The organism is Streptomyces sp. NPDC040610 (assembly GCF_055594065.1).
The window spans coordinates 198,937-305,091 of record NZ_JBVIXA010000005.1; the positions used below are offsets into that span (position 1 = coordinate 198,937).

Consider the following 106,155-nt stretch of genomic DNA (forward strand, 5'->3'; position numbering starts at 1 on the left):
GGCGGCTCGTAGGGGTAGTCCACCGCCTCGGCGATGTCCTCCGCGTGGATCCAGCACTCGAAGGCCCGCTCCACCATCGAGTCCCGCAGGGGCAGTTCGACCCGCTGCCCGTCCTCGCCGGGCGCGTCCTCCGCCGTGCCGTACCCCACGGCTAGCCGCCCCGACCCGCCGCCCGCGAAGGACACGGTCCGGATCAGCTCGTGCGTCTGGTCCCGCCAGGGCCCGCGTACCGCGCGCGTGGGCGGGAAGTGCGAGGCGCGCCAGAACACCTCCGTGCGCCGGGTCGGGTCCGGCACCGGCGGGGCCTCCACACCGAGCGGATCCTGCAGGCCGAGCGCCGTGCCGACCAGGCCGTCGACGGCGAGGAGGTGCGCGATCACCCCGGCGACCGTCGTCTTGCGGCTCACGGGCCCGTCGTTCTCGAACCACCGCAGCCGCACCGGCGCGTGCCACTCGGCGTCCCCGATGTCCTGGAGCAGCGCGTCGAGCCGTGCCGTCTCGGCGTCGTACGGAGCGGCCCACTCGGGCAGCGGGATGCGCGGCGGGCGCCGCCCCAGGCAGCTCTCCAGGACGCGCGTCCGCAGGCCCGGATCGAGGTCGAGGCTCTCCTCGGGGTGCAGCAGGCCGACGGCCTCGCGCAGCCGCAGCGCCTCCTCCGCGCACGGCCCGCAGGTGCCCAGATGTTCCTCGACGGCCATCGACTCCTGGGCGGAGCAGGCGGCGAGCGCCCAGGCCCCGAGCAGCGACTTCAGCACTTGATGGTCGAACGCGTCGGCGTCCCGCGCCCCCATACCCACACCCCCGTCCGACGCGGCCCCCGCCCCCGTCCCAGCTTCCGATCCGGCACCCGTACCAGTACGCGTACCTGTACTCGTGCCTTCGTCGGCCTCCGCGCCCCGCGCCGCGTCGGCCTCCGGCCCCGTCCCCCAGTCTGCGCCCGGCTCCCGCGCCCCGTCCCCGGCCCCCCGCTGCGGAGTTCCCCAGCCCTCCGGCAGCGGGCCCCCGCCGTCCTCCACCGAGACCCGCGGCGCGGGTATGCGCGGCGCACCGCCGCCGGTGCGTCCCGCCGCGCCGGGGGCCTCCTCGCCGTCGGGGCGGGACGGGCCGTCGTCCTCGTACGGGTCCGGCTGGTCGGGCCTGGTCACAGTGCTCTCCCGTAGCCGTGGGCCCCGGTGTCGGTGGGCTCGTCGGCGGGCGCGGTGTCGTGCGCGGTGTCGTGCGCGGTGGAGAGGAGCTGGAGGCCGAGGCGGAGCCTGCGGCGGGCCTCGTCCTCGGTGACGCCGAGGTCCGCGGCGGTCTGGCGATAGTCCCGGCGCTGGAAATAGGCCAATTCGAGGGCGGCGCGCAGCGGGGCGGGCATGGCGGTGACGATGTAGTCGGCGCGGGCGGCGGCGGAGGCGCGGCGGACCGTGCGCTCCAGGTCCTCGGTGGTGCCCTCGCCGCCACGGGCGAGCGCCGCGGACTCGGTCTGGCGCAGCCGGCGCACGGCCTGCTGGTGGGCGAGCATGGCGATCCAGGAGCGCAGCGGGCCCTGCTTGGGGTCGTACGCCTCGGGGTTCTCCCAGACGTGGGTGAAGACCTCGCGCGTGATGCGGTCGGCCGCCGCCACGTCGCCGAGGACGCGGTGCGCGAGGCCGTGCACCAGCGACGCGAAGTGGTCGTACAGCTCGCCGAGCGCGGCTGCCTCTCCGTGTGCCAGGCGCTGCTGCATGCGGCGGTCCCAGCGACGCGGCGCGTCCTTCGGCATGCGGCCCCCTCGTGCGCTAGCCGTTCTCAGTCCTCACCCTCACCGTTACATCGAATGTAGTCGGCGGCACTGACAGCGCACCGCCCTTTCCCCGCGCTTTCCCGTTCTTTGCGGCAAAGCGGGCCCCGGCGCGGCCGCGAATGATATTGAACTCGGCCTCGGTCGGCGGCCCGCTTCCGGGACGCGTGGGGCTCTGGTGTTTCATGGAAGAGCCGTGGGGCAGCCGCGAAAGAGGAACCGAAGGAGCGGCTTCCGGATCAGTGGACGAGAGCACGACGCCGACCATGGCCTCCCGCTCGACGGACGAGGGCCGGATCGACGGACGAGAGTCGGATCGACGGACGAGAGGCTGACGCGTGGCGCTGAAGGTGGCCGTGGGCGAGCAGGGCGACTGGGTCGTGCTGCGGGTGTCGGGGGAGATGGACCTCCTGGCGTCACCCGTGCTGCGCCAGCGCGTGCACGACGCCGTGGCCGAGGGCCGCCGCAGCCTGGTCCTCGACCTGTCCGACGTGTTCTTCTGCGACTCCAGCGGTGTCGGCGTACTGATCACCACGCGCCGTCTGATGCGCTCCTGCCGCGGCCGGCTGCGCCTGATCCTGCCCGCACAGGGCGCCGTCGACGGCTCGCACGTGAACCGCGTCCTCGCCGCCCTCGGCGTACGCCGCCTCTTCGAGGTGTACCCGGACGCCGAGTCGGCCGTCGACGACAGCGCCGCGCCGCTGACCGCGTAGCCCGCGCGGCCGGGACCGAGGGCAAGCGGAGGGCAACCGGAGCCCCACGTCCCGGTCAAGATCAGAATGCTGATACAACCGTCCCGAGCGGATGCCGCGACCGGCGCGCGCCGCGTCAGGATCGCGCCCGTGACACACCTGTGTCCCGGAATTCCAGCGGTCTTGGCACAGGCGTCGCTTTTCCGCCTCCCGGCGGGCGACGGCGTCGTACGCTCCTGGACAGATACCTGTAGTACGGCCGCCCGGCTCCGGTCGCGGCGGCCGAACCCCCCCAACCGCATGAGAAGTGAGGCGGCCCGAAGACCATGGACAGTGCCGAGTACGAACGCAGGATCGCGGCCCGTTTCGCCACCTTCGACCAGGACGGCAACGGCTACATCTCCCGTGAGGACTTCAGCACGGCGGCCAAGGCGCTGCTCGCGGAGTTCGGGGTGACGGCGCGGTCCGAGAAGGGCCAGGCCCTCTACATCGGGGCCGAGGCGTTCTGGCAGGGCATGGCGGGCATCGCCGACCGGGACGGGGACCAGCGGATCACCCGGGACGAGTTCGTGGGCGGCGCCGTGAAGCGGCTGCGCGACAACCCCGCGCGGTTCGCGGAGATCGCCCGGCCGTTCCTGCACGCGCTGATCGCCCTGGCGGACGGCGACGGCGACGGGTCGGTCACCGGCGCGGAGGTCGAGCGGGTGCTGCGGGTCCTCGGCGTGCAGCCGGGCGTCGCCGCGCAGGCCGCCGCCGACCTGGGCCCGGTCACCGAGGACCAGGTGGTCACCGCCTTCGCTTCGTACTTCACGGTCCCCGAGTAGGACGTACGCTTCACGGCCCCCGAGCAGGGCGTACGTTCACCGCTTCTGTCGTGAGCCACGCGCACGCACGCGCGTGGCTCACGCCGAATAGCGCTCCCGCAGCTTGTACTTGAGGACCTTCCGCAGCGCCTCGTTGCGGGGCAGCGCCGTCACCAGCTCCAGGCGCTCCGGCAGCTTGTGCACGGACAGGCCCTGGCCGCGCAGGTACGCGGTGGCCTCCGGGAGCGTCAACGCGGGGGCGCCGGGGGCCCGTTCCACGACCGCGCACACCCGCTCGCCGCGCTCCGCGTCCGGCAGGCCGATCACGGCCACGTCGGCCACCGCGGGGTGGGTGTGCAGCAGGTCCTCGATCTCCTTGGCGGAGATGTTCTCGCCCTTGCGGATGATGATGTCCTTGGCGCGGCCCGTGAGCACGAGATGCCCCGACTCCCGTACGTGCCCGAGGTCCCCGGTGATCAGGAACCCGTCCGCGTCGAAGGCGGCCCGGGTGGCGGCCGCGTCCAAGTAGCCCGCGCAGACGGCCTCGCCGCGCAGCCGGACCTCGCCGTCGGTGCCGGCCGGCAGTTCCTTGCCGTCGGCGTCGGTGACGCGGATCTCCATCCCGGCGGGCGGGCGCCCTTCCGTGGTGGCCAGGTTCTCGGCGGTGTCGTCGGGGTCGCCCATCGTGATCATCGGGACCTCGGTCATGCCGTAGCCGTGCGTCAGTTGGCAGCCGAGTTCGCGTACGACGGCGTGGTAGATGTCGGGGGGCTTGGGGGCGCCGCCGCCCGCGAGCAGGCGGAGCGTGGGGATGAGGGGCTCGGCGGGCCGCTCGCGCCGCTGGGCCAGGAACATCGAGTAGAACGCCGTCGAGCCGCCCGCGACCGTCACCCCGTGCCGCCGGTAGCCGGCCAGCGCGTCCGGCAGCGCGAAGTGCTCGAACATGACGGCGGGGAAGCCGTACAGGAGCAGCATCACCGTGTAGTCGGGGCCCGCGATGTGCGCGAAGGGGAAGGCCATCGAGCCCACGTCGGCGGGTGTCAGGCGCAGCGCGTGCGCCAGGCAGGAGCCGCCCGCGATCAGGGAGCGGTCGGTGTGCAGGACGCCCTTGGGGTCGGACGTCGTCCCCGACGTCCAGTAGATCCAGCGCACCGCGCGGCCGTCGGTGGGCGGCGGGGGCAGCACGCCCGGGTCGCCCTCGGGCAGTTCGTCGTACGCGGTGAACACGCCGCGCGCGCCGAGCCGCCGGGCGAGGCCGGTGTGGTCGTAGCCCCGCCACACCCCCGGCACCGCGAAGTACGCGGCCTTCGACTCCCGCAGCGCGAAGCCGACCTCGCGGTCCCGGTAGAACGGGATCACGGGTGACTGGACGGCGCCGATCCGGGCGAGCGCGAAGGACAGGACGGCGGTCTCGATCCGCGTCGGCAACTGCCAGGCGACGACCGTCCCCGGCCGCACCCCCATCCCGTACAGCCCCGCCGCCACCCGCTCGCAGGCGTCCCGAAGCCCGCCGAAGGTGAGGACGCGGTCGGCGGCGGGGTCGGCGGCGGCCTGGATCAGGGCGGGGGCGTCCGGGGTGAGGGCGGCGCGGCGCTCGATCAGCTCCCAGAGCGTTCCGCAGGCGCTCAGGGCATGGGCGGTGTCGTCGTGCACGGCGGCCCCCTCGTGGTCGCGGTGGTGCCCGGGACGGCGATGTCTGACGGGCTGTCAGATCGTGCGGTGAGCGTAGAGCCCCGCTCCTTGTCGGTCCAGGGGTGCGGAGCTAGCCTGCTGGCTGACGATCCGTCAGAAATGGTCGGGCGAGGGGACCTCGATGGACCTGACGTACACGGAGGAAGAGGAAGTCTTCCGGGCGGGGCTGCGGGGGTGGCTCGCCGAGGTGCTGCCGAAGCTGCCCGGGAAGCCGTCGCCCGACGACTGGCCGGGGCGGCGGGCGTACGACACCGCGTGGCAGCGGACGCTCCACGACGCGGGGTACGGCGAGGTGCACTGGGACGCGTCCCCGACCCGGCGGCTGATCTTCCTGGAGGAGACCGAGAAGGCCGGTGCCCCCTACGTGGGCGCCAACTTCGTCGGCCTGCTGCACGCCGGACCCACCATCGCCTCCGAAGGCACCCCCGAGCAGCGGGAGCGGTGGCTGCCGCCGATGCTGCGCGGGGACGAGGTGTGGTGCCAGGGCTTCAGCGAACCGGACGCCGGATCCGACCTCGCGTCGCTGCGCACGCGCGCGTGGCGGGACGGCGACGACTACGTAGTGAGCGGTTCGAAGATCTGGACCTCGCACGCGGAGGTCGCCGACTGGTGCGAACTCCTGGTACGGACCACCCCCGTGAGCGCACAGACGCCCAAGCACCGGGGCATCACCTGGCTCGCGCTTCCCATGGACGCGGCCGGGATCACCGTGCGCCCGCTGCGGACCCTCGCGGGCACCGCCGAGTTCGCCGAGGTGTTCCTCGACGAGGTGCGGGTGCCGGTCGCCAACCGGGTGGGCGCCGAGAACGACGGGTGGCGCGTGACCATGGTGACCCTGTCGTTCGAGCGGGGCACGGCCTTCGTGGGGGAGGTCGTGGCCTGCCGGCGGCTGCTCGGCGACCTTGCCCGCGCCGCGCGCGCCGACGGGCGCTGGGACGACCCGGTCCTGCGGCGCGGGCTCGGGCGCCTCAGCGCGGAGTTCGCCGCCCTGTGGCGGCTCACCCAGTGGAACGTCAGCGAGGCCCAGCGCACCGGCGGCGTCCCCGGCGTCGGCGGCTCCGTCTTCAAGCTGCGCTACTCGCACGCCCGTCAGGAGCTGTACGACACGGCGGCCCAGGTGCTCGGCCCCGGCGCCCTCGACCTCGACGAGCCCTGGACGCGCGAACGCCTCTCCTCGCTGTCGTACACCATCGCCGCCGGAACCTCGCAGATCCAGCGGAACATCGTCGCCGAGCGGATCCTCGGCCTGCCGAAGGGGCGGTGAGCGGCGCATGGACTTCCAACTCAGTGATGATCAACGGGCGTTGCGGCGGGGCCTGCGGGACGTGCTCGAAGGGCGGTTCGGCCGGGACGCGCTGCGGGCCGCCGTCGCGGAGCCCCGCCTCGACCGGAAGCTGTGGCGGGCTCTGGGCGACGCGGGGTTCTTCGCGCTCTGCCTGCCCGAGGACGCGGGCGGCGTCGGACTCGGCCTGCCCGAGGCCGTGTTGGCCTTCGAGGAGGCGGGGCGGGTGCTGCTGCCCGGGCCCGCCGTGGCGACGTTCCTCGCGGCCGGGGAGGTCGCGGGCGCCGCCGAGGGGAGGACGGCCGTCACCGCCGCCGAAGGGCCGTTCGTGCCGTGGCTGGACGAGGCCGACGTGGTGCGGGGGGACGTGGCGGGGGCGGTGGCCGTACGGTCCGTCGATCCGCTGACGCCCCTGCACCGGGTGCGTGGTCGGGGGTCCGGCGGGGAGGCCCAGGACCCCCGCGCCGCCCTGCTCCGCGCCGCCGAACAGCTCGGCTCCGCCGCCCGCACCGGCGAGCTGGCCGTCCAACACGCCCGGGAGCGGGAACAGTTCGGCGGCCCCGTCGGCCGCTTCCAGGCCGTGCAGCACCTGTGCGCCGACATGCTGGTCCGCGCGGAGCTGGCCCGCGTCGCCGTGTACGCCGCCGCGGTCACCGGCGACCCGCTCGAAGCCGTCGGGGCCCGGCTGCTCGCCGACGACGCGGCCGTGCGCAACGCCCGTGACTGTCTGCAAGCGCACGGTGGCATGGGGTTCACCTGGGAGTCCGACGTCCATCTGCATCTGAAGCGGGCGTGGGTGCGGGCGGGGCTCGGCGCAGGCCCGGCGGCGGCCGAGGAGGCGCTGGCGGCGGCGCTGTGAGCGGCGCCGGGAGGGGGTCGGTGCGGGTGGCCGAAGGGGCGGCGCGGGCCCGGTTTCATGATCGACTTGTGCGGCCGGGGAAAGGCGGTAAGGCTACTGAGCGTCGCACCGAGCGTCGATATCGGGTTGTGTCCTAGGCGTGACTCGTCGCGACGCGGAGTCGACGCCCGGCTCCGGTACCTTGTGTCAGATGCGAGAGGTCCTGAGGCCGAGCTGTGCCGGTGTTGCCCCCGAGGCAACTCCGTGCCTGGTAACGCGCTCCTCTCGCCGCGCAGGACGAGGCCGAGCGCCCGCCTGTTCGACACCCTGCGGCGCGCGTCGCACAGTATGCCGCACGCGTACTCCTTCGCGCTGGAATATGCCCGAAGCGCTTGTTGGGGTGACTGAACGTCAACCATGCTGTCTCTCAAGGGTTTCACGTTCTGTGACCTTGTGGAGTCACGAGGCGATGTGTCCGCCGGTTCGGATGGTGTGAGCGGTGCAGGTGCTTCAAGTTCAGCTGGAAGTAGGTCCCGATCCCGCGGAAGTGGGCCGGGCCCGCAGATGGGCCCGGTCGCGGCTCGCCGGGTCGGGCATAGCTGCCGACGAGCCGGTGGCCGAGACGCTGATCCTGCTGATCTCGGAGCTGGTCACCAACGCCGTTGTGCACACGGGCTGTCCGGCCGTCCTGCGCATGCTGCTGCCCGGAGTCCCCGCCGACGAGCCCGGCACCGTCCGCGTCGAGGTCGCCGACCGCAGCGCCCGTCCGCCCCGCCCCCGGCACGCCGAGGGCGACGACACCAACGGCCGCGGCCTGGAGCTGGTCGACGGACTCGCCGACCGCTGGGGCTGGCGCCACGAGGGCACCGGCAAGAGCATCTGGTGCGAGGTCGACCGGTGCGAGGCGGGCACCCCCGCCGTCACCTTCGACGGGACCACCCACGAGGACGTCGCGTACGAAGCGGTGTAGCGCCCGCGGGCCAAGCGGTCCGGTCGGCCCGCCGCTCCGGCTCACCCTCCGCTCCGGCTCACCCGCCGCCCCGCCCGCCCGCAGCCCCGGCCGCACCCGTGCGACCCCCCGTACGAAACCGTGTGACCCCAGGGCGAATCCGTGTGACCCCCGACCGCCCCCGCTCCCCGCCTGCCTCCCTCCGTGGCCGCACGACGCCCCGCGCACCCGCGCCGCCCGGCGTGCCGTCGTATGCGCCGTCCCGTGCCCCGATGCGCGGCCGTGCGCGGGCAGGGGCAAAAACGGCAAACCCCATAAATCCCCGACTCGGTGTTGACGTACCGTGACCAATTGATCACGCTGGTGGGCAGCGATTCGCCGCGAGGGGACGCCGAGGGGCGCTGGCGCCTGTGGCCCGGTCCTTGGCGAGGTGCGGATCGTGATTCGGCGTGGCGCTCCTTCAGGGCAGAAGGGGGGCGGGGGCTCGTACGCCGGAGCCGGATGGCGGCGCGCGGTACAGCGCTCGGGGCGGGCGCCGACGCGCCGCCACCCGAACTCCGACCCGGAGGTCCATGCTCGGACCCGGGGCCCGCGGACCCGCTCGGGGTCCGCCGACTCAGAAGACCGCGACCGGTGCCACCGGTGCGCCCGTCGCGCCGGTGAAGGGCTCCGGGGTCGCCGACAGCAGGAAGCTGTGGCGGCGCTCTTCTCCACAGGCTGTGGACAACTCTTCGAGATTCCAGTTCTGGCCCTGCGGCATGCCCATCTCGACCAGGTCCAGGGCGTGTACCGGCAGCCACAGGTTCTCGATCTCCGGCGGGAAGATCTCGAAGGTCAGCGTGTCATTGGCGACGGCCGCCACGTCCCGCGCGTGGAACCACTCCGGCGTCCGCACCGAAAGACCCGGCGACGGATAACCGTAACCGCGCCGGTCACCCGCCAGATACGCCTGGACGTGCCCCGTCCGTACGAGGACGACGTCCCCGGCGCCGACGGTGACGCCCCCGAACTCCGCCGCCTCGTCGAGGTCCTCGGGGGTCACCGCGTGATCGGCGGGCAGTCGGTCGAGGCCCTTGGCGCGGGCCACGTCGAGCAGGACGCCGCGCGAGACGACGTACGCGGCCGTGCCGATGCCGCTGAAGCGGGCGCCCCCGTGCGCGGTGATCGTGTCCGCGGGGCGGCCGTTGTAGATCAGGCCCGAGTGCGAGGCGTGCGGAAGCGCGTCCCAGTGCGTGGCCGCCTGCAGGCCCATCGTGACGATGTCGTCGCTGGTCGCGACCGAACCGGGCCCGAAGAGCGGCTGGTTGATCTGCACCATCGTGTGCAGCGGATTGACGCGGCCGGGGATCGATCCTGTCTGCACGCCGTCGCGGCGCAGCGGCAGCGCGAGCGGCACCCGGCGGCCCGAGCGGACCGTGGCGGCGGCCGCGCGCACCACCTCGTCGGTGATCAGGTTCAGGGTGCCGATCTCGTCGTCGGCGCCCCAGCGGCCCCAGTTGTTGACGCGCTCGGCGATGTCGAGGAACTCGGGCGGCATGGGCGGGGCGGATGACGCGGCCGGGGCGGCCGCGGGGTCGGACGGCGCTGACATGAGTGCTCCCCGGGGCTTGTCTTCCGGTGTCTGACGGGCCATAAAATCTAACGGTCCGTCAGAAACCGCGGGAAGGGGCCGGTGTGGGGAACTTCTTGGCAGGCAAGGTGGTCGCCGTCACGGGCGCCGGACGGGGCATCGGCAGGGCGGTCGCGCTCGCCGCGGCGGCCGAGGGCGCGCAGGTCGTCGTCAACGACTACGGGGTGTCCGTCGAGGGCGCCGAGCCCACCAGCGAGGTCGCCGCGGCCGTCGTCAAGGAGATCGAGGCGGCGGGCGGCGAGGCGGTGGCCGTCGCGGACGACATCTCCACGATGGCGGGCGGCCAGCGGATCGTGGACGTGGCGCTCGCCCGCTACGGGCGCGTGGACGGCGTCGTGTGCGTGGCCGGGATCCTGCGCGAACGCATGCTGTTCAACATGGCGGAGGAGGAGTGGGACCCGGTCGTCGCCACCCATCTGAAGGGCACCTTCACCGCCTTCAGGGCCGCGTCCGCCGTCATGCGCAAACAGGGCTCCGGCACCCTCATCGGTTTCACCAGCGGCAACCACCAGGGCTCCGTCGCCCAGGCCAACTACAGCGCCGCCAAGGGCGGCATCATCTCCCTGGTCCGCAGCGCCGCCCTCGGCCTGCACAAGTACGGCATCACCGCCAACGCCGTCGCCCCCGTCGCCCGCACCCGGATGTCCGCGAACGTCCCCATGGAGCTGACGGAGATCGGCGACCCCGAGGACGTGGCCGCGCTCGTCGTCTATCTGCTCAGCGACCGCGCGCGCCAGGAGCGCATCACCGGCCAGGTGTACACCGTCGCGGGCCCCAAGATCGCCGTCTGGGCGCAGCCGCGCGAGCTGCGCGCCGGGTACGCCGAGGGCGGCTGGACGCCGGAGCGGATCGCGGAGTTCCTGCCCGGGACGGTCGGCACGGACCCGATGCCGCTGCTCACGAAGCTGGAGGAGATGGCTCGGGCCGCGGCGGCCAAGGAGCGGCCCAACGCGGGGGTGGCGCCTGGGGGGAGGCCGGGTGGTGGGGGCTCCGGTGCGGGTCCCGGCCCAGGTGGCGGACCCGGTGCCGCCCCCGCCCCCTCCTCCTCCTCCTCCCGCCCCGACGCCTAGGCCGCGCCGTGGACTTCGAGTTCGGGGCCGCGGACGAGGCGTTCCGGCGGGAGGCGCGGGAGTGGCTCCAGGAGCGGCTGACCGGGGAGTTCGCGGGGGCCGCGGGGCGCGGTGGGCCCGGCAGCGAGCACGAGCGCGGGGACGTGCGGCGGGCGTGGGAGCGGGAGCTGGGGCGGGGCGGGTGGATCGGGATCGGCTGGGACACGGGCCGGGGCGCCGACGGGTCCGCGTACGGCATCCGGCGGGCCACGCTGACCCAGCAGGTCGTCTGGGCCGAGGAGTACGCGCGCGTGCGCGCGCCGGGCCGCTGCGGCCACATCGGCGAGAACCTGCTGGCGCCCACCCTCCTCGCGCACGGCAGCAAGGAGCAGCAGGACGAGTTCCTGCCGGCCATCGCCCGCGGCGAGACCCTGTGGTGCCAGGGGTACAGCGAACCCGGCGCCGGATCCGACCTGGCGGGCCTGCGCACCACGGCCGTGCGGGACGCCGACGGGACGTACCGGATCACCGGACAGAAGATCTGGACGTCCCTCGCGCACGAGGCGGACTGGTGCTTCGTCCTGGCCCGCACCGAGCCCGGGTCGCGCCGCCACCACGGCCTGTCCTTCCTGCTCCTGCCCATGGACCAGCCCGGCCGTGTCGACGTACGGCCGATCCGGCAGCTGACCGGCACGAGCGAGTTCAACGAGGTCTTCTTCGACGGGGCACGCGCGCGTGCCGCCCACGTCGTCGGCGGCGAGGGCAACGGCTGGCGGGTCGCCATGGGGCTGCTCGGCTTCGAGCGCGGGGTGTCCACGCTGGCCCAGCAGATCGGCTTCACCGAGGAGTTGGGGCGGGTCGTGCGGGAGGCGCTGCGGGGCGGGACGGCGGCGGATCCGGTGCTGCGGGACCGGCTCGTGCGGCAGTGGGCTCAGCTGCGGGTGATGCGGTGGAACGCGCTGCGGACGCTGGGCAACGGCGGTGGGGTCGCGGGCGCGCCGAGCGTCGCGAAGCTGCTGTGGGGCGGCTGGCACCAGCGGCTCGGCGAGCTGGCGATGGCCGTGCGCGGGACGGCCGCCGCCGTCGGGCCCACGGACTGGAGCGCGGCCGCTCCGTACGAACTGGACGCGCTCCAGCGCCTGTTCCTGTTCTCCCGCGCCGACACGATCTACGGCGGCTCGGACGAGATCCAGCGGAACATCATCGCCGAGCGGGTGCTCGGACTGCCGAGAGAGGCCAAGGGGCCGGTGAGGGGTACGCCATGAGGGGCGTGGTGTTCGACGGGGTGCGGGTCGAGGTCGTCGACGACCTGGAGATACGCGACCCGGGGCCCGGGGAGGTCCTGGTCGCCGTCGCGGCGGCCGGGCTGTGCCACAGCGACCTGTCGGTGATCGACGGCACCATCCCGTTCCCGCCGCCCGTGGTCCTGGGGCACGAGGGCGCGGGCGTCGTCGAGGCGGTCGGCCCGGGGGTCGCGCACGTCGCGCCCGGCGACCACGTGGCCCTGTCCACCATCGCCAACTGCGGGGCCTGCGCGCAGTGCCACCGGGGCCGCCCCACCATGTGCCGCAAGGCCATCGGGATGCCCCAACAGCCGTTCTCGCGCGCGGGCAAGCCGCTGTACCAGTTCGCCGCGAACTCGGCGTTCGCCGAACGCACCCTCGTCAAGGCCGTGCAGGCCGTCCGCATCCCCAAGGAGATCCCGCTGACCTCGGCGGCCCTCATCGGCTGCGGTGTCGTCACCGGCGTCGGCGCCGCGCTCAACCGCGCGCGGGTCGCGTACGGGGACTCCGTCGTCGTCATCGGCACGGGCGGCATCGGCCTCAACGTCCTCCAGGGCGCGCGCATCGCCGGGGCCACGACCATCGTCGCCGTCGACGCCAACCCCGAGAAGGAGGCGGTGGCGCGGCAGTTCGGCGCCACGCACTTCCTGCCGTCCGCGGAGGGCGTGCCGGACATCCTGCCGAACGGCGCCGACCACGCCTTCGAGTGCGTCGGCCGCGTCGAGCTGATCCGCCAGGCCGTCGACCTCCTCGACCGCCACGGCCAGGCCGTCCTGCTCGGCGTACCGCCCGCCACGGCCGAGGCCTCGTTCCTCGTCTCGTCCCTGTTCCTGGACAAGTCGATCCTCGGCTGCCGCTACGGCTCGGCGCGCCCGCAGCGGGACTTCGCGCTGTACGCCGACCTGTACCTGGCCGGGCGGCTGCTCCTGGACGAGCTGGTGACGCGGACGTATCCGGTGGAGGAGTTCGCGGTGGCGCGGCGGGACGCGGAGGTGGGGAGGGTGGCTCGGGGGGTGCTGGTGTTCTGACGCCGCTGTCGTCGTAGCCGGGTTCCGGCCCCCTCCGCCCCGAGGGAAAAGCCGTGGGGCGATGTCAGTGGCGTGTCCTACCTTCGTACGCATGAGCTATCGCGAGATCGCGTCGCGGGGGACCCTCGCCTGGGCCGCCGTGGCCGTGGGCGCCCGGATGCCCGTGGCCATGGCGCCGCTCGCCGTGGTGTTCCTGGTCCGCGAGCGGGACGGCGGGTACGCGCTGGGCGCGATCCTGGCCGCGGTGTACGTGATCGGCGAGATCGCGGGGGCCGCGCTCCTCGGCATGCGGATGCGGGCCGAGCGGGCGCGGCCGCAGCTGGCCGTCGGCCTCGGCGTGGGCGCGGTGGGCTTCGCGGTCCTCGGCGCGCTGCCGGACGCGCCCGCCGTGGTGCTCGCGGCCTGCGCGTTCGTCGCGGGCGGTGCCCCCGGCGCGGCGCCCGGCGGGCTGCGCGCGCTGCTCAACAGCCTGGTCCCGGAGCGGGCCGTGGCGCAGGCCATGTCCGCCGAGTCCGTCCTGGTCTTCGGCATATGGGCCGTCGCGCCCGCGGCCGTCACGGGCCTCGCGCTCGGCGTGGCACCCGGCCTGCCCCTGCTTCTGGCCGCCGTCCTGATGGGGCTTTCCGTGGCCGGTCTCTGGCTGCTGCCCGTCGGCTGGAAGGCGGACGAGTCCGACCGGGACGGCGAGCCGATGCTGCGCATCATGGCCCGCGCCTGGCCGGTGTACGTGACCGGCGCGGCGGGCCTTTCCCTGCTCGCCCTCGCCGAGCTGGTGCTGCCCGCGCTCCTGGAGCAGCGCGAGATATCCGTCGGCATGTCGGGCCCGCTCCTCGCGGGTCTCGCGGTCAGCTCGGCGGCCGGGTCGTTCGTGTACGGGCTGCGGAAGTGGCCCGGACGGCTGCGCACGCAGAGCCTGGTGTGCATGCTCGGCGTCAGCGGCTGCCTGGCCGCGGTCGCCGTCCTGCCCACAGCCACGTGGCTGGCCGTCGGCCTCGCCTGCGCCGGTTTCCTCCAGGCGGGCTCGATGCTCACCCGCAACCTGACCCTGCGCGAGGTCCTGCCCCCGAGCGCGCTGGCGGCGGGCTATTCCCTGATGTACGCGGCGGTGGGGGCGGGTTACGCCGTCAGCGGGTCCATGGCCGGGGGCCTCCTCAGCGTCACGACCCCGTCGACGGCCATCCTGGCGGGGGTCGCGCTGACGGTCGTCCTGACCCTGGTGGGGACCCTGGCGGAGGTGCGGCCCGGGCCTGTGGGCGGTGGGGGGATCGCGGCGGGTTCGGGGGGTGGTGCGGGGGACCGTTCGGTGGACGGTGCGGTGGGTGCGGCCGACGGTGCGGTGGACGCGGAGGGCTCCGGGTCGGGGCGGAGGTGCTGAAGGCTGGGGGGAGGGTGTGGGGTGCGGCCCGGGACGGGGAGCGGCGCCCCGCGCGGGCGCTGGGTCGGCCATGCCATCTGGGCCTGTGGGCCCTGGCTCGTCGCCCCGCAGGTGCGGGGACCACCACTCCCACGCGGTCCCCTCCGCCTTGTTGGGCGGAACACCCCCGCATGTGGCGGGGACCACGGGCGCCCCTGCCCGTGGTCGGGGCTCAACCTCTCGGCGCGGGCGCCGACTTCGCCGCCCGCCACTCCGGCGCGAGCACCGACCAGATCTCCTCGTCGTGCCGCTGCCCCCGGTACAGATAGCTCTCCCGGAGGATGCCGTCGCGGGTCATGCCGAGGCGGCGGGCGACGGCGATGCTGGGGGTGTTGGCCGAGGAGACCCACCAGTCGACGCGGTGGATGCCGCGGTCCTCGACGGCCCAGTCGATGAGGGCGCGGGCGGCCCGGGTCACCAGGCCCCTGCCGGCCGCCGCGGGCTCCAGCCAGCAGCCCGCCTCGGCGGTGCCCTGGGCCACGTCCATGGTGCGCAGGATCACCGCGCCGACCAGCTCGCCGTCCAGGTGGATGCCGCAGATCCGGCCGGTGTCGGTGGCGGCCTTGTCGGCGTACGCCTGGAGGTAGGCCCGAGCGGAGGCCAGGTCGTGGACGACGTCCGGCAGGCCGTTGTGCTGCCCGATGAACTCCCGCCCCCGGTCGATGTGGGCCAGGAACTCCTCGGCCTGCCAGGGCTCCAACGGGCGCAGCTCCGCACCGTCGGCTCCCAGGGATATCGCGTACATGGTCGGCGCCTCCCCGATGTTCGTGCGTCGCGCTTCGTGCGTCGCGCTTCGTTCTTCGGTCGCTGTGCTGGCCGTGCGCCCATTGTCGGCGGGTTGTCGGCGGGCGCGCCGTCAGTGGTCCTGGCGTGTGTCCTCCGCCCGGAACGTCCGACGGTACGCCGTCGGCGTCACGCCGAGCGCCGCCTGCAAGTGCTGCCGCATCGACTGCGCCGTACCGAACCCCGCGTCCCGCGCGACCTGGTCGACCGACAGGTCGCTGGATTCGAGGAGGTGCCGCGCCCGCTCCACCCGCTGCCGCGTCAGCCACTGCCCGGGGCTGACCCCGACCTCCTCGCGGAAGCGCCGCGTGAAGGTGCGCACGGACATCGCCTCCTGCTCGGCCATGTCCCGCAGCTGGATCGGCTCGTGCAGCCGGCCGAGCGCCCACGCCCGCGCCATGGTGGTCGTCGCCAACTGGGGCTCGGGGATGGGTCGTTGGATGTACTGGGCCTGCCCGCCGTCGCGATGCGGCGGTACGACGGTGCGCCGGGCCACCTCGTTGGCGACCCCGGTGCCGTGGTCACGGCGTACCAGGTGCAGACACAGATCGAGGCCCGCGGCGACCCCCGCCGAGGTCAGCACGTCGCCGTCGTCGATGAACAGCACGTCCGCGTCGACCTTGATCCGCGGGAACAGCCGCTGGAAGTGGTCCGCCGAGGACCAGTGCGTGGTCGCGGGCCGCCCGTCCAGCCAGCCCGCGGCGGCCAGGACGTAGCTGCCGGTGCAGATGGAGACGAGGCGGGCGCCGGGCCTCAGGTGGGCGAGGGCGGCGGCCAGTTCGTCGGTGAGGCGGCCTTCCTCGTACACGGGCCCCAGCTCGTACGAGGCGGAGACGACGAGCGTGTCCGCCTCGGCGAGGGCCTCCGGGCCGTGCTCGACGAGGATCGCGTAGTCCGCGTCTGTGCGGACGGGGCCCGGCGGCCGGGCGGAGCAGGTGACGACGTCGTACAGCCGATCACCCGCGGAGTTCCGCGCCCGACCGAAGATCCGCTGCGGGATGCCCAGCTCGAAGGGGATGACGCCGTCGAGGGCGAGGACGACGACGCGGTGGCGCCGCGTCGGCGCGTGCTGCTCCGCCTGCTCGGCGGTTCGCTCCCGCTGCTCCGCGGTTCGCTCCCGGGCTTCGCTCATGGCCCGATCCTAGCGAATGCTGTCCTTTGGGCCACTCGATGGCGGGGGCCGCTGCTGCGGATGCTGTGTGACGTGAACGAGACAACCGATCCGCGGGTGCGGAACGCTGGGCCGGAGCTGTCGAAGCCGCCGCAGTCGCCGCGGCCGCAGGAGTCGCAGGCGCAGGCGCGGCCGTCGCGGTCGCAGCCGCACTCGCAGCCGTCGCAGCCGCACTCGCAGCCGTCGCAGTCGCCGCAGCCGCGGGAGGGCGGCGGCAGTGGCCGGACCCGGAAGTTCCGTATCCACCGGGCCTGGTTCGTCGCCGCCGTCGCCTTCGTGACGATCATCGGCGGCGCCGCCTTCAACTCCCTGCCGGGCCTGCTCATCGACCCGCTGCACGAGGAGTTCGACTGGTCGCGCGGCGAGATCGGCTTCGCGGTCTCGATCGACATGGCGCTGTACGGCCTGACCGCGCCGTTCGCCGCCGCGCTCATGGACCGCTTCGGCATCCGCAAGGTCGTGGTGGCGGCGCTGAGCCTGGTCGCGGCGGGCGCGCTGCTCAGCGTATGGATGACGGCGAGCTGGCAGCTGATGCTCTACTGGGGCCTGCTCGTCGGCCTCGGCACCGGATCGATGGCGCTCGCCTTCTCGGCGACGGTCACCAACCGCTGGTTCGTGGCGCGGCGCGGCCTGGTCACGGGCATCCTGACGGCGGCGGGGGCCTCCGGCCAGCTGGTGTTCCTGCCGCTGTGCGCGTGGATCGTGGACGAGCACGGGTGGCGCCCGGCGTCGGTGACGGTCGCGCTTGCCGCGCTGGTCGTGGTGCCGTTCGTGTGGCTGCTGCTGCGCGACCATCCGGCGGACGTCGGACTCGCCCCGTACGGAGGGGAGTTCACGCCGAAGCCGGAGCCCACGCGGGGCGCGGCGCGGCGGACGCTGCGGGTGCTCGCGGACGCGGCGAGGACGGGGCCGTTCTGGCTGCTCGCGGGCTCGTTCGCGATCTGCGGCGCCTCGACGAACGGCCTGATCCGCACGCACTTCGTACCGTCCGCGCACGACCACGGCATGCAGATCACCGCGGCGGCGTCGCTGCTCGCGGTCATCGGCGTCTTCGACGTGGTCGGAACGATCGCCTCCGGCTGGCTGACGGACCGCTTCGAGTCCCGCCGCCTGCTCGCGGTCTACTACGGCCTGCGCGGCATCTCGCTCCTCTTCCTGCCGATGCTGCTCGCGCCGACCGTGCACCCGCCGATGATCTTCTTCATCATCTTCTACGGCCTCGACTGGGTCGCCACGGTGCCGCCGACGCTGGCGCTGTGCCGCGAGCACTACGGCGAGGACAGCGCGATCGTCTTCGGCTGGGTCCTGGCGTCGCACCAGGTCGGCGCGGCGGTGGTCGCGTTCCTCGGCGGGGTGGCGCGGGACGTCTTCGGGAGCTACGACGTGGTCTGGTACGCGTCCGGGGCGCTGTGTGCGGCGGCGGCGCTGATGGTGTTGGTGATTCGGCGGAGGGGGGTGGGGGGTGGGGAGTTGGTGGTGTGAGGGGGCCTGTTCCGCGGCGTGCGGTGCCTACTTCCCGCCGTGGGCGCCGTGGGGCGTGAAGCCGCCGAAGGCGCCGCGGTGGAAGAGGAGGGGCGCGGCGGCACCCTCCCGGCCGTCCTCGTCGGCACCTTCGGCGGTGCCGAGCGCCTCCACGCGGCCGACGACGATGAGGTGGTCGCCGCCGGTGTGCACGGCGTGCACGACGCAGTCGATCCAGGCCGGGGCGCCCGCGAGCCGGGGCGACCCGGTGACGGGGGCGGCGTCGTAGTCGACGCCCGCGAACTTGTCCGCCCCGCTGACCGCGAAGGCACGGCACAGGTCGCCTTGGTCGGCCCCCAGGACGTTCACGCAGAAGACGCCCGCGCGGGCGATGCGGGGCCAGGTGGTGGAGGAGCGGGCGACCATGAAGGAGACGAGGGGCGGGGTGAGGGAGAGGGAGGCGAAGGACTGACAGGCGAAGCCTGCGGGGCCCGCAGGGGCGGAGGGGGTGGCCGAGGGTGCGGCCGGGGTGGTCGAGGGGTTGGCCGGGGCAGCCGAGGGGGTGGCCGGGGCGGCCGAGGAGGTGGAGGGTGCGGCCGGGGCAGCCGAGGGCGCGGCCGGGGCGGTCACCACGGTCACGCCGGTCGCGAAGTGCCCCAGCACCCGGCGGAATTCGGCCGCGTCGACCGGCGCGCGCTCGTCCTCGCGGACGGCCCGCAGATGTGGCCGGGGCAGCGCCTCGACCGGCTGGGCGGCGGCGGTCGGGGCTCCGACCGACCTCAGGTACCGGACGACGGTGGCGGCCATCCCTGCGTGTCCCATCATGCTTCCAGTGAACCTGACGATCCGTCAGATCGGAAGCCCTGGGGCAACGCCGGACTGGCCCGCGCCTACGGGTGGTACAGCTTCCGGGCCCGCTCGGAGTCCAGGCCGCCGCCCTCGGGCACGTACAGGAAGAAGGCCTGCTGCCAGACCTGCGTGCTCCCCGCCTGACGGCTGCTGGTGGTGACCCATGGCGGATAGACCCGGAAGGCCCGCTTCCCGCCCACGCCGCCGTGGGACACGATGCCGCGCCGCCGGAGCGCATCGCGCGGGAACACGAACTGCCCGAACCGGTCCCCGTCACGACAACTGACGACGAACAGATCGACGCCGTCCGCGTCGTCGAACGGCCGGATCGGCCCTTCCTCGGATCGCTGCCACACGGTGACGAACTGCCCCACCTTGGTGGGCGTCGTCTTGGCCACACGGAACCGCACGTCCAGCCCGTCCAGCGTGAAGGCATGCGCCCCGTACTCGGCGCTCTCGGGTTCGGGGGTCGGCTGGGAGCAGGTGAGGCCGAGGGGGTCGTAGAGGAGTGCTTTGGTGGCGAGGAGGTCGTCGTGGACGGGGCCGGGGCCGGGCGGGCCTGGGGTGGTCCAGGGGGGCGGGGTGTGGGGGCCGGGGGGTGAGGGGGTCCCGGATTTCGTTGCCATTCGTCCATCTTGTCAGCGTGCTGGGGAGGGTCTGTTTGGTGAGGGGGTGGGGCTGCCTTCCCCGCAGGCGCGGGGACCACGGAGAGGCTGCCCGGGCCCCCCACTTGACCTGGGGGCTACCCCCGCACGCGCGGGGACCACAGGCCGCGACCTGCGGCTCTGTGCGGCGGCTACTGAGCTTGAACTCACTGATGTCGTCGGCGTGAGGGCCAGGCCGGTTCCGGCGAGGCATCCGTCGATGAGGTGGGGGCGGTACTGGGTCTTTCGCATGCCGTGGCGGATGGTCTGGATGAGGTGCTCGGGGGTGGTGAAGGCGGTGTTGGACAGCCAGCCGCGCCGGCCGTCGTCGCGACGAGGCCGGTAGATCAGCCGAGAGCGTTCACCCGGCTTGCAGCAGGTCAGGGCGGCGATGGAGATGCGGCGCCGCGAGCGGCCGCGCACCCGGATGACGGGGGTGCGTCCGCGCCTGGCCCAGGTGCGGGCGGTCGGCGGCGTCATCGAGAAGCCGGACTCGTCCTCGAAGACGACCCATGCGTCGAGCGCCGCCGCGGTCCTTCCACCTGCGGCCAGGTCTCCTTCACCCAGCCGCAGATCGCCTCCTCGTCGCGTTCGACGGCTCTCCTCGCCGGGATCTGGCAGGAGAAACCGTGCCGGATCAGCAGCTTGCGCACCCCTTGCGGGGTGTAGCTCTTGTGGAAGCGCCGTCCGATCACGGTCTTGACCCTCGACAGCGTCCACCGCTGGTCCGGCCAGCCGTGCGCGACCGGTCCCTTGGCCAACTCCGCCTCCAGCTAGGCGAAGTGGGCCTCGCTCAACCTGGGCGAACCGCTCGGCCGCCCGCGGCCTGATCCCCTCGCGGAACTGCCGACGCTCGTCCGACAGACCGCCGCCCTGCGCATACCTCATGACAGACGGCGCACCGCGAGGATCAAGCTCTGTCAGCAATTACGACAACCCAAGTTCAAGCTCAGTAGCTGCGGGGCGGGTCCGGCGGCGGGCTCGGTGGCTTCTTCAGCGAGGGCGGGGATAGCGAAGGACCTCGCTGCAGAGGTGCGGTCCGAGGCCTTCAGGCATTCCATCTTGTCCCTACGCGTGGTGCCTGCGACTCACCATGAAGCGATCGATTCGCTGGGATATAGAGAGGTGAAATGGAATCCCTGTCAGTATATCGGATTTTTCTGATTCATCTCGCTCGAAAAGCCGAGTAGTGTCGGGTCCCGTCTGAACGAACTGGATCGATCTCATTTCGGTTCATGATTCGCTCTGCGTCTGAAATTGAGACTCGAAGGAGCGTCATGTCGTCATACTGGACTCGCCGCCGCCGTTTAGGGGCGGGCACTGCTGCTCTCGTGGCCGCAGCAATGATTGGTACGGTGATTTCCGGGCCGGCCTTTGCTGCCGATCGCACACAAGAATCGAGCGCATCAACACTTGCAGTCGCGGTCCAGGGTGCTGGAAACATCGAGTCCCGTCTCGATCTGTCCGGAATTAGCGACGAGGCAGGTGAGGCTGCGATCCAGAAGGCGCTGGACCTCATCGGCTCGATCCCTGAGTCGCTCATCCAGCGTGTTGAGGCAGGTGATCAGGGGGCGCTCCAGGAGGTAGTGGAATTCCTGAAACGGAATTCCACTGCTGAACCCGCCGCGCGAGGATGGTTCCAGTGCACTACCGCAGTGGCAAAATTCGCTGCCGAGAATGGAATCGGCATCGCCAAGGTGTATAAAATCGTCAAGAATGGCAAGAAGATAGCGAAAGCCGTTTGGGCATACCTGAAGCACAAGAAGTACCCTGGTCACATCGACGATGACATCGCTAACCTGATAGTCAACTCTACGGGCCTTCCTGCGTTAGCGGAGGCATGCCTGTAGCCAGGGTGAGAGGATAAGGCCACCGTGAAACATGCCTCAGGCGGGCAGGTTGATGACTCGGACGATGACCTCGGGAATGTGGCGTCAGCAGCCGTCTATATGGGCATGTTCCTGCTTCCTGCGTACATCCCCGCAACCTTGATTGGTGAATGCTTCGGAAACCGTGGCATGCCCGCATCTCCATGGCTGCTGGCGCCGGTTACGACGCTGGCGCTTTCCATAATGATGCGGTTCGAACCGTACCTGCAGGGCAAATCATGGTGGTCTCGGGTTGACGACGTATGGGGGGCACTTCTGCTTGGCCTCAGTGTCGTGCTCCCCATCGTCGTCGCTACAGTGTGGCCATTTTCCTTTTGGCCTTGGCTTCCGCCAGCGGTCCCCACAATGATGTCTTTCGTGCCGATCGCATTTGCTGTGTGGTGCGTAAAGCGGTGGCATCGCTATCTCTGGAAGAAGCAGCGGCCTCAGTTGGGTCCTTTTCGGCCTGTGCCACGGATCGGCAGCCAGGGTTCTGAGGACCGCTAAGAACCGTTCCCTCCTGCTTAGTGCATGGAAAGGTTCTGGCCGTGGTTAATCAGAGGGGAAGTGGGCCCATGGTCCGGGCAGGAGACGATTCCGGCTGGATACTCGCCGCGCACCTCTCCGGGATGGCCACTCTCACTTTCCACTTTGGCGGCGTCTGGTCCTGGTGGGCCGCCTTGTGGGTTCCGACATTCCCTCCTGTCACCACAAATCCACACCCCGCGTGTATGGCGCATACGCCAACTAGCCAACAGGAATTGTCGTCGGTCTTACGCCTCAGGCAACCCTATTCCTATCGTTCGCGCCGCTCCGGCGGTCGCCATTCGTCCATCGAGGGGCCCTCAGTACTTGTCGGAGACCCGGGGCAACCCACACGGGCCGGTGTGCACGAGGGAGAGCACCACGCGGGACGCGCCGAGCCAGATGTGGGGCATGAACCCTTCGCCGGGGCCGAACGGGCGCTGGCAGCACGCGCAGTAGGCCGCTCCCCACCCCGCTCGCTCCCGCGCCCGCATGGCCTCGTACTTCATCGTCAGGGTCGTCTCGCACGGGCCGGTCCGGCAGATCGTGCAGTGCGTGACGTGCCCGTTCCAGTCGAGGTGCGTGGCCAGAGCCGCACCCTGGGCTTCGTGGCACGGCGGGCAGGCGTGCGGATGGCAGTCATAGGCTCCGCCGAGGCTCACCCCCTCGCCGGGCAGGATCACGTCCGGGCACTACACGTACACGTTGCCCCTACCGCTGCTCGACGGTGAGGGTGTCCGCAGCGGGGACGAGGAAGGCTCGTACGGCCTCGGCCACGTCGGTCACGTCCACCGGGGCCGCCCCGTGTCGGCGGCGAGCCGCGCCGCGCGCACAGCCCGGCGCAGGCGCACGCCCTGGCCGCACTCGACGCCCTTGCGGCACACCAGGCAGTCGTCGAGATGGCGGAGGTGGATTCGGTACAGCTCCTCCGCGCGTGACGCCGCGCCGTCGGTGACGGTCATGACTCGGGCGCGTCCAGGGCCTCGGCGAGCGTGAGCAGCGCGCGCAGGCGGGCCGTGGAGCAGAGGTTCCCGGGGTGTCGCGGGGGTACGACCCAGTGAGTGATCATCGAGAGGTTTCCGATGCGCGGAACGACGAGGAAGCTGCCCTTGCCGAGGCGTTCCTCCGTGCCATTCCACTCGGCTCCTGGTGCCACGAGTACGTAGTAGTCACCGCTGGACGCCCGCAGGTCGCGGACGACAGGCCCACAGAGCCAGTCGTCGAGCGCGGCAGCCACCGCCGTCGGATCTTCACTGCACACGGAGCGGTGGATGCGCGATGCCGGGACGCGTACCGCGTCGAACCGCACGCCGAGAGGCAGCAGCGAGACACCCCTGTTCGCCCACTCGGTCACGGCCTCGCGGGGGGACGAATGGGCTCTCGCGAGCCAGTCGGCGATGGCGCCGCGGTTCGCACTCTGCTCCCGTGCGCTGCTTCTCGGGCCTGGCGTGGGGGCCATAGCCTCGCCCATATCGACTCCTCAATGGTCGGCCACGCCCCGGGACCGTTCGCGCTGTCGCCGGGGTCGTCTGTTCCGTTCACCATCGAGGGTCGTCCTGTGCGTGCAACTCCGGGATGACCGGCGGGTGTTACCGAGGCGGTAATACACTCGTTCCACTCGTGGAATCTTGCTTTGCTGTGCCTACCCTGCTGCGGAAGTTGCCGCCATGAACGCCACGAACCCCGGTCCGCTGCCCGCCGGAATCCTCGAACGGGTCGATGTGAAGTGCGCCCTCGCGGAACACGACTTCGCCGCTCTCTTCATGCTGTTGAAGAAATACGGTGGCATCTCTCAGAACAGGATCGCGGCAGCGTGTTCGCTTACGCCCGGCAAGGTTTCGCAGGTCATTAAGGGTGCGCAGCAGATCACGAGTTTCGAAGTGGTTTCGCGGATCGCCGACGGGTTACGAATTCCCGGCAAGCTGCTCGGGCTCGCGGAACGCCCTTGGGAGTCAGGGGGAGCAGAGGAAGCCGAGGAGGCAATCGTCGAGGGACCGTCGGTCGACGAGATCGACGACATGCCATGGCGGCGCGAGATCACAGTGAGCATGGCCACGCGCATGACCAGGAGTGACCTTGTGATGGATCGTCGCGCGGCGTCGAAGGCGATCGCCGCGGCCGCAGTTGGTGGCGCCGCTCTGCTCGAGCCACTGGAGGGGTGGCTCCTGCCTCTCGACGCGCCGAACGTCACCGTCCCCGTCGCCCTGCCCCGTGGGCGGCTTGGTGCACGGGAGTGCGGCGAGCTTGAATCGACAGCTCGCAAGTTCCGGGAGTGGGATCACGCGTACGGGGGCGGGCTGCGTCGGAAGGCGGTGATCGGGCAGCTCGCTGAGGTGTCGGACGCGCTCGACGGTCATCAGACGTCGGTGATCGAGCGACGTCTGCTCGGCGTCATGGCGCAGCTCGCGGGCATGGCCGCGACGATGTCTTGGGACTCGGGCATGCAACGGGACGCACAGAGGTACTACCTTCTCGCTCTGCGCGCCGCACACGCGGCCGGTGACGTCGAGTTCGGCACGAATGTGATCGCCGGAATGGCGCGCCAGATGCTCTGTCGTGGCCGTCCGAAGGACGCGGGTGACCTCGTTCGGCTGGCCCAGGACGGCGCCCGCGGAAAGGTCGGCCCCCAGGTGCGGGCCATGCTCCACACCCGTGAGGCGTGGGCGTACGCCGCGATGGGACGCGTAGCGGCGTTCCAGCGCGCGACCCTGCGGGCGGCCGAAGTGCTTCACGAAGCGAAGAGGGCTGATGCGCCCTTCTGGATCGCCTACTTCGACGAGGCCGAACTCGCCGGGGTCACCGGCGGTCGGCTGCTCGACCTCGCGCGGCAAGACGCGAGCAAGTACGCCGAGACGGCCGCAGGAAAGATCCGCACAGCTCTGGAACATCGTGGTGCCGAGGCGGGACGCAGTCACGCACTGGACCACATCGGTCTCGCCGAGTGCTACTTCCTGATGGGTGACATCGCGTCAGGTGTCCGCCAGACGCACAGAGCAGTCGACGCCGCCGAGCGGACGCAGTCGAAACGCGTACGCGATCTGCTGGGCGAGCTGTACCCGTACACCGTCGGGCGAGACGCGAACCGCGGTATGAGGGAGGCACGGGATAGGGTTCGCGGCCTGTTGGCGAGCTGATGAGAGGGGTACAGGCATGACGACGTACGCCGTTACCGGACACATGGACTTGACCGACAAGAGCGTCGGGCTCGTGCGTGACGCGCTGCGCGAGGTCTTCGCCCGGCATACCGAGGGCGACCTCGTCGGGATCTCGTGCATCGCTGCCGGCTCGGACTCGATCTTTGCCGAGGAACTGCTCGCTGCCGGGGGCCGTCTCGTCGTCGTACTGCCGTCGCAGGACTACCGGTGGGCGAAGGTGAAGCCCCAGCACGTCGAGACCTTCGACCGTCTCGTCGAAGCGGCCGCCGAGGTCGTCGTCATGCCGCACGAGACCGCGAACCGGCAGGCGTACGAGTCGGCGAACGGTGAGCTGCTGCGCCGTGGCGACCGGCTCGTCGCGGTGTGGGACGGTACTCCGCCCTCCGGCAAGGGGGGTGGCACGGCCGACACGGTCGAGCAAGCACGCGCCGAGGGGCTTGCCGTCGATGTCGTGTGGCCAGAGGGTGCGGCACGCCGAGGCTGACGAACGAAAAGTGAAGGGCCCCTCCCGCCAAGGGGGTGTGCGGGGTTTCGCCCCTGCCCTCGCAAAGCAGGGCTGAGGCAACCCCATTGCTGGCGCTCGCGCTGCTCCACCGGAACGCAGAACGCCACCACACCCCCCTCACCTCCCCCAAAACACAGCCCCCCTCCGCTCCACAAACGCCGCCACCCCCTCCCTCGCATCCGCCGACCCCATATTGATCTCCTGCGCCGCGGCCTCCGCCGCCAGCGCAGCCGCGCGGTCCGAGTCCAGGGACGCGTTGACCAACTGCTTGGTGAGGGCCAGGGCGCGGGTGGGGGACGCGGCCAGGCGGTCGGCCCAGGTGTGGGTTGTCTTTTCCAGGTCGGCGTCCGGGAGGACCCGGTTGACCAGGCCCAGGTGGGCCGCTTCCGTGGCGGAGAGCGCGTCGCCGAAGAACATGAGTTCCTTCGTGCGTTGGGGGCCGATCAGGCGGGGGAGGAGGTAGGCGCCCGCGCCGTCGGGGACCAGGCCGCGGCGTACGAAGATCTCTATGAAGCGGGCCGACTCCGCGGCGAGGACCAGGTCGCAGGCCAGGGCGAGGTGGGCGCCGAGGCCCGCCGCGGTGCCGTTCACCGCCGCGAGGACGGGCTTCTCGCAGTCCAGGATGGACGTGATGAGGCGTTGGGCGCCCTGTCGGAGGGTGCGGGAGATGTCGCCCGCCGTGGGTTCGGCGGCGGGTGGGGGCGTGCCGGGGGCGCGCAGATCGGCGCCCGTGCAGAAGCCCTTGCCCGTGGCCGTGAGGACCACCGCTCGGATGGAGGGGGTCGTGGTGGCCTCGTCGAGGAGGGCGATCAGGTCGTCGCGCTGCTCCGCCGTGATCGCGTTCAGGACCTCCGGGCGGTTGAGGGTGATCCAGGAGACGCCGTTGGGGGTGACGGTGTGGAGGAGGGGGGCGGTGGTCATCAGTGGCACACCGCCAACGCGTCCAACGCCACCGCTCCCTGCCCCCGTGGCAGTACGAGGAGGGGGTTGATGTCCAGCTCCGCCAGGGTGTCGCCCAGTTCAAGGGACATGCGCTGGACCCGCAGGACGACCTCGACCAGGGCGTCCAGGTCGGCCGGTGGCGCGCCGCGGACGCCGTCGAGGAGGGCCCGGCCGCGCAGGGAGGACAGCATGCGGCGGGCCTCCTCCTCGCCGAACGGGGGGACGCCCACGGCCACATCGCGCAGGACCTCCACCAGGACGCCGCCGAGGCCGACCGTGACGGTGGGGCCGAAGAGGGGGTCGGGGGAGATACCGACGACCATCTCGACGCCGCGTTCGATCATCTGGCAGACGAGGACGCCGTCGAGGTCGACTCCTTCGTAGCGGGCGATGTCGGTGAGGTCGCGGTAGGCGTCGCGGACCTGGCTCGCGGAGGTGAGGCCGACCTTGACCAGGCCGAGTTCGGTCTTGTGGGCGATGCGGGTGCCGGACGCCTTCATGACGACCGGGTAGCCGACGAGGCCCGCCGCCCGCACCGACGCCGCCGCGCTGGTCACCAACTGCTCGCGCGGCACCCGGATCCCGTACGCCCGAAGGAGCTGCTTCGCGGCGTGCTCGCTGAGCCGCTGGCCCGGGCGAAGCAGCGCCTGTGCCTTGCGGAAGGACGGGGAGACCGCGCGCGGCGCCTCGTCGAAGGGGGAGCGGTAGGAGGCGGTGAAGCGGTGGTGGTCGAGGTAGGCGCGCACGGCGCCGACGCAGTTCGCGAAGGTGCGGAACGTGGCCACGCGGGACGAGCCGAGGAGCGTCTCGCGGTACGCCGCCTCCGTACCCAGCGGTGAACCCCACACCACGCACACCAGCTTGTCCGTCTGCTCCGCCGCGTCCACCAGGTCCTGCGCCAGCTTGTCGCTCATCGGCGGGAAGGGGCCCGTGATGGGGCAGATGAGGACGCCGACCTCCGGGTCCGCCAGGATCGCGCCGATGATCTTGCGGCCGCGCCAGTCGCCCACGGGGTGGCCGCCGTTGTCGACGGGGTTGGCGACGTTCAGGTAGTGCGGGATCCAGTCGTGGAGTTCGTCCTGTTTGGCGGCGGAGAGCGTCGGCAGGGACAGACCCGCCTCGGTGGCCAGGTCGGCGAAGTGCGCGCCGGTGCCGCCGGAGATGGAGTACACGACCACTCCGTCGGCCCGCGGCGGCCGCGCCCGCGCCAACAGCGTCGCCGTGTCCTGGAGTTCGTCCAGGCCGTCGACCCGGATCACCCCGTACTGCCGCATCGCCGCGTCCACCACCGCGTCCGCCCCGGTCAGCTTCCCGGTGTGCGAGGCCGCCGTGCGCGCCCCCGTCTCCGTCCGGCCCACCTTCACCGCGACCACCGGCACCCCGCGCCGCGCCGCCCGGTCCGCGGCCAGCAGGAACGAGCGGCCGTCCTTGAGCCCCTCGACGTAACAGGCGATGGCGCCCACCTCGGGCCGCTCGGCGAAGTACGAGAGGAAGTCGGCCGTCTCCAGATCCGCCTCGTTGCCCGTCGGCGCCCAGTGCGAGAGGCGTACGCCCAGCTCCTGGAGCGTGAAGAGGGGGCGGCCCTGGTGGCCGGACTGGGTGATGAGGGCGATGGCCGGGCCTTCGAGGTCGTCGCGGAACCGCTCGAAGGCGTTGAGGTTGGTGTTCGGGCCGAGCAGGCGCATGCCCGAGCGGCTGACGGCCGCCGCGAGCCGCTCCTGCGCGAGCGCGCCCGCCTCGCCGGTCTCCGCGAAGCCGGACGCGAACGCCACCGCGAACTTCACCTTCGCCTCGGCCAGTTCCTCGATCACCGGCAGCGGGTCACTGATCAGGAGTACGGCGAGGTCGATCGGCTCGGGCAGGTCGGCCACGGACGGGAAGCAGGGCCTGCCGAACACCGCCGGGCGGGTGGGGTGCACCGGGTGCAGACGCGCTCCGACGCGCTCCGCCCACGCCACGAGCTGGCGCGTGATGCCGGTGTTCGGCCGCCCCTCCGCGTCCGACGCGCCGATCACGGCGACCGACTCGGGGCGGAAGAAGCGGTCGAGGTCGGGTACGTCGGCGGCCAGCGGTCGGCCGCCGACGTCCAGGTCGCCGGTCGCGGCGGCGCGGCCGTGGACGGTGGCGGCGGGCAGGTTGCCGCAGGCCACCGCGCGGGCGCGACGGGGGTCGGAGGTGAAGGTGCCGTATGTCGATCCAAGCATCGGTCCGCCCGCTCCTGTGTGACAGCAACATAACTGACGCATAGTCAGATTACTGAACTGACGCTGTGTCAGGAATGGGGCTGCGGGTTTTGTACGACGGCGCGGGGGAGGCCGACTTGCCGTGGCACAGGGAGCTGCCTTGGTGCGGTGAAGTTGTGAGCTGCGTGAGGCCGTAGGTCGTGTGGTGGTACGTGGGGCTGCTGGGGTGGGTGCGACATGCGCGTACGCCCGGTAACACCGGTACCACCACGGAACCGCAGAAGCCCGCCCGTGCCAAGGGTGCGGAAGCGAACTGGCCGGTTACTTACGGCGCTTCGCCACCGCCCCGGCGATCCTCCCGGCGTCCCTGCCCAGTTCGCGCAGCATCCCGCTGATGGGGTTGGTGAAGCCGGTGAAGTACAGGTCGGGGGCCCCGGGGGCGGTGCGCGGGCCGTGCACGCGGGGGCGGCCCCGGTCGTCCAGTACGCCGAGGTGGCCGAGCAGGGGCTCCAGGGCGCGGACGTAGCCGGTGGCGGCGATGACGGTGTCCGGGCCGACGCGGGTGCCGTCCGCGAGGACCACCTTGTCGTCCTCGAAGGACTCGACGGCGGCCACGGGCTCGACCCGCCCCTTGCGGACGGCGTCGATCAGGCCGACGTCCTGCACCGGGATGGCACCCTCGCGGACCCGTGTGTACAGGCCGGTGTCCGGTCGCGGAAGGCCGCGCGCGGCCAGGTCGGGCACGCTCACCTTGGCGATGACGCGGCCCAGGCGGTCGACCACGGGCACCGGCAGCCTGCGGCACAGGATGCCGGAGCGCTGCGCCGGCCATCCGGCGGTGGAGCGGCGCACGATGTGCGGCGCCGTGCGCACCGCGAGCCGCACCCGCGCCGCGCCGCCCTCGACCAGGTCGACGGCTATCTCCGCGCCGGTGTTGCCGACGCCGACGACGAGCACGTCCTTGCCCGCGTACGGGGTGGGCTCGCGGTAGTCGCTCGCGTGCAGCAGATCGCCGGTGTACGTGGTGCGGCCCGGCCAGTCCGGGAGGTGCGGGGTGTGGTTGTAGCCGGTGGCGACGACGACCGCGCTGGCGGTCAGCTCGCGGCCGCCGGTGGCGTGCAGCAGCCAGCCCGCGCCGTCGGCGGTGCGCTCCAGGCGGGAGACCTCCACACCGGTGACGACTTCCAGCTCGTGGTGCTCCGTGTACTTCTCCAGGTAGCGGACCACGTTGTCGCGCGCGACCCATCGGCCGAAGGAGCGCGGCATCGCGAGGCCGGGCAGCGCGGACAGGCGGCGGGTGGTGTGCAGGCGGAGACGGTCGTAATGGGTGCGCCAGGAGGCTCCTACGCGGTCGGACTTCTCCAGGACGACGGCGCGTACGCCGCGTGCGCGCAGGGCGGCCGCCACGGAGAGACCGCCGGGGCCGCCGCCGATGACGTACACCGGATGGTCGTCGGCCGGGCGGCCGGGCGCGGGGCGCTGGTCGCGGCGCGCTTGGGGGGTGGTGGAGTCGGCCATGTTCTGGAGAGTAACCACGCCGTCACTTGATGGGTGACGGACAAGTCCGAAACCGGTTGCGATCCGATCACGTGTTCCCGGGCTCCACCCTGCCCCCGTCTTGCGCCCCGCCGCCCGGTGCGCTGAACTGACGTACCGTCAGAAAGGCTTGTTCCTTGCCCGGAACATCCCCCTCCGAGGCGTATGCGGCGCCAGGGGTGGGGGCCGACGGGCGTTGATGCGGAGAACTGCGGAGAACTGGGGAGGTCGTCGCGGCATGGACAACGTCTGGCTCGGTGAGGTCGGAGGACTCGGTGCGCCCGGTGTCGGGCTCGGGCCGTGGTGGTCGGCGGGTGGGCGGGGTGTGGGGGAGAAGGGCTGGTTCGAGGGGGGTGCGGGGCGTGCCGGGGCCGCTGGGGGTGTGGGGCGTGCCGGGGGTGCGGGGGTCGTGGCTGGGTGCGGGTGCGGGGTGCTCCGGTGAGCGGGGCGGAGGGGGCGGGGCTTGGGCGTGAGGTGGCCCCGGATCCCGGGCGGGCGGCAGCCCCGGACCCCGGGCGTGAGGTGGCCCCGGCCGGCGGCCGTGCGGACCGCCCCGCCGCCGGAACCAGTACCGGCGCCGCCGGCACCGCCCCCACCACCAACACCACCGCCCTGCGCTTCGACCTCCCCGAACCCGACCCCTTCACCCGCCCCTACTGGGACGCCGCCGCCGAGGGCCACCTGCTCGTCCGGCGCTGCCACGCCCCCGCCTGCGGCCGCGCCCACCACTACCCGCGCGAGTTCTGCCCGCACTGCTGGAGCGAGCACGTCACCTGGGAGCGCGCGAGCGGCCGAGCCACCCTCTACACCTGGTCCGTGGTCCACCGGAACGACCTGCCGCCCTTCGGCACCCGCGTCCCCTACACGGCCGCCGTCGTCGACCTCGCCGAGGGCCCCCGCATGATGACGGAACTCGTCGCCCCCGACGACGGCACCCGCCTCGCCCCGCGCCCCGGCCTCCCGCTCCAGGTCACGTTCCGGGAGCACGCCGAGGGCGTGACGGTACCGGTGTTCCGGCCCCGGGGCGCGGCGTAGCGCGGCGTCCGCCCGGCCGGGCGCTCAGGAGGCCGCGACCCGCTTCACGTACCGGTGGCACGGCACATGGATCGGCCCGCTGTCGCTCGCCGTCAAGTACTCGAACAGGCCCTCGTCGGTCCAGCCGCTGCGCTCGTAGAACCTGCGGGCCCGCGCGTTGCCGTTGACCACCGCCAGCCACGCGCGGGCGTAGCCCCTGGCCGCCACCCGGCGTTCCGCCTCGGCGAGGAGCGCGCGGGCCACGTCCGTGCCCCGGTGGGCCGCGTCGACGTACACCTGCTCCACCTCGTCGTCGACCACCATCACAAAACCGGCCACCTCGCCGCCGACGATCGCCACCGCCGTGTCCGCGACCCGCTGCGGCGCCCGCAGCCCGAACGACTGCGCCGTGCGCACCGCCACCAGCGCCGCCGGTACGTTGCCCAGATGGCCGTCGGACCAGCCCTCGTGCCAGATCCGAGCGATGGCCGCCACATCGGCCGGTGTCGCGGGGCGCAGTTCCACCACGGGTTCCTCGTGGGTCGTCACGGCCACATCAACTCCCTTGCCCAGCCCCCGTTTCCAGCCGCACGGTAGCGCAGCCGCACATGCCGCCTCCGCGCGTCTCCCTGGAAGAATTCCACCTCTTGCGGCACCAGTACGTACAGCGTCCAGCTCGGCGCGTCGGCGTCCGGTTCCCGCGCGGCCCGCTCCCAGGCCGCGTCCGAGGCCCGCTCCAACTCCGTGTACGCCGTCAGCACTTCGCTCTGCCGCCCCACGAGCGCCGCCGCCAGCGCCCCCGCCGACCGCGCGTGCAGGTCGGCCAGGGCCTCGGCGTGCGGGGCCGTCCGCACCGGGCCGCGCACCCTGACCTGGCGTCCTCGCGCCGCCCAGTAGAAGTGCAGTGCCCCGTACGGGTGCGCCGCGAGCTGTCGGCCCTTGACGCTCGTCGCGTGCGTAGCGAAGTGCCAGCCCTCGTCGTCGGCGTCGTGCAGCATCACCGTCCGCACATCCGGGTCGCCCGCCGCGTCCACCGTCGCCAGGCCCATCGTGTGCGGCTCCGGCTGCCCCGCCCGCGCGGCCTCCGCGAACCACCGGTGGAACAGGTCCACCGGAGCGGGCGGCGCCTCCTCCGGCTCGAACTCCGGCAGCAGCTCGTCGAACTCCGGCAGCCGCACGTCCCACACCTTCTGGGCGCGAAGCAGCCGCCGGAACTCCGACGCGGACGTGGCGGGGGACTCGGGCCGGGACTCGGGCGTGGGTGTCGTCATGGGGGAATTGTCGTCCCACCCACCCCCGTCCCCGTCGCAAGCCTCACCGCTGCGCCTCCATCCCCGCCGCGCGCCCTACGTCCACATCCCCGTCGCAAGCCCCTGCCACCGCGTCCATGTCCCGGCAACGGCGCAGACCGCCTATGTTCATGATCAACTACACAACTCCCTTCATATGCCTCTGGTCTAACGGGATGTACCGAAAGCACCACAGCGCACTGACATCCCGAAGGGCACTTCCGCATGCGCACCTACAGGACCATCACCGCCACCGCCTCCCTCGTCCTCGCCCTCGGCGGGGCCGCCCTCGCGGCGCCCACCGCCCAGGCCGCCCCGACGACCTCCGCCCGCCTCGTCCACGACGGCGACGAGCTCCTCTACCGGGCCACCCCCGGACAGAAGAACCAGCTGAAGGTCGACGAGAAGATCGTCAGCCGCGGCGAGTTCGAGCAGTACTTCGAAGTCACCTTCCGCGACCGCGCCGCCATCACCATCAGCGCCGCCGCGGCCGAGTGGGACGAGTGTGCGTACCCCTCGCCGAGCGACCGCACCGTCGTCCGGTGCGCCTTCGAAGTCCCCCTGGGCTCCGACGACTCGGACACCTTCCAGGTCGACCTCGGCGACCGCGACGACACCGCGACCCTGCCCGCGGACGGCGAGGCATGGGGCCGGGTCCACGGCGGCAAGGGCGACGACCGACTCAAGGGCTCCGCGAACGCCATGCTCCACGGCGACGACGGCAAGGACCACCTCGACGGCGGCGGCGGTCCCAAGGGCTTCGGCTCGTACGGCGGCGCCGGGAACGACACCCTGGTCAACTGCGGCCAGGACTGCTTCGGCGGCCCCGGGAACGACACGCTCTCCGGCACCGGCGAGGGGAACAACCTCCACGGCGAGGACGGCAACGACGTCCTGCGCGGCAAGGCCGGCCCCGACACCCTCTACGGCGGCAAGGGCAACGACAAGCTGTACGGCGGCGCGGGCCCCGACACGCTGTGGGGCAACAGCGGTGACGACGTCCTGTGGGGCGGCACCGGCACCGACAAGCTCAAGGGCGGCTCCGGCCGCAACGAACTGCACCAGGACTGACCCGGCCTGGGCGTGTGTGGGGGAGCGGGGGCTCCCTCACGCACGGCGCCGCGTCACCGCCTCCGCGACCCGCTGGGTCATCGTCGGCCGCCCCGCCGCACTCGCCCCGACGGGGTTGTACGACAGGACGAACCTCCGCCGCCCGTCCACCGTCGAGAACGCCGCCGACGCGTAGCCGTACTGCTCGCCCGTCTTGCCCCACAGCGGGACGCCGTTGACCGTGGCCGTCTGCAGGCCAGCGCCGTAGCGCGCCGGGGAGCCGTCCACCATCCGTACGTCCTCCGGCGGGAGCGTGTGCATGAGCCGGAGCAGGTGCGGCGGGAGCAGGCGGCCCGCGAACAGCGCGGCCAGGAAGCGGTCCAGGTCGTCGCCGGTGGATATCAGCTCGCCCTCGCCCCACGAGTACGACTGGTCGTACTCGGTGAAGTCCTTGAGGCGGCCGTCCGTCATCTCCAAGTAGCCACGGACGTGGGGGCCGTGGATGCGGGAGTCGTGGCCCGGCGACGTGACCTCCGTCAGGCCGAGGGGACGGGTGATTCGGCGGTGTATCTCCGCTCCGTGCGAGCGGCCCGTGAGTTCGCGGATCAGCAGGGCCAGGAGGACGTAGTTCGTGCCGCGATACTCCTGCGCGCTGCCCGGGCGGAACTTCATCCGGCGCTCGCGCGTGACCGTCGACAGGAGGCGCTCCGGCGTCCAGCGGTCGTGGCGGTGCGCGTCCACCGCCTCCGGCGTCGACAGGTCCGGCACGTCCGGGCCGCTCTCGCTCGGCAGGCCGCTGGTGTGTGTGAGGAGGTGCGTGATCCGCACCGGCGCGTAGGTGTCGGGGAGCAGGCCGGGCAGGTACCGCTGGACCGGTGCGTGCAGCTGGAGCCTGCCCTCGTACGCCAGTTGCAGCACGACCGTCGCCACGAACACCTTCGTGATGCTGCCGATCCGGAAGCGGTCGTGGCGGCCGATCTTCCGGCCCGTCGCGAGGTCGGCGACACCCGAAGTCCCGTACCAGGAAGTGCCCGAGTCCCCCGATCCGCCCGGGCCCACTCCGTCCGGGCCCACGCCGCCCGAGCCGCTGCCCGCGCCGCCCGCTGCCCCCGCGTCGGCCACCCGCAGGTGCGCCGCCGTCGCCCGAGGGTGGGACAGGTCCGCTATCGCCGCCCGCAGCGCCGCCGGATCCAGCGGCGCCAAGTCGTCACCCCCACGCGGGGCACGTCCCGCAGACCCGGCCGCGAAGGCGGGTCCTGTCGCCGCTGTCCCCGCCGTCGCCGCCAGCACACCCCCGGCGACCGCACCCCGGACGAGGGTCCTGCGGGAGGGCCGGAGCCCCGCCACGGACGAGGAAGCGGTCGGGGAGGCGAGGGGGGAAGCAGAGCGGGAAGCGGACGACGAAGAACACGGAGCAGCGGAAGAAGTAGCCATGCCTCAAGGCTCCGCCGATTCGCCCTCGCGATGATCAGGGACAGCCCTGGCCCGACCCTGAAACACCCCTTAGGGCAAGGGAATTGTGAGGCCCCGCACTCAACCCACCGGCCCCACCCACCCCAATCACCTCACCCCACTAACCCCACCCCACCCCACCCAACTCACTCCACCCCACCTACCTCCCCAACACCAAAGTCCCCGAAGAGCAGAACCACCCACCCGTCCCCGACACCACCGCCACCTCCGGCAGCCGACCCCCGGCCCTCCGCACCTGCCGTGCCTCCCCCGCCTCCCCGCGCAACTGCCGTACCGCCTCCACGATCAGGAACAGGCCCCGCATCCCGGGGTGCTGGGCGGAGAGTCCGCCGCCGTCGGTGTTGGTCGGCAGTTCGCCGTCCCGCAGGAGCCGTCCCTTCTCCACGAACGCGCCGCCCTCGCCCTTGGCGCAGAAGCCCAGGTCCTCCAGGGTCACCAGGGTCATGTACGTGAAGGCGTCGTAGATCTCGGCGATGTCGACGTCCGCGGGGCCGACACCGGCACGTTCGAACGCGAGGCGTCCGCTGACGGCCGCCGGGGACACCGTGAAGTCCTCCCACTCGGACATCGTGGTGTGCGAGATGTGCTCGCCGGAGCCGAGCACCCACACCGGCGGGTTCGCGCAGTCCGCCACGTACTCCTCGGCGGCGAGCAGTACCGCGCAGCCGCCGTCGGAGCGCAGGCAGCAGTGCAGTTTGGTGAACGGGTCCGCGATCATCGGTCCGGTGAGGACGTCGTCGACGGTGATCGGGTCGCGGTACATCGCCTCGGGGTTCGCCGCCGCGTTCGCCCGTGCCTGCACGGCGACCCGCGCCAACTGCTCCAGCGTCGTCCCGTACTCGTGCATGTGGCGGCGCGCCGCCATCGCGTACTTGGCGATCAGGGTGTGCCCGTAGGGGACCTCGAACTGGAGCGGTCCGCGTGCCCCGAAGGACAGGTTCGCCGTGCGCCGCCGCGCCTTGAGGTCGGCGCGGGCCGTGGAGCCGTACACGAGCAGGACGGCGTTGGCGTGCCCCGCGGCTATCGCGTCGGCCGCGTGCGCCGCCATGACCTCCCAGGTCGAGCCGCCCACGGACGTCGAGTCCACCCAGCGCGGACGCAGGCCCAGATACTCGGCCACCTCGACGGGCGCCAGCGTCCCGAGGCCCGCCGACGCGATCCCGTCGACGACCTCGCGGCCGAGCCCGGAGTCCGCGAGCGCGCGCCGGGCCGCCTGCCCGTGCAGCGCGTACGCCGTCGCGTCGTCGACCCGCCCGCAGTCCGAGAGGGCCACTCCTACGACGGCGACCTTCCGGCGACCAGGACCGCGGGTGCCCCGGGGGCGGCGTGAACCAGTGTCAACGGCCATGGATCTGACGGTACATCAGATTCGGGGGAGGGTGGGAGGCCGCCTGCGGAGGCGAAGGGCTCGGGGTCCTGCCGGGACGGGCGCGTCACGGCCCTGGGCAACCGCGCCCCCGGGTCCTAGCATGTCGGCCCGTCAATGCATATGACGGTTCGTCAGATCTGGGATCCGGGTCCGCCGGTCCCGGGAGAGGAGCCCGCCGATGGACGCCGCCCTCACCGCGGAACAGGACGAGATCCGCCGCACCCTGCGCGAGATCGTCACCAAACGCTGCGGCCCCGACGACGTCAAGGCCGCCGTCCGCACCCCCGCCGGGTACGACGCCGGGCTGTGGGCCGCCCTCGCCGGACAGCTCGGCCTGCCCGGCCTCGCCCTGCCCGAGGGGGTCGGCGGCACCGGCTGCGGCACCCTCGAACTCGCCCTGGCCTGCGAGGAACTGGGCCAGGGCCTCGCTCCCTCCCCCCTCGTCGCCACCGCCGGGCTCGCCGCCCCGCTCCTGCTCGCCCTCGGCACCCCTCGCCGCCGCGCCGAGCTGCTGCCCCGCGTCGCCACCGGCGAGCTGACCGCCGCCCTCGCCGTCCCCGGCGCCGCCCTCGCCACCGCCCTCGGCCTCGTCGGCGAGCACGACGAGCACGACGAGCACCGAGCCCACCGCGACGACTGGGCGGGCGGCGGCCGCGCGGGCGGCGTGCAGGCGCGGACGGCCGACGGCACCTGGCGCCTCTACGGGCAGGTCGACCAGGTCCTCGACGGGCACAGCGCGGAGCTGCTCCTCGTCGCCGCGCACACCGGCGGGTTCGCCCGGTCGCGGGTGCTGCTGTTCCTCGTACGCGGTGACGCCCCCGGTCTCGTACGCGTCCGACAGACCGCGCTCGACGAGACCCGGCCGCGCGCCCGGCTGGAACTGCGGGATGTGGAGGGGGAGTTGCTGGGCGGCGCGGACGCCGGCGCCACGGGAGGCGGAGGCGCGGCCTCGGACGTGGGCTCCGCGCTCGCCGGGACCGGTGAGCGCGTCGCCGTCCTGCTCGCCGCCGAAGCCGTCGGCGCCGCCGACCGCGCGCTCGCCCGCACCGTCTCCTACGTCAAGGAGCGCGAGCAGTTCGGGCGGGCGATCGGTTCGTTCCAGGCGGTGAAGCACCGGCTGGCCGATGTGTACGTACGGGTGCAGGCGGCCAGGTCGGCGGCGTACTACGCGGCGTGGGCGGCGGACGCCCACGGCGGCGCTGAGGACGGGGACGGGGACGGGGGCCACGGCGGGCGTGCCGAGCGGGCCGGTGGGCTCGCCCTCGCGCAGGGCCTCGAAGCGCTGCGCACCGCCGCCGCCGAGGCCGTCCAGCTGCACGGCGGCATCGGCTTCACCTGGGAGCACGACGCCCACCTGTACCTCAAGCGGGCGTCCGGCGACGAGCTGCTCTTCGGGCCGGTGCACCGGCTGCGGGCGCATGCGGCCGAGCGCGCCGGGTTGTTCGCGCCGGAGGGGGCGGATCCGGCAGCGGGGGCGGTGGCCGCGGGGACGCCGGGGCGGGGCGCGCCCGCCGTTCGGGTGGTCGGTGCGGGCCGGGGGCGGCTGGCCGACGGGGCGGGCCGCTGATGGCCGCCGGGGTCGGGCTCCGGCTGGTGCGCAAGGTGTCCGCCACCCGCGTCTTCGCCCGCGTGGCCCCCCATGTCGTACCCGCCATGGATCGGGGCGTGCACCGGCTCACTCGGGGAAAGGTGCTGCTCAGCGCCCGGATGCTGCCCGGTGTGATCCTGACGGCGCGGGGCGCGCGGAGCGGGCTCGACCGGCGTACTCCGTTGGCGTGCGTGCCGGAGGAGGGCGGGAGCTGGCTGCTCGTCGGGTCGAACTTCGGACGGTCCGCGCACCCGGCGTGGACCGCGAACCTGCTGGCCGGGCCCGACGTCTCCATCAACTGGCGCGGCCGGGACATCCCGGTGCGGGCCCGCCTGCTGGCGGGGGAGGAGCGGGCCGAGGCCTGGCGGACGGCGCTGGCGTTCTGGCCGCCGTACGCGACGTACCAGGCGCGGGTGGACCGCGAGATCCGGCTGTTCCGGCTGGAACGGCGGTAGCGCACCCGCGGAGAAGAACAGACAGCGCATCCGAACGGGTGCGGGCGTCCGCATCCGGATCGCCCCACGGCGAAGGCATGCGGAGAGCACAGCGGCGGATCACAGACAGTGATCCGCCGCCGTGGTGACAGGACTCCGGTGCTTGGCGCCTACGTCGACGGCTACTTCGTCGGCTTCTTGCCCGTCACGCCCAGGTGCACCAACAGCGCGAGATTCGGCTTCAGTTCCGCCTGCTTGACGCCCCAGGTCTGGAAGCCGCGCTGGTGCGAGGCGACCGCGGCGAGCATCGCGACCAGCGAACCGGCCATCGCCGCCGGGCTCACGTCCTTGTCGACCTTGCCCTTGGACTGGAGCTCCTTGACGGTGTCCGTAAGGGAGTTGTTCACCGAATTCAGGATCTTCATCCGGATTTTGTAGAACCGCTTGTCGCCCTCGGCCGCGCCGAGGTCGACCACCCGGAGGATCGCGTCGTTCTTCCGCCAGAAGTCGAGGAACCCGTCGACCAGGTCCTGGGAGGTCTGCAGGGCCGCCTTGCCGACCCAGGAGCGGCCTTCGAGGAGCTGCGTCAACTGCGCGCCCTCGGCGGCCATTTGCTCGGCGATCTCCAGGACGGCGCCCTCGACGTCCGGGAAGTACTGGTAGAACGTCGCCGGCGAAGTGCCCGCCTTCCGGGCGACGTCGATGACTTTGACGTCCCGGTAGGGCGAGGAGCTGAGCATCTCGCTCAGGCAGTCCAGCAGTTTCTGACGTGTCGCCTGACCACGTCGACCGGCCACACGGCCGTCGACGGTACGTACCTGTCCTGTCATGCCGTCAGCTTACCGAGGGGTGATCGGAGCGCGATTCGGCCGAGTGCAAATGGGGTTGAAGGGGTGCCAGAGGGGTGTCGGAGGGGCGCTGGAAGCCACCTCCCCGCGCCCCGTCGTGACCCTGAGTGGCCCCGTCGGAATTGGCCATACGTTCGAATCGATGTGCTGCGGGCCCGTCGGCGTGCGGCTAGCTTGACTGTGACGGAGGCCACAGGAAGGCCCTCCGCGGGTGAACCGAGGGAACGGGCTCATGGAATTCGCGGAAGGCGTCCCCTGCTGGGTGGACGCGATGCTCCCCGACGTCGAGGGCGGCAAGCGCTTCTACGGCGAGCTCTTCGGCTGGACCTTCGACGACGGCGCCGGAGCGGAGTACGGGAACTACACCCAGGCGTTCCTCGCCGGTGAGGCCGTCGCGGCGCTCGCCCCCAAGCCGGACGGGCGCATGCCCACGTCCTGGACGGTCTATCTGGCGACGCCGGACGCGGCCGCGCTGGCCGGGCGGATCAAGGGCGCGGGCGGGCAGATGATCACGGGCCCGATGCCGGTCGGCCCGTTCGGCACGATGGGGCTCGCGGCCGACCCCGAGGGTGCCGTCTTCGGCCTCTGGCAGGCGGGCACGCACGTGGGCTTCGGCGTCCAGCGCGAGCCCGGCGCCTTCTGCTGGACCGAGCTGTACGCCCGCGCCAAGGAGGCGGTCGACCCCTTCTACGAGGGCGTCTTCGGCTACGGGGGCCAGGACCTGGACGACGCGGGCGAGGACTTCCGGATCTGGTCGCCCGCCGGGGCGCGGCCGGGGGCCGAGACCGCGATCGGCGGCCGGGCCCTGATGGGCGGCGCCTTCCCGGCCGAGATGCCCCCGCACTTCCTCAACTACTTCGTCGTCGCCGACTGCGACGCGGCCGCCGCCACCGCCCGCAGGCTCGGGGGCCGCGTGCGCGACGAGCCGCAGGACACTCCGTACGGCCGCGTCTGCACCCTCGTGGACAACCAGGGCGCGGCTTTCGCCGTCCTCCAGGAGCCGGACCAGGTGTGAACAGGGTGTGAACCAGGAGGGGTGCGGGAGAGTGCGGGAGGGGTATTGGAGGGCATCACCCCATTTGATGTACCCGTACGTCACTTTTGTCCCGAAACGGCCCGATCTTGCCCCGGGTTCGCAACCGTGGCCCGAGCCAGGAAGAATCAGGGTGCGTGCCGCCGTAGCGGCTCGGTGGTGAGACGCTGCACGGGGCTGCTCGGAACGGTGGCCGCGCGTACGGGGAGGTGGCAGGCAAGTGGTGGACCAGCTGACGCAGCACGATCCGCGGCGGATCGGCCCGTTCGAGGTCCTTGGACGGCTCGGCGCCGGTGGCATGGGGCTCGTCTATCTCGCGCGCTCCGCCTCCGGGCGACGCGTGGCGATCAAGACGGTCAGAACCGAGCTCGCCGAGGACCAGCTGTTCCGAGTCCGCTTCACGCGTGAGGTCGAGGCGGCCCGGGCCGTGTCCGGCTTCTACACGGCCGCCGTGGTCGACGCCGACCCGCGCGCCGCGGTGCCCTGGCTCGCCACGGCGTACGTGCCCGCGCCCTCGCTCGAGGAAATAGTGAACGAGCACGGGCCGCTGCCCACCCAGGCCGTGCGCTGGCTGGCCGCGGGCGTCGCCGAGGCCCTGGAGTCCATCCACGGCGCCGGGCTCGTCCACCGCGACCTGAAGCCGTCCAACGTGCTCGTCGTCGAGGACGGCCCCCGCGTCATCGACTTCGGCATCGCGTCGGGCGTCTCCAACACCCGCCTGACCATGACCAACGTCGCCGTCGGCACCCCCGCCTACATGTCGCCCGAGCAGGCCAAGGACTCCCGCAGCGTCACCGGCGCCAGCGACGTCTTCTCCCTCGGCTCCACCCTCGTCTTCGCCGCCACGGGACACGCCCCCTTCCACGGCGCCAACCCCGTCGAGACCGTCTTCATGCTGCTTCGCGAGGGCCCCGACCTGGAGGGCCTGCCCGACGAGCTGCGGCCCCTCATCGAATCCTGCATGCAGATGGAGGCCGCCCTCCGGCCCACCCCGAACGACCTCCAGTCCCAGCTCGCCCCGCACCTCTTCGCCTCCGAGGGCAACGGCGACGACAGCGGCACCGCCTCCGCCTGGCTGCCCGAGCGGGCCGTCGCGCTCATCGAGGCACGCCGGGGCGGCCGCCCCGCCATGCGCGCCGCCGCCGGTGGCGGCTCCGCGGGCCGGGGAGCGCGCGGCAACTCCGCCGCCGGGGCCTCGGCCGCGCCCGTGTCCGCCGTACCGCCGCCGCCCCGGCAGGCCCCCGCCGTGCCCTCGCACGCCCCCGGACTGCCCGCCCAGGTGCCCAACGGGGCGTCCCAGCCGTTCCACGCGCCGCACCCCGGCGCCTCCCAGCCGTTCCAGGCGCCCGGCCACGCCGCGCCCGACGCCGGGCCCGTGCAGCTCGCCGGGGCCCAGGTGCCGATCGGGCCCGGGCCGCGCGTCGCCGAGGCCCGGGGTGCGGCGGCGCCCGCGGACTCCGGGCTCGCCGGGTCGTGGTCGCGGTCGGCGCAGGCTCCCGGGGCGGTGCGGCCCGGGGCCAACGGGGTCGACGCGGGGGTCACGGGGGGCGTGAGCGCTCCGGCCCCGGCCTCCGGTGCCCCGGCCTCCTGGCGGCCCTGGCGGTTCCGGATGTCCAACGACGTCTGGGGCACGCCCGCCGTCGCCGGGAACCTCGTGTACGTCACGTCCTTCGAGGTGCACGCCCTCGACGTGAGCACCGGACGGCGCAGCTTCAAGACCCGCGACGTCGCCTGGTCCATGGCCGTCGCCGACGGCCGCATCCACGCCTCCGACGGCCCCACCCTCTACGCCCTCGACGGCGCCGACGGCTCCGACCTGTGGCGGATCCAGACCGACGCCTGGGTGTACGCCCTCCAGGCCGACCGGGGCACCGTCGTCACCGCGACCCGCGGCGGCGGCGTGCAGGGCTGGGAGGCCGCGAACGGCGAGAAGCTCTGGGAGATCACGAACGCCCAGACCGAGTTCGAGACGCCCGAGGCCGCGCCCGTCATCGTCGACGGCACCGTGTACGTCTGGAAGGACGCCCGGCTGCGCGCCGTCGAGGCCCGCACCGGCATCGAGCGCTGGTCCTACCCCGTCGGCGACGCCGCGTCCTGCGGCGGCGTGCCGGTCCGCGTCACCCAGGCGCCCGACGGGTACGTGTACATCGCCGCGGGCACCCGCGTCCTGGCCGTCGACGTGGCCGCCGGGCACGTCCGCTGGCACTTCGAGGCGCCCGCCGCGTTCCTCTGTCCGCCCGCCTTCGCCCCCGGCCCCGCCGTCACCGGCGGCGGCGTGTACCTCGCCGACTACCTCGGCACCGTGTACGCCCTCGACGCCACCGACGGCCGCGACCGCTGGCGCATCGCCACCGAGGCCCGCTCCTCCGTCGACCCCGTCCTCGTCGCCGACGGCCACGTGCACGTGGGCAGCGGCAAGGGCCTCTACACCCTCGACGCCGTCACCGGCACCCCCAAGTGGCGCTTCCAGGCGGGCGGCGAGGTCGTCGGCTCCCCGGTCGTCGCCGACCGCCGCATCCACTTCGGCGCCACCGACCACCTGCTCTACACCCTCAAGGCCGACGACGGCCGCCTCCGCTGGAAGCTCGCCACCGGCGGCGAGATCACCGGCGCGCCGGTGGTCAGGGACGGCGTGGTGTACGCGTGCAGCAAGGACCGCTGCGTGTACGCGCTTGACGCGGAGCGGGGGACGGCGACCTCGCGCTGAGGCCGGGGCGCCCTACCGGGTCCGGAAGTCCCCGCCCCGCCCGCGCGAAGCGAACAGCTGCGCCTGCCGGCCGGGGCTCGCGTTGCCCAGCGCGATGAGGTGCGGGGCGTGCGCCATGGCCTGGCTCCGCGCGGCCTCCTTGGCGGACCACACGGCTCGTACCGTGCCCTGCACGGCCTCCGTCGGGAAGGCGGCGATCGTGGCGGCGGCCCGCACCGCCGCGGCCACCACCTCGTCGCCCGCCACCACCTCCGACACCAGCCCGATCTCGTACGCCCGCCGCGCGGACACCCGCTCCGCCGTCCCCATCAGGGACATCCGCGCCACCTCCCCGAACGGCATCCGCTGCGCCATGGCGATGGCCTCGTACGCGCTGACCATCCCGTACGTCGTGTGCGGGTCGAAGAACGTGGCGTGCTCCGCAGCGATCACGAACTCGCACTCGCCGATGAGGTAGAAAGCGCCGCCGCACGCCATGCCGTTCACGGCGGCGAGCACCGGCTTCCACAGGTCGTTGGCCTTCGGCCCGACGGTGAGGAGGGGATCCTCGATCGAGTACGGGGACGAGGGCTGCGGGACCTCGGCGGTGCGGTCGACGCCGGTACAGAAGGCCCGCTCGCCGGCGCCCGTGAGGACGACCGCCCCGACCGTGTCGTCGCCCCTGAACTGCCGCCACAGCCAGGCGAGTTCTGCCGCCGTCTCCGGGGTCAGCGCGTTGTGCCGCTCCGGGCGGTCCAGCGTCACCACGGCGACCCCGGTCCCCGCGTCCCGCTCCACCCGCAGCCCGGCCGCCTCCTGGTCCGTCACGGCCGCTCCAGTACCCACTGCGGCAGCGCGATGCCGCTGCGCTCGGCGAAGACCACTTGGACGCGGGCGCCTATGCGCAGGCGTTCCGGTGGGACGGAGTTCGGGGGCGCGCCCGCCTTGGTGACCAGGTTGCCCACCAGGCGGACCCTGGGGGCGTCGGTCAGTTCCACGAGGATCGTGTTGTACGGGGAGAGTGCGGCGTAGGCCGGGAGGAGCGGGGGGTGGGGGATCACGTACGACCAGATCTTGCCCTTGCCGGTCATGCGGCGCCAGGTGGTGTCGAAGGACTGGCAGTGCGGGCAGCAGGGCCTTGGCGGCCAGCGGAGTTCGCCACAGCTTTCGTCGGCGCAGGCCTGTATGCGGAGTTCGCCCCGGGCGGCGTAGGTCCAGAAGGGGGTGCCGTCGTCGTCCACGACCGGGGTCAGGAGTTCCGTCGTCGCTGTCGGGGTCGCGTCTGCCATGTTGCTCTCCCTTTCCGTGTGCGGGTTCGTTGTGGCTGGTCGCGCAGTTCCCCGCGCCCCTGGGTGGGTCCGCCTCCGCGGGCCGTCGGGTGCTCCCTCACGCTCCCTCACGAGGCTCGCAGCAGCAATGCCGATGTCGGGACTCCCTCGCCCGCCGTGACCAGGCACGTCGCCGCGTCCGGGACCTGGGCCGTGCTCGTGCCCCGCAGTTGCTTCACGCCCTCGGTGATGAGGTTGAAGCCGTGGACGTACGCCTCGCTGAGGCCGCCGCCGCTCGTGTTGAGGGGGAGGCGGCCGCCGATCTCCAGGGCGCCGCCCTCCGTGAACGCGCCGCCCTCGCCACGGTCGCAGAAGCCGTAGCCCTCCAGGGAGAGCGGGACGAGAGGGGTGAACGCGTCGTAGATCTGGGCGACGTCGACGTCGTGGGGGCCGAAGTCGGCCTGCTTCCAGAGCTGTCGGGCGGCCGTCCAGGCGGGGCCGGACAAGGGGTCGTCGTTCCAGTAGTTGACCATGCCGTGGTGCTGGGCCGGCAGGCCCTGGGCGGCGGAGTGGACGTAGACCGGCTTGCGGCGGCAGTCGCGGGCCCGCTCGGCCGAGACGATGACACACGCCAACGCCCCGTCCGTCTCCAGGCAGTTGTCGAAGAGGCAGAGCGGCTCGCTGATCCAGCGCGAGGTCATATACATGTCCCGGGTCAGCGGGCGTTCGTACATCATCGCGGCCGGGTTCTGGTTGGCGCGGTTGCGGCAGGCGAGGGCGACGTTGAAGAGGTGGTCGCGGGTCGCGCCGTACTCGTGCAGATAGCGGCGGGTCAGCATGGCGATCTCGTCGGCGGGGCGGAGCAGGCCGAAGGGGCGCGTCCACTGGGCGGGGGTGGGGAGTTGGGCGGTGGTGTTCCGCCACGGCCGGGGCCCGCTGCCGCGTTTGCGCGAGCGCCAGGCGACGCCGACGCTCGCCTGCCCGGTGGCGATGGCGGACGCCAGATGCGCGACGGTCGCGCAGGAACCGCCGCCCCCGTACCCGACCTTGCTGAAGAACGTGACGTCGCCCGCGCCGATCGCCTTGGCGACCTCGACCTCGTCGGTCTCCTCCATCGTGTACGAGGCGAACGCGTCGACCTCGGACGGCGCGATGCCCGCGTCGTCCAGCGCCGCCAGGACGGCTCGGCAGGCCAACGTCTTCTCGCTCTCGGGGAGTTGTCTGGCGAAGGGGGTCTGTCCGATACCGGCTATCGCTGTGGCGTCCTTGAGTGAGGCCATGGCTTGCACACCTCCGCGCGCGTCGTGGCGAGCCCTCGCTGCTGACAGCGCGTCAGGCTACCGCTAATCTGACGGATAGTCAGCTAGTGGGCGACGGCGGGAGGGGCGGCCATGCGCGGCGACCTGGAGTGGGGCAGCGTACCGGGCCTGGTCCGGGCGGCGGCCGAGCGGTACGCGGACCGGGAGGCGGTCGTCGAGGGCCGCACCCGGGTGACGTACCGGGAACTCGGCGACCGGATCGAACGGGCCAGCGCCGCCTGCGTGGCCACCGGCGTCGAACCCGGCGACCGCGTCGCCGTCTGGGCCCCCAACACCCTCGACTGGATCGTCTCCGCCCTCGGCGCGGTCGGCGCGGGCGCCGTCCTCGTCCCCCTCAATACCCGCTTCAAGGGCACCGAGGCGGCCTACGTCCTCGCCCGCTCCCGGGCCAAGCTGCTCTTCGTCACCGGTACGTTCCTGGGGACCTCGTACGTGGCGTCGCTGCGGCGGGCGGCGGGGGAGCCGCCGGATTTCGGGGGCGGGGCGGCGGCGGGCGGCGCGGGGCCGCTGCCCGGGCTTCCGCACCTGGAGCAGGTCGTCGTCCTCGCCGACGACGCCCCCGAGGACTTCCGCACCTGGAAGGACTTCCTCGCCGGCGGCGACCGGATCACGGCCGAGGACGTACGCACCCGGGCAGCCGCCGTCACCGGAGACCGCCCCTCCGACATCGTCTTCACCTCGGGCACCACAGGACGCCCCAAGGGCGCCGTCATCACCCACGCCCAGACCCTGCGCTGCTACGCGATCTGGAGCGACCTGGCAGGCCTCCGCGAGGGCGACCGCTACCTCATCGTGAACCCGTTCTTCCACACCTTCGGCTACAAGGCCGGGATCATCGCCTGCCTCATGCGCGGCGCCACGATGGTCCCCCAGCCGGTCTTCAACGTCGACACCGTCCTCGCGAACATCGCCGCCGAACGCATCTCCGTCCTCCCCGGCCCGCCCACCCTCCACCAGTCCCTGCTCGACCACCCCGCCCGGGACGCCCACGACCTCTCCGCCCTGCGCCTCGTCGTGACCGGCGCGGCGGTGGTCCCCCTGCGCCTCGTCGAACGCCTCCGCGCGGAGCTGCGCATCGCCACCGTCCTGACCGCGTACGGCCTCTCCGAGGCGAGCGGCATCGTCACCATGTGCCGCCGCGGCGACCCGGCGGAGGTCATCGCGTCCACGTCGGGCCGGGCGATCCCGGACACGGAGGTGAAGGTGGTGTCGCCCGCAGGTGACCCGCTGCCCCCCGACACCCCCGGCGAAGTCCTCGTCCGCGGCCACCACGTCATGAGCGGCTACTTCGAGGACCCCGCCGAGACCCGCAAGGTCCGCACCCCCGACGGCTGGCTGCGCACCGGTGACGTCGGCGTCCTGGACGCGGCGGGCAATCTGCGCATCACCGACCGGATCAAGGACATGTTCATCGTCGGCGGCTTCAACGCCTACCCCGCCGAGATCGAACAGCTCCTCGGCACCCACCCCGAAGTCGCCGACGCCGCCGTCATCGGCATCCCCGACGCACGCCTCGGCGAGGTCGGCAAGGCGTACGTGGTGCGGCGCCCGGGCTCGACCCTCACCGCCGACGACGTGATCGCCTGGTCGCGGCGCGAGATGGCCAACTACAAGGTGCCGCGCGCGGTGGAGTTCGTACGGGAGCTGCCGCGGAACGCGAGCGGGAAGGTGCTGAAGGGGGAGCTGCGCAGGCTGCCCTGAGCGGGCTTTGTGTTCCCGAGCGCCGCGGTCATGCCCTCACGCCGCGGTCACGCCCTCACGCCGTCGCGGCGCGCTCTCCCGCGCTGCGCTCCACGCAGAACTCGTTGCCCTCGATGTCGGCGAGGGTCACCCAGCCGCGCCCGTCCGGCAGCCGGTGGTCGGCCACGAGGGTCGCGCCGAGCGCGATGACCCGCTCGACCTCCTCGTCCCGCGTGCGGTCCTGCGGCTGAAGGTCGAAGTGCACGCGGTTCTTCACGGTCTTCTCGTCCGGGACGGTGACGAACAGCAGCGCCGGTCCGCCGGGCGTGCTCACCAGCGCCTCCGGGTCCCCCGGAAAGTCGTCGTCGGCGAGCGAGCCCTCCAGGACCTGGGCCCAGAAGGACCCCAGCCTGTGGGCGTCGGAGCAGTCGAAGGTGATGTGGCGCACAAGAGTGGTCATGGGCGCACTATCGGGCAGAGGGGTGGGGCGGGTCCACCGAAATTCCACGGGGCCGCTGCCCGCTTCCCGCCCGGGCGACAGGCCGGGGCCGAGCGGCGGCTCGGCCCCGGGTGATCAGTGCTGTGCTGCTGTCAGGGCGTGCCCGTTGACGGGCGGCGCCGGTGCGTGGTGATCGCCCAGCGGGCTGACCGTCACCTCTCCGTCCCCCGGAGGGGCGGGAGCGTGATGGTCGGCGAGCGCCGGAGCGGTCGCTGCGGCCGAGGCCGCGGCCATGACGGCCAGAGTGACGAGGATTCTTCGCGTGCGAGTCATTCCAACTCCTTGGAGGGGGCCGACTTTCAACAATCGACTCTAGTCGTACATACCGCAGCATGTTCGAACAAATGCCGCTAAATATTGGCGAGTTGATGCTGTAGTCGGCTGTCCTGAATATGCTTCGGCCGCGGCGGCTCCCCCTCCGCGCCGCCGCGGCCGAACCCCCGTCAGGATGTAAGCATCAGTTTCCGCCCGAAGGCGGTGCGGGGCTGTGGTGGTCACCCTTGGTCGTGATGCCGCCGTCCTTCGGCGGCGCCGGGCTGTGGTGGTCGCCCTGCGTCGTGATGTCACCGTCGACCGGCGGCGGTGCCGGGCTGTGGTGGTCCCCCTTGGACGCGACCTTGGGCTTCACTATCTTCTTCTCGGTGTTGCTCATTGCAGTCTCCCCAGTTGTGACGACGAGCCGTCGGGGGAAACGCCCGCTCGGCAACTCCCCCGAGGACCGCCGAACGGGCGTTCCGGGGCCGCCAACGAAATCGACGGTCCCCCGGCGACCCGTCTGCCCCCCGACGCGACGGATCGACTGAGATAAGCATGCCTGGTTGGCATAAACAATCGATGAACGCCCCCGCAGAGCCGCTGGAGCGGCTGCTCAGGCCGCGGAAAGGGGCGGCGCGAGCAGGCGGCGGACCTCGTCCGCGTCGCTGGTGCCGCACTGCTCGTGCAGGTTGAGCGCGTCACGCCAGCAGGCCCGCGCGCGGTCGCTCTGGCCGAGGCGGTCCAGGGCTCGTCCCAGCGTGGTCAGGACCTGGGCCCGGATGCGGTCACCGCCGATGAAGCCGATGGCGAGGGTCTGCTCCGCGTGCTGAGCGGCCAGCGTCGGCCGATCGGCCGCCAAGTGGGCCTGGGCGATGCGGAAGTGCGCCGTACCCTCCCAGAGCCGCTGCCGGTTCACCCGGAACCTGTGCAGCGACCCGTCCAGCTGCTCCAGCGCTTCGCTGTGCCGGCCCGCCTGCGTGTAGGCCATGCCCAGGCCGTACTCGGCGTTGGGCAGGCGCAGAGCGTGGCCGATGGTCTTGTAGATGTCGACGCCCTGCTGGGCCAGCTCGATGGCACGCGCGGTGTTGCCCATGAACAAGTGCATGCGGGACAGGTTGCACATGGCGCTCGCCTGGCCGGGGCGGTTCCCGTCCGCCTGCGACCCTTCCATGGCCTTGAGGAGGAACTCCTCGGCCGCCGCGTAGCGCCCCTGGTTGACGGCGATGATGCCGCGGTCGTTCATGGCCCAGTAGACGGGCACGAGATCGTCCGCGCTCTGCGCGAGGGCCGTGGCCACCCGAGCCTCTTCGTCGGCCTCGTTGTACCGGCCCGCCACCAGGTGGACATTGGTGAGCGTCGTTCGCGCGCGGGCCTCCGCGCGCGTGTCGGCGGCCTGTTGCGCGGCTGCCCGGGCGGCGATGGCCGCCGCCTCGTACTGCTTGGAGTTCGCGCCGGACTCGCCGAGGTCCTGTGCGGCCCACAGCAGGTCGATCGCCTGGCGGAGGGTCGGACCGTACGCGGCCTGCTGCACGCAGGCCAGCAGGCAGTTCGCCTCGGTGTAGAGCCAGTTCAGCGCGTCGTCCCTGTCGTCGAACGTCAGGCCCGCGTAGCGGGTGGGCTCCAGGTGGTTCACCAGCCGGTCGCCGGGGCGCCCGATGGAGAACACCTCGGCCGCCGTCGCCAGGTAGAAGTCCAGCAACCGCGAGAGCGCCGCGTCCCGCTCGCTCGGCGGGAGTTCGTCGCGCTTGGCACAGGCGCGGGCGTAGAGGCGTACGAGGTCGTGGTAGCGGTACCGGCCGGGGGCCGCTGACTCCAGGAGGGAGGTGTCGACCAGGGACTCCAGCAGGTCCTCGGTGTCCTCCGGCGGCAGGTCGAGGACCGCGGCGGCGGCCGCGAGGGATATGTCGGGGCCGTCGGCGAGGCCGAGGAGGCGGAAGGCACGGGACTGGGCCGGCTCCAGCTGGCCGTAGCCGAGCTCGAAGGTCGCGGCCACGGCCAGGTCCCCCACCTGGAGCTCGTCGAGGCGGCGGCGCTCGTCGGCCAGCTTGGCGGCGAGCGTCGACACGGTCCACGTACGCCGCGCAGCGAGGCGGGACGCCGCGATGCGGATCGCGAGGGGCAGGAAGCCGCACGCGGCGACCACGTCGAGCGCGGCCTCGCGCTCGGACGCCACCCGCTCCTCGCCGACGATCTTCGTGAACAGTTGCAGGGCCTCGTCGGGGGACATGACGTCCAGGTCGACGAGGTGGGCCCCGGCCAGGTCCACCATCCGGGTGCGGGACGTGACGAGCGCGGCGCAGCCCTCCGTGCCGGGCAGCAGGGGCCGGACCTGGGCGGCGTCGCGGGCGTTGTCGAGGAGTACGAGGACGCGGCGGCCGTCGAGGACGGAGCGGAACAGCGCCGCCCGCTCCTCCAGAGAATCCGGAATCGCCGAGTCCGGCGTGCCGAGGGCGCGCAGGAAGGCGCCGAGCACCGTCTCGGGCTCGGCGACGCGGGGCCCCGCGCCCTGGAGGTCGACATAGAGCTGCCCGTCCGGGAAGCGGGTGCGCGCCGCATGCGCCACATGCACCGCAAGCGTCGTCTTGCCCACCCCCCCGATCCCCGCGAGCGCCGACACGGCCATCACGCGGCCCTCGGCCGTGGACAGGATGTCGCTGAGTTCCTTGACGAAGGAGACGCGGCCGGTGAAGTCCTGGACGGTGGCGGGCAGCTGGGCCGGGCGGACGACGCCCGCCGAGGGCTCCGCCGCGGGGGCGGAGGGCTCGGCGAGGGCGGGGTCGGCCTGGAGGATGCGCTGCTGGAGTTCCTGGAGGCCGGGGCGCGGGTCGACGCCGAGTTCGTCGGCGAGGAGGCGGCGGGTGTCGGCGTAGACGGCGAGGGCCTCGGCCTGGCGGCCGGAGCGGTAGAGGGCGAGCATCAGGAGTTCGCGCAGGCGCTCCCGCAGGGGGTGCGCGGCGGTGAGGGCGGTCAGCTCGGAGACGGACTCGGCGTGCCGCCCCTGCTCCAGGTCCATGTCGAGGCGGGCCTCGAGGAGCTGGAGGCGCCACTCCTCCAGGCGGGTGCGCTGGGCGTCCGCGTAGGGCCCGGGGACGTTGGCGAGGGGCTCGCCGTCCCACAGGGACAGGGCCTTCTTGACCAGGGAACGGGCCTGGTGCAGGTCACCGAGCCCGCGCGCCCGCTCGGCCGCGGCCCACAGCTGCTCCGCCTCGGCGAGGTCGAGCACGCCGTCGGCGGCCCGTACGGCATAGCCGCCGGACTCGCTGACGAGGGCGCCGGCCGGGAGGACCTTGCGCAGCCGCGAGGCGTACGTACGGATGGCGGCGAGCGCCTGTGACGGCGGGTCCTCGCCCCAGATGGCGTCGATCAGTTCGGAGGCCGTGGCGGTGCGGCCGTCGCGCAGGAGCAGGGCCGCGAGCAGGGCGCGCTGCTGGGGGGAGCCGGTGGGCAGGGGCTCCTCGCCGAGCCAGGCGCGCACGGGCCCGAGCACGCTGAAGCGGGCGGCGGGCGGCGCGTCGGCGGTGCCGGGCCCGTCCGGGGCCGCGGCCGGGTCCGGCTCGTGCCCGCTCACGTGCGCACCCCGCGCCTCCTCGTCCACAGCTCGCGACGCCCGCGTCGTGGTCCCAGGGTCGCTTTCCGCCGCCGAACGCCGCTGCTCCGGCACTCGCGGTAGTCCGTCCATCGCTCCCCCTGCTGCCCTGCCGTACGCAGTTGCTGAAGTCTTCTCAAATACGCCCAACTGTGCCCGGCTGTGCCTGGTTTGTGCCCGCCTCGGACCTGCCCTGCCCGTGCGGCTTACTGCGGTGCACAGTTTGCCTTGTCCGGAGCGGATGCGTCAGCCGTGGGAGACGGCTCTCACAGGGTTCCCGCACCAGTGACTGAATCCGGACAACTGACGGATCGTCAGATGCGCGCTACCGTGAGCCCTATGGAGACCATGGAGAGCACTCAGGAGGCCGCCCCCGCCGAGCCGCCGTTCCCGAGGATCATCTCGGTGGACGACCACACGGTGGAGCCGCCGCACGTCTGGCGGGACCGCCTCCCGGCGAAGTACCAGGACCGAGGCCCGCGCATCGTCCGTGCCCCGCTCAAGGAAATGACCTTTTTGGGCGGTAAGTTCGCCCCGGTGATGGGGGAGAAAGGGGACGATGGCCCCATAGGGGACTGGTGGGTGTACGAGGAGCTGCACCGCCCACTGACCCGGCTCGACACGGCCGTCGGCTACGACCGCGACGAGATCAAGCTGGAAGTGATCACGTACGAGCAGATGCGGCGCGGCTCGTTCAGCGTCCCCGACCGGCTCGCCGACATGGACGTCAACCACGTCCAGTCCGCCCTGTGCTTCCCCACCTTCCCGCGCTTCTGCGGCCAGACGTTCACCGAGGCGCCGGACCGTGACCTGGGGCTTCTCTCCGTGCGGGCGTACAACGACTGGATGGTGGACGAGTGGTGCGGCCCCGCCGCGCAAGGTCGGCTGATACCGCTCACCCTCATACCCCTCTGGGACGCCGAACTGGCCGCCGCCGAGGTGCGGCGCAATGCGGCGCGCGGGGTGAGGGCCGTCGCCTTTTCGGAAATCCCGCCACATCTCGGACTTCCGTCGATCCACACGGACTACTGGGATCCGTTCCTCGCCGCCTGCGACGAGACGGGCACGGTGGTGGCGATGCACATCGGCTCGTCCAGCAGGATGCCGTCGACCTCCGCCGATGCACCACCCGCCGTCGGCTCCACGATCACGTTCGCGAACTGCTGCTTCTCGATGGTCGACTGGCTGATGAGCGGCAAGTTCGAGCGCTTCCCCAACGTGCGCGTGATGTACGCGGAGGGACAGATCGGCTGGATCCCCTACATCCTGGAGCGCGCCGACGTCGTCTGGGAGGAGAACCGCGGCTGGGGAGGCGTCGCCGACAAGGTGCACCGCCCGCCCTCGGAGCTCTTCGCCGACCACGTCTTCGGCTGCTTCTTCGACGACGCCTTCGGCCTGCGCAACCTCGACGCGATCGGCGTCGGCAACGTCCTCTACGAGACCGACTACCCCCACTCCGACTCCACCTGGCCCACATCCCGCCAAGTCGGCGAGGAGCAGATGGGACACCTGGCACCGGACGTGGTGGAGCGGATCGTCCGCGGCAACGCCATCGACCTCCTCGGCCTGACGAAGGACGGCCTGTGGCCGGGACCGGGGGCCTGAGCGCCATGGCCGAGCCGTTCCCCGCCGGGCGGCTCGCGTACGGGATGCAGCTTCCGGTGCAGTCCCAGAGCGCGCTGTTCGCCGAGCCGTGGGAGGCCGACGCGGGCCCCGACGACCTGGTCGAGATCGCCCGCACGGCCGACCGCACGGGCTTCGCGTACCTCGCCGTCTGCGACCACGTGGCGATCCCGCGGCGGCTCGCGGACGCGATGGGCACCGTCTGGTACGACCCCGTGGCCACCCTCTCCTTCCTGGCCGGGGTCACCGCACGCGTCCGCCTGCTGAGCCATGTCGCGATCGTCGGCCTGCGCCACCCCCTGCTGAGCGCCAAGCAGTACGCCACGCTCGACCACCTCAGCGGCGGCCGGCTGATCCTCGGCGTCGGCGCCGGGCACGTGGCGGAGGAGTTCGACGTCCTCGGCGCCGACTTCGCGGGGCGCGGGCCGCTGCTCGACGAGACTGTGGACGCGCTGCGGGCCGCGCTCGGGCCCGAGGAGTTCCCCGAGCACCACGGCGAGCGCTTCGCCTTCGAGGACCTCGGGCAGCGGCCCCGGCCCGCCCAGGAGCGGGTGCCGATCTGGGTCGGCGGCTCCTCGCCCGCCGCCGTCCGCCGGGCCGCGACGCGCGGCGACGGCTGGCTGCCGCAGGGCGACCCGCGCGACCGGCTGCCCGGCCAGATCGCCAGGCTGCGGCGGCTGCGGGCCGACGCGGGCATCGAGGCGCCCGTCACCATTGGGGCCATCACCGAGCCGCTGTACGTGGGCGCACCCTCCTGGCCGGTGGGGCGGCGGGCGCTGAGCGGGAAGCCCGACGCCCTCGCGGAGTCGCTGCGCGCGTACGGGGAGATGGGCGTGCACCAGATCCAGGTGCGGTTCCGCAGCCGGGACCGCGCCGAACTCACCGACCAGATGGCGGCGTTCGGCGCCGAGGTCGCGCCCCACCTCGATTAGGGCGTTCGTTTCACCGAACCGGACCAGGAGGCCGGCATGGGCAAGCTGGACGGGCGCGTCGTCATCGTCACCGGTGGCGCGCGCGGGCAGGGCGAGCAGGAGGCGCGGCTCTTCGTCGCCGAGGGCGCGCGGGTGGTCGTCGGCGACGTGCTGGACGAGCAGGGGGAGGCGCTCGCGAAGGAGCTGGGGCACGACAGCGCCCGGTACGTCCACCTGGACGTCGGCGAGGAGGCGGACTGGGCGGCCGCCGTCAGCGCCACGAAGGACGCGTTCGGCGCGGTCGACGGGCTGGTGAACAACGCGGGCATCCTGTGCTTCAACGAGCTGGTGAACACTCCTCTGGAGGAGTTCGAGCGGATCGTCCGGGTCAACCAGACCGGTGTCTTCCTCGGCATCAAGACGACCGCGCCCGAGATCGCGGCGGCGGGCGGCGGCTCGATCGTGAACACCGCCTCGTACGCGGGGATGACGGGCATGGCGTACATCGGGGCGTACAGCGCGACCAAGCACGCCATCATCGGCCTCACCCGGGTCGCCGCCCTGGAGCTGGCCAAGCGGCACATCCGCGTCAACGCGATCTGCCCCGGCGCCATCGACACCGCCATGAGCAATCCGGCGCAGCTCGACCCGGAGGCGGACGTGGCGAAGGCCTCGCGCGGCCTGGACGCGCTGTACCGCAAGCTCGTGCCGCTCGGCCGGGTGGGCAGGGCGGAGGAGGTGGCGCAGCTCGCGCTGTTCCTCACCGCCGAGGAGGACTCGGCGTACATCACCGGCCAGCCGTTCGTGATCGACGGCGGCTGGCTCGCCGGGGTCAGCGTTCTCTGACGGGCAGTCAGCTGGGGGCGGGTGCGGGTCTTGACGCTCCCAGGGTGCGGTGGAACAGTCGGACCAGCGAATCTGACGGTACGTCAGAAACTCACGAGGACGGTGAACCGCCTTGGAATTCGGGCTCTTTGTACAGGGATACGTGGGCAAGCGGGCCGAGACCGACCCCCTCGCCGAGCACAAGGCGCTGATGGAGGAGACCGAGTACGTCATCGAGGCGGACAAGTCGGGCTTCAAGTACGCCTGGGCGTCCGAGCACCACTTCCTGGAGGAGTACTCGCACCTCTCCGCCAGCGACGTCTTCCTCGGCTACCTCGCGCACGCCACGGACCGCATCCACCTCGGCTCGGGGATCTTCAACCCCCTGGCCCAGGTGAACCACCCGGTCAAGGTCGCCGAGAAGGTCGCCATGCTCGACCATCTCTCGGAAGGGCGCTTCGAGTTCGGCAGTGGGCGCGGCGCCGGGTCGCACGAGATCCTCGGCTTCCTGCCGGGCATCACCGACATGAACCACACCAAGGAGATCTGGGAGGAGACCATCGCGGAGTTCCCCAAGATGTGGCTCCAGGAGGAGTACGAGGGGTTCCAGGGCAAGCACTGGCAGCTGCCGCCGCGCAAGGTCTTCCCCAAGCCGTACGGCGCCTCGCACCCGGCCATGTGGTACGCCGCCGGGTCGCCGTCCTCGTACGCCATGGCCGCGAGGAAGGGGCTCGGGGTCCTCGGCTTCAGCGTGCAGAAGGTCTCCGACATGGAGTGGGTCCTGGAGCAGTACAAGACCGCGATCCGGGACGCCGAGCCCGTCGGGGACTTCGTCAACGACAACGTGATGGTGACGTCGACCGCGATCTGCGCGGAGACCCATGAGAAGGCCGTCCAGATCGCGGTGAACGGCGGGCTCAACTACCTGCAGTCGCTGGTGTTCCGGTACCACGACACCTTCCCCCGGCCCGAGGGGATCCCCGAGTGGCCCGAGGTGCTGCCCGACTACACCGAGGAGATCATCGAGCTGCTCATCGCCGAGGAGCTGATGATCTGCGGGGATCCGGACGAGGTGACCCGGCAGTGCAAGCGGTGGGAGCAGGCCGGGGCCGATCAGTTGTCGTTCGGGCTGCCCATCGGGATCTCGCCCGAGGACACGAAGAACACGATTCGGCTGATCGGGGAGCACGTCATTCCGAAGATCGACACCGACCCTGTCCACCGGACCTCACGGATGCGGAACGCTGCCGGCTGAGCCTCGCCCCTGGGAGTGGTGGCCGTTGATCGCCCTTCGGGCTCGTCCTCGAACGCCGGACGGGCTGAGAACGCTCGCCCGGACGTTGGGCGCGCCCAGGTTCCCTAAGGAAAAGGGGTAGTTCGTCATGCTCGACCACCTCATCAAGGGGGTGACCGTCGTCGACGGGACGGGGGGCGCCGCCCGCGTCGCCGACGTCGGCATCAGGGACGGGCGGGTGGCCGTCGTCGCGCCCTCCGTCACGGAGGAGGCCCGTACCCAGGAGGAGGCCCACGGCCTGGTCCTCGCTCCCGGGTTCGTCGATCCGCACACCCACTACGACGCGCAGCTCTTCTGGGACCCGTACGCGACGCCGTCCCTGAACCACGGGGTGACGACCGTCGCGGGCGGGAACTGCGGGTTCACGCTGGCGCCGCTGCACCCGGACCGGCCCGAGGACGCCGACTACACGCGGCGGATGATGTCCAAGGTCGAGGGGATGTCGCTGGTGGCCCTTGAGGAGGGCGCGCCCTGGTCGTGGCACTCGTTCGGGGAGTATCTGGACGCGCTGGAGGGGCGGATCGCCGTCAACGCGGGGTTCATGGTGGGGCACTGCGCGCTGCGGCGGTACGTGATGGGGGCGGACGCGGTCGGCGGGCAGCCGTCGGCCGAGCAGCTGGAGCGGATGCTGGGCCTGTTCCACGAGGCCATGGACGCGGGGGCCTGGGGGCTCTCCACCACGCAGTCGTCCACGCACTCCGACGGGGACGGGCAGCCGGTGGCCTCCCGGCACGCCGGGCCCGACGAGTTGCTCGCCCTGTCGCGGGCCGTCGCCGAGCACGAGGGCACGCAGTTGGAGGCGATCGTCGCCGGGTGCCTCGACCAGTTCGACGACGCCGAGATCGACCTGTTCGTGGAGATGAGCGCGGCGGCGGGCCGCCCCCTGAACTGGAACGTCCTCACCATCGACGCCGCCGTGCCCGAGCGGGTCCCGCGCCAGCTGATCCCCAGCGAGCGCGCCCGCAAGGCAGGGGGCCGCGTCGTCGCCCTCACCATGCCGATCCTCACGCCCATGAACATGTCCCTCGGCACCTTCTGCGCGCTCAACCTCATACCCGGCTGGGGCGACGTCCTCGGCCTGCCCGTGCCGGAGCGGATCGCCAAGCTCCGCGACCCGGACGTACGGGCGGAGATGCTGCGGCGCGCGGGCAGCAAGGAGGCCGGGGTGTTCCGGCGGCTCGCCCGCTTCGACCGGTACGTCATCGGCGACACCTACTCCGCCGCGAACGAGGGCCTGACCGGCCGCGTCGTCGGTGACATCGCCGCCGAACGCGGCCAGGAGCCCTTCCACTGCCTCGTCGAGATCTGTGCCAACGACGAGATGCGTACGGTCCTGTGGCCCATGCCGACCGACAACGACCCGGACTCCTGGGCGCTGCGCGCCGAGACCTGGGCCCACGAGGACGTCATGCTCGGCGGCTCCGACGCGGGCGCCCATCTGGACCGCATGTGCGGCGCCCCGTACACCACCCGCTTCCTCGGGGACTGTCTGCGCGGCCGGAAGCTGGTCGGCCTTGAGCAGGCGGTGAAGATGCTCACCGACGACCCGGCCCGGCTCTTCGGCCTGCGCGAGCGCGGACGTGTCGCCGAGGGCTTCCACGCCGACCTCGTCCTCTTCGACCCCGAGCGGATCGACGCGGGCAAGGCCACCCTCGTGCACGACCTGCCCGGCGACAGCCCCCGCCTGGACTCCAAGGCGATCGGCGTGAAGGCCGTGTGGGTCAACGGCGTCGAGGTGATCCGCGACGACGTGGTGACCGGGGCGGTGCCGGGGACGGTGCTGCGGTCCGGGCGCGACACCAGGACGGTGAGCACCAGGTGAGCGGGGGCGTGGCGGGGTCGGGGGATCCGGTGAGCCCGGTGGGTCCGGCCGGGGGTCCGCAGCGGCTCTTCGTCGGCGGCGAGTGGGTCGAGCCGGACGGCGGGCACTACGAAGTGATCGACCCGGCGACCGAGGACGTCGTCGGCCTCGCTCCCGAGGCGAGCCGCGCCCAGGTGTGGCAGGCCGCAGCGGCGGCGCGGGAGGCCTTCGGCACGTGGTCGCGTACGTCGCCGCAGGAGCGCGCCGCCGTCCTCGACCGGACCGCCGACCTGCTGCAACGCGACTTCGCCGGGCACACGGAGCTGGCCCGCGCGGAGACCGGCGCGACCACGGCGACCGCGCGCGGCATGCAGGTGGCAGTGGCCGTGGCCCGCTTCCGGCGGTACGCGCGCGGCGCCCTCGAACCCGTCGAGACCGGCATCCCGCCCCAGATCAACGAGGCGGGCCCGCTGGGCAGGGCGGCGGCCCTCGGTGCCGTCGCCGTCCGCCGCCCCGTCGGCGTCGTCACCTGTATCACCTCCTACAACAACCCCTGGGCGAATCCGGCGGGCAAGGTCGCCCCGGCCCTGGCGATGGGCAACACGGTGGTGGTGAAGCCCGCGCCCCAAGACCCCTTGTCCGTCTACCGGTTGGCGGCGGCCCTGGCGGAGGCGGGCGCGCCTGCCGGCGTCGTGAACGTCGTCTCCGGCGCCTCCGTCGACGTGGGCGAGGCGGCCGTCGACTCCCCGGACGTCGACATGGTGAGCTTCACCGGCTCCACGGCGATCGGGCAGCGCATCGGCGAGGTGTGCGGGCGCGGCATGAAACGCCAGCTCATGGAGTTGGGCGGGAAGGGCGCGGCGATCGTCTTCGACGACGCCGACCTGGACGCGGCGGCCGCGGGCATCGGCACGACGTTCTCGTTCTACAGCGGACAGATCTGCACGGCGCCGACCCGGGTGCTCGTCCAACGATCCGTTTACGAGCCGCTGTTGGAGCGGCTCGTCCGGTACGCGGGCCATCTGAAGGTGGGCGACCCGCGCGACCGGGACACGGTCGTCGGACCGCTCATCTCCGCCGCGCACCGCGAACGCGTCGAGTCCTACGTCGAGTTGGGGCGCAAGGAGGGCGCGCGGGTCGTGGTCGGCGGCGAGCGCCCCGGGCCCGGCCTCGACAAGGGCTTCTACGTGGCCCCCGCGCTCCTGGCCGACTGCGCGCCCGAGATGCGGGTGGTCCGCGAGGAGATCTTCGGTCCCGTCGTCGTGGTCGTGCCCTTCGACGGCACCGGCGAGAACGCCGAGGACACGGCCGTCGCCCTCGCCGACGACAGCGACTACGGCCTGATCGACTACGTCTGGTCCGCCGACACGGCCCGCGCCTTCCGCGTCGCGGCGCGACTGCGCGCGGGCGGCGTCGGAGTGAACACCATCGGCCGCAACATGGAGGCCCCCTTCGGCGGCTTCAAGCAGAGCGGGGTGGGGCGCGACTGCGGGTCGTACGCCCTGCACGCGTACAGCGAGACGCAGGCGGTGGTGTGGGCGGGGTGAGCGCCCCCTGCGGGGCACCCTCCACATCCCCTACGTGATATCTGCATAGATCCCCTACGGGTCAACTCGCCTTCTCTGACTGGCTAGTTGCCCCGTGCCCGGGCGGCCGGGGCATTGTCAGTGGGGGATGTCATAGTCGGCCGCATGACGACTCCACTCGCGTGGGTGCACGCGCATCAGGGCCATGAGCTGGCACTGGACGGGACGGACCTGAGATGCCGGAAGAGCGGCGGCAAGGTCCTGAGATCCGTGCCCGCCGCCGTGCGCGAAAGCCCCGTCGGCGAGCGGTTCGAGGCGCTGCGGGAGCAGGTGCTCCGGCACGAGCGGGAGTGCCGGGCCACCGTCGAGTCCTGGCTGCTCGGCGGCATACCGGTGCCGGGACCGCTCCTCGCCCGCGTGTGGGACGACACCGGCTGGCGCACCTGCCTGCGGCACCTGGTCGTGCGGATCGAAGGACGGCTCGGGCTGCTCACGGACATGTCCGAGGACGGGCGGGCGAGCGTCCGGGAGGCGGACGGCGAGCTGTACGAGGCCTCGGCCGGGGCCGCCGTGACGGCGGTGCATCCGGTGCTGCTCGACGATCTGGACGGGTGGCGGCTGTTGTTGGCCGAGCACGGGGGCACTCAGGGGGTCGAGCAGGTGGGCCGTCGGGTGCATCGGCGGCGGGACGGGCGGGGCCCCGAGGGCGTCGGAGTGGAGGTGCCCGGGGGCGCATACGCGTACGCGGAGGTGTCCGGGGCCGCCCGGCAGCGGGCTGTCGAGCACGGGTTCGCGGTGCGGGGCGGGTTCGCGGTCCTGGGGATGAGCGAGCGGGGTGCCGCGGTCGAGGTGCGGTGCTGGCTGGGGAGCGGGGAGGCCGCGGGGCCCGGTGGCGCGGGTGGGTCCGGGGCCGGGGAGGCCGGACGGCTCCTCTGGGTCGATGGGGCGGAACGGCCGCTGCCGGTCGCCGAGGTGGGGCCGGTGGCCTGGTCCGAGGGCCGGCGGATGGCGGAGCTGGTGTACGGCGGTACGGACGCACGGGGGGACGAGGAGCGATGAGGCGGGACTTGCACGGGGGCAGTGGCGTGAGCGGCGGCGTGAGCGGCGGCGTGGACGTGGGTGAGATCGAAGGGGCGAGCGACGGCGTGGGTGCGGAACCCGCGCCGGGGCAGGCGGCCGCGCTGGCGGCGGGCCTCGCCCCGCCCGGCACCCCCGGCGGCGAGGACATCACCGCCCGCAGCTACAGCCACCCGTACCTGGGCGCGCGCCCCATGGTCCGGCTGACGTCCCGGACCCTCGGCCCCGTGGAGGACCGGCTCCTGGCCGACCTCGGCTGCACGGCTCCCGACGCCGGGGACCCTGTCGCTGCGGGACACCGCCCCGAGCTGCGCTACCCCGCGTGGGCGCTGGTCCACGACCTTGCGCACGCCGAGGCCGCCCTGACCGCGGGCGTCGAGATGGCGCGCGCCGGACGCCTGGTCGGGCCGCGACCGGGCCCCGCCCTCGACGACTTCCAGCGGATCGCGGCGACGCTGCCCCTCGACCACCTCTCCCTGTACTGGGAGGAGGCCGGCCGGATGTTCCTGGCCGCCGGGCGGGACAAGCAGGGCGCGCTGATGTTCGGCAGGGCGCGGGCCGCCGACCGGCATGCCACCGGGGGCGTCGACCCGGCCCGGCGGCGCGCGGTGTTCCTGGAGTTCGCGCTGGCGGGCGCACTCTCGGCCAAGGACATCAAGGCGTACGTAGGGGAACTTACCCAGGGGCCCGACCCCCTGGCGGCGTACCGCGAGCTGCGGGAACTCGCCGTACGGCGGACGACGGGCGGACTCCCGCCCTGGCCCGAGATGCTCAAGCAACTCGGCAAGCTGGCCAAGGCCGCGGGCCTCGACGTCGTCATCGAACACCGGCTGCTGCTTGAGGACTTGGTGGACACACCCGCCCTGTGGCGGGCGGCGGACACCTTCTGGACGGCACAGCGCAAGCTCCTCGTGCCCGTGGTCACCGCGTCGGCGGTGCTGCGGGGGCGGTTGCTGTGGCGGGTGGCGGAGGTGGCGCCGTCGGGGCTGGATGCGTGGTGGTGCGGACTGTTGGAGGAGACGGGGGCGTTTGCGGGGCTGGACGGTGAGGCGGGGGCCGGTGACGCGGGGGAGTGGCTGTCCGCGCTGCTCAGCCGGTACGCGCAGGCCTCGTCCCCCGCCGTCCCCGAGGAACTGCTCCGCCTGCCCCACCTGTTGGCGGACCGGGTCCGGCACGCGGGCACGCCCGTCCGCCTCGGCTCCGGCGCCCCCCACGACTACTGCGGCGTCGACGCCGCAGCGCTGCTGAGCTGCCTGGCGGCGGGGCTCCCGGTGGCCGACCCCGGCCCGGGGACGCACCTGCGGAACTGGCAGGGCTTCGCCGATACCGCGCTCCGGACGCTGCTCGACGACAAGCAATTCGGGCCGGTGCTCGTCCGCTCCGTCCCGCACGGGCCGTACGACGCGGACGAGTTCCGCGCGCTGTGGGGGAAGAAGGCCCTCCGGCCGGTCCTGCGCGAGATCGTCGACGGCAACGTCCGGCGCGTGCAGTCGGGCGGCATGGCGGACGCCGCCCACGCGCTCCGCTGGCTGGAGGACGTCCTCCGCTCGGACATGCTGACCGACAGGCCCGACCTGTCCGCCCGCATCACGGCGCTCGACCTGGTGACCCCGCTGACCCGCACGCTGCGCGCGGGCATCCTGGACGAGCTGGGCTGGGCAGCCCTTGACGAGGCCGCCGCCGAACTCAAGGACAAGAACCTCTGGTGCCGGGCGAGTTGGCCGGTCCTGACCGTCCACGACCGTCGGCGGGCCATCGCCATCGGCCCCGGCGGCCGCATCGCGGAGCACAGCCTGCGCGTACCGAGCGAGGCGTCCCGCTTCCACCAAACCCCCGAGGTCTACTTCTCCGACGGCCAGTTCCTCGTCCTCCACTACGTCAACGGCAGACAGGGCCACTACTGGTCGGACGCGCCGGACGAGCGGTTCGCCGTGCGCCCCGGCCTCTGGGAGTCGCTCCACTACGAACCGGCGCGGCACGGGTACACGTTCATGGCGCCGAGCGGCCGCCGGTTCATGGGGCACCGGGTCCTGGACCCGCGCGAGGAGCGGGTCGGCCCGAACGGACACATGTTCCACGACGGCCGGGACTTCTGGTGGTACGCGGCGGAGGGCGGGGAGCCACGGGTGCGGCGGGTCGACCTGACCACCGGCGAGCTGGCCGAGGCCGAGGACCTGCCGGACTTCCTCGACCCGTCCGACCTCGGCGCGAACGAGCGGTGGAACTTCGAGTCCTCCTCCCTGGCGCCCCTGCCGTACGGAGTGCAGGGGTCACCGCTGGGCAGCGACGGCACCCGCGTGGGCCTGCGGGTCGCCGAGGACGCGGTGACCCGGCAGGTGCGCTACCACCGCGTCGACGGCGTCCACGGCGTGCTCGACGGGGCCGGGGCCACGGCCGTCTGGGGCCTGCTCGACGTGCCGGGAACGGACCGGCGGCTGGTGCTCAGCGGCGGGGTCCGCAGGTACGACCCGGTGGCGGCCCGCGACGCCGAGACGGGGGAGCGGTACTGGGACGCCGAGCTGAAGAACGACGGCTGGACCGACAGCGAACCCGACCCGATGGCCGCCGGGACGCGTCTCATACCGCCGCCCGCCTTCTGGCACTTCCTCACCCCGCGCGACCCCGCCGGATCGGCGGCGCTGCGGTCGGTCACCGAGGACACCGCACGCGGCCTCCTCGACGCCGCGGCCACCTCCGAGGAGGCCCTGCGCACCGCCGTCGGCAAGCTGCTGCCCGAGGTCGGCCACCCGCTGCTCGTCCGGGGCGTCACCGGCTGCGTCAGGGAGGCCGCCGACCTGGCCTCCCGCCGGGCCCGGCTCCTGACCCGCCTCGCGAAGGTCCGCCGGGTACGGCTCAAGGTCACGGAGGACGACCTCGGCGGGGCGCTGGACGGGTTGGTCAGCCAGTACAACAACGGGTACGGCGGCACGGCGACGCAGATCGAACTCACCTCGGCGTTCTTCAGCGGCGCGATCGACGCGGAGACCGCGATGGAGGACTGGCTGGACCACTCCTCCACGTACGACTGGACGGAGCTGCCCGGCCGCGTCGGTGGGCTGGCCGTCCGCGCGACCAGCGCCGTCACCGCCGTCCCGCACCGCCAGGCACTCGCGCGGCTGCTGCGCTTCTGGGCCGGCTCGCCCCTGGCAGAACCGGGCCTGCACCGGGGCCTGTTGGACAGCGACCGCCGCGTGGCGCTGACCGACGAGAACGGCGCGCAGCTCCCACTGGCCATCACCATGGCGCACGGCGCGTGGGGCCGCGCCCACGCCGACCGGAGCAGCGGAAGCGTCGCGGCGTTCCTGCAGCGCGGGACGGTGTCCCGCCACACAGGGGTCCTCGACATCGAAGTCACCCCTGACGGCTGGGCCACCCCCGACCGCCTGTCCGCCCTGCTCGCCGAACTGGACCGACGGGGCCCGATCCCCTTCACCCTGGCCGCGGCGACCCACCTGACCGAGGCCACGGACCTGTCCCCCGCAGCCTCCGCCCTACTCCTCACCGGCCTCCCCCACATCACGAACCACGACCACAACTTCCTCCCCCCGGAAACCCGCAAGGCCCTCTCCCTGAAGGTGACCGACGCAAGAGCAGCCCGCGACCGCCTCCTCCGCATACCCACCGCGGCCCGCCTGGCGCTGTACGACGAGGCGATGCCCGACGACCCGGCGGACCTGTGGGGCCAGTCGGCGCTGGCGGAGAGGTTGGCGAAGGTGTGGCAGGAGGTGTCGACGAGGTACGCGTGAGGCCGGACTCCCCGCGCCGGACGGGGGCACGGCCCGGGGAGCCCACGGCCCACACCCGCGCAGACGGCTCCCCGCCGTCCGCCCCCCGGGGACCTTCAGCCCTAGTCCCGAGGGCCCCACCCCTTGGTCCCCTCGACCGATACGCCCTCCGCGCTGGCCCAACTACCGTCCCCATCATGCGAATAGCACTCATCGGAACAGGCAACGTCGGCCGCGCTCTCGCCAAGGCCTGGGCCGCGGCCGGCCACGACGTCGTGCTCGGCTCCCGCGACCCCGAGGCCAAGGAGGACCTGGCGAAGGAGCTGGGCGTGCCGGTCGTCGGGATCGCGGAGGCGGCGGAGCACGGCGAGGCCGTGGTGAACGTGACCCCGGGAGCGGAGTCGATCGCCGCCCTCCGCATCGCGGGCGCCGAGTCCCTCGCGGGCAAGCTCCTCATCGACATCGCCGTCGGCTTCACCGAGGAGCCGCCGCACGGCACGGCCCTCTCCCACCCCACGGTCTCCCTGGGCGAGGAGATCCAGTCGACGTTCCCCGAGGCCCGGGTGGTCAAGACCCTCAGCACGATGGACTCCGTCGTCATGACGTCCCCCGACACCCTCGAAGGCCCCAGCACCGTCTTCCTCTCCGGCAACGACCCCACCGCGAAAGCCCAGACAGCCACCCTCCTCACCGACCTCGGCTGGCCCCCCTCCACCCACCTGGACCTCGGCTCCATAGAAACGGCCCGAGGCCAGGAACACTTCGCCCACCTCTTCATGGGCATCGCCGTGTCCCAGGGGACGTACGGCTTCAACGTGCGGGTGGTGCTGCCGAAGGCGGAGTGAGCCACGGCAACTTCGGGGCGCCCCTGCGCCCTCGTACGCACGATCGGGTGATGGGGGTCAATATCCCTGCGGCAATTGCCGTGCCCTCCCTAGCGTTCCGCACATGGTGAGTTCATCCCACGAAGCGATGCACCGGATCTTCCAGAAGGAACCCGATGTCTTCGGCCGCGCCATCCGCGCACTCGATCTGCCGTTCCCCGAACCGGTGTCGGTGGCTCTCATGCCCACCGACCTGACGGAGACGGCGCCGCTCGAGCGCAGGGTGGACACGCTGCTCCGGTTCGACACCGAGCACCAGGGCAGCTTTCTCCTGGCGGTGGAGTCGCAGGGCAGACGCGACTCCGGAAAACCGGCGAGCTGGGCCTACTACACCTCGTATCTGCACGCGAAGTACCACCTGCCGACGGTGCTGCTCGTCACCTGCCAGGACAAGTCCACGGCGGTCTGGGCCGCGGGCCCCTTCAGCGTCGGTCCGGCCCACTGGCCCATGCTCACGATCCGGCCGTTGGTCCTCGGCCCGCACAACGTCCCGGTGATCACCGATGTGCGGGCCGCGGCCGCGGACATTCCCCTCGCGACGCTGTCTGCGATTACGCATAGTAAGGACGCGAACGCCGATGCCATACTGAAGACGCTGGTCGCTGCCTTGAAGACGATCGACAGGGAAAACGCGGAGATCTTCTCCGAACTCACCGAACAGGGCCTGGCCAACAGCCCGGCCCTCAAGACTTGGAGGGAACTGGTGACCGTCGAGCTTTCCTTTTTCCGGTCGGAGACGTCTGAGCGGTTGCGCACTGAAGGGCGCACTGAAGGGCGCACCGAAGGGCGTGTGGCAGAGCGCGCCGAAGCCGTGTTGCGAGTTCTCGACCGGCGTGGCATCGAGGTGCCCGAGCGGGTACGGGAGCAGGTCGTGGAGTGTGACGATCTGGACACCCTCGGCGTCTGGTTCGATCGGTCGTTGACGGTGGCTTCCGCTGAGGAGTTGTTCGCGGAGGAGTGACCGTCTTCGGTGCTTCGGGGCGGGCGCCCTCCGGCAGGACTAGTGGCGCTTGCGTTGGCGTTGTTGTCTGTTGTGACTGCTGCGGCGGCCATTACTCATCGCCATCGCCAGCGCCATCAGTACGTACGGTGCCGCGAACACCGCGAACGTCGTGCCGTGCGTCGTCGCCGGGGCCAGGAAGCCGTACGTCGTGTACACCGCCACCGTCGTCAGCTCCGTCGCCGCGCCCGCCAGGGACGTCACCGTTGCCCGGCTCGGGCCCCGGACGCTGTCCTGGAGGCGGGCGTCGGCCAGGATCGTGGTGAGCTGGAAGGCGCAGAAGGCCAGGGCGATGAGGGTGATGCCCGCCGGGAGGGGGAGCCCTCGCCCCGGGAGTGCCGTGCCCGCCGCGAGGATCAGGCCCGCGCCCGCCGCGAGCGCCAGGCCCGCCCCCGCCAGCAGCCCCGCGAAGCCCGCCGCGCCCACACCCCGTACCGCCCCCGCCAGCAGGCTGCCCGCCGTCGCCCCCACCCAGATCAGGAGCAGCCACCACGGCACCTCCGCGTCCCCCACCCCGGCCTCCCGCACCAGCAGCGGCGTGTACTCGTCCAGCGCGCCCCACACCGCCGTCACCGCCGGTACGAGCAGCAGGGCCCCGCGCACCGCCCGGTCACCCCTGGCCTCGGCGAACCCCGCCCGCAGGGCACCCCACCAGCCCGAACCGTCGGACTCGCCCTCGGCGCCGCACCCACCCTCCGCACCCCGATGCTCCGGCAGCCCCCGAGCCACCCCCGCCGTCAGCACGCACGCCGCCACGCTCGCCGCGCCCACCAGGCCGTACCCGCCCGCCGCCAGTGCCGGGCCCGCCAGGGCCGTCGCCGTCATCACGCCCAGGAGGGACGCCGCCCGGGCCCGGCCCATGACCTTGGCGTAGTTGTCCGCCGCGTCCAGGTGGGCCAACTCCTCGTACACCAGCGCCTCCAGCGCGCCGGAGCCGAACGCGCCCTTCGCGCCCCACAGGGCGAAGCCGAGCGCGAACGTCCAGTAGGAGGGGGTGAGGGTCCAGAGGGCGAAGCCCGTGGCGGTGAGGAGGGGGCCGGTCCACAGGAGGAGGCGGCGCGAGACCGCGTCGGCGAGGGCGCCGGAGGGGACCTCTAGGAGGATCCCGGTCAGGGACCAGAGGACGAAGAGGGACGAGATCTGCGTGACGGAGAGGTCCGCGTCGCTGAACAGGAGCGCGTACACGGGGTAGAGCAGGACGCAGTCGTCCAGGAAGGAGTAGCCGTACAGCGTGGCCGCGAGACGGCGGCGGGCCGTACGGCGGCCGCCGGTCGTGCCGGTGCGGCGGCCGCGTGAGGTGGCGCTCGTGGATCAATGTCGTCGGCTCATGCCTCGATGGTAGGCACGCACCCCACGCCGAGGGAACCGATTGGCACGCACCCCACGCCGAGGGAACCGATTGGCACGCCCCCCACGCCGAGGGAACCCGATCAGTCGGCGACGGAATCCGTCCGCACTCCCGCGAGCACCGCGTCCAGCAACCCCGGATACCGCGCGTCCAGGTCCGCCCGCCGCAGCGACAGCAGGTTCTCCCGGCCGGACGGCTCCTGCCGGATCACGCCGCTCTCGCGCAGCACCCGCCAGTGGTGGGTCATCGTCGACTTCGACGAGACACCGAGGGTGTTGAGGACGCTGGTGCAGTTGTGGTCGCCGCCGGTCTCGTCGAGGAGGCGGACGACGGACAGCCGCAGCGGGTTGCCGAGGGCGGTCAGGACGACGTCGACCCGGATCTGGTCCCGCTCGGGGTGGCGGTAGCTCATATCGCCCACGGTACCTCTGTACGGCGACATACGAACTGTTGCCGCCCTCCCCCTCTTGCCGTGCGCGGCGATCGTACGTAAGGATGCGTACAGTCAATCGTACGTAAGAACTCGTACAGTCGTACGGAAGCGTTCCGAGCACCCCGAAGGGGCACCCCCGTGTCTGACCAACGCCGCCCAGGCCTGATCCTCGCCCTGCTCGCCCTCGCCCAACTGATCTACGCCCTCGACCTGAACATCGTCTTCGTCGCGCTCCCCGAAATCGGCTCCGACCTCGGATTCCCGGGCCAGACCCAGCAGTTGGTGGTCAGCGCCTACGTCGTCCTCGCGGGCGGCTTCCTGCTGCTCGGCGGGCGCGCGGCCGATCTGCTGGGGCGGCGCCGGATGTTCGTGCTGGCCCTCGTCCTGTACGGCCTCTCCTCCCTCGCGGGCGGCCTCGCCGACAGCGCGGGCGTCATCGTGGCGGCCCGCGCGGTGCAGGGCGTCGGCGGCGCGCTGCTGCTGCCCGCCACCCTGTCGCTGATCGGCACCCTCTTCGAGGAGGGGCCGAAGCGGAACCGCGCGCTCGCCGTGTGGGGCGGCGCCGGCGCCAGCGGCCTGACCCTCGGCGCGCTGCTCGGCGGCGTCCTCACCGAACGCTTCGGCTGGCCCGCCGTGTTCTACGTGAACGTCCCCCTCGCCGGACTCGTCGCCCTCGCCGCGCTCTACGTGATCCCGCGCGACCCGGCCCGCACCGAGCGCCGCCGCTTCGACCTGCCGGGCGCCCTCAGCGTCACCGGCGGCTCCACGCTCCTGGTCTTCGCGCTCGTCGAGGGGCCCGAACTGGGCTGGAGCGACCCGCTGGTGACCGGCGCGCTCGTCCTCGCGGCCGTCCTCGGCGCCGTCTTCGTGGCCGTCGAGGCCCGCAGCGCCGACCCGCTGATGCCCTTCCGTCTCTTCCGCAACCGCAGCCTCACCATCGGCGCGAGCGTCACGTTCGTCTACATGGCGACCTTCGGCGTCCTGCCGTACTTCCTGACCGTCCTGCTCCAGTCCGTGCACGGCTACAGCGCCCTGGAGACCGGCCTCGCCTTCCTCGTCCCGTCCGTCGCCATCGCCGCGGGCACCCAGCTCGGCGAGCGCCTCGCCACCCGCACCGGCACCCGCGCCACGCTCCTCGTGGGCTTCGGGTCCGGCGCCGTGGGGACCGCCGTGCTCGCGCTCGGCTTCGACGCGGACGCCGGGTACGGGCTGCTCGCACCCGGGCTCGTCCTCTCCGGCCTCGGCCAGGGCGTCGTCTGGACGGCCATGTGGATCGCCGCCGCCACCGGCACGCCCGCGCGGGAACAGGGCGTCGCCAACGGCATCGCGTCCACGGCCCTGAACATCGGCAACGCCATCGGGCTCGCGGTGTTCACGGTGGTCGCCGACACGGGCACGGAGGGCAGGACGGGCCCGGCGCTGCGGGCCGCGACGGCGGACGGCGGCTTCGTCGTGGTGCTCCTGACGGCGGCGGGCATGGTGGCGGGCCTGGCCCTGGCCCTCGCCCTGCCGCGCTCGGGGGCCGCCCGCACGGTGGACGGTCAGGCGGGGGCGACACCGGACGCGGACTCCGCGCCCAGGGCCACCCCCGTGGCCGTCGAGGCCCTCAACGCCCCAGGAAGATCGGGTTCGTGAGCGCCTTCATCGGCCCCGGCAGCGGCGGCGCGACCGCCGCCGCCCGCACCTCGGCCCGTACGTACGCCGCGTACGAAGCGGTGGTCCGCCACTCCGCGGACCCCGCCCCCGACTCGGGAATCACCGGGCTGGTGAACAGCACGCCCTGGTCCGTGATGAACCGGATGGTGCAGCCCGGCACGCCCTTCACGTCGAGCCGTACCGTCACCGGGTCGTCGGAGTCGACGCGCAGCCGCTCGCCGATGCCCGCGTGCCTGCCCTTGCCGCCGGACGCGCCGAAGGTCAGCTCGATGGCCTTGGACTCCGTGAGGTAGGAGCGGCCCGCGCGGATGCCCTCCTGGATGGCCTCGCGGGTCAGGTCGTCGGCGAGGACGACGGTCTGGGGGCGGCCGACGGGGTCGGGGTCGCGGTGGGCGTCGCTGTTGCCCATCGCCGGGGTCCAGCGGCGGCCGCCGCGGGCGGCGGCGACGAGCGCGTTGTCCCACTCGGAGATCGCCACCTCGTCCTCCGGCGAGAACGCGCCGTTCCACACCTCCACCGCGTCGGCCTCGCCGAAGCCGAACTTCCAGTTGCAGCCGACGCAGGTGGCGTGCGGGTGGGCGGGCACGACGAGGCCGCCGGAGCGGCGGACCTGGCGGGCGTAGTGGCCGAAGCGGTTGTCGCGGGCGCGGTAGCGCCAGTCGACGAAGGTGCCGGGGTCGGTGCCGAGGGCCAGGACGTGGCCGTTGCGGGTGGTGATCTCCTCGCCGAGCAGGACGAGCAGGTCGTCGCCCGCGACCTCGGACCAGTGGGCGTGCGCGGAGTGGGTGTTGTGGTCGGAGGAGTTGATGAAGTCGAGCCCGGCGGCGCGGGCGAGGGCGCCGATCTCGGCGGGGGTGCGGCGGCCGTCGGAGTACCAGGTGTGCAGATGGCAGTCGCCCCGGTACCAGGCCCGGCCCCGCCCCTTCGCCCGCTCCGGCGGATACTTCGGCTTCGGCGTGGTCCCGGGCGCCCCGTACGTGAGGGTGATGGTCACCTCGTACGGCAGGCCCTGCGGGGCCACGGTGTAGGGCCCGAGCGCGATGTTCCAGGTCCCGGCGCGCACCGGACCCGGGATGTACCCCGGCGTCGCGTCGTCGCCCCGGATGAAGAACTCGGTGCGCGCCCCGCCCGACCAGCCGCGGAACCCCTTCCCGCCGAGGTCCGTGCCGCGCTCGTCGAAGATCCCGATGTCGAGGGCGTTCCCGGCGGTCCCGGGCGGCACCGGCGTCCTCTCATAGCTGTACGAGACGTGGATCTGCTGGACCCCGCGCGGGATCTCGACCGGCAGATACACGAAGTCGGGCGATCCGGTGGGCAACGTGCCCCTGACCGTCTTCGTCTCCTTGCCGGTCCGCCGTTCCTCGGCGCCGGCGCTGCTGGCGAAGGTCACACTGCCCAACGTAAGGGCGGTGGCCGCCCCCGTCACGAGCAGCGCGCGTCTGTTCAGGTGGCTTTCGTCCTCGCACATGCTGCGGCTCCCCAGAGTTCTGCATCGACGGCGTCAAGGCGTGCTCGACGGTGACTGCGTGGCGCGGGTGGTGCGTGCAACTCTGGTATTGAGCCGTGAACTCCCTTGTAAGGGAAGAGGGTCGGGGGGTTGCGCGCAGTCGTCGGGACGGGCCGCGGGGCGGGGCCGGGGCGGCGGCCCCGGGCGGTGGGCCGGTGTTCCGGCCACCGGCCCCACGGGCTGCCGGATGTCGCTCGTATGCTCGGTGGCATGACCAACAGCGCGCCGCAGGATCCCGACCGGGCAGGGGCCCGGCCCACCGCCAACGCCATGCGGCGGGCGTTGAGGCGAGCCCGGGACGGGGTCGCGCTGGATGTGGCGGAGGCCGCCGTGCTGTTGCGGGCGCGGGGGGAGGATCTGGAGGATCTGGCCGCGTCGGCGGGGCGGGTGCGGGACGCGGGGCTCGCGGCCGAGGGGCGCGCGGGGGTCATCACGTACTCGAAGAGCGTGTTCATTCCGCTGACGCGGCTGTGCCGGGACAAGTGCCACTACTGCACGTTCGTGACCGTCCCCGGCAAGCTGCGCCGGGACGGGCACGGGATGTTCATGTCGCCGGACGAGGTCCTCGACATCGCGCGCCGGGGCGCCGAGCTGGGCTGCAAGGAAGCCCTCATCACGCTCGGCGACAAGCCGGAGGAGCGGTGGCCCGAGGCCCGGGAGTGGCTGGAGGCGGCGGGGTACGACGACACGATCGCGTACGTGCGGGCCATCTCGATCCGGATCCTGGAGGAGACCGGGCTGCTGCCGCACCTCAACCCCGGCGTCATGAGCTGGACCGACTTCCAGCGGCTCAAGCCCGTCGCGCCCAGCATGGGCATGATGCTGGAGACCACGGCGACGCGGCTGTGGAGCGAGCCGGGCGGGCCGCACCACGGCTCGCCCGACAAGGAACCCGCGGTGCGGCTGCGGGTCCTTGAGGACGCCGGACGGTCGTCCGTGCCGTTCACCAGCGGGCTGCTGATCGGGATCGGGGAGACCTACGAGGAGCGGGCCGATTCGCTGTTCGCGCTGCGCCGCGTCGCCCGGTCGTACCACGGCGTCCAGGAGCTGATCATCCAGAACTTCCGCGCCAAGCCGGACACGGCCATGCGCGGGATGCCGGACGCCGAGATGGACGAGCTGGTGGCCACGGTCGCCGTGGCGCGGCACATCATGGGCCCTGCCGGGTGCATCCAGGCCCCGCCCAACCTCGTCGACGGGGAGTACGGGCGGCTCATCCGGGCCGGGATCGACGACTGGGGCGGCGTCTCGCCGATCACCATCGACCACGTCAACCCCGAGAAGCCGTGGCCGAAGATCGAGGAGCTGGCGGCCCGGTCGGAGGCGGAGGGCTTCCGGCTCGCGGAGCGGCTGTGCGTGTATCCGGAGTTCGTACGGCGGGGTGAGCCGTGGCTCGATCCGCGCCTCCTCCCGCACGTGCGGGCCCTCGCCGACCCGCAGACGGGCCTCGCCGACCCCGACGCCCCCGTGCGCGGCCTGCCCTGGCAGGAGCCCGACGAGGGGTACGTGGCCACGAAGTCATCGGGCCGCACCGACCTGCACCGCACCATCGACACGACGGGCCGCACAGCCGACCGGCGCGACGACTTCGACGAGGTGTACGGCGACTGGGAGGCGCTGCGCGAGCAGGCCGCGCCCGGCATGGTGCCCTCAAGGATCGACGGCGACGTCCGCGCCGCCCTCGCCACGGCCGCCGACGACCCGACGAAGCTCACCGACGACGAGGCGCTGGCCCTGCTGCACGCCGACGGGCCCGCCCTCGACGCCCTCTGCTCCGTCGCGGACGACGTCCGCAAGTCCGTCGTCGGCGACGACGTCACGTACATCGTCACGCGCAACATCAACTTCACCAACGTCTGCTACACGGGCTGCCGTTTCTGCGCCTTCGCCCAGCGCCGCACCGACGCCGACGCCTACACCCTCTCCCTGTCACAGGTCGCCGACCGCGCCGCGCAGGCCTGGGACGTCGGTGCGGTCGAGGTGTGCATGCAGGGCGGCATCCACCCGGACCTGCCCGGCACGGCGTACTTCGACATCGCGCGCGCCGTGAAGGAGCGCGTGCCCGGCATGCACGTGCACGCCTTCTCGCCGATGGAGGTCGTCAACGGCGCGACGCGCACCGGGCTTTCGATACGGGAGTGGCTGACGCGGGCCAAGGAGTCCGGCCTCGACTCCATCCCCGGCACGGCCGCCGAGATCCTCGACGACGAGGTCCGCTGGATCCTCACCAAGGGCAAGCTGCCCACGGCCACCTGGAAGGAGGTCGTCTCCACCGCGCACGAGCTGGGGCTCCGATCCTCCTCCACGATGATGTACGGCCACGTGGACCAGCCGCGCCACTGGCTCGGCCACTTCCGCACCCTGGCCGCGATGCAACAGGCCAACCTGGACAAGGGAGTCGAGGGCTTCACGGAGTTCGTGACCCTCCCCTTCATCCACACCAACGCCCCCGTCTACCTCGCCGGGATCGCCAGGCCCGGCCCCACCACCCGCGACAACCGCGCGGTCACCGCCATGGCCCGCCTCCTGCTGCACCCGCACATCCCCAACATCCAGACCAGCTGGGTGAAGCTCGGGGCGGAGGGGGCCGCCGAGATGCTGCGCTCCGGCGCGAACGACCTCGGTGGCACGCTCATGGAGGAGACCATCTCCCGGATGGCGGGCTCCAGTTACGGCTCGTACCAGTCGGTGGCCGGCCTCGTCGCCATCGCGGAGGCGGCCGGGCGTCCCTCGAAGCCCCGCACCACCCTGTACGGCGAGGTCCCCGACGAACGCGTTCGTGCTGCCGCGGCGTCGGACGGGCACTTGCCGGAGCTGCTGCCGGTGCTCGACGCGTAGGTCCTCGCGGGGGCGCCCCGGTCCCGCCCCTTCCCGTAACTGGGGGCTCCGCCCCCAGACCCCCGCTCCTCAAACGCCGGAGGGGCTGGATTTTCCAGCCCGTCCGGCGTTTGAGGACGAGGCGCGAAGCGCCGATCAGCGGGGTCCAGGGGGCGCAGCCCCCGGTTTCGGAGAAGGGGCGGGACTGGGGCGCCCCGCGAGGCCCTACCCCCGCCCCACATCCTGACCGAAGGTCGCATTCCGCTCCGGCGCCCCCAACCCCTTCGGGCCGAAGGAGACGAGGCCCGTCGTGGTGAGCCCGGCCCGCGTGCCGGGGAACACCCACGCCGCCCCGGAGTCCTTGTACGTCCCGTCCTCCCCGTGCGCGGCCACCGTCAGCTCGGCCAGTCCGTCGCCGTCGAGGTCGGCGAGGAGCACCCGGTGGCCGAACCAGTCCTTGGCCTCGGAGGCCCCGGGCACACCGGGCTTGGACTGGTCGAAGGCCTGCGCGCCGGTGCCGCCGATGCCACCGCGCGCGCCCTTGAGCAGCACGAAGGACCCGGCGTCGGCGACCTTCGCGGACCCGCTGCCGATGTCCTCGTTCGGCACGCCCACGGCGACGTCGGCGAGCCCGTCCCCGTTCACGTCGCCCGCGGCGATGTCGGCGCCGAACTGGTCGCCGGTCTCGCCGACACCGGGGACGCCCGCCGAGTCCTGCGTGATCTTCTTGGTGCGGGTGGCGGCGGGCCCGTCCTTGCTGCCGTAGTCGACGCGGACGGTGCCCTTGTCGGCTTCGTTGTCGTCGTTGCTGGAGCCGTTGTCGCGGGTGACGAAGTCGCCGTACCCGTCGCCGTCGACGTCCGCGACGGCGCCGCCGAGGGAGGACTTCAGCTTCTTGGTGTCCTGGCTCAGCCCGTCCTTCGTGCCCTTCCAGAACCGGCTCGGGTACGCCGACTCCTCGAAGCCGTGGCTGGTGACGAGGTCGTCGATGCCGTCGCCGGTCACGTCGCCGGGGATCATGTCGATGGGCCCGAAGGTCTGGCCGGTGTAGACGGCCTCCTGCCGCTCGGGCTTGCCGCCGCGCGTGAAGGGCCCGTACGACACGGTCATCCCGGCCCGGTCGTCCTCGTTCTCCGGGAAGTCGTGGGAGACGAGGTCGCGGTGGCCATCGCCGTCGAAGTCGCCGGTGCCGAACCCGGCGGAGGTGGCGGGCAGTTCGGCGGCGGACCCGGTCAGGCCGTCCTTCGACCCCCACAGCACGAGCAGTGCGTCCCCGTACCCGCTGCCGACGGCCAGATCGCTGAACCCGTCCCCGTCCAGGTCGCCGACGCTCACCTGCGACCCGAAGTTCCCGTCCTGCGTGATCTCGCCGGGCACCCCGGCCGTCCCCCGGTCGATGATCTTCGGGTGCGCGCGGTCGGGGCCGTTCTTGGAGCCGTACACGACGGTGACGTACCCGGCGTTGGTCTTGCCGCCGAGGGTGGCGTACGGGGCGGAGATGGCGAGGTCGCCGTAGCCGTCGTGGTTGAAGTCGGTGAGGGGCGCGCGGGGGGCTTGGGGGGCGGCGGTCGCGGCGGACGCGGTCCCGGCCGCGATGAGGGGCACGGCGAGTGCGGTGGCCGCCGTCGCCGCGAGGGCCGCTGTCAGGGTGCGTCGCACTGATCCTCCTGTGGCTGTGGTGCTGCTTGTGGGATCGCGGTTTGCCACTGGGGGAGACGTGCGAGGGGAAGGGACGGTTGTACGGGGGTGAAGTCGGGGTGTACGGAGGGGGGTTGGGGCGGGGCTCAGCGCAGTACGGCCGACAGGAGGTCGGTGCCCAGGGCCGTCAGGTCGGGCAGATTGAGGGTGTAGCGGACGTAGCGGCCGTGGCGCTCGGTGCTGAGCAGGCCCGCGCGGCGCAGCACGGCGAGGTGCCGGGAGACCTCCGGGGGCGAGAGCTCCCAGGCGTGGGCCAGCTCCCGGTTGGTGTGCGGGCCGCGGGCCAGGGTGCGCAGCAGCCGCAGCCGCACCGGATGGGAGAGCGCCTCAAGTCGCAGCGTGACCACGTCCAGCGACACCGGCTCCGCCGGACCCGCCTCGGCCACCGGGTACTGCACCACCGGCTGCCACCCCGGCGCGTGCACCACCACCAGGTGCGGGCGCCCGAAGACGCTCGGGATGAAGGTCGCCCCGGAACCGTGCGCGGCGGTCGCCCGGTCCTGCAGCTTGTCCACGACGATGCAGTCCCCGTCCGGCGCCAGGCTGACCGCGCCGGAGACCGACGCGAGGGCCGCCCCGAGGCCCTGGCGCCGCAGCAGGTCGTTCTTCAGGCGCAGATCGGTGGCGAGCCGCACGGCGACCTCCGCCCAGGCGGCGTCGAAGAAGGCGTCGGCGCACTGTTCGAGCGTGCGGCGGACCCGTGCGCGTACCGCCGCCGGATCCGTGAGCAGCCGTTCCGCGAAGGCCTCCTGGCGCGGGCCGCGGGCCTGAGCCAGGTCCAGGGCCCGCTCCCGCGCGGCCGCGTCGGTGAGGGGCGAAGCCGCCGTGAGGTGGGCGCGGCCGCCGCAGGTGGTGATGAGCGCGGCCGTCACGTACGACTCGTCGTCGATCCGGTCCACGTCGTCCAGCTCCTCGGCGAGGGTCGGCCGCGGCCGGGCCGGGAGCAGGAAGTCGGCCTGCGAGGACCGCCAGAGGAACTCGGCCTCCCGCAGCCGCTCGGCCGGCTCCGGCGCGAGCCCGGCCCACACGTCCCCGGCCCAGTCGGCGAGCTGCGGGTGGTGCCCGGGTTCGGCGAGCACGTGCAGCATCGCGGTCAGCTCGGCCAGCGGCGAGGCGGCGAACCGCACCCGCTCGGACGACGGGCCGCTGATGTCGATGCGCAACGTCATCCCGTCATCATCCCTGGCCGGGCGGCCCGCGACGGCGTGGATTGACGGTGTCGGTCAACCCACGGGCCGGACCCGGCCGCCGACCGCACCGTTGCCGTCATGGCAACCACCACCAAGATCCGCCCCCGCGCCCTGATCCGTGCCTCCGGCGGCCCCCGCTACGCCGTCGCCCTGGCCGTCGACGCCCTCGGCACCGGCCTGCTGCGGCCCTTCCTGCTCCTGTACGGCGTGACGGTGCTGAGCCTCTCCGCTCCCGCCACCGGCATCGCCATGACGGTCGGCATCGTCGTGGGCCTGGTGTGCATGCCCGCGGTGGGCCGCTGGCTGGACCGGGGCGCCCGCAGCACGGTCGTGGCGGCGTCGATGCTGGTGCGGGCGGTGGGGGTGGTGCTGCTGCTCGCCGCTCCGACGGGGCACGTCTGGCTGTTCGGGGCGGCGGCGCTGGTCCTCGGCGTCGGCAACCAGGCGTGGCCCGCGGCCCATGCGGCGCTGGTGGCGACGGTGGCCCACGGCCGCGAGCGGGACGCGGCGCTCGCGGCGGGCCGGGCGTTGCGCAACGCGGGGATGGGGGTGGGGGCGCTGGTGGCCACGGTGTGCCTGGCGGGTGGGGCCGGGGCGTTGCAGGCGTTGGCGGGGGCGACGGGGGTCGCGTACGTCGTGGCGGCGGGGTTGGCGTGGTCGGTGCGGTTGGACGTGCGTCCGGCGGAGGCGGGGGCGGCTGACCCGGCCGGGGGCGGGGACAACGAGGGCGGGGACGACGGGGGCGGGCGCGAGGAACCCGCTCCCCGGATGCGTACGCTGCTGGCCGCCAACGTCATCTACGTCTTCTGCCTCAACGTCCCCGAAATCGCCCTCCCCTTGGTCCTGGTGACCCAACTGCACGCGTCCCCGGTGTGGTCGGCGGTCATCTTCGTGGTCAATACGGTGCTGGTGGTCACCCTGCAAGTGCCGGTCACCGTCCTGATGTCCCGCCGCTTCCCCCGGCGGACGGTCCTGTCCCTCGCCGGTGTCGTACTCACCGCCTCGTACCTCGGCTTCATCGCGGCCACAGCGCTGGGCGGCGGCTGGGGCGCCCCGGCCATCGCCGCGGTGGCGGTGATCTGCACGATCGGTGAGATCGTCTACGCGGGCAGCGCCACCGCACTGGTCACGGCCCTGGCCCCGCCGCACGCCCTGGGCCGCACGCTCGCCCGCTTCGAACTCTCGACGGGCTTCGGCCTCGCGGTCTCCCCGATGGCCATCACGTCGCTGGCTCCGTACGGGCCGACGGCGCTCTGGGGCAGCCTGGCGGGGGCGACGCTGGTCTCCGCGTCGGCGGTGGCCCGGACGCGTAATTGACCCGTATTTCTGCCATGGAAATGACCTATCCAGCAGGTCACTGGGGACCGTAGAGTCATGATCATGAACAACGACACGCACACGAACACGACGACCGACACGACGGCCACCGCGGCCCCCAAGGCGGTGCTGACCCGAGCCGCCCAGGCCGAGACCTGCGCCGACCCGAGCAGCGTGATGACCCTCCTCGGCGAGTCGTCCGGCGCGGCGGGCTTCACGAGCTACCGGTCGACCTTCGCGACGGGCGCGGTGGGGGCGCCGTCGCACTTCCACACCAAGGCGACGGAGCTGTTCTTCGTCATCAGCGGCTCCCTCCAGGTCCTCGTGGGCGAGGAGATCACCGTCCTGAACGCGGGCGACTTCCTGGCGGTCCCGCCGCACACCCCGCACGCCTTCGCCGCGGCCCCCGGCTGCGAGGCGGACGTGATGTTCGTGTTCACGCCGGGCATGGACCGCTTCGACTACCTGCGCCTGCTGGGCCGGGTGCTGCGCGGCGAGGCGGACCCGAAGGAGATCGCGGAGTCGTCGGAGCGCTTCGACAACCACTACGTGGACAGCCCGGTGTGGCGGGCGGCGCTGGAGTCGGCGAAGGCGGAGGCCGCGAAGCTGGAAGCCACGAACTCCGAAGCCGCGAAGGCGGAGGCCGCGAAGTGATCGACTCCACGACCCACATCCGCGTGGCCCGCCCCTCCCGGGACCTCGCCGCCGCAGAACGCTTCTACGTGGACGGCCTCGGCCTCGACGTCCTCTGGCGCACCACCGAACGCGTCTCCGGCAAGCACGACCTCATCATGGTCGGCCCGCGCGGCGGCGCCTGGCACTTCGAGCTGACGCACGACCCCGAGGCCCCCCTGGGCCCGACCCCGACGGTGGACGACCTGTTCGTGGTGTACCTGGGGGCGCCGGTGGACGAGGAGTTGGTGACCCGCCTGACGGCCAGGGGCGGAACGCGCGTCGCCGCGCACAACCCGTACTGGGACGAGTACGGGGTGACGATCGAGGACCCGGACGGCTACCGCCTCGTCCTGTGCGAACGCACCTGGGGCTAAGCGCCCTGCCCGAGACGGAGCCCGCCGGACCGACTGAGCCGCCGTGGCCCGGATCCGGCCAACCCGCCCTGGCCGCCTGGCTGGCAACGCGTTGATGACCTTGGCCGAGGAGCCTCGCTAAGTTGAGCGCATCGCAACGTCACCGTCGTGGGGTGACGTGTTCAGCCGAAGGAGCTGGGGGCCATGGCCAAGATCAAGGGGCAGGTCAAGTGGTTCAACGAGAGCAAGGGCTTCGGGTTCATCACCCCGGCTGACGGCAGCAAGGACGTCTTCGTGCACTTCTCCGCGATTCAGGGCAACGGCTTCAAGACCCTCGCCGAGGGCCAGAACGTCGAGTTCGAGATCGAGGCGGGGCAGAAGGGCCCGTCGGCCGTCAACGTCACCGCGATCTGAACGTCACCGTGATGAGGCCTGCTGAGGCTCGCCGGGGCCTGTCTCAACGCTCTCAACGCACCGGGAAGCCGAACGAGTAGCCCTGCTGCTTCATCCAGGGCAGGAGCCGGCGCAGGGCCTCTACGGTCTGGCCGCGCTCGCCGCCCGCGTCGTGGAACAGGACCGTCGGGCCGTTGGCCAGTTCCCGCTGGACGGTGGTGACGATGGCGTTCGTGCCGGGGAGTTCGAAGTCCTTGCTGTCCACGTTCCAGCCGAGCGGGCGCATGCCCCGGGAGGCGGCGAGCTTGCGGCTGTCGGGGGTGAAGGCCCCGCCGGGCGCCCGGTAGTACATCGGCCGTACGCCACCGGACGCCTTGGTGATCATGCGCTCGGCGTCGAGGATCTGCTGGGAGCGGTAGGCCGCGGACTCCTTGTCCATGGCGGTGTTGTGGGACACCGAGTGGTCGCACAGCCGGTGCCCGGCGGCGACGACCTTCTTGACGAGGTCGGGGTGGGCCTGCGCCTGCGTGCCGACCATGCAGAACGTGGCCTTCACCTTGTACTGCCGCAGCAGGTCGAGCATCTGCGGGGTCCACTTGGGGTCGGGCCCGTCGTCGATGGTGATGTTCACGCCGCGCTTGCCCGCGTCGGAGGCGTGCACGATGGTGTCGTCGACCGGCTTGACCTTGCTGCTCGGCGCGCTCGCCCTGGGCGTCGGCTCGTCCGTGGCACCGGCCTGCGCGGTCCACACGGACGCCCCGGTGGCGAGCATCATCACCCCGAGCGCCGCCCCCGCGACCTTCCCGTACCAGCCCCGCCCGCCGCTGTGCCGCGCCATGTCCGCCCCTTTGCGAAGTCCCTCGATCCCCACCGGCCGCGTCGCGGCCACCTGGCAGGATGAGGCGGACGGGCCGGGGGATCCCGCTGTTACGGATCACGGACAATTCCGGGGATGTACGCGGACAACTCGCGGCGAACGGCGGCTGGAACCGTCCCGGTTGGCTCGATCCCGCTCCTGCCCTCCGGCGGGTACCCGAGGCGGGGGTGGAGAGACCTACGCCCGCGCCCCGCGCATGGCCGTGCGGGCGGCCAGGGCGCCCCGTGCGGTGGCCCGGACGGCGGCCTGTCGCGCCGCGCCGTCCTGGCGGCAGCTTCCGCAGCGGTCCTCACCGGCCACCGGCCGGAACACCAGCGGCTGCGGGTGCGGGCCCGCGCACTCCCGCAGGGCGGCGACGGGCGCCTGTGGCGGGCGGGCCGGGGCCGGGTCGCTGAGCAGGTGGCGCAGCAGGCCTCCCGGCCGGTGGATCACCGGGGGCAGGCCCTGCCGGATCTCCCTGCGTACGTCGTCGGGGGTGTGGCCGAGGGCGAGCCACCGCTCGGCCAGCTCGGTGAGCTGGGGCAGCATGCCGCGTGGGACGCGCAGACGCGGGTCCAGGCCGGGGAGGTCCTGGATGAGCCGCTGGGCGTCCGGCAACTCGGCTGCGGGTGCGGATGGTTGGGGGGTGTTCACCGGGGGTGTCGCGTCTGGATGACCGCCGACGGTCGGGGGCGTCGGCCGACCGACGGCCGGAGACCGGTCACTCGGTACGACGCCGACACCGGCGCCGCTGCCGCCACCGCGTAAGGACGCGGCTTCCTCCAGGCTCAGCGGAACGTTCGAGATGAGCTGGCTAGTGGCCCACCGGCCGCGTTCGCGCTGCTCGCGCCACTCGTGGAGGTAGCCCTCGGCCTTCAACTCCCGCTTGGCGCGGTTGAATCCGGCGCGCCCGATGCCCGCGCTGCGGGCGGTGGCGGAGAGTGTTTCGTCCGCCCCCTCCGGGAGGGAGAGCTGCCAGGTCAGAAGCCGGACCGCGTCCGAGCAGAGCCGCGGATGGCGGATGATCTCGTTCGGCACCTGGGAGAAGAATCGGGCGGGGGAGATAGCATGGCGATGCATTTCGGGTGCTCCTGTTAAGCACTCGGCGTGAAGGCCCTCGCTGCTGGTTGCCGCCAGCGCGGGGGCCGTTCTGTCTGCGGTCACCGTACATCAACTCGCGTGTACACACGGTCACTTCGGTCCGCGATCCGTTCGGCCGCGAGGGCCGTGACATGGCACCGCCCCGGTGCGGGCCGTGACGGCCCGCACCGGGGTGGAGTGGGGTGGCTCACACAATCTCGAAGATCACGGACTTGAACTTCACGTCGGCGCCGAGCTCTTGGCCTTGGACGATCTTCGTGGTCGTGCCCTCGCAGTCCTCTTCGCTGTAGAGCATGGCTTCGGAATCGCCTACGTCGTTGCTCGGCGAGAACGCGCTGCCGGGCTTGCCCTCGACCTCGGGGATATTGATGCACACGCGCGCGTCCGGCTCCTCCAGCTTCCCAGCAGTTGGGTTGGCCGAGTCGCCGTACTGGTAGAAGAAGAAGCCGGAGGTGGCGTTGGCCGAGGTGGGGATGGTCACGATGAGGGCGAGGGCGCCGAGGGCGGCGCCGACCGCATGACGAAGACGCATGGGGGGAGGTTCCTCTGTTCAGTGGCAGCCGACCAGTTGTCAGCCATCCGGAATGATCATCTCCGGTAGACCGCTTCCATGAGCCCCGGTTCGAAGGCGCTCAGAGGTGATCAAGGGGCGTACAGGAGCAAATTTCGCTGCTCACTGCGGGCGCTCGCGCGCTCTGCCATCCGGGCTACGCGGTCGCGTTGGCTTCGCTTGCGGCTCGGATCAACGCGACCTCGCAGCCCTGCGGCTGTCCGGCGTGTGGCTACAGCGCCGGGCGGGTGACGGTGAAGTCGCCCTGGGCGTTGTTGGTGATGGTCGGGTCGGTCATCTTCCCGGTCATCTGGATGACGCGGGTGGACAGCAGCGCGCCTCCGCAGTGAATGCTGGTGGTCTTGCCGTGACCGGTCGGGGACTGGAAGAAGATCTTGCCCCGGCCCAGGCTGTCGACGTCCAGGGTGAAGCTGCTGGTGGTGGACACCTCTTGGTCGGACTGCAGTTTGGCGTTGACCTGCAGGATGTTGCTGTTGAGCGCCTGCGAGGTGATGGTGATCGGGTACTTGAACGTGTTGTTCTTGATGACCACGGTCAGGGTGCCGGCGAACGTGACTCCGGAAAGCCGCCCTGGACCAGGTCCCCAGGAATAGGTGATCCGATTTCAACAGCCGCTTGTGCGACCGAGATCTGCTCGCTCGCACAAGCGGATCGTTACACCGGTGATCAAGGTCCGCCACGCGAGAGGCGCCGACCGGGGCGTCGGCCTTGCTGCGGGCGGCCCGCGCCGTCAGTCGATCGTGACGTCGATGTAGGCCTCTCCCCTTTCGGCCGTCTTGAAGACCTGGAACTTGACCTGCGTCCCGGACGCCCGGTCCTTGAGGAGCTGGTTGAGGTGATCCGGGTCCAGGATGGCGGTGCCGCTGCCGACGGTCTCGGCGCTGTCGATGAACTGGAGCACGTCCCCGTTGTCCAGGCCCGCCTTGGAGGCGGGCCCGTCCGGGGCCATCTTCTTGATCTCGACCTCTGCGTCATTGTCGGCGACCGCGGATTCAGTGATGCCGAGCTTGGGGATGGGGCATGCGCCGCACGCCCGGGCCGCCTGGGCCGCCGTCTGGTGATGTGCCGGGGCCGGCGTGCTTGCCTGCGCGGGGGCGATCATGAGTGCCAGACCGCACGAGGCTGCGACGGCAGTGGCCGCAACGGTCTTCCGGATACGCGACGACATGGAGACCTCCGACTCGTAGACGCCCCCGGCGAGGGCTTGCCGGGGGCGCAGGAAGCCTTTCCGGTCCGTCCGGCGGGCCACACCGGCCCGCCCCCGAAGGTCACCCGACTGGCCGGTGGCCCTCCCTCGTCGCGAACCCGACGAAGTCAGCCCAGACGGCTTCGGCGACGGTGAGGTGGGCGGCGGCCGTGTTTTTGGAGTCGCGTATGTGGACGGCGGCGCGGGTCCGGGCGACGGCGACCTCGACGCATTCGGGCCCGTCGTTGCTGCTGTGGCTGCTCTTGAACCACTTCAGTGCCGGACCAGCCCCGGCGTCCTGGCTGTTGGGGGTCATGCTTCTCCCAGTAAGTTCTCGATGAAGGCCAGGGACTCCTGCGGTGTCAGGGCCTGCGCCCGGATCATTCCATAGCGCATTTCCATGATCTGGACTTCCCGGGAGTCGCTGATCAGCCGGTTGGAAAGCTGGGCTTCTGAGTGCGCGAGCGACGTGCCATCCCGAAGCTTCAGCAGTTGGAGCGAGCCCGCCATCCCAGCGTGGTCGTCACGATCCGTTGGCATGACCTGGATCTCCACGTGCCTCAACTTGCCGATGTCCAACAGGTGTTCGATCTGTTGCCGCAACACCATTCTTCCCCCGATGGGCCGTAGTAGTGTCACCTCTTCCTGGACGAAGGTGATCAGTGGCCGGGGAACGTGCTCGAAGACGGCCTTCCTCGCCATGCGGGCGCCGACCAGGTGGTCGATCTCCTCCTCCGTGTACGAGGGGCGCCGCATCTCGTACAGCGCCTGCGCGTACTCCGGGGTCTGGAGCAGGCCGTGGATGTGGTGGCTTGCGTAGGCACCGAGCTCCATGGCCTGCGCTTCCAACTTGGCCAAGTCCCGAACATTCTTCGGGTACCGAGCCTCCTCCACATCCCGCTTCATCGCGGAGAGCTTCCCGTCCGCCCCCAACACCTCGTCCGCGTTGTCCAGGAACTCCGGCTTGGGGATCCGGCGCCCCCGCTCCACGGACGACACCATCTCCTCGCCGTACCCGATGGCCGCGCCCAGTTCCGAGCGGCGCATCCCCGCCGCCTCGCGCCACGCCTTGATCTGGCGGCCCACGGCCTTGAGCACCGCCGCGGCTTCCTCGTCCTCCATGCGGCCCACCTCCGAGCTGAGAAAAAGGACCGGGGAAAAGACCTACCCGACCTCACCCACCCCGTCGCTCCCTCTCGCGGGTGAACAAGGCCGACTCCTCTGCCCGGTGGGCCGATGCCACGGTGCGCGGGTGTGGCGTGACGGACCCTCACGAGGGTGTACGATCAATACGTAACTTCGGTGCACAGCACGGAAGTCGCGCGTCTGTGGTCCAAGGAAAGACGCCCATCATCCGATGGGAAATGTAGGTGCAAGGCCTGCCGGGCGCTCCAGCAGAACGAAGGCCCCCTCGTCAGCGACGAGGGGGCCTTCGTCGTACCCACGGGACGCGACCAGGGATCTCAGCATCCTGGGTGCGAGTGTCCGACGCGCCGGGAGAGCATCTCCATGCGCCTCACGTCCGCTCGGGGCTGGTTCCACGCGTTGTGCGGATGTTCCACTGGTCGAGCCGGGCAGGCTTTCAGGAAGTCCTCGAACTGGTCGTCACACCAGCTCGGCGCCTCCCCGTCGTCAATGACCATGCTGACGGGAATGACGGGCTGCTCGGTGGGTCTGGCCAGCGACTCTCGCCAGGGCGGGAAGTGGACGAACAGTTTCGACCGGCTCCAGTAGTGCGCGAGCATCCAGTTCTCGGCGCTGATCTGTCCCTTGGCCTTCCACTCCTCGAACGTCGCGGTGTTGTTCTTGTAGCCGCAGTCGTGGTGCGCGTCGTAGAGGTGGACGATTTCCCAGCCGCCTTCGCCTCCGAGGTTCGAGGGGAAGATCTGGGCGGCCCAGGCGTTCGAGTCGGCGTAGTAGACCGGGGCCCCGGGTGCGATGGTGAAGCGGTCCCAGAAGCCCTTATAGCCGCGACAGCGGGGAAGGTCGACGTCGGCCCGCTCGAAGTCCCGCAGTCGCTTCAGCCACATGGCTTCGACGTGGGTGGCGTCTTCGGCGACCGGCCAGGCGTACAGCTCGGGATGATCACCCAGCGGTGCCCCGGCTGTAGGGGTGGGGAAGAAGAAGTCCCAGTCAACGACAAGCAGGTGCACTCGGCCTGCACCCTTCCGGGCGTGGGGTGGTCAGGGAAGGAGCGGCCCCCGACCGGAGCCGGGGACAGGCTTACGCCTCCTCAAGCTGCGAACAGGGGTGCCTCCCCTGCTCGTTGTGCACTTGCTCGCCCGCTCTGACGGGCGTTGCTCCTCCCCGGCCAACCGGTCCAAGGAACGCCGGGGAGGGCATCCAGGGGATATCGCGTGGGTATGACGATGCTTTGAGGATCGAGCTACCGGGTCCCGGGGCTCAATGAACTTCTACGGACTTGCACGAATTCACTGGCAGGCGTCGATCGCCGTAGTGATTAGCTTCCTGGCGGCTGCTCCATAGGCGGCGATGCCTGCCAGTTCGGCGAACGCCTTGCCGTAGTCGGCGATCTCACGGGGTTGTGTCACCGTGAGGCCGAGGCTCACGGACGGCGTTGCCGTCATGCCGATCAGGTGCCCGAGTTGGGTGACCATCGTCTCCGCGTCGCCGATGACGGTGCGGAGAACCCATTCCTCGATCAAGAACGCGAAACGCCGACCCCTGGCGTGCAGCACGCGTTGCCGCTCCATTCGTGCCGCGACGGCCTCTTCGGTGTCATCCACGGTGTCTCGGACGGACACGACCGTGTTCAGCACGGCTCGGGTGTAGTCCTCGGTCTGAAGGAGGCCGGGGACGACCCAGGACTGATAGAAGCGAAACCAGAGAGTGCGCTCGAAGAGTGGGAGCACTGACTCTTGGACGCGCTTGAGGCCACTGCTTTCCAGGCGGCGCCATTCGACGTACATGCCGTCGATGCCGCGTGCGGTGGCGATGAGATCTGCGGCCTGGTCCTCCGCGTCGCAGATGCGGGTCCAGATCCGAATGTCCTCGTCGGAAGGAGGCGTCCTGCCGTTCTCCAAACGAGAACTCTTCGACTCGTGCCACCCTGCCGCCGCCGCCACGGCGCGAGCGGTCTTGCCGGAGGCCTTGCGGATCTCTCGGAGACGCTTCCCGAGCGCTTCCTTGGCGCTCCGGACGCTTGATGACGGCGACGGCGACGGCGACGGTGACACGGGGGCGTCAGTCCTGTTCGCGCATCAGACCGGCCTGTACTCCTCGTGCGGTGTGGCGCGCTCCCAGACCGCCTCGAAGGCCGTCGAGCAAAGCCGTACTGCTCCCGGTGCTGTTGTGCGTTCCTCATCGCCCTCTGGCGACAGCTCACCTTCTCCGGTGAAGTGCAGGAAGACGACAAGGCTGTCATCGAACAACCAGAAGTCGTTGCCGGGCAGGGCGATGTCGGACGCCTCGCAACGCGGTAGCCAACGGACCTGCTCACCAGCACCCACGTTGCTGGGCGTGAGGTAGTGCTCAAAGCGTAGGTAGTCGCTCATCGGCTCGGAGAAGATCCGAGCGCGACGCACCTCCACCCCACGACTGGTGATCTCCTTCATCAGCCGGAGCCAGGGCCGTGAGTCCGGGTCACGCTCGGCCGCGACGCTGTGAGGGTCCTGCTTCCAGGAGATGTAGCTCGGGTCCGACCGCATGTAGCCGTCCCGCATCTCCAGGTGCACAGCAGAGCGCTTCGCCTGCCGGAACAACCCCTCAAACGTCGGCTCCTCGGCCACCGTCCACCTCCGGGAAGAACTGCACCATGTACTTGGGGATCTCCACCACAGTCTCGTAGTCGGGAAGATCCATCTGCGAGAGCCGTTCCGCGTCCAGCACCTTCAGTCCCTGGACGAGGTACCGGTCCGCCACGTCGTCGTAGTAGACAGTCGCCGACTTGCCCTCGGGGGAGTTCGGGTCCTTGCCCAGCATGTGCAATGCCATGGTGACCACCTTGCTCGTTGAAGACGATCGCTGTGTACGAGCTTGCGCTCAAGTCACCTTGTCGCGCACCGAACTTGCGTGAACTTGCACGGTTTTAAGGTTAAGGTGCGATTGATGCCGCCCCCGCCTGGGGCAACTTGCAAACCCCCGAGTACGTACGGGCCATGCTCCGTCTGGTCGTCAACTTCTTTGAGACGCCGGATGACGTGGAGGACGGCGTGCGAGCCCGTACGGCTCGCGCCGAACTGATCGGCAAGGGGGGCCGGACGTATCACGTACTGCTCTGCCAAGAGGCGCTGCGCAAGAACATCGGCGGTACCGAGGCCATCGTCCGCGCTGAACTGGCAGCGCTCGACTGAGCGCGAAAAGGCCCCCGGCCATGGGCGAGGGGGCCTTCGTCGTACCCCTGGGGCGACGCGGCCCGGCCGATACCGCCGCCTGATCGCCTTCAGGCGGCTCGGCTGACGTCCAGCCGTTCGGGCGACGGCTCGTATCCCGCTGCCCTGTAGGCGGCGACGGCGGCGGCGTTCGAGCTGGGGGTGCTGACGAGTGCGCTCGATGCGCCCAGTTCGCGCAGGGCCGCCGCGGCGGCGACGCCGATCGCCGTTCCGTAGCCGCGACCGCGATGGTCGGCGTGCACGCCGACCGGCTCCAGCAGGCCGGGCCTGCCGGGTCCGGCCGACCAGACCGTCGCCGCGGCGACCGCGTTGTCCTCGTCGTCGTAGCCGATCAGGCAGCGGGCGTCGGCGTAGACCGGACCGGCCGCGAGGACGTGCCAGATCTCCTCGGTGAACGTCGGGCTGCCGAACGCCGATCGGTGCACCGCGGTCCGCACCCCCGCCGTCTCCGGACCGGCCACCTCGATCCGCAGGCCGGAGTCCCTCACCGGCTCGGCGAGGTCGAGGTGCAGCGGCGTCCACGGCTCGTCCAGACTCCAGCCCGCCTCCAGGAGGACCTCGCGGAGCAGCGCGCCGTCGGGGATTTCGAGGCCGACCTTCCCGGGCGGCAGGACCCCGCGCTCCGGATCATCGAGGTCCGCCAGCAGTCGGCGCGCCAGATCACCGTCCTGTCGCAGGTCCGGCGCGGTCGTCAGGCGAAGCACATCAGGGCCGTCCAGGAACCCGACGGCGATGATCCGGCCGTCCACGCTCCAGGTACGGACGGCCGGGGCCAGCCTCTCCGCGCCCAGCGCCCAGGCCCAGCCGAGGTCTCCCGGGTGGAGTTGCAGCGGCGTGCGGTCGTCCTGCCACGCGCGGAGGGCGGCCACGGCCCCGGCCAGCCCGTCGACGCCGGGCTCGTTCAGAGCGATCGTCATGCCCCGCATCCCACACCGTCGCGGCGACCGCCCGCACCTGGTTTTTGCTCGGCCAGTCAGCCCGCGTCCCAGCCCGTGATGGAACACTTGCCCGCAGGGGAACGCGCACCATGCGGGGAGTGGAGCCGATGGCGTCGGACGCGGGCAGGCAGCCGTCCATGCAGGAGCTGATCCGACTGCGCAAGCGCGCCGGATTCGTGGGGCGGCGCAACGAACTCGCCCTCTTCCGCGAGAACTTCGACCTGCCGCCGGAGGACGAGCGGCACCGCTTCCTCTTCCACATCCGTGGCAACGCGGGCGTGGGGAAGACGTCCCTCGTACGGGAGCTGCGGCAACTCGCCGAGGAACGGGGCGCCCTGACCGCCTATGTGGATGAGTCCGTGGGGAGTGTCGCGGACGCGCTGGGGGTCGTGAGTGCGGAGTTCGGGCGCAGGGAGGGCAAGGGGGGCAAGGGAGGCAAGGCGGGCGGGTTCAAGGAGTTGGAGCGGCTGCTCGTCGCTCACCGGGAGCGGCGGTACGAAGCCGAGTCCGCCGCCCTCGCCGCGCTGAACGGGCCGCAGGAGGAACAGGCGCTCCAGCCCGGCGGGCCCTCCGCCGGAAGCCAGTCGCCCCAGCCCTCTGCCGGAAGCATGACCGCCGCCCGCGCCGGCCTCGCCGGACTCGGGCTGCTGCCCGGCGTCGGGATGCTGGCGGGCGCGGTCGACCCCGCCCAACTCGCGTATGGCGCCGACCGGTTGAGGGCCGGGCTCGGTGCGCGCTTCCGTAGTCAGGACGACGTGCAGCTGGTCCTCTCCCCGGAGCGGGTCCTCACGCCCGTGTTCCTGAAGGAGCTGGGGGAGGTCGCGGCCTCGGTGCCCTGGGTCGTGCTGTTCTTCGACACGTACGAGCGGACCGCACCGTTCCTCGACGCGTGGCTGTGCGACCTCATGATCAGCGAGAAGTACGGGCAACTGCCCGCGAACGTCGTGGCTGTCATCGCCGGGCAGCAGGCCTTCGACGCCGCCCGGTGGGGCGACTACGCCGACTTCATGGCCGACGTCCCGCTCGAACCGTTCACCGAGCTGGAGGCGCGCGGGCTCCTCGCGGGCAAGGGCGTCGTCGCCGAGGCCGTCGTCGAAGAAGTGCTGCGGCTCTCCGGCGGACTGCCCGTCCTCGTGTCCACCCTCGCCGAGAACCGGCCCGAGAGCGTCGACGACGTCGGCGACCCCTGCGCCTCCGCCGTCGAACGGTTCCTGAAGTGGGAAGAGGACCCCGTGCGGCAGGCCGTCGCGCTGGCGTGCGCGCTGCCCCGCAGGCTCGACGCCGACGTGTTCGGGGCCGCCGTCGCGGGCGTGTGCGCGGAGCACGATGTGCCGGGGCTCTTCGCGTGGCTGCGGGGGCTGCCGTTCGTGAGCGAGCGCGGCAACCGGCTCCAGTACCACGACGTCGTGCGGGCCCCGATGCTGCGGCTCCAGCGGTGCCGGTCGCCCCGCTGGTGGGCGTGCACCCACCGGCAGTTGGCGGAGACCTTCGGCGAGTGGCGGGCCGAAGCCGGGACGGGGATCGACCCCGATGGGCTCTGGGGCGACGAGCGGTGGCGCGAACTGCGGCTCGCGGAGGTCCACTACCTGCTGTGCTCGGGGGAGCGGGGCGCGCTGCCCGCCGCCCTGCGGGCCGTGGTCGAGGCGGGCGGCTGGGACGAGGAGGCCGCCCGGAGATGCGCCGAGGCCCTGGTCCAGGCGGGGGAGGACGCCGACGCGCGGGACGTCGGGACGTGGGGGCGGGACCTGCTGCGGGCCTTCGAGGGCGGCGGGCTGCCCGGCGCCCTTGAGGTGCTGCTCGACCGCGCCGGGCTCGACCCGCCCACACGGGCCCTCGCGTACGCCGTCCGGGGACGCGAGCTGCGCGTCAGCCGGGACTACCCGGCCTCCGTCACGGAGTACGACCTGGCACTCGCGGCCGACCCGACGCTGCTGCGGGCGCACTACGGCAGGGGCTACACACGGCTGCTGATGGGCGCGTACGACCTGGCGCTCGCCGACCTGAACCGCGCCGACGAACTCGGTCCCGACGACGACTACGTCCTCTCGCTGCGCGGCCGGATCCACCGCCTCATGGGCTCCTACGACGCGGCACTCGCCGACCTGACCCGCGCCGTCGAACGTGCCGCGGACCACGCGGGAAGCTGGGCCGAGCTGGGCGAGACCCACAGCGCCCTCGGCCAGTACGAGGAAGCCCTGACCGCCCTCGACCGCGCGCTGCGGATCAAGCCCGAGTTCCTGTGGGCAAGGGTCCGAAGAGCCCGCGTGCGGCGCGACCGGGGCGAGCACGAGGCGGCCATCGCCGACCTGGACCGGTGCGTCGACCTCGCCCCGGACTCGACGTGGGTGGCCTGCGAGCGCGGCGACGCCCTGCGCGTCGCCGGACGCCACGAGGACTCCCTCGCCGACTACGACCGCGCGATCGAGCACAACACCGCGTACGCCTCGGCGTACGCGAGCCGCGGCCTCGCCCTGCACCGTCTCGGCCGGAACGAGGCGGCCCTCAGGGACCTCGACCGGGCCATCGAGCTGCGCCCGGACTACACCTGGGCGCTGGTCCACCGGTCCGCGGCGCACCTGGCCCTGTCCGACAGCGAGCGGGCCATGGCCGACGTCGACCGCGCCAAGTCCCTGGTCCCGGACTCCGGCTGGATCCTCTACGAACGCGCCTGCCGACTGTACGACCTGGACCGTCCGGAGGAGGCCCGCCCCGACCTGGACAAGGTCGTCGACCTCGACCCGGGGGACGCGTCGGCCCTCGCCCTGCGCGGCGCCGTCCTGTACGAACTCGACCACTACGGCGAAGCGCTCGTCGACCTGGACCGGGCCGTGCGGCTCGACCAGGACCACCCCTTCGCCCACCGGATGCTGACCCTCGTCCACATCGCCATGGGCCGCACGGACGAGGCCCTCGCCGACCTCGCCCGGTACGCCGAAACCGGCGGCGAGGACCCGGGGTGGGCGCGGCGCACGACCGCCGACGTGCACCTGTGGTGCGGTCGCCCCGGGCTCGCCCTCGCCCAACTCGCGGGTGAAAGGGCAGAGTTCACGGACGGCGGCAGCGAGTCCGTCGAGGCGCTGAGCAAGGCGTACCGCGTGACCGGACAGTGGGCCCGCGCCCGCCGCGCCGCCCTCGCCGCGTACGAGGCCGACGAGGCCTACGGCCTGCAACTGCTCGCCCTCGCCGTCGGCGGCGCCGAAGGTCCCGCCGCCGCCCGCCCCCTGTGGCTGCGGGCCGTCCGCCTCGCCCGCGCCGACGACGAACCCTCCCCGTGGCACGACTACCTGTACGTCCTGATCGCCGCGGGCCTGGCCGACTGGACCGCCCTGGACGCCCGCCTCGCCCGCCTCCTCGCCCCCGCCGAAGCCCCCACCACCCACTGGGCCGACCTGGCCGAACTCGCCGACGACCTCACCACCCTGCTCCACGCACCCGGCGCCGACCGGGCCCGCCTCGGCCCCCGTCTCGCGCGCGTGATCGCCGCCCGGGACGCCGTCCGGGCGCGGTACGCCGATCCGCTGCCGCTCAGGACGCCGGAGTCTGCACCAGCACTGCCCCTCCCCGAGGCTCAGGGGTGAGCAGGAGCGTCACGCCGTAGCGCGCCAACTGGCCGCCGGGGAGCGTCAGTTCGATGGTCCGGGGTGCGAAGTCGCCCACCGAGCGGCAGTCCCACCACTCCTCCAGGTCGGGGCGCTCGGCACGCAGCCGGGTCGTGAGTTGCCGGAAGCGCGCCGAGAGCGGGTCGCGGTCGGCGCGGGTGCGGAAGTGGCGGTAGAGGTCCATCGCCAGGGGGTGCCAGTCGGGCAGGAGGCGCTGGTGGGCGGGGTCGGCGGTCAGGAAGAGGAGCAGGTTGCGGTGGTCGGGGGGTGTGGGGGCGGGGTCGGGCCAGAGGGCCGCGTAGGCCGGGTTCCAGGCGAGGATGTCCAGGGCGGGGCCCAGGAGCAGGGCGGGGCTGGCGGGCCAACTGTCCAGCAGGCGCTGGTGGTCGACCCCTGGAGCGGCGGGGCCGTCCGGTGCGTCCAGGCCGTCCGGGGCGAACCCCGCCAGCGCCAGCGCGTGCTCCCGCGCCGCCCCGTCCATCCGCAGCGCCCGCGCCACCGCGTCCAGGACCTGCCGGGACGTGTCCACACGCCCCTGCTCCAGCCACGTGTACCAGGCCACCGAGACGCCCGACAGCGCCGCGACCTCCTCGCGCCGCAGACCCGAGGTGCGCCGCCGCGGGGTGCGCGGCAGCCCCACGTCCACCGGGGCCAGCAGCTCGCGGTGCGCGCGCAGGAAGCCGCCCAGCTCGCGCCGCAGCGCACCCCGTACCCCTTGGGCCGTATCCGTCATCCTGTGACCTCCGCTCACCCCATGAACACCCGCCTGGCAGCGCCCCATTCCCGGCCGGATCCTTGTCGCATGACCGAAGCAACCGAAGCAACCGGCACCCCCAACACCCCCGTCGCTCCTGACACCCCCGTCGTCATCCGCCGCCACAACGACTCCTCCCACCTCACCGAACCCCGCACCCTCATCCGCGTCTACACCCCGCCCGGCACGCTGGACTCCGTCACCGCCTTCTACGAGCGGCTCCTCGGGGTGGAACGGGACATGTACTTCACGTATCCCGCCAGGGAACTCACCCTCGCCGTCGTCGGAAGTTTTCTGCTCGTCGAGGCCACGGAGGAGGTCCTGGAACCGTTTCGGGCCACCGACGGGACGCTCCTCGTCGACTCCGCCGACGCGTACCTGGCCCGGCTCACCGCCGAGGAGGGCACGGAGATCCTGGTCCCGCCGCACCGTGTTCCCACCGGCACGGGCTTCACCGCACGGCACCCCGACGGCACCGTCATCGAGTACGTAGAACACCGCCCAACCCCTGACGGGAGTTAGAGAAAGGGCACCTCCGTACAAACCACTTGGGCCCTGAACCCACCGTTCCCGTTCGATTACAGTGCTGCGGAGTCGGACGCCAGGGCACGGGAAAGGGGGTTCGGTGAGCACTGCAGCAGCCACCGGGGTGTGGGGCCGCACCGAGCAGCAGGACTTCCGCAGCCGGGTGCGTGGGACGCTGCTGGGAGCCGCCGTCGGCGACGCGCTGGGCGCGCCCGTCGACGGCCTCGGCCTCGGCGCGATCCGCGAGGCGCACGGCGCCGAGGGACTCACCGAGCTGGCCGCCTCCCACGGGGGCGGGCGCGGCACCGTCACCGCCGCCACGCAGCTGATGCTGTTCACCGTCGACGGGCTCATACGCGCCCAGGTCCGCCGCGACACCGGGGCCTGGCACCCGCCGACCGACCTGCACCGCGCCTACCGGCGCTGGGCCGCCACCCAGCGCGACTGGGGGCCCGACGAGCGCCGCGAGGAAGACGGGTGGCTGGCCCGCGAGGAGTGGCTGTACGCCCGCCGCGGCCCCGCCCGCGCCTGCCTCACCGGGCTCGCCGACGAGCGCATGGGCACCCTCGACGTACCGAAGAACCCCGGCGACCAGGGGCCGGCGGCCGCCACCCGGTCCGCGCCCTTCGGGCTCCTCGTCGGCTGGGAACCGCAGCTCGTGCTGCAACTCGCCGTCGAGTGCGCCGTCCAGACCCACGGCCATCCCGTCGCCTACCTCACCGCCGGGGCCCACACCGTCCTCGTGCACGGCCTCGCCCGCGGCGAGTCCCTGGACGGCGCCATCCAGCGCACCCTCGCCCTGCTCGCCGCACGGCCGGGCCACCAGCCCGTCACCGACGCACTGCGGCACGCCCTCGGCGCGGTCCGCCAGGGCATGCCCACGGCCGGGCGCGTGGAGGAACTCGTCGGCGAGGGCGAGGCCGTCGGCGCGCTCGCCGCCGCCGTGTACTGCGCCCTCGTCGGCGAGGACGTCCGCCACGGGCTGCGGCTCGCCGTCAACCACAGCGGGGCGTCGGCGGCGGCCGGGGCGCTGTGCGGGGCGCTTCTCGGCGCGCTGCACGGGGAGACCGCGCTGCCCCCGGGCTGGCTCACCGAACTTGAGGGCCGCGCGACCGTCCTCGAACTCGCCGACGACTTCGCCATGGAGATGACGCAGGGGCCCGCCCTGCACAGCCCGGCGGGGGCCGCGCCGGGGTGGCTCGCCCGCTATCCGCGCGCCTGATCCCGGGCCCGACCCCCGCCCGGGGCCCGCGCGCTCACGCCTGCGAGTCCTCCACGATCTTCAAGGCGCGGGCCTTCAGCTCCTCGCTCGCCTCCTGCGCGTTCCCCGCGTCGAACGGCGGCCGCGGGTCGTACTCCACGGCGAGCTGGATCGCCCTCGCCGTGTCCTCGTCGGTCAGCCGCGCCGCCAGATACAGGGCCATGTCCAGGCCCGCCGAGACGCCCGCCGCCGTGATGAACTTCCCCGACCGTACGTAGCGTTCCGGCACGTACGTGATGTCGAAGGTCTTCTCCAGGTACGGGGCCGACGCCCAGTACGTCGTCGCGCGGCGGCCGTCCAGGAGGCCCGCCGCCGCCAGGACGAGGGAGCCCGTGCACACGGACGTGGTGAAGCGGGTGCGGCGGTTCGTGTGCCTGATCCACTTCAGGAGCGTCCGGTTCTCCATCGCCGCGATGACGCCGCGGTTGCCCGCGCCCGGTACGAGGAGGACGTCCAGGCGGCCCGCCTCGTCGAGCGTGCGCTCCGCCACGACCGCCACGTCGCCGGTGTCCGTGCGCACGGGGCCCCGCCGCTCGGCGATCATCGTGACGCTCGCGCCGGGGACGCGGGAGAGGACCTCGGCGGGGCCCGTGGGGTCGAGGAGGCTGTAGCCGTCGTAGAGGAGGATGCCGATCCGGGGGCCCTCGGGCGGGGTGCCGGGGTTCGAGGGGTACGGGGCGGTGTCCGCGTGGGCAGACGGGGCCAGGGTCGTCGTGGCGAGGGTGGCCGTGGCCGCTGCGGCCGTGCCGCGCAGGAGGGTGCGGCGGGTCGTGCGGCTTGTGCGGGCTGTGGGATGCGTCATGGCACGGGAGTCTGCGCGGGCCGCGGTGCTCGTGGGCGGGGCATGTCCGGCATCCTGCGAATCCTGTCCCCGCCCATGCCGTAGTGGTCGAGGAACGCCTGCCGCAACGTCTGCGCCGAGCCGAAGCCGCAGCGGCGCGCTATCGCGGACAGGGGGAGTTCGCTGGCGCGGACCAGGTGCGCGGCCGCCTCCGTGCGGGCCGCTCGCACCGCGCGGGCCGGGGTCGTGCCCAGGTGGGTCGAGAACAGGCGGGTCAGGTGCCGGGTGCTCACGCCCGCGCGGGCGGCGAGCGCGGCGGGGGTCAGGTCGTCGGCCAGGTGGGCCGCGATGTGGCCCGCGAGGTCGCGTACCAGGCGGTCGCCCGGGGGCGGGGCCGCCAGGAACATGCTGATCTGCGCCTGGTCCGCGGGGCGGTGCAGGTACGAGACCAGCTCGCGGGCCACCGCGCGGGCCAGGGTGGGGCCGTGGTCGTCCTCGATCAGGGCGAGGGTGAGGTCCAGGGCGCTGGTGACGCCCGCTGAGGTGTAGACGTTGCCGTCGCGTACGTAGAGGGGGGCCACGTCCACGGCCACCGTGGGGTGGCGGGCCGCCAGTGCGTCGCCGTAGCCCCAGTGGGTCGTCGCCCGGCGGTGGTCCAGCAGGCCTGCGGCCGCCAGGACGTACGCGCCCGTGCAGACGCTTGCCACGCGGCGGCTGTGTTCCGCGAGGCGGCGCACCTGGGCGACCAGGCGGGGGTCGGACGCCGCCTCCTCGTAGCCCGCGCCGCCCACCACCATGAGGGTGTCCAACTCGCCCGTCACCGTCTCCAGTTGCTGGCCTGCCGCCAGGGCTATGCCCGCCGAGCTGTGGGCCGGGCGGCGGCCCACCGTGCCCAGGTCTATCCGGTACGGGGGGTTCGCGCCGTAGCGGTTGGCTATGTCCAGGGCGCCGCTCGGGCAGGCTATGTCCAGGATCTGGACGTTGTCGTACGCCACGATCAGCACGCGTCTCGCGGTCTGCATGGGGGGCATCCCACCACGAGCCGCCGCCTCCGGCTGCGGGTGGCTGGTCGGCCCCCGCCCTCCCACCCGCCCGCCCGTTTCCACTCGACCGGCCGGTGGACGCCGCCTGCGGGGCTGGCCCGCCGTCGGCGCCTGCGGCTGCCGGGTGGGTTTCCCCGCCGCTACCGCGGCGGCTTGCTTCCCCACCCGCCCGCCCGTTTCCAGTTGGGCGGATGGTGGGCGCCGCCTGTGGGGCTCGTTCGCCGTTGGCGGCTACAGGTGGTGGGTGGTTTCCCGCTGCTACCGCGGTGGGTCGGTCGCCCGCCCGCCCGTTTCCAGTTGGGCGGATGGTGGGCCTCTCCCGTGGGGGTTGTTCGCCGTTGGCGGCTGAGGGGCGGGTGCGGGTTTCCCCCGGGCCCGTGCTCGTGCGGCTGGGGCGCGGAGTGGGGCCCGCGCTGTGTGGCTGGGCGTGGAGCGGGTTCCGTGCTGTGGGGTTCTGCGGTGCGGCTGGGACTGGAGTATCGGGTGGGTGGGTGGGAGGAACCCCCGCCGCGGTAGCGGCGGGGGTTTTGGGGGGCAGGCCCCGGCCCAGGGTCAGCTGACCGTTTTGGGTGCTGTGGGCTCCTGGTCCTGCTGGGACGGCAGTGCCGCCGAGGCCGAGTCGTCGTCCGTGTTGATGCGTTCGATCAAGGCGTCCCGCTCAGGCGTGTCCTCCGGCTTGAAGTACCCGATGGCGATGTAGAGGATCAGCGAGACGGCGAGCGGGATCGACACCTGGTACTGGAGCGGCACGCCGCCGTCCACGTTCCAGTGGATGGGGTAGTTCACCAGCCAGAAGGCGAGCAGCCCGAGCGCCCAGCTGGTGAGCGCCGCCGTGGGGCCGGAGCGGCGGAACGGGCGGAGCAGGCCGAGCATCATCGGGATGGCGATGGGGCCCATGAGACCGGCGACCCACTTGATGACGACGGTGATGATGTCCTTGAAGGCGGGCGAGTTGACCTGCGTGGCCACGGCCATGGACAGGCCGAGGAAGACGACGGTGGTGAGCCGTGCGGCGATGAGCCCGGTGTGGTCGGTCCAGGCGCGGGCCCGCTTGGAGAGGACGGGCGCCACATCGCGGGTGAAGACGGCCGCGATGGCGTTGGCGTCGGAGGAGCACATGGCCATGGTGTGGGAGAAGAAGCCGACGATGACGAGGCCGAGGAGCCCGTGGGGGAGCAGCTGTTCCGTCATGAGGGCGTAGGAGTCGGAGCCGTCGGGCTTCTTCGCGTCGACGAGGAGCGGCGACATCCACATGGGGAAGAAGAGGACCAGCGGCCAGACGAGCCAGAGGACGGCGGACAGCTTCGCGGAGCGGGTGGCCTCGCGGGCGTTGGCCGTGGCCATGTAGCGCTGGGCCTGGTTGAGCATGCCGCCGTTGTACTCGAAGAGCTTGATGAAGAGGAAGGCCAGGAGGAAGACCGTTCCGTACGGGCCGACCAGCGGTTTCGCGTGGCCGTCCAGCGCGGGCTCGTCCCAGACGCCGAAGAACCCGCCGTACGGTCCGAGCTTCGCGACCACCGCCACGAACATCGCGACACCGGCGAGGAGTTGGATGATGAACTGGCCCAACTCCGTGAGCGCGTCCGCCCACAGGCCGCCGATCGTGCAGTAGATCGCGGTGATCACGCCGGTGATGAGGATGCCCTGGTTGAGGGAGACGCCGGTGAAGACGGAGAGGAGGGTCGCGATGGCGGCCCACTTCGCGCCCACGTCCACGATCTTCAGGAGCATGCCGGACCAGGCGAGCGCCTGCTGGGTCTTCAGGTTGTAGCGGTTCTTCAGGTATTCGAGGGGCGAGGCGACGTGCAGGCGTGAGCGCAGACGGTTGATGCGGGGCGCGAACAGACGCGCGCCGATGGCGATGCCGAGCGCGATGGGGAACGACCAGGTGATGAAGGACGTGACACCGTAGGTGTAGGCGATGCCCGCGTAACCGGTGAACATCACCGCGCTGTAGCCGGACATGTGGTGCGAGATGCCGGAAAGCCACCAGGGCATCTTCCCGCCGGCCGTGAAGAAGTCACTGACGTTGTCCACGCGTTTGTGGGACCAGACGCCGATCGCGACCATCACGCCGAAATACGCGATGAGCACGGCCCAGTCGAGACCGTTCATTGCCCCTCCCAGGGGTCCGACTTGTGAACTCGGTCAACTCCGCTGAAACGGCGCCCACTTCCTTGTGGCGGCGCCTGAACGGCCGCGAAGTGCCCGCTCATAGTCGGTTCGGCGGGAGCGCGCGGACAACCGCCCGCAGGGTCAAGAGGAAGTAAAATCGTTCGAGTTGGCGACCTTGGTTCAGATACGTGACTCAGAGGGGGCGGCAAAAGCCCCCGAAGGGGTACCTGTCGGCCACCCCTCGGGGGCGTGTCCCCGGCCGGCGCTCAGCGCATCAGCTCGCCCGCGTTCACCAGCAGTGACTGGCCGGTGATGGCCCGCGCCCGGTCGGAGGCGAGGAACACGCAGGCGTCCGCGACGTCCCCGTCGGTGGCCAGCTCCGGCAGCGCCATCCGCTCGGTGAGCCGCCGCTTCACCTCCGCCTCCGGCACGCCTTCGGTGTGCGCGGTGAACTTCACGTACGCCTCCACCGGCGGCCCCCACATCCAGCCCGGCTGGACGGTGTTCACCCGGATCCGGTGCGGGCCCAGCTCGCGGGCGAGGGAGTACATCGCCGAGACCAGCGCGCCCTTCGACGCCGCGTACGCCGCCTGCCGCACCTGCGAGGGCGCGGCCACCGACGACTGCGTACCGATCAGGACGACCGAGCCGCCGCGCTCCTTCAGGTGTGGCAGACAGGCCCGGGTCATCCGCAGCGAGCCGAGGAGGTTCACGTCCAGGATGCCGTCCCAGGTGCCGAAGTCCGCGTCCTCAAGGCCGCCGAAGTAGCTGTCCCAGGCGGCGACCTGAACCAGTGCGTCGATCCGTCCGAACCGCTCGACGGCCAGGGCGGCCAGCGCCTCGCACTGGCCCTCGTCGGTGATGTCCGTCGGCAGGTGCGCGACGTGCTCGCCCTCCGGGTCGATCGCGGCGGCGGACCGCGCGAGGTTCTCCTTCGTGCGCGCGCCGAGCACGGCGTTGCCGCCGTCGCGCACCACGGCGGCGGCGACCTCGTGGCCGAGCCCCGCGCCGACCCCCGAGACGATCACGGTCCTGCCGTCGAGCAGTGACATGAGGAACCTCCGGACTCTGGCAGTTTTTCTGACGGGGCGTCAGAGTATGGGCGTCCAACGGAGGAAGGAAGGGGAGCCCAGTGACTGAGGACACCCGCGCCGAGGTGTACGCCGAGCTGGCCGCCGTAGGGCCCTACGGGGTGCGCCCGGGCCATGCGCTGATCACCATGGTCGAGCCGCACCCGGGCCAGGAGTACGCCTACAACCGCTGGTACGAGGACGACCACTACTACGCGGGCGCGATGGCGATGCCGTGGATGTACGCGGGACGGCGCTGGGTGGCGACCCGTGAGCTGCAACTCCTGCGCCTGCCCGAGAAGTCGGCGGTCGCGCAGCCCGTGACGGCGGGCTGCTACCTCTCCACGTACTGGATCACCCAGGGCCGCTACGACCACCACATGAAGTGGACCGTCGGCATCAACAAGCGCCTCAACCGCGACGGCCGCGTCCACCAGGCCCGCACCCACGTCTTCACGGCCTTCCAGGACCACGAGGCCACCGTGTACCGGGACGGCGCCGCCGGGCCCCGCGACTTCCACGCCCTCGACCACCCCTACCAGGGGCTCGTCCTCGAAGTCATCGACGCCGAGAGCCCCGAGCGGCGGCCGGAACTCCTGGAGTGGCTGCTCGCCCGCCGCCTCCCGCGCGCCCTCGCGGGCTCACCCGCCGCCCTGGTGACGGTCTTCCGGCCGACACCGCTGCCGGGCGACCGGATGACGTACGTGAAGCAGGTCGAGGGCGTCGACACCCGGCTGACCCTGCTGTGGTTCCTGGAGGGCGATCCGCGCGCGTGCTGGGACGAGCGGTTCGCCGGGGCCGTCGAGCAGGTCGCCGATTCGGGCCTGGGGCGGGTGGAGCTGGTGGCGCCGTTCATTCCGACCGTGCCGGGGACGGACCGGTACGTGGACCAGCTGCGCTAGCGGGGCGGCGGTTCGCCGGGGCGGCGGGGCAAAGGCCGAGCCCCCTCGGCCAGGACGGCGGACCAGTCGAGAGGGCTCATGCGGTACTGCTATGCGGTTGTGTTGCGTCGGTGGCACGTATCACCCGTGGTTGTAGTTCCCCTCGCGGACCTCGGCCACGAAGACGTTCCAGGAGTCGGCGGGGAAGGCGATGACCGCGCCGTCGGTGACCTTGGAGTCCCGCACGGAGATCGCGTGTGTCACGGGGGACTTGACCTCGACGCAGGCGCCGTTCCCGGTGGAGTAGGAAGACTTGGTCCAAGCGTGCGAGGCACCTTGCTGGATTGCCATGTTTGCTCCGTTTTGCGCAGTTGGTGAATTGCTGTAACCGCCTGAGAGCGGTATACGCCAACGTTCTTGCTGTTGGCGTGAATGACGCTACTCGCCAACATCGACCGGCGGATGGGTCGTTCACTCAACCGGATGGCATATTCCAGAGGGGTCTTCCGCCACGCTATGGCGAAGGTGTACCGTGCGGCATTTTTGCCCGCCGGGCACCGTCGGACCTCAGCGGGCGTACTCCTTGGCGATGTCCGCGATCAGCTGACGGGAATGATCCACATTCAGCGCCTGTGCCCGCAAATGCTCGTACATGACGCTGTACTGCTGCACGTCATTCGCCTTTTCCAGATACAGATCGCTCGTGACGCCCTCGATGTAGACCACGCTGGAATCCGAGGCGTCCGGGAACTCAAGAATCGCGTACTGACCGTTCAGACCCGGATGCGCGCCCATGTCGAACGGGATCACCTGCACCGTGACGTGCGGCAGCTGGGACTGCTCCACCAGATACTCCAACTGCTCCCGCATCAGCGCGCGGGTGCCGACGACGCGGCGCAGCGCGGACTCGTCCAGGACGGTCCACAGGCGCAGCGGATTCTCCGGCGCCGCGATGCGCTCCTGGCGGCGCATCCTGACCTGCACCCGTTTCTCGATGTCCGTCGGGGTGGTCTCCGGCAGCGCGCCGGTGATCAGGGCCTCCGCGTACGGCCGGGTCTGGAGCAGGCCGGGGACGACCTGCGGATCGTAGACGCGCAACGAGGCCGCGTCCGTCTCCAGACCGATGTAGACGCTGTACGGGATGTCGCCGAAGGAGTGCCACCAGCCCTGCTGGCGGGAGTCCTTGGCCATCTGCATGAGCGAGTCGACGATGCGGTGGTCCTCGACCTCGTACACCCCGCAGAGGTCGCGGACGTCGCGCTGGCTGATCGAACGGCGGCCGTTCTCCAGGCGACTGATCTTCGACTGCGAGACCAGCAGCCGCTCCGCCACCTCTTCGGCTGTCATGCCTTTCAGCTCGCGCAGCCGACGCAGCTCCTGGCCGAGCCGGCGTCGCCTGACGGTGGGATTGACGTTGGACGCCACGGGACGTGCACCTCCGGCACTATGCCTCTACTTTGCGTGTCTGCTGCCATGCAGAGTGCCACCACGGGTCAACTCGGCGCTGGGAAACAGCAGAACAGCGGCGTGTGGGGGTGCCGACGCGCCGCGCGCCGCGTGTGCTGCCTCAACAGGCGTGCCCCATGAGGCGGTTGCGGCCGCGCGGGCGGCGCACCGGCGTCCGTCCTGGACGCCCGGTGCCCCGCCCGCGCGGCTCAGCGGCTCCCGAACCGGGTCTGGGGGACTGCGGTGCGGTGGCGCGGATGACGCGTGTGCTGCGGGTGTGGCCCGTTCAGTGGGCCACGGCGCGGGCCATGGCTCCCGCACCTCGGCGTGGCTGCATCGGAACCCTGCCTGGGTCCGGTGCGGTCCGCGCCGTCTGCGCGGGCTGTCGCCCGCCGCCCTGCCCCGCGGTCGCGGGACTGCGGCGCGGCTGTGCCGCCACACCGTTCTGGACGTCCATCACGGCGTGCGCCACGAGGCCGCCCATCGGGTCGTGCCTGATCAGATCGCGCAGCCGGGAGCGGGACGAGCGTCCCTCGTTGCCCGGATACAGGTGCTTGCCGAGTCCGACCGCGTGGGCCAGCGCGGCGAGCGCCGCGGTCCGCGGGTCCGGCGGTACGCCGGTGCGGATCGCCGAATCCAGTCGGGACCTGATTTCCCGGCTGATCGCCGTGTCCGTCGCTTGATAGCGAGTCGTCGGCAGTACCCCGCACATCTGACCCGCCACGGCATGCACCATGCCGCACCGCTCCAGATGCGAAAGGTAGGTCTGGCGCAGCCCCAGGCGGGGCCCGCCGATCCAGTGGACCGCCCGAACCGGGCTGCCGCGCCTGCGCAGCAGTTCCAGTGCGGAGTCCAGAGTCGGATCTCCGGTCGGCCGTGGCATCACCACGGCGATACGATCCCCGTCAGGGGCTATCCGTCCGGCCAGTGCCAGCTCTACTAGCTGTGCGCCGGCCAGACCCAGGTCGAGCGACTGCGGCTGCGCTGTGGTACCCGTGGCCGGGTCCAGAGCGAGCAGCAGAAGCTCCTCCGGAATTGTTCTGCGGCTCCTGCCCATCCATGCCTCCCCGCGTGGATGAATGACAGGGTGACCCCTCTCACATTGGTCTGTCGAGAGTGCGTGGGCGGTACGTACGGGAACCAGTAGGTATGTCGTTCTCGTCTACCACGGGGGTTAAGCCCTCACACAGGACACTGGGACATGGTTCGGACAGCGGGTCCGGGCCGTGGTTGGGCGCGGCGAGTACGGCGAGTACGAGGAGGCATCGGTGGCGGGCGAGTTCCCCGACAGGTCTAAGACGGTTTCTGGCGGGGGCGCCTCGGACGGTGCGGCCGACGCCTCGTCGGCGTCCGGTTCCGCGGTCGGCTCCGCGCCGGGCGACGCCAAGGGAGACGCACGACTGCGCGCCGCGGTTGCCGCGTGGGTCGCGGGATCCGAGGAGGGCGAGTCCGAGTCCGAGGTCGGTGCCGGGTCCGGCACCGCGTCCGGGGCGGATGACGTGGCGGAGGGTTCCGGCGCGGCTGCGGGGGAAGGTTCCTCCTCGGCTGAGCCGGAAGGTTCCTCCTCCGGCGTGGCCGGGGGTGCCGACGGCGGCTCCGGTGCCGACGGCGGCGCCGAGGACGCGGGGTCCGCGGTCGACATGGCCACGGCCGTGTTCACGGCTGCGCGGCCCGAGGCGCGGGTGGACGACGCCGAGGGTGACGGCGACGGCGCCGACGAGGGTGCGAAGGCCGAGGCCGGGGGCTCTTCAGGCGCTGACGACTCCGCCGACGACTCCGCCGACGACTCCGCCGACGACTCCGGGGACGAGCCCGCTGACCCCCGGGTCGACCGGGCCACGGCGGTGTTCACGACCGTACGGCCGGGTGTGAACGGGAAGTCCGACGCCGGGCCGAAGGCCGACGCGGAGCCCGGGAGCGCCACGGAGCCGGACTCCGACGCCGACCCGGAGCCCGCAGCCGAGCCCGCTGCCAAGGCCGACGCCGACCCGGAGCCCGCAGCCAAGCCGACGGCCCCGGTGAAGTCCGACGCCACCCTGACGCTCACCGCGAAGGCCGACGCCAAGCCGAAGGCCGAGCCTGAAGCCGAGCCGGAGGCCGGGGGCAAGCCGGAAGCCGACGCCAAGGCCGACGCCGAGCCCGCGGCCGACCCGAAGCCCGAAGCCGACGCCGAGCCGAAGGCCGACAAGCCCGAGTCCGAGTCCGCCGCCAAGGCCGACGCCAAGCCGCAGGGCGCCAAGCCGAAGGCCGACGCCAAGTCCAAGGCCGACGACGCCAAGTCCAAGGCCGACGCCAAGGCCCCGGCCAAGGGCGACGCCGAGCCCGACGCCAAGTCGGACGCCGAGTCCGGCGACAAGCCCGACACCTCCGGTCGCCCGCTCGACCAGGCCACCGCCGTCTTCAAGGCCGTCCGCCCCGCCTCCGCGGGCGTGGACCAGCCGACCACGATGCTGAAGCTCGGCGACGTACCCGAGCGCAAGCCGAAGTCCGATGACGCCGCGAAGCCCGCGGCCAAGCCCGCCGCCGAGTCGGAGTCCGAGCGGACCAGCAAGTTCGTCGCGCTCAAGCCGCTCGACGAGCCCCGTGCGAAGCCCGAGCCGAAGGCGCAGCCCGCGCCGGGCACGAAGCCCGGCCAGGAGGGCAAGGCCGCGCCCGGAAAGCCCGCCGCGCGGCCGTCGGCCCCGGAGGGCACTCCCGTACAGGCCCCGCGAGGAGCGGGCACCCCCGTCCAGGCGCCCCCGCCAGGAGACCGCACCAGCCAGCAGCCCCTGCCGCCGCTGCCGCCCCTCGATCTGCTCGCCGAGCTGACGAACACGCCGCCGCCCCCGGAGACCCCGACCCGCACCATCGTGCGCCGGGTCAAGATCTGGACGCCGCTCGTCGTGCTCCTCGCGATTGTGTTCGCAGTCGCACAGGCGTTGCGTCCGCTTCCGGAGCCGAAGCTGACCCTGACGGCCGCGGGCACGCACTCCTTCGAGGGCGGCAAGCCGTCGATTCCGTGGCCCGAGGAGGGCCAGGCGGCCATGGACGTCGACGGCATCGGCAGCTTCGGCTCGTCCGGCAACCAGAAGCCCGTGCCGATCGCGAGCATCGCCAAGGTGATGACGACCTATCTGATCCTGCGCGACCACCCGATCAAGAAGGGCGGGGACGGCAAGACCATCGAGGTCGACGCCGAGGCGCAGCGGCACTACGAGAAGGGCAAGCCGGCCAACGAGTCCGTGGTCAAGGTGACCGAGGGCCAGAAGCTCACCGAGTACGAGGCCCTGCAGGCCGTGATGCTGCCGTCCGCCAACAACGTCGCCCGGCTGCTCGCGCGCTGGGACAGCAAGGGTTCCGAGGACAAGTTCGTCGCCAAGATGAACAAGACCGCCAAGGAACTCGGCATGAAGAACACGCACTACACGGACCCCAGCGGCCTCGACAAGACGACCGTGTCGACCGCCGAGGACCTGGTGAAGCTCGGCCGCGTGGCGATGGAGAACCCGACCTTCAAGGAGATCGCGGGCCAGGGCAGCTACAAGGACATCAACGGCGACAAGCAGGACAACTTCTTCGGTCTCGTCCCGACCGTCGCCATCGGCATCAAGACCGGCACCACCTCGGCCGCTGGCGGCAACATCCTCTTCGCCGCGGAGAAGCGCGTCGGCGGCAAGACCCACATGGTCATCGGCGCGGCCCTCGCCCAGTTCGGCTCGAACGGCGTGGCCAACATCGACAAGGTCACCAAGGTCACCCAGGACCTGATCGCGGCCGGGCAGGACGCCCTCAAGGCCAAGACCGTGGTGAAGAAGGGCGAGGTCGTCGGCGAGATCGACGACGGCCTCGGCGGCACCACGCCGGTCGTCGCCACCAGGAACGTCACCGCCGTCGGCTGGTCCGGCCTGACCGTCAAGGCGGAGCTCTCGGACGGCGGCAAGACGCCCCCGCACTCCGCGAAGGCCGGTACGGTCGTCGGCCGCCTGCTCGTCGGGGACGGCACCACCAGCGGCGCGATCAAGGTCCCGGTGGCCCTGCAGAAGGACCTCTCCGAGCCGGGCTTCGGCGCGAAGCTGACCCGCGTGAGCTGACGCGGGGCGAGAAGCGCGACGAGAAGGGGGTGGGGGGGGGGGGGGAAGGGCCCCCCCCCCCCCCCCTTTTTTGCCCACCCCAAGGCCGACCTTTTCTTGGGCCCGCCCCTCCTTC

The 106,155-nt window shown here is 72.2% G+C and carries 93 protein-coding genes and 1 pseudogene (1 of these 94 only partly in view); 42 read left to right on the forward strand and 52 right to left on the reverse strand.

Annotated features, from left to right (window positions below):
• Positions 1-1,145: the 5' portion of an MDMPI N domain containing protein gene (locus ACZ6AA_RS19650; RefSeq protein ID WP_471459132.1), read on the reverse strand. 367 nt of this gene lie to the left of the window's left edge; the window shows 1,145 of its 1,512 coding nt (coding positions 1-1,145); its start codon is at positions 1,143-1,145; the stop codon falls past the left edge of the window.
• A complete protein-coding gene (locus tag ACZ6AA_RS19655) occupies positions 1,142-1,747 on the reverse strand; it encodes a sigma-70 family RNA polymerase sigma factor (protein WP_471459134.1) in 606 nt (201 codons plus the stop codon). Before ACZ6AA_RS19655 ends, ACZ6AA_RS19650 begins: the two co-directional genes overlap by 4 nt.
• Positions 1,748-2,103: 356 nt before the next feature.
• Between ACZ6AA_RS19655 and ACZ6AA_RS19660 the strand changes: the two genes are divergently transcribed.
• Together ACZ6AA_RS19660 and ACZ6AA_RS19665 are read left to right on the forward strand one after the other, a co-directional pair.
• On the forward strand, positions 2,104-2,478 hold the full coding sequence (locus ACZ6AA_RS19660) for an STAS domain-containing protein (RefSeq protein ID WP_030361542.1): 375 nt from the start codon (positions 2,104-2,106) through the stop codon (positions 2,476-2,478).
• Positions 2,479-2,783: 305 nt separating this feature from the next.
• Positions 2,784-3,281, forward strand: coding sequence for an EF-hand domain-containing protein (locus tag ACZ6AA_RS19665; protein WP_468457222.1), 498 nt, complete (start codon positions 2,784-2,786; stop codon positions 3,279-3,281).
• A gap of 78 nt (positions 3,282-3,359) precedes the next feature.
• Here ACZ6AA_RS19665 and ACZ6AA_RS19670 read toward each other — a convergent pair whose 3' ends face one another.
• Positions 3,360-4,913, reverse strand: a complete 1,554-nt coding sequence (locus ACZ6AA_RS19670) for a class I adenylate-forming enzyme family protein (protein WP_471459137.1) — start codon at positions 4,911-4,913, stop codon at positions 3,360-3,362.
• A 160-nt stretch (positions 4,914-5,073) separates the two neighbouring features.
• Here ACZ6AA_RS19670 and ACZ6AA_RS19675 point away from each other — a divergent pair, with 160 nt between their 5' ends.
• The 3 genes from ACZ6AA_RS19675 to ACZ6AA_RS19685 all read left to right on the forward strand — a co-directional run bounded on the left by ACZ6AA_RS19675 (position 5,074) and on the right by ACZ6AA_RS19685 (position 8,042).
• Positions 5,074-6,216, forward strand: coding sequence for an acyl-CoA dehydrogenase family protein (locus ACZ6AA_RS19675; protein ID WP_468457218.1), 1,143 nt, complete (start codon positions 5,074-5,076; stop codon positions 6,214-6,216).
• Between the two features lie 7 nt (positions 6,217-6,223).
• Positions 6,224-7,093: an acyl-CoA dehydrogenase family protein gene (locus tag ACZ6AA_RS19680; protein ID WP_471459139.1), complete on the forward strand. Its 870-nt coding sequence runs from the start codon at positions 6,224-6,226 to the stop codon at positions 7,091-7,093.
• 478 nt (positions 7,094-7,571) lie between these two features.
• Entirely contained in the window at positions 7,572-8,042 is a 471-nt protein-coding gene (locus ACZ6AA_RS19685) for an ATP-binding protein (RefSeq protein WP_190116156.1), read from the forward strand.
• A gap of 595 nt (positions 8,043-8,637) precedes the next feature.
• On the opposite strand, the gene ACZ6AA_RS19690 is transcribed toward ACZ6AA_RS19685, so the two are convergent.
• Positions 8,638-9,558, reverse strand: coding sequence for a cyclase family protein (locus ACZ6AA_RS19690; RefSeq protein WP_468457530.1), 921 nt, complete (start codon positions 9,556-9,558; stop codon positions 8,638-8,640).
• 137 nt (positions 9,559-9,695) lie between these two features.
• On the opposite strand from ACZ6AA_RS19690, the gene ACZ6AA_RS19695 reads away from it, so the two are divergent.
• The 4 genes from ACZ6AA_RS19695 to ACZ6AA_RS19710 all read left to right on the forward strand — a co-directional run bounded on the left by ACZ6AA_RS19695 (position 9,696) and on the right by ACZ6AA_RS19710 (position 14,386).
• Positions 9,696-10,721, forward strand: coding sequence for an SDR family NAD(P)-dependent oxidoreductase (locus ACZ6AA_RS19695; RefSeq protein WP_471459141.1), 1,026 nt, complete (start codon positions 9,696-9,698; stop codon positions 10,719-10,721).
• A gap of 8 nt (positions 10,722-10,729) precedes the next feature.
• On the forward strand, positions 10,730-11,965 hold the full coding sequence (locus tag ACZ6AA_RS19700) for an acyl-CoA dehydrogenase family protein (protein ID WP_471459143.1): 1,236 nt from the start codon (positions 10,730-10,732) through the stop codon (positions 11,963-11,965).
• Positions 11,962-13,011, forward strand: a complete 1,050-nt coding sequence (locus ACZ6AA_RS19705; RefSeq protein WP_468457210.1) for a Zn-dependent alcohol dehydrogenase — start codon at positions 11,962-11,964, stop codon at positions 13,009-13,011. The genes ACZ6AA_RS19700 and ACZ6AA_RS19705 overlap by 4 nt, the downstream gene beginning before the upstream one ends.
• 91 nt (positions 13,012-13,102) lie before the next feature.
• Positions 13,103-14,386, forward strand: a complete 1,284-nt coding sequence (locus ACZ6AA_RS19710; protein WP_471459145.1) for an MFS transporter — start codon at positions 13,103-13,105, stop codon at positions 14,384-14,386.
• 211 nt (positions 14,387-14,597) lie between these two features.
• Here ACZ6AA_RS19710 and ACZ6AA_RS19715 read toward each other — a convergent pair whose 3' ends face one another.
• A complete protein-coding gene (locus ACZ6AA_RS19715; RefSeq protein ID WP_471459147.1) occupies positions 14,598-15,170 on the reverse strand; it encodes a GNAT family N-acetyltransferase in 573 nt (190 codons plus the stop codon).
• Positions 15,171-15,281: 111 nt separating this feature from the next.
• Positions 15,282-16,340, reverse strand: a complete 1,059-nt coding sequence (locus tag ACZ6AA_RS19720; RefSeq protein WP_471459149.1) for a GlxA family transcriptional regulator — start codon at positions 16,338-16,340, stop codon at positions 15,282-15,284.
• A gap of 72 nt (positions 16,341-16,412) precedes the next feature.
• On the opposite strand from ACZ6AA_RS19720, the gene ACZ6AA_RS19725 reads away from it, so the two are divergent.
• Entirely contained in the window at positions 16,413-17,861 is a 1,449-nt protein-coding gene (locus ACZ6AA_RS19725; protein WP_471459151.1) for an MFS transporter, read from the forward strand.
• Between the two features lie 27 nt (positions 17,862-17,888).
• Here the strand turns inward: ACZ6AA_RS19725 and ACZ6AA_RS19730 are convergent, their stop codons facing one another.
• The 3 genes and pseudogenes from ACZ6AA_RS19730 to ACZ6AA_RS19740 form a co-directional block, all read right to left on the reverse strand.
• Complete coding sequence (locus tag ACZ6AA_RS19730; protein ID WP_471459153.1) at positions 17,889-18,665, reverse strand: flavin reductase family protein; 777 nt, start codon at positions 18,663-18,665, stop codon at positions 17,889-17,891.
• A gap of 65 nt (positions 18,666-18,730) precedes the next feature.
• Positions 18,731-19,315: a MepB family protein gene (locus ACZ6AA_RS19735; protein WP_471459155.1), complete on the reverse strand. Its 585-nt coding sequence runs from the start codon at positions 19,313-19,315 to the stop codon at positions 18,731-18,733.
• 195 nt (positions 19,316-19,510) lie between these two features.
• A pseudogene (locus ACZ6AA_RS19740) lies at positions 19,511-20,221 on the reverse strand (winged helix-turn-helix domain-containing protein); the annotation flags it as partial.
• Positions 20,222-20,610: 389 nt separating this feature from the next.
• On the opposite strand from ACZ6AA_RS19740, the gene ACZ6AA_RS19745 reads away from it, so the two are divergent.
• The gene (locus ACZ6AA_RS19745; RefSeq protein WP_471459157.1) at positions 20,611-21,183 is read left to right on the forward strand and encodes a hypothetical protein; all 573 of its coding nucleotides are present in this window, start codon (positions 20,611-20,613) and stop codon (positions 21,181-21,183) included.
• A gap of 863 nt (positions 21,184-22,046) precedes the next feature.
• Here the strand turns inward: ACZ6AA_RS19745 and ACZ6AA_RS19750 are convergent.
• The 3 genes from ACZ6AA_RS19750 to ACZ6AA_RS19760 form a co-directional block, all read right to left on the reverse strand.
• Positions 22,047-22,409, reverse strand: coding sequence for a hypothetical protein (locus tag ACZ6AA_RS19750; protein WP_471459159.1), 363 nt, complete (start codon positions 22,407-22,409; stop codon positions 22,047-22,049).
• 99 nt (positions 22,410-22,508) lie between these two features.
• On the reverse strand, positions 22,509-22,688 hold the full coding sequence (locus tag ACZ6AA_RS19755; RefSeq protein WP_468457195.1) for a hypothetical protein: 180 nt from the start codon (positions 22,686-22,688) through the stop codon (positions 22,509-22,511).
• The gene (locus tag ACZ6AA_RS19760) at positions 22,685-23,185 is read right to left on the reverse strand and encodes a hypothetical protein (RefSeq protein ID WP_471459161.1); all 501 of its coding nucleotides are present in this window, start codon (positions 23,183-23,185) and stop codon (positions 22,685-22,687) included. The genes ACZ6AA_RS19755 and ACZ6AA_RS19760 overlap by 4 nt, the downstream gene beginning before the upstream one ends.
• Positions 23,186-23,393: 208 nt before the next feature.
• On the opposite strand from ACZ6AA_RS19760, the gene ACZ6AA_RS19765 reads away from it, so the two are divergent.
• Positions 23,394-24,860: a hypothetical protein gene (locus ACZ6AA_RS19765; RefSeq protein ID WP_468481316.1), complete on the forward strand. Its 1,467-nt coding sequence runs from the start codon at positions 23,394-23,396 to the stop codon at positions 24,858-24,860.
• A 16-nt stretch (positions 24,861-24,876) separates the two neighbouring features.
• A complete protein-coding gene (locus ACZ6AA_RS19770; protein ID WP_468481317.1) occupies positions 24,877-25,365 on the forward strand; it encodes a hypothetical protein in 489 nt (162 codons plus the stop codon).
• A 138-nt stretch (positions 25,366-25,503) separates the two neighbouring features.
• Here ACZ6AA_RS19770 and ACZ6AA_RS19775 read toward each other — a convergent pair whose 3' ends face one another.
• The 3 genes from ACZ6AA_RS19775 to ACZ6AA_RS19785 form a co-directional block, all read right to left on the reverse strand.
• Positions 25,504-26,307 carry an enoyl-CoA hydratase/isomerase family protein gene (locus tag ACZ6AA_RS19775; protein ID WP_471459163.1) on the reverse strand — a complete coding sequence of 268 codons (804 nt, stop codon included), beginning with the start codon at positions 26,305-26,307 and terminating at the stop codon, positions 25,504-25,506.
• Entirely contained in the window at positions 26,307-28,532 is a 2,226-nt protein-coding gene (locus tag ACZ6AA_RS19780) for an acetate--CoA ligase family protein (RefSeq protein ID WP_471459164.1), read from the reverse strand. The genes ACZ6AA_RS19775 and ACZ6AA_RS19780 overlap by 1 nt, the downstream gene beginning before the upstream one ends.
• 300 nt (positions 28,533-28,832) lie before the next feature.
• Positions 28,833-30,029, reverse strand: coding sequence for a flavin-containing monooxygenase (locus ACZ6AA_RS19785; protein ID WP_471459166.1), 1,197 nt, complete (start codon positions 30,027-30,029; stop codon positions 28,833-28,835).
• 630 nt (positions 30,030-30,659) lie between these two features.
• On the opposite strand from ACZ6AA_RS19785, the gene ACZ6AA_RS19790 reads away from it, so the two are divergent.
• Positions 30,660-31,082 (forward strand): Zn-ribbon domain-containing OB-fold protein, encoded by a 423-nt coding sequence (locus tag ACZ6AA_RS19790; protein WP_468457526.1) that lies wholly within the window; start codon positions 30,660-30,662, stop codon positions 31,080-31,082.
• 24 nt (positions 31,083-31,106) lie between these two features.
• Here the strand turns inward: ACZ6AA_RS19790 and ACZ6AA_RS19795 are convergent, their stop codons facing one another.
• Together ACZ6AA_RS19795 and ACZ6AA_RS19800 are read right to left on the reverse strand one after the other, a co-directional pair.
• Positions 31,107-31,610 carry a GNAT family N-acetyltransferase gene (locus tag ACZ6AA_RS19795; RefSeq protein WP_468457180.1) on the reverse strand — a complete coding sequence of 168 codons (504 nt, stop codon included), beginning with the start codon at positions 31,608-31,610 and terminating at the stop codon, positions 31,107-31,109.
• Positions 31,607-32,332: a pyridoxine/pyridoxamine 5'-phosphate oxidase gene (locus tag ACZ6AA_RS19800; RefSeq protein ID WP_468457178.1), complete on the reverse strand. Its 726-nt coding sequence runs from the start codon at positions 32,330-32,332 to the stop codon at positions 31,607-31,609. Before ACZ6AA_RS19800 ends, ACZ6AA_RS19795 begins: the two co-directional genes overlap by 4 nt.
• A gap of 243 nt (positions 32,333-32,575) precedes the next feature.
• Between ACZ6AA_RS19800 and ACZ6AA_RS19805 the strand changes: the two genes are divergently transcribed.
• Positions 32,576-33,421 (forward strand): calcium-binding protein, encoded by an 846-nt coding sequence (locus ACZ6AA_RS19805; protein ID WP_468457176.1) that lies wholly within the window; start codon positions 32,576-32,578, stop codon positions 33,419-33,421.
• Positions 33,422-33,457: 36 nt separating this feature from the next.
• Here ACZ6AA_RS19805 and ACZ6AA_RS19810 read toward each other — a convergent pair whose 3' ends face one another.
• Both ACZ6AA_RS19810 and ACZ6AA_RS19815 read right to left on the reverse strand, forming a co-directional pair.
• On the reverse strand, positions 33,458-34,603 hold the full coding sequence (locus tag ACZ6AA_RS19810) for a serine hydrolase domain-containing protein (protein WP_471459169.1): 1,146 nt from the start codon (positions 34,601-34,603) through the stop codon (positions 33,458-33,460).
• 409 nt (positions 34,604-35,012) lie between these two features.
• The gene (locus ACZ6AA_RS19815) at positions 35,013-36,221 is read right to left on the reverse strand and encodes a thiolase C-terminal domain-containing protein (protein WP_471459171.1); all 1,209 of its coding nucleotides are present in this window, start codon (positions 36,219-36,221) and stop codon (positions 35,013-35,015) included.
• A gap of 199 nt (positions 36,222-36,420) precedes the next feature.
• Here ACZ6AA_RS19815 and ACZ6AA_RS19820 point away from each other — a divergent pair, with 199 nt between their 5' ends.
• Together ACZ6AA_RS19820 and ACZ6AA_RS19825 are read left to right on the forward strand one after the other, a co-directional pair.
• Positions 36,421-37,809 carry an acyl-CoA dehydrogenase family protein gene (locus ACZ6AA_RS19820; protein ID WP_471459173.1) on the forward strand — a complete coding sequence of 463 codons (1,389 nt, stop codon included), beginning with the start codon at positions 36,421-36,423 and terminating at the stop codon, positions 37,807-37,809.
• Positions 37,809-38,285 carry a nitroreductase/quinone reductase family protein gene (locus ACZ6AA_RS19825; RefSeq protein ID WP_471459175.1) on the forward strand — a complete coding sequence of 159 codons (477 nt, stop codon included), beginning with the start codon at positions 37,809-37,811 and terminating at the stop codon, positions 38,283-38,285. Before ACZ6AA_RS19820 ends, ACZ6AA_RS19825 begins: the two co-directional genes overlap by 1 nt.
• A 161-nt stretch (positions 38,286-38,446) precedes the next feature.
• Here ACZ6AA_RS19825 and ACZ6AA_RS19830 read toward each other — a convergent pair whose 3' ends face one another.
• Positions 38,447-39,094 carry a TetR family transcriptional regulator gene (locus tag ACZ6AA_RS19830; protein WP_016639324.1) on the reverse strand — a complete coding sequence of 216 codons (648 nt, stop codon included), beginning with the start codon at positions 39,092-39,094 and terminating at the stop codon, positions 38,447-38,449.
• A 250-nt stretch (positions 39,095-39,344) separates the two neighbouring features.
• Here ACZ6AA_RS19830 and kbpA point away from each other — a divergent pair, with 250 nt between their 5' ends.
• A complete protein-coding gene (kbpA, locus tag ACZ6AA_RS19835) occupies positions 39,345-40,127 on the forward strand; it encodes an AfsK-binding protein KbpA (RefSeq protein ID WP_468457166.1) in 783 nt (260 codons plus the stop codon).
• A 238-nt stretch (positions 40,128-40,365) separates the two neighbouring features.
• Entirely contained in the window at positions 40,366-42,852 is a 2,487-nt protein-coding gene (afsK, locus tag ACZ6AA_RS19840) for a protein serine/threonine kinase AfsK (protein ID WP_468481325.1), read from the forward strand.
• A 12-nt stretch (positions 42,853-42,864) separates the two neighbouring features.
• Here afsK and ACZ6AA_RS19845 read toward each other — a convergent pair whose 3' ends face one another.
• The 3 genes from ACZ6AA_RS19845 to ACZ6AA_RS19855 form a co-directional block, all read right to left on the reverse strand.
• Positions 42,865-43,659 (reverse strand): enoyl-CoA hydratase/isomerase family protein, encoded by a 795-nt coding sequence (locus ACZ6AA_RS19845; RefSeq protein ID WP_471459178.1) that lies wholly within the window; start codon positions 43,657-43,659, stop codon positions 42,865-42,867.
• A complete protein-coding gene (locus ACZ6AA_RS19850; RefSeq protein ID WP_471459179.1) occupies positions 43,656-44,120 on the reverse strand; it encodes a Zn-ribbon domain-containing OB-fold protein in 465 nt (154 codons plus the stop codon). Before ACZ6AA_RS19850 ends, ACZ6AA_RS19845 begins: the two co-directional genes overlap by 4 nt.
• Positions 44,121-44,227: 107 nt before the next feature.
• On the reverse strand, positions 44,228-45,379 hold the full coding sequence (locus tag ACZ6AA_RS19855) for a lipid-transfer protein (RefSeq protein WP_471459181.1): 1,152 nt from the start codon (positions 45,377-45,379) through the stop codon (positions 44,228-44,230).
• A 111-nt stretch (positions 45,380-45,490) separates the two neighbouring features.
• Between ACZ6AA_RS19855 and ACZ6AA_RS19860 the strand changes: the two genes are divergently transcribed.
• Positions 45,491-47,119 (forward strand): FadD3 family acyl-CoA ligase, encoded by a 1,629-nt coding sequence (locus ACZ6AA_RS19860; RefSeq protein WP_471459183.1) that lies wholly within the window; start codon positions 45,491-45,493, stop codon positions 47,117-47,119.
• A 55-nt stretch (positions 47,120-47,174) separates the two neighbouring features.
• Here the strand turns inward: ACZ6AA_RS19860 and ACZ6AA_RS19865 are convergent, their stop codons facing one another.
• The 4 genes from ACZ6AA_RS19865 to afsR all read right to left on the reverse strand — a co-directional run bounded on the left by ACZ6AA_RS19865 (position 47,175) and on the right by afsR (position 51,531).
• On the reverse strand, positions 47,175-47,558 hold the full coding sequence (locus ACZ6AA_RS19865; RefSeq protein WP_468457154.1) for a VOC family protein: 384 nt from the start codon (positions 47,556-47,558) through the stop codon (positions 47,175-47,177).
• A gap of 114 nt (positions 47,559-47,672) precedes the next feature.
• Positions 47,673-47,870, reverse strand: coding sequence for a hypothetical protein (locus ACZ6AA_RS19870; protein WP_468457152.1), 198 nt, complete (start codon positions 47,868-47,870; stop codon positions 47,673-47,675).
• 184 nt (positions 47,871-48,054) lie between these two features.
• Positions 48,055-48,249, reverse strand: coding sequence for a sigma-like protein (locus ACZ6AA_RS19875; protein WP_468457150.1), 195 nt, complete (start codon positions 48,247-48,249; stop codon positions 48,055-48,057).
• Between the two features lie 216 nt (positions 48,250-48,465).
• A complete protein-coding gene (gene afsR / locus ACZ6AA_RS19880; RefSeq protein WP_471459185.1) occupies positions 48,466-51,531 on the reverse strand; it encodes an SARP-family global regulator AfsR in 3,066 nt (1,021 codons plus the stop codon).
• Positions 51,532-51,777: 246 nt separating this feature from the next.
• Here afsR and ACZ6AA_RS19885 point away from each other — a divergent pair, with 246 nt between their 5' ends.
• From ACZ6AA_RS19885 to ACZ6AA_RS19930, 10 genes are all read left to right on the forward strand, one after another.
• Positions 51,778-53,043, forward strand: a complete 1,266-nt coding sequence (locus tag ACZ6AA_RS19885; protein WP_468457146.1) for an amidohydrolase family protein — start codon at positions 51,778-51,780, stop codon at positions 53,041-53,043.
• 5 nt (positions 53,044-53,048) lie between these two features.
• Positions 53,049-53,993 (forward strand): LLM class F420-dependent oxidoreductase, encoded by a 945-nt coding sequence (locus tag ACZ6AA_RS19890; RefSeq protein ID WP_468481431.1) that lies wholly within the window; start codon positions 53,049-53,051, stop codon positions 53,991-53,993.
• A 36-nt stretch (positions 53,994-54,029) separates the two neighbouring features.
• Positions 54,030-54,818: an SDR family NAD(P)-dependent oxidoreductase gene (locus ACZ6AA_RS19895; protein ID WP_471459187.1), complete on the forward strand. Its 789-nt coding sequence runs from the start codon at positions 54,030-54,032 to the stop codon at positions 54,816-54,818.
• 112 nt (positions 54,819-54,930) lie between these two features.
• Positions 54,931-56,052, forward strand: coding sequence for an LLM class flavin-dependent oxidoreductase (locus ACZ6AA_RS19900; protein ID WP_471459189.1), 1,122 nt, complete (start codon positions 54,931-54,933; stop codon positions 56,050-56,052).
• 127 nt (positions 56,053-56,179) lie between these two features.
• Positions 56,180-57,913 carry an N-acyl-D-amino-acid deacylase family protein gene (locus ACZ6AA_RS19905; protein WP_471459191.1) on the forward strand — a complete coding sequence of 578 codons (1,734 nt, stop codon included), beginning with the start codon at positions 56,180-56,182 and terminating at the stop codon, positions 57,911-57,913.
• A gap of 38 nt (positions 57,914-57,951) precedes the next feature.
• Positions 57,952-59,439: an aldehyde dehydrogenase family protein gene (locus tag ACZ6AA_RS19910; RefSeq protein WP_471459445.1), complete on the forward strand. Its 1,488-nt coding sequence runs from the start codon at positions 57,952-57,954 to the stop codon at positions 59,437-59,439.
• 144 nt (positions 59,440-59,583) lie between these two features.
• A complete protein-coding gene (locus tag ACZ6AA_RS19915) occupies positions 59,584-60,477 on the forward strand; it encodes a DUF4132 domain-containing protein (protein WP_471459193.1) in 894 nt (297 codons plus the stop codon).
• Positions 60,474-64,241: a hypothetical protein gene (locus ACZ6AA_RS19920; RefSeq protein ID WP_471459195.1), complete on the forward strand. Its 3,768-nt coding sequence runs from the start codon at positions 60,474-60,476 to the stop codon at positions 64,239-64,241. The genes ACZ6AA_RS19915 and ACZ6AA_RS19920 overlap by 4 nt, the downstream gene beginning before the upstream one ends.
• 176 nt (positions 64,242-64,417) lie before the next feature.
• The gene (locus tag ACZ6AA_RS19925; protein ID WP_468457135.1) at positions 64,418-65,065 is read left to right on the forward strand and encodes an NADPH-dependent F420 reductase; all 648 of its coding nucleotides are present in this window, start codon (positions 64,418-64,420) and stop codon (positions 65,063-65,065) included.
• Positions 65,066-65,168: 103 nt separating this feature from the next.
• Positions 65,169-66,065: a hypothetical protein gene (locus tag ACZ6AA_RS19930; RefSeq protein WP_468481336.1), complete on the forward strand. Its 897-nt coding sequence runs from the start codon at positions 65,169-65,171 to the stop codon at positions 66,063-66,065.
• Between the two features lie 39 nt (positions 66,066-66,104).
• Here ACZ6AA_RS19930 and ACZ6AA_RS19935 read toward each other — a convergent pair whose 3' ends face one another.
• Positions 66,105-67,334, reverse strand: a complete 1,230-nt coding sequence (locus ACZ6AA_RS19935) for an MFS transporter (protein ID WP_471459447.1) — start codon at positions 67,332-67,334, stop codon at positions 66,105-66,107.
• 200 nt (positions 67,335-67,534) lie between these two features.
• Positions 67,535-67,864, reverse strand: coding sequence for an ArsR/SmtB family transcription factor (locus ACZ6AA_RS19940; protein ID WP_471459198.1), 330 nt, complete (start codon positions 67,862-67,864; stop codon positions 67,535-67,537).
• Positions 67,865-68,023: 159 nt separating this feature from the next.
• Between ACZ6AA_RS19940 and ACZ6AA_RS19945 the strand changes: the two genes are divergently transcribed.
• Positions 68,024-69,520: an MFS transporter gene (locus ACZ6AA_RS19945; protein WP_471459200.1), complete on the forward strand. Its 1,497-nt coding sequence runs from the start codon at positions 68,024-68,026 to the stop codon at positions 69,518-69,520.
• Here the strand turns inward: ACZ6AA_RS19945 and ACZ6AA_RS19950 are convergent.
• The gene (locus ACZ6AA_RS19950) at positions 69,492-71,009 is read right to left on the reverse strand and encodes a CehA/McbA family metallohydrolase (RefSeq protein ID WP_468457127.1); all 1,518 of its coding nucleotides are present in this window, start codon (positions 71,007-71,009) and stop codon (positions 69,492-69,494) included. The two genes, ACZ6AA_RS19945 and ACZ6AA_RS19950, sit on opposite strands and share 29 nt — an antisense overlap.
• Before the next feature lie 249 nt (positions 71,010-71,258).
• Here ACZ6AA_RS19950 and ACZ6AA_RS19955 point away from each other — a divergent pair, with 249 nt between their 5' ends.
• Positions 71,259-73,886, forward strand: a complete 2,628-nt coding sequence (locus tag ACZ6AA_RS19955; RefSeq protein ID WP_468457125.1) for a bifunctional FO biosynthesis protein CofGH — start codon at positions 71,259-71,261, stop codon at positions 73,884-73,886.
• A gap of 204 nt (positions 73,887-74,090) precedes the next feature.
• On the opposite strand, the gene ACZ6AA_RS19960 is transcribed toward ACZ6AA_RS19955, so the two are convergent.
• Positions 74,091-75,524, reverse strand: coding sequence for an FG-GAP-like repeat-containing protein (locus tag ACZ6AA_RS19960; RefSeq protein ID WP_471459202.1), 1,434 nt, complete (start codon positions 75,522-75,524; stop codon positions 74,091-74,093).
• A gap of 125 nt (positions 75,525-75,649) precedes the next feature.
• Positions 75,650-76,732, reverse strand: coding sequence for a DUF5937 family protein (locus tag ACZ6AA_RS19965; protein ID WP_471459204.1), 1,083 nt, complete (start codon positions 76,730-76,732; stop codon positions 75,650-75,652).
• Between the two features lie 99 nt (positions 76,733-76,831).
• Between ACZ6AA_RS19965 and ACZ6AA_RS19970 the strand changes: the two genes are divergently transcribed.
• From ACZ6AA_RS19970 to cspE, 4 genes are all read left to right on the forward strand, one after another.
• Positions 76,832-78,070 carry an MFS transporter gene (locus ACZ6AA_RS19970; RefSeq protein WP_471459206.1) on the forward strand — a complete coding sequence of 413 codons (1,239 nt, stop codon included), beginning with the start codon at positions 76,832-76,834 and terminating at the stop codon, positions 78,068-78,070.
• A 63-nt stretch (positions 78,071-78,133) separates the two neighbouring features.
• Positions 78,134-78,724, forward strand: a complete 591-nt coding sequence (locus ACZ6AA_RS19975; RefSeq protein ID WP_471459208.1) for a cupin domain-containing protein — start codon at positions 78,134-78,136, stop codon at positions 78,722-78,724.
• Positions 78,721-79,119, forward strand: a complete 399-nt coding sequence (locus ACZ6AA_RS19980) for a VOC family protein (protein WP_471459210.1) — start codon at positions 78,721-78,723, stop codon at positions 79,117-79,119. Before ACZ6AA_RS19975 ends, ACZ6AA_RS19980 begins: the two co-directional genes overlap by 4 nt.
• Before the next feature lie 183 nt (positions 79,120-79,302).
• On the forward strand, positions 79,303-79,512 hold the full coding sequence (gene cspE, locus ACZ6AA_RS19985; RefSeq protein ID WP_164322499.1) for a transcription antiterminator/RNA stability regulator CspE: 210 nt from the start codon (positions 79,303-79,305) through the stop codon (positions 79,510-79,512).
• A gap of 52 nt (positions 79,513-79,564) precedes the next feature.
• On the opposite strand, the gene ACZ6AA_RS19990 is transcribed toward cspE, so the two are convergent.
• The 11 genes from ACZ6AA_RS19990 to ACZ6AA_RS20040 form a co-directional block, all read right to left on the reverse strand.
• Entirely contained in the window at positions 79,565-80,329 is a 765-nt protein-coding gene (locus tag ACZ6AA_RS19990) for a polysaccharide deacetylase family protein (RefSeq protein ID WP_468481343.1), read from the reverse strand.
• 216 nt (positions 80,330-80,545) lie between these two features.
• Positions 80,546-81,427 (reverse strand): hypothetical protein, encoded by an 882-nt coding sequence (locus ACZ6AA_RS19995; protein WP_471459212.1) that lies wholly within the window; start codon positions 81,425-81,427, stop codon positions 80,546-80,548.
• Between the two features lie 208 nt (positions 81,428-81,635).
• On the reverse strand, positions 81,636-81,980 hold the full coding sequence (locus ACZ6AA_RS20000; protein ID WP_471459214.1) for a hypothetical protein: 345 nt from the start codon (positions 81,978-81,980) through the stop codon (positions 81,636-81,638).
• Between the two features lie 250 nt (positions 81,981-82,230).
• Complete coding sequence (locus ACZ6AA_RS20005; protein ID WP_471459216.1) at positions 82,231-82,551, reverse strand: hypothetical protein; 321 nt, start codon at positions 82,549-82,551, stop codon at positions 82,231-82,233.
• Positions 82,552-82,749: 198 nt separating this feature from the next.
• On the reverse strand, positions 82,750-83,187 hold the full coding sequence (locus ACZ6AA_RS20010) for a hypothetical protein (RefSeq protein WP_471459218.1): 438 nt from the start codon (positions 83,185-83,187) through the stop codon (positions 82,750-82,752).
• Between the two features lie 100 nt (positions 83,188-83,287).
• The gene (locus ACZ6AA_RS20015) at positions 83,288-83,521 is read right to left on the reverse strand and encodes a DUF397 domain-containing protein (RefSeq protein ID WP_471459220.1); all 234 of its coding nucleotides are present in this window, start codon (positions 83,519-83,521) and stop codon (positions 83,288-83,290) included.
• Positions 83,518-84,327, reverse strand: a complete 810-nt coding sequence (locus tag ACZ6AA_RS20020) for a helix-turn-helix domain-containing protein (RefSeq protein ID WP_471459222.1) — start codon at positions 84,325-84,327, stop codon at positions 83,518-83,520. Before ACZ6AA_RS20020 ends, ACZ6AA_RS20015 begins: the two co-directional genes overlap by 4 nt.
• 341 nt (positions 84,328-84,668) lie before the next feature.
• On the reverse strand, positions 84,669-85,358 hold the full coding sequence (locus tag ACZ6AA_RS20025; RefSeq protein WP_471459224.1) for a hypothetical protein: 690 nt from the start codon (positions 85,356-85,358) through the stop codon (positions 84,669-84,671).
• Positions 85,359-85,637: 279 nt separating this feature from the next.
• Positions 85,638-86,402, reverse strand: a complete 765-nt coding sequence (locus ACZ6AA_RS20030) for a Scr1 family TA system antitoxin-like transcriptional regulator (protein WP_471459226.1) — start codon at positions 86,400-86,402, stop codon at positions 85,638-85,640.
• 24 nt (positions 86,403-86,426) lie between these two features.
• Positions 86,427-86,954 carry a DUF6879 family protein gene (locus ACZ6AA_RS20035; RefSeq protein ID WP_471459228.1) on the reverse strand — a complete coding sequence of 176 codons (528 nt, stop codon included), beginning with the start codon at positions 86,952-86,954 and terminating at the stop codon, positions 86,427-86,429.
• Positions 86,932-87,159 (reverse strand): hypothetical protein, encoded by a 228-nt coding sequence (locus ACZ6AA_RS20040; protein WP_471459230.1) that lies wholly within the window; start codon positions 87,157-87,159, stop codon positions 86,932-86,934. The genes ACZ6AA_RS20035 and ACZ6AA_RS20040 overlap by 23 nt, the downstream gene beginning before the upstream one ends.
• A 137-nt stretch (positions 87,160-87,296) precedes the next feature.
• On the opposite strand from ACZ6AA_RS20040, the gene ACZ6AA_RS20045 reads away from it, so the two are divergent.
• Entirely contained in the window at positions 87,297-87,518 is a 222-nt protein-coding gene (locus ACZ6AA_RS20045) for a Scr1 family TA system antitoxin-like transcriptional regulator (protein WP_468481348.1), read from the forward strand.
• Between the two features lie 89 nt (positions 87,519-87,607).
• Here ACZ6AA_RS20045 and ACZ6AA_RS20050 read toward each other — a convergent pair whose 3' ends face one another.
• The gene (locus tag ACZ6AA_RS20050; RefSeq protein WP_471459232.1) at positions 87,608-88,474 is read right to left on the reverse strand and encodes a GNAT family N-acetyltransferase; all 867 of its coding nucleotides are present in this window, start codon (positions 88,472-88,474) and stop codon (positions 87,608-87,610) included.
• 128 nt (positions 88,475-88,602) lie between these two features.
• Between ACZ6AA_RS20050 and ACZ6AA_RS20055 the strand changes: the two genes are divergently transcribed.
• On the forward strand, positions 88,603-92,073 hold the full coding sequence (locus tag ACZ6AA_RS20055) for a tetratricopeptide repeat protein (RefSeq protein ID WP_471459234.1): 3,471 nt from the start codon (positions 88,603-88,605) through the stop codon (positions 92,071-92,073).
• Here the strand turns inward: ACZ6AA_RS20055 and ACZ6AA_RS20060 are convergent.
• Positions 92,021-92,827 (reverse strand): helix-turn-helix domain-containing protein, encoded by an 807-nt coding sequence (locus ACZ6AA_RS20060; RefSeq protein WP_471459236.1) that lies wholly within the window; start codon positions 92,825-92,827, stop codon positions 92,021-92,023. The two genes, ACZ6AA_RS20055 and ACZ6AA_RS20060, sit on opposite strands and share 53 nt — an antisense overlap.
• A 69-nt stretch (positions 92,828-92,896) precedes the next feature.
• Here ACZ6AA_RS20060 and ACZ6AA_RS20065 point away from each other — a divergent pair, with 69 nt between their 5' ends.
• Entirely contained in the window at positions 92,897-93,370 is a 474-nt protein-coding gene (locus tag ACZ6AA_RS20065; RefSeq protein WP_471459238.1) for a VOC family protein, read from the forward strand.
• Positions 93,371-93,473: 103 nt separating this feature from the next.
• Positions 93,474-94,595, forward strand: a complete 1,122-nt coding sequence (locus ACZ6AA_RS20070; protein ID WP_468457083.1) for an ADP-ribosylglycohydrolase family protein — start codon at positions 93,474-93,476, stop codon at positions 94,593-94,595.
• 34 nt (positions 94,596-94,629) lie between these two features.
• On the opposite strand, the gene ACZ6AA_RS20075 is transcribed toward ACZ6AA_RS20070, so the two are convergent.
• The 4 genes from ACZ6AA_RS20075 to ACZ6AA_RS20090 all read right to left on the reverse strand — a co-directional run bounded on the left by ACZ6AA_RS20075 (position 94,630) and on the right by ACZ6AA_RS20090 (position 99,625).
• Positions 94,630-95,436 carry a DJ-1/PfpI family protein gene (locus ACZ6AA_RS20075; RefSeq protein WP_471459240.1) on the reverse strand — a complete coding sequence of 269 codons (807 nt, stop codon included), beginning with the start codon at positions 95,434-95,436 and terminating at the stop codon, positions 94,630-94,632.
• Positions 95,433-96,419 (reverse strand): GlxA family transcriptional regulator, encoded by a 987-nt coding sequence (locus ACZ6AA_RS20080; protein ID WP_471459449.1) that lies wholly within the window; start codon positions 96,417-96,419, stop codon positions 95,433-95,435. The genes ACZ6AA_RS20075 and ACZ6AA_RS20080 overlap by 4 nt, the downstream gene beginning before the upstream one ends.
• A 591-nt stretch (positions 96,420-97,010) precedes the next feature.
• Entirely contained in the window at positions 97,011-98,573 is a 1,563-nt protein-coding gene (locus ACZ6AA_RS20085; protein WP_471459242.1) for a sodium:solute symporter family protein, read from the reverse strand.
• A gap of 266 nt (positions 98,574-98,839) precedes the next feature.
• Entirely contained in the window at positions 98,840-99,625 is a 786-nt protein-coding gene (locus tag ACZ6AA_RS20090; protein WP_468457078.1) for an SDR family oxidoreductase, read from the reverse strand.
• A gap of 80 nt (positions 99,626-99,705) precedes the next feature.
• Between ACZ6AA_RS20090 and ACZ6AA_RS20095 the strand changes: the two genes are divergently transcribed.
• Positions 99,706-100,545, forward strand: coding sequence for a hypothetical protein (locus ACZ6AA_RS20095; protein ID WP_468457076.1), 840 nt, complete (start codon positions 99,706-99,708; stop codon positions 100,543-100,545).
• A gap of 120 nt (positions 100,546-100,665) precedes the next feature.
• On the opposite strand, the gene ACZ6AA_RS20100 is transcribed toward ACZ6AA_RS20095, so the two are convergent.
• The 3 genes from ACZ6AA_RS20100 to ACZ6AA_RS20110 form a co-directional block, all read right to left on the reverse strand.
• Complete coding sequence (locus tag ACZ6AA_RS20100) at positions 100,666-100,875, reverse strand: DUF397 domain-containing protein (RefSeq protein ID WP_468457074.1); 210 nt, start codon at positions 100,873-100,875, stop codon at positions 100,666-100,668.
• A gap of 216 nt (positions 100,876-101,091) precedes the next feature.
• Positions 101,092-101,949 (reverse strand): helix-turn-helix domain-containing protein, encoded by an 858-nt coding sequence (locus ACZ6AA_RS20105; protein WP_468457072.1) that lies wholly within the window; start codon positions 101,947-101,949, stop codon positions 101,092-101,094.
• Positions 101,950-102,256: 307 nt separating this feature from the next.
• Positions 102,257-103,027 (reverse strand): GOLPH3/VPS74 family protein, encoded by a 771-nt coding sequence (locus tag ACZ6AA_RS20110; protein ID WP_030359361.1) that lies wholly within the window; start codon positions 103,025-103,027, stop codon positions 102,257-102,259.
• Positions 103,028-103,196: 169 nt separating this feature from the next.
• Between ACZ6AA_RS20110 and ACZ6AA_RS20115 the strand changes: the two genes are divergently transcribed.
• Positions 103,197-106,040: a D-alanyl-D-alanine carboxypeptidase family protein gene (locus ACZ6AA_RS20115; protein ID WP_471459245.1), complete on the forward strand. Its 2,844-nt coding sequence runs from the start codon at positions 103,197-103,199 to the stop codon at positions 106,038-106,040.
• The last annotated feature ends 115 nt before the right edge of the window (positions 106,041-106,155 follow it).

Excerpts from the sequence above, each read along its gene's own strand:
- ACZ6AA_RS20050 (WP_471459232.1), bottom strand. The coding sequence starts at position 88,474 with ATGACGATCGCTCTGAACGAGCCCGGCGTCGACGGGCTGGCCGGGGCC.
- ACZ6AA_RS20010 (WP_471459218.1), bottom strand. The coding sequence starts at position 83,187 with ATGTCGTCGCGTATCCGGAAGACCGTTGCGGCCACTGCCGTCGCAGCC.
- ACZ6AA_RS19770 (WP_468481317.1), top strand. The coding sequence starts at position 24,877 with ATGACGACGTACGCCGTTACCGGACACATGGACTTGACCGACAAGAGC.
- ACZ6AA_RS19990 (WP_468481343.1), bottom strand. The coding sequence starts at position 80,329 with ATGGCGCGGCACAGCGGCGGGCGGGGCTGGTACGGGAAGGTCGCGGGG.
- ACZ6AA_RS19885 (WP_468457146.1), top strand. The coding sequence starts at position 51,778 with ATGGAGACCATGGAGAGCACTCAGGAGGCCGCCCCCGCCGAGCCGCCG.
- ACZ6AA_RS19925 (WP_468457135.1), top strand. The coding sequence starts at position 64,418 with ATGCGAATAGCACTCATCGGAACAGGCAACGTCGGCCGCGCTCTCGCC.
- ACZ6AA_RS19665 (WP_468457222.1), top strand. The coding sequence starts at position 2,784 with ATGGACAGTGCCGAGTACGAACGCAGGATCGCGGCCCGTTTCGCCACC.
- ACZ6AA_RS19755 (WP_468457195.1), bottom strand. The coding sequence starts at position 22,688 with ATGACCGTCACCGACGGCGCGGCGTCACGCGCGGAGGAGCTGTACCGA.
- ACZ6AA_RS20060 (WP_471459236.1), bottom strand. The coding sequence starts at position 92,827 with ATGACGGATACGGCCCAAGGGGTACGGGGTGCGCTGCGGCGCGAGCTG.
- ACZ6AA_RS20055 (WP_471459234.1), top strand. The coding sequence starts at position 88,603 with ATGGCGTCGGACGCGGGCAGGCAGCCGTCCATGCAGGAGCTGATCCGA.
- ACZ6AA_RS19745 (WP_471459157.1), top strand. The coding sequence starts at position 20,611 with ATGTCGTCATACTGGACTCGCCGCCGCCGTTTAGGGGCGGGCACTGCT.
- ACZ6AA_RS19690 (WP_468457530.1), bottom strand. The coding sequence starts at position 9,558 with ATGCCGCCCGAGTTCCTCGACATCGCCGAGCGCGTCAACAACTGGGGC.
- ACZ6AA_RS19735 (WP_471459155.1), bottom strand. The coding sequence starts at position 19,315 with ATGGCAACGAAATCCGGGACCCCCTCACCCCCCGGCCCCCACACCCCG.
- ACZ6AA_RS19710 (WP_471459145.1), top strand. The coding sequence starts at position 13,103 with ATGAGCTATCGCGAGATCGCGTCGCGGGGGACCCTCGCCTGGGCCGCC.
- ACZ6AA_RS19830 (WP_016639324.1), bottom strand. The coding sequence starts at position 39,094 with ATGACAGGACAGGTACGTACCGTCGACGGCCGTGTGGCCGGTCGACGT.
- ACZ6AA_RS19905 (WP_471459191.1), top strand. The coding sequence starts at position 56,180 with ATGCTCGACCACCTCATCAAGGGGGTGACCGTCGTCGACGGGACGGGG.
- ACZ6AA_RS20090 (WP_468457078.1), bottom strand. The coding sequence starts at position 99,625 with ATGTCACTGCTCGACGGCAGGACCGTGATCGTCTCGGGGGTCGGCGCG.
- ACZ6AA_RS19730 (WP_471459153.1), bottom strand. The coding sequence starts at position 18,665 with ATGATGGGACACGCAGGGATGGCCGCCACCGTCGTCCGGTACCTGAGG.
- ACZ6AA_RS19825 (WP_471459175.1), top strand. The coding sequence starts at position 37,809 with ATGGCCGCCGGGGTCGGGCTCCGGCTGGTGCGCAAGGTGTCCGCCACC.
- ACZ6AA_RS20085 (WP_471459242.1), bottom strand. The coding sequence starts at position 98,573 with ATGAACGGTCTCGACTGGGCCGTGCTCATCGCGTATTTCGGCGTGATG.
- ACZ6AA_RS19850 (WP_471459179.1), bottom strand. The coding sequence starts at position 44,120 with ATGGCAGACGCGACCCCGACAGCGACGACGGAACTCCTGACCCCGGTC.
- ACZ6AA_RS20015 (WP_471459220.1), bottom strand. The coding sequence starts at position 83,521 with ATGACCCCCAACAGCCAGGACGCCGGGGCTGGTCCGGCACTGAAGTGG.
- ACZ6AA_RS19955 (WP_468457125.1), top strand. The coding sequence starts at position 71,259 with ATGACCAACAGCGCGCCGCAGGATCCCGACCGGGCAGGGGCCCGGCCC.
- ACZ6AA_RS19895 (WP_471459187.1), top strand. The coding sequence starts at position 54,030 with ATGGGCAAGCTGGACGGGCGCGTCGTCATCGTCACCGGTGGCGCGCGC.
- ACZ6AA_RS20075 (WP_471459240.1), bottom strand. The coding sequence starts at position 95,436 with ATGACGCATCCCACAGCCCGCACAAGCCGCACGACCCGCCGCACCCTC.
- ACZ6AA_RS19655 (WP_471459134.1), bottom strand. The coding sequence starts at position 1,747 with ATGCCGAAGGACGCGCCGCGTCGCTGGGACCGCCGCATGCAGCAGCGC.
- ACZ6AA_RS19870 (WP_468457152.1), bottom strand. The coding sequence starts at position 47,870 with ATGACTCGCACGCGAAGAATCCTCGTCACTCTGGCCGTCATGGCCGCG.
- ACZ6AA_RS19970 (WP_471459206.1), top strand. The coding sequence starts at position 76,832 with ATGGCAACCACCACCAAGATCCGCCCCCGCGCCCTGATCCGTGCCTCC.
- ACZ6AA_RS19975 (WP_471459208.1), top strand. The coding sequence starts at position 78,134 with ATGAACAACGACACGCACACGAACACGACGACCGACACGACGGCCACC.
- ACZ6AA_RS19775 (WP_471459163.1), bottom strand. The coding sequence starts at position 26,307 with ATGACCACCGCCCCCCTCCTCCACACCGTCACCCCCAACGGCGTCTCC.
- ACZ6AA_RS19720 (WP_471459149.1), bottom strand. The coding sequence starts at position 16,340 with ATGAGCGAAGCCCGGGAGCGAACCGCGGAGCAGCGGGAGCGAACCGCC.
- ACZ6AA_RS19940 (WP_471459198.1), bottom strand. The coding sequence starts at position 67,864 with ATGAGCTACCGCCACCCCGAGCGGGACCAGATCCGGGTCGACGTCGTC.
- ACZ6AA_RS19875 (WP_468457150.1), bottom strand. The coding sequence starts at position 48,249 with ATGAGCAACACCGAGAAGAAGATAGTGAAGCCCAAGGTCGCGTCCAAG.
- ACZ6AA_RS19715 (WP_471459147.1), bottom strand. The coding sequence starts at position 15,170 with ATGTACGCGATATCCCTGGGAGCCGACGGTGCGGAGCTGCGCCCGTTG.
- ACZ6AA_RS19800 (WP_468457178.1), bottom strand. The coding sequence starts at position 32,332 with ATGACGACACCCACGCCCGAGTCCCGGCCCGAGTCCCCCGCCACGTCC.
- ACZ6AA_RS19890 (WP_468481431.1), top strand. The coding sequence starts at position 53,049 with ATGGCCGAGCCGTTCCCCGCCGGGCGGCTCGCGTACGGGATGCAGCTT.
- ACZ6AA_RS20065 (WP_471459238.1), top strand. The coding sequence starts at position 92,897 with ATGACCGAAGCAACCGAAGCAACCGGCACCCCCAACACCCCCGTCGCT.
- ACZ6AA_RS19780 (WP_471459164.1), bottom strand. The coding sequence starts at position 28,532 with ATGCTTGGATCGACATACGGCACCTTCACCTCCGACCCCCGTCGCGCC.
- ACZ6AA_RS19760 (WP_471459161.1), bottom strand. The coding sequence starts at position 23,185 with ATGGCCCCCACGCCAGGCCCGAGAAGCAGCGCACGGGAGCAGAGTGCG.
- afsR (WP_471459185.1), bottom strand. The coding sequence starts at position 51,531 with ATGGACGGACTACCGCGAGTGCCGGAGCAGCGGCGTTCGGCGGCGGAA.
- ACZ6AA_RS19860 (WP_471459183.1), top strand. The coding sequence starts at position 45,491 with ATGCGCGGCGACCTGGAGTGGGGCAGCGTACCGGGCCTGGTCCGGGCG.
- cspE (WP_164322499.1), top strand. The coding sequence starts at position 79,303 with ATGGCCAAGATCAAGGGGCAGGTCAAGTGGTTCAACGAGAGCAAGGGC.
- ACZ6AA_RS19965 (WP_471459204.1), bottom strand. The coding sequence starts at position 76,732 with ATGACGTTGCGCATCGACATCAGCGGCCCGTCGTCCGAGCGGGTGCGG.
- ACZ6AA_RS19785 (WP_471459166.1), bottom strand. The coding sequence starts at position 30,029 with ATGGCCGACTCCACCACCCCCCAAGCGCGCCGCGACCAGCGCCCCGCG.
- ACZ6AA_RS19675 (WP_468457218.1), top strand. The coding sequence starts at position 5,074 with ATGGACCTGACGTACACGGAGGAAGAGGAAGTCTTCCGGGCGGGGCTG.
- ACZ6AA_RS20000 (WP_471459214.1), bottom strand. The coding sequence starts at position 81,980 with ATGCGTCTTCGTCATGCGGTCGGCGCCGCCCTCGGCGCCCTCGCCCTC.
- ACZ6AA_RS19815 (WP_471459171.1), bottom strand. The coding sequence starts at position 36,221 with ATGGCCGTTGACACTGGTTCACGCCGCCCCCGGGGCACCCGCGGTCCT.
- kbpA (WP_468457166.1), top strand. The coding sequence starts at position 39,345 with ATGGAATTCGCGGAAGGCGTCCCCTGCTGGGTGGACGCGATGCTCCCC.
- ACZ6AA_RS19705 (WP_468457210.1), top strand. The coding sequence starts at position 11,962 with ATGAGGGGCGTGGTGTTCGACGGGGTGCGGGTCGAGGTCGTCGACGAC.
- ACZ6AA_RS19820 (WP_471459173.1), top strand. The coding sequence starts at position 36,421 with ATGGACGCCGCCCTCACCGCGGAACAGGACGAGATCCGCCGCACCCTG.
- ACZ6AA_RS19680 (WP_471459139.1), top strand. The coding sequence starts at position 6,224 with ATGGACTTCCAACTCAGTGATGATCAACGGGCGTTGCGGCGGGGCCTG.
- ACZ6AA_RS20040 (WP_471459230.1), bottom strand. The coding sequence starts at position 87,159 with ATGGCATTGCACATGCTGGGCAAGGACCCGAACTCCCCCGAGGGCAAG.
- ACZ6AA_RS19855 (WP_471459181.1), bottom strand. The coding sequence starts at position 45,379 with ATGGCCTCACTCAAGGACGCCACAGCGATAGCCGGTATCGGACAGACC.
- ACZ6AA_RS19765 (WP_468481316.1), top strand. The coding sequence starts at position 23,394 with ATGAACGCCACGAACCCCGGTCCGCTGCCCGCCGGAATCCTCGAACGG.
- ACZ6AA_RS19805 (WP_468457176.1), top strand. The coding sequence starts at position 32,576 with ATGCGCACCTACAGGACCATCACCGCCACCGCCTCCCTCGTCCTCGCC.
- ACZ6AA_RS19995 (WP_471459212.1), bottom strand. The coding sequence starts at position 81,427 with ATGCATCGCCATGCTATCTCCCCCGCCCGATTCTTCTCCCAGGTGCCG.
- ACZ6AA_RS19915 (WP_471459193.1), top strand. The coding sequence starts at position 59,584 with ATGACGACTCCACTCGCGTGGGTGCACGCGCATCAGGGCCATGAGCTG.
- ACZ6AA_RS19930 (WP_468481336.1), top strand. The coding sequence starts at position 65,169 with ATGGTGAGTTCATCCCACGAAGCGATGCACCGGATCTTCCAGAAGGAA.
- ACZ6AA_RS20110 (WP_030359361.1), bottom strand. The coding sequence starts at position 103,027 with ATGGGCAGGAGCCGCAGAACAATTCCGGAGGAGCTTCTGCTGCTCGCT.
- ACZ6AA_RS19920 (WP_471459195.1), top strand. The coding sequence starts at position 60,474 with ATGAGGCGGGACTTGCACGGGGGCAGTGGCGTGAGCGGCGGCGTGAGC.
- ACZ6AA_RS20100 (WP_468457074.1), bottom strand. The coding sequence starts at position 100,875 with ATGGCAATCCAGCAAGGTGCCTCGCACGCTTGGACCAAGTCTTCCTAC.
- ACZ6AA_RS19865 (WP_468457154.1), bottom strand. The coding sequence starts at position 47,558 with ATGACCACTCTTGTGCGCCACATCACCTTCGACTGCTCCGACGCCCAC.
- ACZ6AA_RS19950 (WP_468457127.1), bottom strand. The coding sequence starts at position 71,009 with ATGTGCGAGGACGAAAGCCACCTGAACAGACGCGCGCTGCTCGTGACG.
- ACZ6AA_RS20020 (WP_471459222.1), bottom strand. The coding sequence starts at position 84,327 with ATGGAGGACGAGGAAGCCGCGGCGGTGCTCAAGGCCGTGGGCCGCCAG.